Genomic DNA, 111,861 nt, shown 5'->3' with positions numbered 1-111,861 from the left:
CCATATGGCGCAGCCGCACCAGCCATTCGAACACGAAATAGGCGAGGCAGGTCCAGAGCAGGGCGCCGACCCAGCCCCACGCCTCTTTGGCCCGGTTGTCCGTCAGCAGCACCATGCCGAGCACGCCGACGGTCACCGCGACATAGGCCGCCTTGGTCATGTTGCGGCCGGCCGTGGCGGCCGCGAACTGGGCCAGAGCGGAGATCAGCGGCTTGGACATGCGAAGAAGGCTATTCGGTCTCGGGGCAGGTCTCGAGGCCCCGGATGGGACGTCGGCGCCAAAGTGCCTGCCCGGGCGGAGGCCGTCAACGACGGTGCAGGTCGTTTTGCCGGCGTCGCTGCGCCGGGCCCGCCGTCGGTGCCGCCATCGCCGGCGGGGTGCTACCTGAAATGTGGCGGTTCGTCGTAGCCGCGGCGACTGCTGAAGAACAGCAGCACCATCAGCCCGACGCCGACAATGACGGAAAACCCCGCGCCCAGCGCCAGTGCTACATAGCCTTCCGTCGGGATCGGCTCACCTTCGACCGCCATTGCGGAATAGGCGAAGTAGCCGGCCGCCGCCAGCATTGCCAGAAGGAGGATGATGAGGAGTGCACGCATGCCGCGTTCTCCGGTTGCAACCGGAAACCAACGGTTGCGAATGGGCAGGGTTCCAGACGGCGTGCCGCAGAGTCGGGGACCATGTGGCAAAGCAAATCGTGGAAGTTCCTGGGTCCCGGCTCAGCGCTGCACTGCCTTCGGCATTGCAGCTTGTCCGGGACACGAGAAAGGCGGGTCGTCCAATCCGGCGGTATCAGGCGCTCTGGGCGGTCTTCACCACCACGACGTTGCTGTCGTCCAGCGGAGCCGGCCCGGCATCGCGCCCCGTCTTGTCAGCCTCGCCGGCATGACGTTTCAGATAGTCGCGGCGCATGCCGATCTCGTCGCGGACGAACTCGTAGCCGAGCTTGAAGGTGTCGAGCCCGTCGGTACTGATCGTGCCGTCCCTGAGGCCGATGACGGCACCGCGCAAGATGGTCTCGAGCTCATCCTGGAGACATTCGAGCTGATCCAGCGAGTGGGCGTGCTCGATCCGCTCGCCGATGTCGAGGATGGCGGTCGAGAGCTCGCTGGCCTTCTCCGGCGCGATACGGGTGATCTTGGCGTAGATCGCGGCGAAGATCGAGCCGATGATGCTGAGCGCTGCGGCGCCCAGATACATCAGGTCGCTGTATTTATCCATGAACGACTTGGTATCGTCGTTGATGTAGTCGGCGGCGCCCCGATGCGCGATCACGAAGGCGTCCTTCTCGACCGAGGCCGGCTCGATCCTGGTGGCAAAGCCGTTGTCGAGCCCGAGCGCCGACTTGTTCTCGTAGACGATGCGCGCGAGCTCGCCGGCCGTGGTCGGGGACATCCTGGATTGCGCGACCAGCAGCCATTCGAGCCCGATCGTGTCGAGATCGTCGTCGGGAATCTGCGGGGACGTCGACACCGAGCCTGCTGTCACGGTCTCGTCGGAAATGCCGGGGAATTTGCGCGCCAGCGTCTTGGCTTCGTCGATGGCGTTCAGCGTGAAGCCGCCGCGCTTGGCGGCTTGCTCGTAGGATTTGTCCCGGATCGCCTTCGAGGCGTGGACGATGGCGATCACTGCGCTGAAGCCGTTTGCCGGGGCAAACAGCTTGTCGAGCGTCGCGCCCTGCGGCGCCGTCTGGATTTTCGCAGCCTCGGGACCATCGGGGACGTCGAGGATGCTGCGCACGAAGGCGAGCGAGGATTCGTTCTCGGCGACGACGGCGACCTTCTTCTTCTTCAATTCGGCGAGCGACTTGATCTTCTTGTTACCGGGACCGAGCAGGAGCACGAGATCGTGCTCGAGGATCGCGAGTGTACGCGCCCGCAGCGGCACCTTTGCGTCCGTGCGCAGCACGGCGAGGTCGGCCTGCCTGCGGTCGAACTGCGCGAGCGCCTTGGCATTGTCGGCGTTGCTGACGATGTTGATCCGGAAGCGCGATGCGTTGTTCTTCAGGAGGGCGGCGAGCTTGGCTGCGAACAGCGCCTCGTCGCTGTTGGGACCGCCGACGGCGAAGGTCAGCGTCTCCGAATTGTGCACCAGCGTGCGGCCGGCCCAGACGGTGGCAAGCGACAGCAGCAGGGTCAGCACGACGTAGAGGAAAACCTGCTGCTGGTTGGTCTTGATCACCTTGGGACGCCGGGGCGGTGGCACGGTCGGCGATGCAGTGGGGCCTTCAGTACTCATGGCAGCACTCTGGCCTTATCGTTTGGCTGACGGCGCCTGGCTTGGAAGCGCAGCCGGCCCGGTAATTCGTAAACGCCTGAAAAAAGAACGATATTCCCGATCGCCGATGATAGCGCGAAGGGAGCGGAATGCAAATTTCGAGCCGGAGGTAACCTTACTCGAGATGTCCGCGGCGATTGGTCATCCTATCACCAGTTAGCCACACTTGGCGATTTTCCAGTTCCACCCGGCTGCATTCCGCCGCGGGAGATGTCATAAATCACGCGTCCCGGCGATTTGACCGGTCCAAGAAGAAGTTGCGCTGAACGCTCCAATTCTTCTCGTCACGTCAATGAGGCGTCAGCTTGTCGTTTCCACCCATGTCATCGGCGATTCCGGTTGAAGCGCTCATTGGCTGGATGTCGCTGCTCACCTTCAAGCACGTCATCGCCGATTTCGTTCTTCAAACCGCCTGGATGGCGCACGGCAAGGACCAGAAGCATGGCTGGGCCCTGCCGCTCCTGGTGCACTGCCTGGTCCACCTTGCCGTCGCGCTGCCGCTGATCGTGATCGTGGCGCCGAGATTCTGGTTCGTCGCCTTCATCGACTTCGCGATCCACATCACGATCGACCGCGCCAAGGGATTCGTCTCCGCCAATTTCGGCGTCGACCTCGCCCATCCCTGGTTCTGGACCCTGATCGGCGTCGACCAGGCGCTGCATCACCTGACCGGCTTCGGCCTCTCCATCTTCATGGCGGCGAACTGAGGCCTGCGGCCCAGTGGCCAGACGTGGATGCCGGGACAAGCCCCGGCCATGACGCTGTGGTGGCGTTTGCGCTTCACTGCGCCACTCTGATTCACGGCAAGGGCGCAAGCACCCCGGGTGACTACCGGGCAGCGTGGTTAACCTTTCGTTAGAGAATTGCGCTGCATCTTCCCCACACGAGGGAGAACTGCAATGTTTTCAAGCCGCGATGCCTTTGAAAGCGATTTCTGCCCGGTCCGCGACGAGCTCCTTGGCGAGATGTATCGCGCCAGCGAGAGTGGCCTGCCGAGGCTGGTTGAGAGTGTTTCCCCTGACGTGCGCGCCAGGCTGGCGCTGTTCTGCTACCACCGCAGCCATTTGCACTCGCTGGCGGTCGCGATCGCAGCGAGCTGCAGCGAGCGCGACCTGATCGAGAATGGCGGCCGCGTCGGCTCGACGCTCTTCGCGCTGTCGCGCGAACGCACGGCGAAAGCTTCAACGTCGCTGTCGGGAGGGCGCAAGCCGATCACGCTGTCGACCAAGCCGCTCTCGGTGCTTGCACCGCTCGATGACGAGCTCGACGACGAGATCGAAGCGGTTCCGGCCTAAGAGATCTCGATAACGGGCAGGCCGAACTTCCGCCGCGCCATCGCGCATTCGGCGTCGCCCGGCATGCAGGTGCGGCACACCTCCGGCCGCACGTCATAGATACCGCAGGCCGTCGTCTTTCCGATCTCGCCTTGCAACGCCGCGCAGCGATCGCCCTCGCAGCGCATGCCCGATTGCCGGTCGTTGACGAGCGCCGCCGGGATCAGCGCAAGCTCCTCGTCGCTCTCGATCGAGAAGCGCGGCCAGTTCTGCGAATAGCCGCAGCAGGCACCGCAGCCCTGGCAACAGCTCGACAGCTCGGTCTCGTTCATCGTCCTCACGTGTCCTTCGGCGGACCCCAGACCAGACTCTGCCGCCATCTCGCGCGCAGCACGTCGCGCCGCTCCGGATATTTCTCGTCGAGATAGGTCGCCTCGACCACGCGGTCGGTGCGGAAGCTGCGGAAGTCGCTGCGCAGCTCGCACCAGGCCGCCAGCAGCCGCACCGCTTCGAGATAGCCGACCGAGATCGGCCAGATCATGCGCTCGCTGGGGCGGCCCTGCTCGTCGCGATAGCGCAGCATGATCTTCTTGCCTTCGTGGATCTGGGTACGGGTGCGCGCCATGTCCAGGCGGTCGGGTTCCCGGTTCCAGCTCGGCCGCGCCCGGCTCGCCGGCTCCAGCACGAAGGGGCGCAGGCGCTCCGGCACGGTGTCGGCGATCTTGGCCATCAAGTCTTCGGCCGCGCGCGCCAGCGCGGAATCGGCGTGCCCGGCGACCCATTGCGCGCCCAGCACGGCCGCCTCGATCTCGTCGGGCGTCAGCATCAAGGGCGGCAGGTCGAAACCCTTTTCCAGGATGTAACCCATGCCGGCTTCGCCGCGGATCGGTACGCGCTGGCCGATCAGGGTTGCGATGTCGCGATAGATGGTGCGCTTCGAAGTCTCGAGCTCGGCCGCGATCGCGTCCGCCGTCAACGGCTTACGCGTGCGTCTCAGCACCTGGATGATTTGAAACAGCCGGTCGGCGCGTCTCATGACAGGTCTCTTGTCGCTGCTTTTTCTAAGGTGGTGTTTTCAGAAGGCGGCGCGCGGCTGCTGACAGGATGTTGGCAGCAGGGGAGTTCTATACCGGGACAACACATCGACTGAAGAGGATTTGTCCATGATCATTCCAACCCATTTCGGCCAGGCCGGCCCGTTGTGGCGGAGCCAGCCTTTCCAGGTCCAGCCTTTCCAGGTCAAGGCACGGCAGGCTTGGGCCTTCAGCCGCCTCGTCTCGCTTGACGTCACAACAATTGTCGACCTCCGCCTTGCGCTCGCGACCGCCGCGACGCGATCGCTGGTCCATGCTGCGGACGCGCTGGTCCGCCATGTGATGGGCCGCGCCTGGCGAGGGGCCCGCTTCGCAGAAGATATCACGGCTGCTGCCACCATGGTGGCAGCAGCCGGCCGCTAGGTTCCTTCCACTCGTTCGACAGGTTCAGGAGAGCTTGCATGATCACGCTTTACGGCTTTGGCGCCGGCTTCGGCCTGCCGGAAATCAGCCCCTTCGTCACCAAGACCGAGGTGCAGCTCAAGATGGCAGGACTACCTTACCGGAAAGAGCGGGCGATGCCGCCGGCTTCGCCCAAGGGGCAGCTGCCCTTCATCGACGACGGCGGCGAGGCTGTGGCCGATTCCACCTTCATCCGGGCCCATATCGAGCGCCGCTACGGCTTCGATTTCGACGCCGGCCTCTCACTGGCTGAGCGCGCGCAGGCCTGGGCGTTCGAGCGCATGATCGAGCATCACGTCTATTGGGCACTGGTCGGCGCGCGCTGGGTCGATCCGGTCAATTTCGCCAAGGGTCCTGCGCATTTCTTCGACGGCGCGCCCGAGCACAATCGCGAGAAGCTGCGCGAGGATGCGCAGTTCCGGGTCGCCGAGAACTATCTGCTCTCCGGTCTCGGCCGTCACGCGCCGGATGATGACGTCGATCTTGCCGTGCGTTCGCTGTTCGCGCTGTCGGTGCAGCTCGGCGACAAGGCGTACCTGATGGGCAACAGGCCCTGCGGCGTCGACGCGACCGCCTTCGGCGCGCTGGCCGGAATCCTGACGCCGTTCTTCGAATCCGCCTTGCGCGAGCGCACAGAGGGATTTCCGAACCTCACCGCCTATGTCGACCGCATGATGGACGATTATTATCCGGAGTTCGCCTGGACCCCACTGCGGCAGGCGGCGTAGCCCCGGTGCATCGGCAGACCCGGTGTAACCTCTCCCGCTTTCGGGAGAGGTCGGCGCGAAGCGCCGGGTGAGGGCTTTCTCCTCTGGGGATTGTCTCTACAGACCTCGGACGGTCCCAACGCGGAGGCACCCTCTCCCCAACCCTCTCCCGCAAGCGGGAGAGTGGGCGCAGCAACGCTCGTAGCCGCAGCTCGATCCACACATGAAAAGAGCCGGCCCGTCGGGCCGGCTCTCGTCGCCTCAAATCTCGCTACGCTTACTTCACCAGCGTGTACTTGCCGTCCTTCACGGTGAGCAGGATGCGCGAACGCTCGTCGAGGCCGTAGCGGTCCTTTTCGGTGAAGTTGTAGACGCCCTGGCTCGCCGCGAGTTCCTTCTCCGTCAGCAAGGCCTGGCGGATGGCTTCGCGGAATTCCGGCGTGCCGGGTTTTGCGGTCTTCAGCGCGGTCGGGATGATGCGCTTGAGGATCTCGAAGGCATCGTAGGAGTGACCTGCGAACTGGCTGCGGCTGTTCGGGCCATATTTGGCCTCATAGGCCGAGTTGAGCGCGAGACCCGGCTTCTTGGTGGCGGCTTCATCCGGCTGGTCCTCGGGATCCATGACGGGACCGGAGGCCATCAGCACGCCCTCGGCCGCTTTGCCGGCGATGCGGATGAAGTCCATGCTGGCGGCGCCATGGGTCTGGTAGATCAGGCCCTTGTAGCCGCGTTCGCGCAGCTCGGTCTGCGGCAGCGCGGCCGCGGTGCCGGAGGCACCGACCAGGATGGCATCGGGATTGGCGGCGACGAGCTTGAGCACCTGGCCGGTCACCGAAGTGTCGGGACGGGCGAAGCGCTCCTCGTCGACGATGGTCATGCCCATCGGCACGGCCTGCGCCTTCAAATCGTTGAACCAGAGGTCGCCGTAGGAATCGGAATAGCCGATGTAACCGAGCGTCTTCACGCCCTTGGCCTTCATGTGGTCGTACAGCACCTTGCCGACGATCGGAATCGGCTGCGGCATCGCCACCGACCACTTCATGCGCTCGGGCGTGATCGGGAACGGCGCCAGACCAAAGTGCGGGATACCGGCTTCATTGGCGACGTTGGAGACAGCAATGGTCGGCGGCGTCAGCGCCGAGCCCATGATGATGTCGGCCTTGGATTCGGTGACGAAGCGGCGGGCGTTGGTGGTGGCGGTGGTGGGATCGCCGCCGTCGTCGAGCACGATCACCTTCAGCGGCACGCCGCCGATCTCCTTCGGCACGAATTCCAGCGCGTTGCGCTCGGGAATGCCGAGGGCTGCACCCGGGCCGGTCGTGGTGGTGGTGATGCCGATGGTGACTTCGCTGGTCTGGGCCAGCGCGGGCAGCACTGGCAGCGCCAGCGCAGCCGCAGTGATGGCAGCGGTCAAATAAAAGCGTTTCATCTATTCCTCCCTTGACGTGTTTATTTGAAAGCAGAAATCGCGGGGTAATTCAGCCCCCTCTTTCGGTGATGCGGCGATTTAGCTCCGGACTTAACTCCCCGTGAATTTGGTGACCATTTCCGCCGGGAATGGTGCGGATTTCAGCTTGTCGGGATTATCGGGATCGCGGCCGACCAGGACGCGGGTCTCGAAACCCTCGATCGCGAGCGCCTCGCCCTTGTAGACGTTGTGCTTCACCTCGAAGCTCGAGCGCTTGATGCTCTCGATTCTGGTCTCGATGGTGATCCAGTCGCCATAGGTCGAAGGGATGTAGAACTTGGCCCGCGTGTCGACCATGGGGATGCCCACCAGGCCGTATTTGCGGACCAGGTCCTGCTTGGAGAAGCCGGCGGCCTCGAACAGGGTCGAGGTCGAATCGTCGAACATCGCGAAATAGCGCGGGTAATAGACGATGTTGGCGGGGTCGCAATCGCCCCACTGGATCTGGACCTCGCGCCGGTTCACGAACATGGCTTATGCATCCACTAGCGCTGTGCCACACCTCTCCCGGAGGGAGAGGTCGAATTGCGCAGCAATTCGGGTGAGGGATTCCAGTCCCTCGATAGGGCAGGGCCCCTCACCCGGCGCTGCGCGCCGACCTCCTCCCAATGGGAGAGGTAAGGTCGAAGTCGCTGCTGCAATCCCGCTCATCAGTTTACTTCGGCGCCATGCGCAGCGATCCGTCGAGGCGCACCACTTCGCCGTTCAGATAGGCGTTCTCGACCATGTGCAGCGCGAGCGCGGCGAACTCGTCGGCCTGGCCGAGCCGGCGCGGGAAGGGGATGGCGGCGGCGAGCGAGTCCTGGGCCTCCTGCGGCAGGTTCGCGAGCAGCGGCGTCAGGAACAGGCCGGGCGCAATCGTCAGCACGCGGACGCCGAACTGCGCGAGCTCGCGCGCGATCGGCAGCGTCATGCCGACGATGCCGCCCTTGGAGGCCGAATAGGCGGATTGGCCGATCTGGCCGTCATAGGCGGCAACGGAGGCAGTGTTGATGATGACGCCGCGCTCGCCGGTCGCCTGCGGCTCCAGCTTGGACATTTCGGTGGCGGCCAGACGCAGCATGTTGAAGGTGCCGATCAGGTTGACCTTGATCACCTTGTCGAAATCGGCAAGCGCCATCGGACCGTCGCGGCCGACCACGCGCTTGGCAACGCCGATGCCGGCGCAATTGACCAGCACGCGCGCCGGGCCATGGGCCTTGATCGCCTGCGCGATCGCGGCTTCAGCGGAGGCGGCATCCGAGACGTCGCAGGTGACGGCAACGCCCTTGATCTCGGCGGCAACGGATTCCGCAAGCTTGGTGTTGAGGTCGCACACCGCGACCTTGGCGCCCTGCGCGGCCAGCTTTCTTGCGGTGGCCGCGCCAAGTCCTGATGCGCCGCCGGTGACGATGGCTGCCTGATCCTTCAACAACATGGCGTTCTCCTTTGATCGTTCTTATTAGGTGCGACCGGATCGGCCGGTCTGCTCCCTCTCCCCGTTCTTACGGGGAGAGGGTTGGGGTGAGGGGCTTGCTTCCGCGAATGCGGTGGCAGTGGGACTCGCGGCGGCTCCCCGTCACCCGAATTTGCGCTTTGCGCAAATTCGACCTCTCCCCGCAAGCGGGGAGAGGTGAAGAAAGAGCCGACTGGTTCATCCCAATTGTCATCTTAGCCGACCGATATCACACGGTTCGACGGATTGGCAGCGTAGAGCTCCTCGATCAGCTCGCCGCGATGCTCAAGCACCGCGCGCTGGTTGATCGAGCCCTTGTCGGTGACTTCGCCCTTGTCGATCGAGAGCGGCGTGTCCATCAGGATCGCGCGCGTGATCCGCGTCGAGGAACCCGTGGCCTGGCCGAGGAAACGGGTCAGGCGCTCGCGGAAAGCCTCGCGCACCAGGCGGTCGCGTGTCGCGACGACGAGATCGTCGGGCGGCAGCGTCGGGTTGATCAGGCGGCAGCCGTCGAGATCGAGCACGACCAGCGCGGAGACCTCGTCGCGGTTGATCCCGGCGATGACGACGTCGCGCACCAGCGGCGCGCAGGCCGCGGTGAGGCGCGCGCGCAGCGGGCCGACGCTGACCCAGGTGCCGCTCGCGAGCTTGAAGTCCTCGCTGACGCGGCCGTCGAAATCGAAGCCGGCATTGAAGTCATCGGGATCGGCGGGCTTGAGCGCGTCGCCCATCTTGTAAAATCCTTCCTCGTCGAAGGATTTTGCGGTGATGTCGCCTTGGCGCCAGTAGCCGGGCATCACGTTCGGCCCTTTGGCACGCACCTCCAGCTTGCCGTTGTTCGGCACCAGCTTGGCGTCGTTGCCGGAGACGGGCAGGCCGACATGGCCGGAGCGGCTGGTGCGCGGATTGACCGACATGAAGAACGGCGCGGTCTCGGTCGCACCGAGACCGGTCAGCATCGGCACGCGATAGCCCTTCTCCTTCGCCGCGAGCTCGTCGAGGCTGTTCCAGACGAACGGCGACAGCGCCGCGCCGGAGAAGAACATCGCATGCAGCCGGTCGAAGAACTTGGCGCGCAAGCCCTGGTCGTCGCGCAAATAGGGCAGCAGCGATTCGTAGCCCTTGGGCACGTTGAAATAGACCGTCGGCGAAATTTCCCGGAGATTGCGCACGGTCTCCTCGATGCCGCCAGGCACCGGCTTTCCGGCGTCCAGATACATCGAGCCGCCGTTGTAGAGCGTCAGGCCGATATTGTGATTACCGCCAAAGGTGTGATTCCACGGCAACCAATCGATGATGACCGGCGGCTCGTCCTTCAGGAAGGCGAGCGTTTCGCGCAGCATCACCTGGTTAGCGCAGATCATGCGCTGGGTGTTGATGACGGCCTTGGGATTGCCGGTCGAACCCGAGGTCAGCAGGAATTTTGCGATCGTGTCGGGGCCGATCCTGGCGTGGACGTCGTCGAGATCGCCACGGATCGGCGTCGCCATGAGATCGGCGAGCAGGGTGACGTCGCGGCCCGGCACGTGCCCATAGGACGCGGCGATCTCGGTGCCGAGCGAGACGTTCGCGGCGAGCGCATCGGCGAACTTGTCGGCATCGTCGGCGAAGACGAGGCCCGGCGTCAGCAGCTTCATCAGATAGGACAGCTTGCCGTAGTCCTTCGACACCAGCGAATAGGCCGGCGACACCGGGCAGAACGGAACGCCGGCGTAGAACGCGCCGAAAGCGAGGAGCGCGTGGTCGATCGAATTGCCCGAGAGGATGACGACCGGCCGCTCCGCCGACACGCCGCGCTGGATCAATGCGGAGGCGATGTGCCGGCTTGCGGTGAGCAGCTCGGCATAGGTGATCTTGCGCCAGCCGCGACCGCCTTCGCGCTCGGCCATGAAGACCCGGTCCGGCGTCGTCGTGGCCCAATGATGCAGGCGGTCGGTGATGCGGACCGGGTAGTCGCCGAGCGGCTGCTTTGGCCGCAAGTAAATCGTGCCGTCGTTGCGCCGCTCGATGTTGACGACGGGATCGCCGAACGAGATGGGCCGCAACGGGAAATCGCTCGCGCCGCGCTCCATGCCGGAAGAGGACGGCTGCGCACTCATGACTTTACGCTCATGATTTGGGCTTCACCTTCGCGGTCTTGTGCTCGAGGAATTCGCGGATCCGCCGTTTGGCCTCCTTGTCGCTCTGCGCGACGGTGGCCATCAGCGACTCCATCAACAGGCCGGTCTGCGGATTGGCCTCTGCGATCATCGGCAGCGCCTGGAGCACGGCAAAATTCGTCAGCGGGGCATTGGACGCCACCTTGGTCGCAAGCTCAAGCGCCTTCCCGAGCCCGTTGCCGGCCTCCGTCAGATATTGCGCGAAGCCGTAGGACGCGCCCTCGGTCGCGCTGTAGACGCGTCCCGTCAGCATCATGTCCATCATCCGGGCAACGCCGATCAGCCGCGGCAGCCGCACCGAGCCGCCACCGCCGACGAAAATGCCGCGCTGCCCCTCCGGCAGCGCGAAATAGGTCGAGGGCTCGGCGACGCGGATATGGGCCGCGCAGGCCAGCTCCAGCCCGCCGCCGATCACGGCGCCCCTGAGCGCTGCGATCACGGGCACGCGGCTGTACTGGATGCGGTCGAACACCCGGTGCCACATCTGGGAATGCAGCAGCCCGCCGGTGGCGTCGTGCTCGGTCAGCTCGGAGAGGTCGAGGCCACTGGAGAAATGGTCGCCGATGCCGTGGATGACGACCGCGCCGATGTCCTCGGGCAGGTTCGCAAAACACTCGCCGATTTCCAGGATGATGCCGTCATTAAGCGCATTGCGCTTGGCCGGCCGGTTCAGACCCACGGTCAGAACCCGGTCCGCCCGCTCGATCCTCAAAAGCCCGGAGGCGCCCGCGTCCGCGGTCTCGGCGTTTCCCTGTGTCATTTGCGTCCTTGTCAGAATAGTTATGTTGTATAACGAATTTTGAGGGAGTCAAGGTGGGGGCACAGCCAGGTGGCGGGGCCCACCACCCTCTCCGCGAGCACCGGGGCGAGCGACAGAGCGGTGCGGGCCTACTCTTGCGCCACAAACTTGGCGAACGCGTCGGCGTAATCCGGGTGCCATCGCGACAATGGCGGGCGGTTCTCGACGATGTCGCCGGCGGCCCACAGCATGCGCTTCTCGTCGAGCGCCCGCGGCACGTCATTGTCCGGGCAGAGAATGTAGAAATCGCCGGCCTCCAGCCGCGCCAGCATGAAATCGACCGTCTGCTCCGGCGTCCAGGCGCCGGCCGGCTTCTCGGTGCGGCCCTTCGCGGTCAGGCCGGTGAAGACGAAGCCCGGGATCAACAGGTGGGCTGTGACGCGACAGTCCTTCGTGTTGCGCAACTCGTGCTGGAGCGCCTCGGTGAACGCCTTCACGCCGGCCTTCGAGACATTGTAGGCGGGGTCGCCCGGCGGCGTGGTGATGCCCTGCTTGGAGCCGGTGTTGATGATGAGGCCGCATTTGCCGCGCGCGATCATGTTCGGCGCGAAGATGCGCGAGCCGTTGATGATGCCCCACATGTTGACGGCGATGATGCGCTGCCAATTGTCCGGCGCGCCGAACAACGTGCTGCCGGGCTGAATGCCGGCATTGTTCATGAGGACGTCGGTGCCGCCGAACCGCTCATGGACTGCGCGCTCGAGTTCCGTCACGCTCTCAATCTTGCTGACATCGACGGCCGAGGTCATCACGTTCGCGGCCGACGTAACGGATGACAGTTTTGTTGCAGCTTCTGCCAGGCGTGCCTCGTCGACATCCGCGATACACACTTTCATTCCAGCGCGCGCAAAGGCCGCAGCGGCGGCAAATCCGATGCCTGCTGCGCCACCCGTGATCACGGCAACATTGTCTTTGACGATGGCGGGATGTGACATGGATCGTCTCCGTGGAAAGCCTTCAGTCGAGCTATAGCATGGCAGCGATGCGACCCTGCACAAGTCGGCATGGGAGGTCTTCGTTCCGCGCTGCCTTTACGCTGATCAGGCACGGCTGTATCCTTTGCAGAACGATCCCGCCCAGATCGAACCAACCAATAACCGACAGGGAGTGCAGCCATGGCTGTGTCGCAGGCTATTCCGATCGCGCGCCATCCGTTCGCAAACGGGTCCTACAAGCAGATGCTGATCGACGGGAAGTGGGTCGATGCAGCCTCGGGCAAGCGCTTCGAGACCCGCAATCCCGCCACCGGCGAGCTGCTCGCAACCGTCGCCGAGGGCGACAAGGAAGACATCGATCGTGCGGTCGCGGCCGCCCGCCGCGCCTTCGAAGGTCCGTGGAGCAAGGTCAAGCCGTTCGAGCGGCAGAACTTGCTTCTGAGGCTCGCCGACCTCGTCGAGAAGAATTTCGACGAATTGTCGCAGCTCGATACGCTCGACATGGGCGCGCCGCTGAGCCGCACCCGTGCCTACCGCCTGCGCGCCGTCGGCATGCTGCGCTATTACGCCGGCCAGACCACCGCGATTCACGGCGAGACCATCGAGAACTCGCTGCCCGGCGAAATCTTCTCCTACACGCTGAAGGAACCGGTCGGCGTCGTCGGCGCGATCATCCCCTGGAATGGCCCGCTCACGGCGACGATCTGGAAGATCGGTCCTGCGATCGCGACCGGCTGCACCGTGGTGCTCAAGCCGGCCGAAGAAGCACCGCTGACCTCGCTGCGCATCGCCGAGCTTGCGATGGAAGCGGGCGTGCCGCCCGGCGTCATCAACGTCGTTCCCGGCTATGGCGAGACCGCGGGCGCGGCGCTCGCTTCGCATCACGACGTCGACAAGGTCGCCTTCACCGGCTCGCATGTCACGGGCCAGTCGATCATCCGTGCCTCGGCCGGCAACCTCAAGCGCGTCTCGCTCGAGCTCGGCGGCAAGTCGCCGGACATCGTGTTCGCCGATGCCGATCTCGACGCCGCCGTGCCGGGCGCGGCGATGGCGGTGTTCGCCAATTCGGGGCAGATCTGCAGCGCCGGCACGCGCCTGTTCGTCGAGCAGTCGATCTACGAGGAGTTCGTCGGCCGCGTCGCCGAGTTCGGCAAGAAGCTGCAGGTCGGCAACGGCCTCGATCCCAACGTGCAGATCGGCCCGCTGGTCTCCGAGCAGCAGCTCGAGCGCGTCACCGGCTATCTCGATATCGGTCAGAAGGAAGGCGCCCAGGCGCTCGCCGGCGGCGGCCGCGTCACCGAAGGCGCATTGTCGAAGGGCTTCTTCGTCTCGCCGACGGTGTTCGCGGGCGTCCAGGACAACATGCGCATCGCGCAGGAGGAGATTTTTGGCCCCGTCATCTCCGCGATCGCGTTCAAGGACATGGACGAGCTGGTCAAGCGCGCCAACAACACCACGTTCGGCCTCGGCTCCGGCCTCTGGACGCGCGACGTCAGCAAGGCCCATGCGGTGGCGAAACGCTTGCGTGCCGGCTCGGTGTGGGTCAACTGCTACCAGGCGATGGATCCGGCCGTGCCGTTCGGCGGCTACAAGATGAGCGGCTATGGCCGCGAGTCCGGCAAGCAGCACGTCGAGGAATATCTCAACGTGAAGGCCGTCTGGATCAAGACGGCGTAGCATCCATTCCTTCCCGCGTTCCACGAGGGGGAATATCTATTTTTGCAGGGGCGGCGCCTTTTCGAAGGGCCGCCCCTCGCTATATGATCCGCATCCTTCCATAGAAAGTCGGTGTCAGCATGAAATTCGAGGCGTTGTTCAAGCCGTTGCAGGTCGGTCCGTACAAGCTCGCCCATCGCGTCGCGATGGCGCCGTTGACGCGTATGCGGGCCGAGCGCGAGAGCTTTTCGCCGCGCTCGCTCAACGCCGAATATTACGGTCAGCGCGCAACGAAGGGCGGTTTGCTGGTCGCCGAAGCTTCGCCGGTGCTCTCGCACGGCCGCGGCAACCCGGCGACACCCGGCATCTATTCGGACGCGCAGATCGCCGGCTGGCGCAAGGTGGTGGATGCCGTGCATGCCAAGGGCGGCATCATCTTCCTCCAGCTCTGGCATGTCGGCCGCGTCTCGCATTCCTCCTTCCACGGCGGTGAACTTCCGGTTTCGGCCTCGGCAATCCCGATCAAGGCCGAAGGCATGAAGGCGATGACGGCGGACGGCAAGATCGCCGAGTACGAGACGCCGCGCGCGCTGGAGACCGAGGAGGTGAAGGGCATCGTCGAGGCGTTCCGGCAGGGCGCCACGAATGCGCTCGCCGCCGGCTTCGACGGCGTCGAGATCCACGGCGCCAACGGTTATCTGCTCGAGCAATTCCTGCAATCGCGCAGCAATCACCGCACCGATCAGTATGGCGGCGGAATCGAGAACCGCGCGCGCCTGCTGCTCGAGGTCACGCAGGCCGCGATCGACGTCTGGGGCGCGAACCGCGTCGCCGTGCGGCTGTCGCCCCACGGCATCGCCAATGATTCCGGCGAACCCGACCCGATGCCGCTGTACACGCATGTGGTGAAGGCGCTCGACAAGTTGGGTCTCGCCTATCTGCATTTCATCGAGCCGCGCTCCAGCGGCACCGGCCGCGCCGATGTCCACTGGGAGAACGTGCCCTCCGCCATGATGCTGTTCCGCCCGCTCTACAGCGGTGTCTTGATGACGGCCGGCGGCTTCACCGGCGAGACCGCCAATGCGGCGATCGCCGATGGCCATGCCGACATCATCGCCTTCGGTCGCATCTTCATCTCCAATCCGGATCTGCCGCGGCGCCTCGAGCATGATTATCCGATCACGCCGTACAACCGCGCGACGTTCTACGGCGGCGAGGAGAAGGGGTACACGGATTATCCGGCGTATGACGAACTGACGCCGGCCTGATCTCACCCGTCATTCCGGGGCGATGCGGAGCATCGAACCCGGAATCCATTTCACGTCCTGGCTTGCCGCCAATGGATTCCGGGCTCGCGACTTCGTCGCGCCCCGGAATGACGATCTTGATTTGTGGCGCGGCCGCCACCACAATTTCCGTCATTGCGAGCGCAGCGAAGCAATCCAGAATCTTTCCGCGGAGACGGCCTGGATTGCTTCGCTGCGCTCGCAATGACGACGGAGAGAGACGATGGCCAAAGCCGCAGCCGCCGCAGGGATCGCCACCGGCCAATGCCTCTGCGGCAAGGTCACCTTCGAGATCGACGTGCCTGCGCGCTGGGCCTGGCATGATCATTCCGCCGCCAGCCGCCGCGCTCACGGCGCGGCCTACGCAACCTATGTCGGAAGCTGGAAGAAGCGCTTTCGCATCACCGCCGGCAAGTCCGCGCTGACCCGCTACGAGGACAAGGCGACGAAGACCGCGCGCAGCTTCTGCTCGCATTGCGGCACGCCGATCATGTACGAACGTCCGCGCGGCCCGCACATGGTCAACATCCCGCGTGCGCTGTTCAATGAGCGCACCGGCCGCCAGCCGCTCTATCACATCGCCATCGAGGAGCTGCAGGAGTGGGCCTATACCGGCGAGCCCCTGGTGCCGCTGAAGGGCTTTCCCGGCGTCGTCTGGCAGCGCGCGAAAAAGAAGAAGCGCCCGGGCGGCGAGGATCCGTTCGAACTCGGTCGCGAGGAGATGTAGCGCCTCTCCCGCGCAACGCAGCCATGACAGCGCTTCCTTGCACGTCTGCCAACATCTCGGCCATCATGCCTCGTCCTTGCGGCAACGGTCCGCTCCTGGAGGAAACATGAAGAACAAGATCACCGGCCGCTCCGCCTTTCTCGCGCTGCTCAAGGACGAGGGCATCACGCATCTGTTCGGCAATCCCGGCACCACCGAGTTGCCGATCATGCACGCGCTGAAGGACCATCCCGATCTCACCTATGTGATGGCAATGCAGGAGAGCCTGGTGGTCGCGATCGCCGACGGCTACAGCCGCGCTTCGGGCAAGCTCGTCGCCTGCAACGTCCATGTCGCGCCGGGCCTCGGCAATGCGATGGGCTCGCTCTACAACGCCCAGTTCACGGGCACGCCGATGATCTTGACCGCGGGCCAGCAGGAGCAGGGCCACGGCCTGATGGAGCCGGTGCTCTATGGTCCGCTGGTGCGCATGGCGGAGCCGCTGGTGAAATGGGCGGTCGAGGTGACGCGGCTGGAGGACTTGCCGCGCATCGTGCGCCGCGCCGCCAAGGTGGCGATGACGCCACCGACCGGGCCTGTGTTCATCTCGCTGCCCGGCGACATCCTCAACAGCGAAGCCGGCATCGATCTCGGCCGCTCCACCCGCATCGATGCGCGCACGAAACCATCGGACGAGGCGCTGCAGGCCTTTGCCGCACGCCTGCTCAAGGCCGAGCGTCCTGTGATCGTCACCATGGACGAGGTGGTCAAGAGCGACGCGCTGAAGGAGGCCGCCGAACTCGCCGAGCTGCTCGGCGCTGCGGCCTATCAGTCCTCGACACCGTACGGCTCGCACTTCCTCTCGGAAAGCCCGAGCTTCGTCGGCACGCTCGCGCGCGTGCAGAAGGCCGCGCGCGATACCCTCGCGCCGTACGATCTGCTGATCGCGCTCGGCGGCGATCCCTTGCGGATGTCGGTCCATAGCGAGGTCGACGCGCTGCCTGACGGCCTCGGCATCGTGCAGATCGGCCTCGTCGATTGGGAGATCGCCAAGAACTACGGTGCCGAGATCGCGCTGAAGGCCGATTTGAAGGAAACGCTGCGCGCGCTGATCCCGGTGCTGAAGGAGATGGGCGGCGCGACCCTCGCGAGCCGCGCAAGGCAGCGTCTCGCCGAGCTCGCGCCGAAGAACTGGACCGCGCGCCGCGCCGCTTTGGTCGAGCAGATCGGCAAGAGCGCCGGCCGCAAGCCGATCGATCCGGACTTCCTCGTGCTGCAAATGGTCGAGGCCATGCCTGATAACGCCATCCTGGTCGATGAAGGCCTCACCTCCAGCCGCCAGGTCACGGCGCTGCGCCCGCATCGCGATCGCTACGGCTATCACGGCCTCGCCTCCGGCGGCATCGGCTGGGGCCTGCCGGCCTCGGTCGGGGCCAGCATTGCCAATCCGGATCGACCCGTCGTGTGCTTCTCCGGCGATGGCAGCGCGATGTACTCGATCCAGTCGCTCTGGACTGCCGCCCACCACAAGCTGCCGCTCAACGTCGTCATCGCCAACAATGGCGGCTATCGCATCATCAAGCAGCGCCTGCTCGCCTTCCACGGCGACGACAATTACGTCGGCATGGATTTCGTCGATCCGCCGGTGGATTTCGCTGGCATGGCGAAAGCGCTCGGCTGCGAGGCGATCAAGGTCAGCGATCCCCGCGAGCTGAGGGCGACGCTGACGTCGGCGTTCAATCGGCCGGGGACGAAGCTGATCGAGGTGATGGTGGACGGGAAGTTGTAGGGCAGGCTCTGTCCCCCGTCATTGCGAGGAGCGCAGCGACGAAGCAATCCAGAATCTCTCCGCGGTGACAGTCTGGATTGCGTCGCTGCGCTCGCAATGACGAGGAGGAGGCAGCTAGCCCTTCCTCCCCACGCGATAGCCCGCCGCCGGGTGTGGCGCATCGAGCCTTGCACGCCCGCCACCGAATAGCTTCTCCCGCAACGTGCCCTTGGCGTACTCGCTCTTGTACCGCCCGCGCCGGGTCAGCTCAGGCACCAGCATGTCGGCGATATCCTCGAAGTCGCCGGGCGAGATCGCGAACGCGACGTTGAGCCCGTCGACGTCGGTCTTCTCGAACCAGTCCTCGATCTTGTCCGCGACCATCTCGGGCGTGCCGACCACGACCGGGCCGGCGCCGCCGATGCCGACATGCTCGATGACGTCGCGCACGGTCCAGACGCGGTCGGGATCGGCGCGGGTGACGTTGTCCATGGCGCTGCGGCCGGCATCGTTCTGGACGTGCCGCACCTGCTGGTCGAGGTCGTAGCCGGAGAAGTCGACGCCGGTCCATCCCGACATCAGCGCCAGCGCTCCTTCGGGGCTGATGTGGCGGCGATAATCGGCGTATTTTTCCTTTGCCTCGGCTTCCGTCCGTCCGAGGATGATCGCCATCATCGAGAACATCAGGATCTCGGCCGGGTTGCGGCCGAGCGCGGCGGCCTCCTGCCGGATCGCAGAGACGCGCGGCGCAATCACCTTGGCCGACGGTCCCGACATGAACACGCACTCGGCATGCCTGGCCGCGAATTGCCGGCCCCGCGGCGAGGTGCCGGCCTGGTACAGCACGGGCGTACGCTGCGGCGAGGGCTCGCTGAGATGAATGGTGTTGTTGATGCGGTAATTCGCGCCCTCGTGATTGACGCGATGAACCTTTGCCGGATCGGTGAAGATGCCGCGCTTGCGGTCGCGCAGCACGGCATCGTCCTCCCAGCTGCCCTCCCAGAGCTTGTAGACCACATCCATATATTCGTCGGCGATCTCGTAGCGGTCGTCATGCCCGGTCTGCTTGTCCTTGCCCGCGCCGCGCGCGGCGCTGTCGAGATAGCCGGTCACGACATTCCAGCCGATCCGTCCCTCGGTGAGGTGATCGAGCGTCGACATCCGCCGCGCGAACGGGTAGGGCGGCTCGAACGACAGATTGCTGGTGACGCCGAAGCCGAGATTTTGCGTCACTGCGGCCATCGCCGACAGCAGCAGCAGCGGCTCGTTTGACGGCGTCTGCGCTGCATTGCGCAAAGCTGCGTCAGGGCTGTTGCCATAGACGTCATAGACGCCGAGCACGTCCGCCAGGAACAGCCCGTCGAAGCGGCCGCGCTCCAGCGTCTTGGCCAGATCGATCCAATAGGGCAGGCGATTATAGTCGGCGGTGCGGTCGCGTGGATGGGTCCACAGGCCCGGCGACTGGTGCGCGACGCAATTCATCGCAAAGGCGTTGAGCCTGATCTCTTTGGCCATGCTGGTCCCTCGACGCCCTGTACTGAGCGCTCTTCGAATGATAGATGTGCGCCCGAACTTGGCGAACTTCTTGCATATCGCTTGCGCTTGGCAAGGCCAAAGTCGGCGTCGCAGCTGCGCTTGGCAGGCCAATCCTAGTGAAGCAAGAACGAAATCCCAAGAGAGCTATAAGAAGACAAGAGAACTATAAGAACAATCCAAGTCCCCGCCACTTTCGAGGGCCACCCCATGTCGGGTAAGGTCCTTCGTCTCACAGTCTCGAAAAGCAAGTATGACCAGAGCCGACGCCATCGCCCGCGCCCGTGAGGATTTCAAGTCCGGCGCGTTCCTCGCTGAACTCGACCGCCGCGTCGCCTACAAGACCGAGAGCCAGAATCCGCAGCGCGGCCCCGAGCTGCGCGCCTATCTGGAGCAGGAGATGCAGCCGGCCTTCGCCGCGCTCGATTTTTCCAGCCGCATCGTCGAATCCCCGAGCGGCAAGGCGCCGTTCCTGTTCGCCGAGCACCACGAGAGCGCGTCCGCGCCGACCGTGCTGGTCTACGGCCATGGCGACGTCGTCGACGGCATGGAAGGCGAGTGGCGCGATGGCCGCGATCCCTGGCGCACCAATGTTGCGGGGACGCGCCTTTACGGCCGCGGCACCGCCGACAACAAGGGCCAGCACAGCATCAATATGGCGGCGCTCCGCGCAGTGCGCGACGCGCGCGGCGGCAAGCTCGGCTTCAACGCCAAATTCATCATCGAGATGGGCGAGGAGATCGGCTCGCCCGATCTCGGCAAGGTCTGCGATCTCCATCGCGACGCGCTCAAGGCCGATCTGTTCATGGCCTCGGACGGGCCGCGCCTCTCGGCCGATCGGCCAACGCTCTTTCTCGGCTGCCGTGGCGGCATCCGCATCCATCTCGACGTGAACTTGCGCGACGGCGGTCACCATTCCGGCAATTGGGGCGGCGTGCTCGCCAACCCCGCGACCATCCTGGTCAACGCGATCTCGACCCTGGTCGATGGCCATGGCCGTCTCCAGCTCGATGCCTTGAAGCCGCCGCGGCTGACCAACCAGATCCGCGCCTATCTGGCCGACGTCGACGTGGTGCCGACCGCGGACGAGCCTGCACTCGCGGAGAACTGGGGCGAGGAGGGGCTTTCGGCCGCCGAACGGCTCTACGCCTGGAACACGCTGGAGGTACTGGCGATGTCCTCAGGCAATATCGAGAAGCCGGCCAACGCTATTCCCGGCCAGGCCAATGCCGTGCTGCAACTGCGCTTCGTGGTCGGGACGAAGGTTGAGGGGCTGATCGAGGCGATCCGTGCCCATCTGGCCGAGCGCGGTTTCCCGATGGTCGAGGTGCGCGCGGCGCAGAGTTTTGCTGCATCGCGCACCGATTTCGGCAGCCCGTGGATCAAATGGGCCGCGGATTCGGTGCAGGAGACCACCGGCAAGGCGCCGGCCGTGCTGCCGAATTTCGGCGGTTCGCTGCCCAATGACGTGTTCTCCGAGATCCTCGGCCTCCCGACGATCTGGGTGCCGCACTCCTATCCCGGCTGCTCCCAGCATGCGCCCAATGAGCACATCCTGCTGCCATTGACCGAAGAGGCCTTGACGGTGATGGCCGGGCTGTTCTGGGATCTCGGCGAGTTGCCGGCGCCGTTAACCTGAGCCGTTAATCCAGCCGAAAGTTACATTCTAATCCGGCCCGATTTGTGCTTGCATCCGGGCCGCACCATCCGAAAGGGGAAGTAAAACGTGAAACATTTCCGTCACATCGGGCTCGCGCTCGCCGCGACCTTCGTCGTCAGCCAGGCCGGGGCCCAGGAGCTGACCGGCACGCTGAAGAACATCAAGGACACCGGCGCGATCACGCTCGGTTTCCGCGACTCCTCGATCCCGTTCTCCTATCTCGACGACAACCAGAAGCCGGTCGGGTTCGCGATGGACATCTGCTACAAGATCGTCGACGCCGTGAAGAAGGAGCTCAAGCTCGACAAGCTCGAGGTCAAGCTCAACCCGGTGACGTCGGCGACCCGTATCCCGCTGATGGCCAACGGCACCATCGATCTCGAATGCGGCTCGACCACCAACAATGCCGAGCGCCAGAAGCAGGTTGCCTTCACCAACACCCACTTCCTGACCGCGAGCCGCTACGTCTTCAAGAAGTCGAGCGGCCTGAAGTCGATCGAGGACCTCAAGGGCAAGACCGTGGTCTCGACCGCCGGCACCACCAATATCAAGCAGCTCACCGAGGCCAACGTCGCCAAGGGCCTCGGCGCCAACATCATTCCCGCCAAGGATCACGCCGAGGCCTTCCTGATGGTCGAGACCGATCGCGCGATCGCCTTCGTCATGGACGACATCCTGCTCGCGAGCCTCGTCGCCGGCTCGAAGTCGCCGGGCGATTATGAGGTCTCCAAGGACGCGTTCTCCAAGCCCGAGCCCTACGGCATCATGCTGCGCAAGGACGACGCGCCCTTCAAGAAGGTGGTCGATGCTGCGACCGCCGCGCTCTACACCTCGGGCGAGGCCGAGAAGATCTACAACAAGTGGTTCACCCAGAAGATCCCGCCGAAGGGCCTGAACCTCAACACGCCGATCTCGGCCGAGCTGAAGAACGAGTTCGCCAAGCCGACGGACTCGCCGAACCCGGACGATTACAAGTAAGATGCATCATCCGCCTCTCCCCGTTTGCGGGGGGAGGCGGTACATTCGGCCTTTTCTGGAGGGAGAATGGCCGGACATTTGCATAGGCGCCCAGGACATCCATGACGGGCGCGTTCGCGCGGGGGACACGTGAACTACAACTGGAACTGGGGAATTTTCTTCCAGCCGAATCCGATGGGGACCGGCACCTATCTCGACATGCTGCTGTCGGGTTTGGCGCTGACCCTCAAGACCGCGGCGTTGGCCTGGGTGATCGCGCTGATCACAGGATCGATCGTCGGCGTCATGCGCACGCTGCCGTCGAAAGGCGCCAATTGGTTCGGCTTCGCCTACGTCGAATTCTTCCGCAACATGCCGCTGCTGGTGCAGCTCTTCCTGTGGTTCTTCGTGCTGCCGGAGATCCTGCCGAGGGCCGCGGGCCTGTGGCTGAAGCAATTGCCGAACGCGCCGTTCTGGACGGCTGCGATCGGGGTCGGCTTCTTCATGTCGGCGCGCGTGGCCGTGCAGCTGCAGGCCGGCATCTCCTCGTTGCCGCGCGGGCAGAAGATGGCGGCGACTGCGCTCGGCCTGACCACCGTGCAGGGCTATCGCTACGTGCTGCTGCCGATGGCCTTCCGCATCATCCTGCCGCCGCTGACGTCCGAATTCCTCAACACCATCAAGAACACCGCGGTCGCCATCACCATCGGCCTGCTCGAGCTGACCGGACAGGCGCGCTCGATGCAGGAATTCTCGTTCCAGGTGTTCGAGGCCTTCACCGCCGCGACCATCCTCTATCTCCTCGTCAACGCCGTCGTCGTCACCGCCATGCGCTTCCTCGAGCGCTGGGTGGCGATCCCCGGCTACATCACGGGGAAATAAGCGATGCTCGGCAATCTCGATTTCGACGTCATCCGCCGCGCGCTGCCCTATCTGTTCTACGAGGGCATGACGTTCACACTGACGCTGACGGCACTGGCTGCCCTCGGCGGCCTGGTCTTCGGTACGGCGCTCGCCCTGATGCGCCTGTCCGGCTTCAAGATTCTCGGGCGCGTCGCCGGCATCTATGTCGACTTCATGCGCTCGCTGCCGCTGGTGCTGGTGATCTTCTGGTTCTACTTCCTGGTGCCCTATATCGGCCAGTGGCTGACCGGAGCCTCGCGGCCGATCAGCGTCGGCGCCTTCGCATCCTCGCTGATTACTTTCATCATGTTCGAGGCCGCGTATTTCTCCGAGATCATGCGCGCCGGCATCCAGTCGATCTCGCGCGGCCAGCCGGCCGCGGCCAGCGCGCTGGGGCTGACCTACGCGCAGACCATGCGCTACGTCGTGCTGCCGCAGGCCTTCCGCAACATGTTGCCGGTGCTGATCACGCAGACCATCGTGCTGTTCCAGGACACTTCGCTGGTCTACGTCCTGTCGATCACCGACTTCCTGGGCGCGGCGAGCAAGGTGGCGCAGCGCGACGGCCGCCTGGTTGAGATGTATCTGTTCGCAGCGATCGTCTACTTCACCATTTCCTGTATCGCGTCCTACGGCGTCCGTCGCCTGCAGGCGCGCATCGCCATCATTCGATAGAGCGTGTCGATCATGATCGAAATCAGCCATGTCAACAAATGGTACAGCCCCACCTTCCAGGTGCTGACCGACTGCACCACCAATGTCACCAAGGGCGAGGTGGTCGTGGTCTGCGGCCCCTCGGGCTCGGGCAAGTCGACGCTGATCAAATGCGTCAATGCGCTGGAGCCGTTCCAGAGCGGCGACATCCTGGTCGACGGCACCAAGGTCAACGATCCCAAGACCAATCTGCCGAAGCTGCGCTCGCGCGTCGGCATGGTGTTCCAGCATTTCGAGCTGTTTCCGCACCTCAAGATCATCGACAATCTCTGCCTCGCGCAGGAGAAGGTACTGGGCAGGGGGCATGACAAGGCGCTGACCAAGGGGATGCAGCTGCTCGAGCGCGTCGGCTTGAAGGAGCAGGCGCAGAAATTCCCGGCGCAGCTCTCCGGCGGCCAGCAGCAGCGCGTCGCCATCGCGCGCGCGCTCGCCATGGATCCGATCGTGATGCTGTTCGACGAGCCGACCTCGGCGCTCGATCCGGAAATGGTCAGCGAGGTGCTCGACGTCATGGTCGATCTCGCCCGCGAGGGCATGACCATGATGGTCGTGACCCACGAGATGGGTTTTGCCCGCAAAGTCGCCAACCGCGTCATCTTCATGGACCGCGGCGAGATCGTCGAGGACGCGGCGAAGGACGATTTCTTCGGCAAGCCCCGCAGCGACCGCGCGCAGAAGTTCTTGTCGAAGATTCTGTCGCATTAACCGGTCGTCATCCCGGGGCGCGCTTAGCGCGAGCCCGGGATCCATCGGGCGCCAGTACCGGGGTGAGATGGATTCCGGGCTCATTCGCTTTGCGAATGCCCCGGAATGACTGATCGAGGGTTTATCGGGCTCGCCAAATCTCCTATACCGATAGCCAATTCCCCCCTTTTCCCTCCCAGGAGACCTGCCTTGGACTCGATCGCCTACGTCAACGGCTCATTCGTCCCGCTCTCGGAAGCCAGGATCTCGGTGCTCGATCGCGGCTTCCTGTTCGCCGATGGCATTTACGAGGTCTCGGCCGTGCTCGACGGCAAGCTGGTCGACAATGCTTCGCATCTGGCGCGGCTGGAGCGGTCCGTCGGCGAGATCAGCTTGAGGCTGCCGGAGACCATCGAGCGCATCACAGAGCTGCAGAAGGAGCTGATCGCGCGCAACAAGCTCGTGAACGGCCTCGTCTATCTCCAGGTGACGCGCGGCGCCGACAAGGGGCGCGACTTCCCGTTTCCCAAGGCTGACGTCAAGTCGAGCCTGGTGATGTTCACCTCGGAGAAGGACATCATCAACACCCCGGTGGCCAAGACCGGCATCAAAGTCATCACGGTGCCCGACATCCGCTGGGAGCGCCGCGACATCAAGAGCGTGGCGCTGCTGGCGCAGGTGCTGGCGAAGCAGGCCGCGGCCGAAGCCGGCGCCGGCGAAGCCTGGATGCTGCAGGAGGGCTATGTGACCGAGGGCGGCTCGTCCACGGCGTTCATCCTGACCAAGGACGACGTCATCGTCACCCGCAAGAACTCCAACGCCATCCTGCCCGGCTGCACCCGCAAGGCCGTGATCGCGCTTGCCGAAGAGCGCCAGCTCCGCGTCGAGGAACGTTCCTTCACGGTCGCCGAAGCGCTCGCCGCCAAGGAAGCGTTCATCACCAGCGCATCCTCCTTCGTGCAGCCGGTCGTCGCCATCGACGGCAAGACGATCGGCGACGGCAAGCCCGGTCCGACGGCGACGCGCCTTCGCGAGATCTACGTTGAGTTCGCCAAGGCGACGGCGGTTTAGGCCACACGCTCAGCTGCCGTAGCAACCATTGAAGCGGCGCCCGATTGCCTTGAGCATGACGCCGCGCTTGCGACCGTCAAGGCGTGGCCTGGCGGCAGCGGATGTGAGGCGAGATTTGAGCGACGGCCAGCCTTGACGGCCGCCGCGCGCGGCGTCGTTGTGGCGGCAGGTCGGGACGAAGAAACGGTCGCCTGATCGAACAAAGAAACGCGGTCAGACGGCGGGCAGCTAGGCGCGTGAGGCACCTCGGCCACCCAGGGAGTTCCGCGGGCGACGACGGCGTTGATGGTGACGAGCAGCTTTCTGGCGCAGGCGATGCGCGCGCATTTGTGGCGTTTGCCGGCTGCGATCAGGCGGGCGTACAGAGCCTTGAGCTGCGGATTCCAGCGGAAGGATGCCGCGAGAGCCGCGTTGTAGAGCGCCCGGCGCAGGCGTTCGCGGCCACCCTCGATGTGACGGGCGCCGGTGTGATTGCCGCTGTCGTCGTCATAAGGCGCCAGCCCGCCGAGAGCTGCAGCGGGCCCGCGCGTGATGTTGCCGACCTCGGGCATCCTGACCAGGACGGCAACGGCGGTCGGCAGGCCGCAGCCGGCGACGCTATAGATCAGATCGAGCCGTGCGGCCAGATCAGGGTGCTGGCGGATCGCCGCCAGCAGCGCTTTGAGTTCGGCTCGTTTGGACTTGGCCAGGAGCGCGATCTGCGCCTTCCAAATCCCTTGAATCCGCGTGTCGCGGCAACTCTCGAGCCGGTTCTTCAGTCTTGCGATGTCCTCCGTGATCTGGTCGATCATCGTCAGATGCTCGGCAAAGGGCTGCAGGCGCGGATCCGGAGCGGGATGGATCGTCTTGACCGCAGCAGTGCACATCGCGATCAGCGCCGCGTCGATCTTGTCGTTCTTGGCCAGCAGCTGATGGAACGTGGCATAGGCACAGACCTGCTTCGGCTGAAACAGGATGACGACGAACCGCTTGCGCCGCAGCTCGGCGACCACCGCCTGCTCGTAGCCTCCACTGGCCTCGATCCCTATCCGCTTGACCTTGCGGCGCTTCAGCCACTCCACCAGCGCCTGGTGGCCTTCTACCGTGTTGTCGACCTGCCATTGCTCCGAGCTGCCGTCGACCGCCACGTCGAGCTTAGCTTTGCCGGTATCGATCCCGGCACAGATCGTGATACGCTTGGCCATCTTCCTCGACCCTCCCTTGTGAATGCGAACCTGAAGTTCGTTCAACCATGCGGGTCCCGATGAAGTGCCGACCGCGATCTTGCTACGAAACGCAGCCCTTCAAGGCTTCGGTGGGCATCGATCCGATCGATCGGCGGCCCAGCTCGGGCGGCCACCCGGGCTGGGCCATCCCTCACGGAACGGGGCCATCCTAACCCGGCGCGCTAATACAAGGGTGGGCAAAGGCGCCCTTGCGCCGTGCCCACGTCTTCTCTCGTTTTCGCTGAAAGAATTGTGGGCACGCTTACGCTTTGCCCACCCTACGAGACCGTCTGTTACGGCCGGCTCACGCCACCGACGCCTTCACCTTCACCGGATGAACGGCGCGGAACGCGATCGCAATCCGGTTCCAGGCATTGATGGCGCCGATCAGCATGGTCAGGTTCACCGTGTCCGCCTCGGAGAACTGCGCGCGGACCTGTTCGTAGACGTCATCCGGCGCATGCGTCTCCGAGATCAGGGTCACCGCTTCCGTCCAGGCCAACGCCGCGCGCTCGCGGTCGGAATAAAGCGGGGATTCGCGCCAGGCATTGAGCAGGTAGATGCGCTGCTCGGTCTCGCCGCGCTTGCGGGCGTCCTCGGTGTGCATGTTGATGCAGAAGGCGCAGCCGTTGATTTGCGACGCCCGGATCTTGACCAGCTCGATCAGCGATTTCTCCAGGCCCGTCGACTGGATCTGCGCTTCCAGCGCCATCAGCGCTTTGATCGTGTCGGGCGCGGCCTGGTAGTAGTTCATGCGGGGCTTCATGGTCGGTCTCCTTTTCTTTGGCTGGGTCAGTGGGCTCCGCCGGCCGAGACTTGGCCGGGCTTCTTCAGGAAGAGGACGGCAACCAGGGCAACGATCAGCGCCATGCCGAGCAGATAGAACGTGTCGCTGAAGGCGAAGATAAAGGCCTGCTTCTGCACGGTATGGCCGATCGCTACATAGGCGCGATGCGCGGCGTCCGCACGGTCGAGAACGCCGTGATTGACGAAATATTGTGTGAGCTGCTCGATCCGCGTGCGTGTGGCTTCTTCGAACACAGAGACCGACTGCATCAGCACGTTGGAGTGATATTGCTCGCGCTTGGTCAGAACGGTCTGCAGCAGCGCGATGCCGACGGCGCCGCCGAGATTGCGCATCATGTTGAACAGGCCGGAGGCCGAGCCCGCATTCTCCGCTTCGATGCCTGCGGTTGCGACCGCCGACAGCGGCGCCATCACCAGCGCCTGGCCGATGGCGCGAACGACATTGGGCCACAGCAGCTGGTCGGCGGCATAGTCGTTGGTCATGTCGATGTTCATGAAGTTGGATGCTGCGAACAGAACGAAGCCGATGCCGATGATAATCCGCGCATCGAATTTTTGCATCAGGCGCGGCACCAGCGGGATCAGCACGAGCTGCGGCAGCCCGGTCCAGGCCAGCACCGTGCCGATCTGCTCGGCGTTGTAGCCCTGGATGCGCGACAGGTATTGCGGCAGGATGAACACGGAGCCGTAGAGTGCGACGCCGAGCAGGAAGTTCGCGAGCATGCCGAAGCCGAAATTGCGGCGCACGAGCAGGCGCAGATTGAGCAGCGGCTTCTTCACCGTGAGCTCGATGATCAGGAAGGCGGTCAGCGCAACGGCGGCGATGACCGAGAGCTTGACGATGAAAGGCGAGCCGAACCAGTCGTCCTTGTTGCCTTCCTCCAGCACGGTCTGCAGTGCGGACAGGCCGATCGCCATGGTGATGATGCCGGCCCAGTCGCCCTCGCGGAGCAGCGAAAGATTCATGGGCTTCGCCTCGAGCGCGTACCAGAGCATGCCGACCATGATCGCGCCGGGCACCAGGTTGACATAGAAGATGTATTGCCAGCCGAAATTCTCGGTGAGATAGCCGCCGATGGTCGGGCCGATCGCCGGCGCGAACGTGGCCGACAGCGCGAACAGCGCAAGGCCGACCGGCTGCTTGCCGCGCGGCAGCAGCATGATGATCAGCGTGAAGGCCATCGGGATCAGCACGCCGCCGGTGAAGCCCTGGATGGCGCGCAGCACGATCATCTGCGACAGATCCTGCGCCAGCGCGCAGGAAGCGGACAGAATCAGGAACAGGATCGCGTTGGTGAGCAGGTAGATGCGGATCGAGAACACCTGCGCCAGCCAGCCGGACAGCGGGATCACCACGATCTCGGCGATCAGGTAGGAGGTCGAGATCCAGCCGCCGTCATCGATGCCGGCGCCGATCGCGCCCTGGATGTCCGCGAGCGAGGCGTTGACGATCTGGATGTTCAAAACCGCCATGAAGGCGCCGAGGGTGGCGCCGATCACCGCGATCCAGGTCCTTGTGGATACAACCGGCATCGTGGGCTCAGCAGGGACGGGGAGATTGGCGGAGGTGGCGTTGAGGGCCGGTTGGAGCGTGCTCATGGAAGCCTCGTCTCGGGTACGGAGACAGGATGCGTTAGGCGGGTGGTTTCGATCATCGCGGAAATTCTGGAAGGATCATCCGGTCGGATTTGACGGTCCGGCCGGAGCCTTCCGGCTTCAGTCTCCGCTTGGGTGGGGTGCATTGTCAGCCAGACGCTTTGCGCTGTCGCGCTCGGCCAGCACCGCCTGTTTGGTGTCGACGGTCGGCACCGCGGACATGCCCGGCCGGAGCAGGCCCGTGAGGCTGTGATCGTCGAGCACGATCTTCACGGGAACGCGCTGCACGATCTTGGTGAAGTTGCCGGTGGCGTTGTCGGGCGGCAAGAGCGCGAATTCGAGCCCGCTTGCCGGCGATAGGCTGTCGACATGGCCGCGCAGAATGGTGTCGCGGAAGCTATCGACGTGCAGCTCGACCGGCTGGCCCGGCCGCACATGGGTGAGCTGGGTCTCCTTGAAATTGGCGACGACATAGACGGCATCGAGCGGCACCACCGCCATCAATTGCGTGCCGGCCTGCACGTATTGGCCGACACGCAAGCTGCGGGCGCCGACCGTGCCGTCCACGGGAGCGGTGATCTCGGTATAGGACAGGTTCAGCGCGGCTTGCTGCGCGACCGCACGGGCGCGTTCGAGCTGGGCGGCAGCCTGGGCGCGCTGGGTGGTGAGCACGTCGACCTTGCGCTGCGCGGCGACGAGGCCGGACTTGGCATGCTGCAATTGCGCGCTGCTGGCGCGCAGCGCCGCATCGGTCTGCTGCGCGCGCTGGATCGTGCCGGAGCCCGACTTCATCAGGTCGTCGTAGCGGGCGCGCTCCTCCTGCGCGAATTTCAAATTGGCCTCCGCAGCCGCCACATCAGCCGTGCTCTGCGCGATAATCGGCTGTTGCAGTTCGAGTTGGGCATCAATGTTGCGGACCGAGGCTTCGCCGGCAGCAACGTCGGCTTTCGCCTGGTCGAGCGCCGCCTTGAAATCGCGGTCGTCGATCTTGGCCAGCAGTTGGCCCGACCGAACCTTCTCGTTGTCGCCGACCAGCACCTTGGCGATGTAGCCGGAGACCTTCGGCGCGACGATCGTCGAGTCCGCCTTCACATAGGCGTCGTCGGTGGATTCGAGGTATCGGCCGTTGGTCCAGTAATCGTGTCCGTAGTAGGCCATGGCTGCCGTGCCTGCGAGGAGCGCGAGCGCCAATGCCGCGCGCCGAACCCTGTTCGGGGCTGGGACAGCGGGCGCCGTCTTGGCATATTCGTGCGCGATTTCAGTTGCTTGCTGGAAGGTCTCAGTGCGGGGCATTTCGGACATTTGCGTCTCCTGTCGTCTCGCTGAGACTATCGGTCTTGCTGGCTCAGGTGATAATCAGCTAAATTCTGGAAGGATTATCCATTGAGAGTGGATAATCTGAGCCGTCACCCTGGTTCGTGATGTCTACCGGGTCAGGGGCGCGACTGCGCCAGCGCGATTGCCGTCTCTGTCGCGCGATTGCTGCCGAGGCGCACATCCCAGTGCAAGGAAAGCCATGGATCGATTGACCAGCCTCGAAGTGTTCAGCCGGGTGGTCGAGGCCGGCGGCTTCTCTGCAGCAGCCCGCAAGCTCAACATGTCGACCACCATGGTGAGCAATCACGTGCAGGCCCTGGAAGACCGGCTCGGGGTGCGGCTGCTTCACCGCACCACGCGCAAGGTCAATCTGACCGAGATCGGCAAGGCCTATTACGACCGCTGCGTCCAGATTCTCGCCGACATCGAACAGGCCGACGACATCGCGAGCGAATTGCAGTCGGTGCCGCGCGGCACGTTGCGCATTCACGTCGCCACGCACATGGTGCCGTTCGTCGCGCCGATTGCGGCGAAACTGCTGTCGGCCTATCCGGAGCTCAAGATCGATCTGCGCATGGGCGAGGCCGAGGTCGACCTCATCGAGGAAGGCTACGACGTGGCCCTGCGCATGATACAGCCGCCGGATTCGAGCCTGATCGTGCGGAGCCTTGCCACCTGGCGTCACGTGCTGTGCTGCTCCCATGACTACATCGAGAAGCACGGCCGGGTGCAGAAGCTCGACGAGCTCGCCGCGCACAATTGTGGTCGGCACTTGAACTATCCGTTCGGCGACGAATGGCGTTTCCTCGATCGCAAGGGCTCGCCGGCCTCGGTGCGCATCTCCGGCAGCTTCGTCACCAACAGCGGGGAAGCATTGCGGAAGGTCGCGCTGGAGGGCGCCGCAATCTGCCTGATGGCGGGGGTTCCTCATTCAGGATGATCTCGAAGCCGGCCGCCTCGTGCGCCTGTTGCCGGAATATCGGACGGTCGAGCTCTCCATGAATGCGGTCTACCCGCATCGTCACCATCTTTCGGCGAAGGTGAGGACCTTCATCGACCTGCTCGTGCACCACAGCGCCGAGCAGCAGAAGCTGATCAACCCGTATTCGTGAGCGATGGCGGCAGAGCCGTAGGGGGCAAGGGCGCGTTAGCGCCGTGCCCACCACTCTTCGTCATTGCGAGCGAAGCGAAGCAATCCAGAATCGCTCCGCGGAAAGATTCTGGATTGCTTCGTCGCAAGCGCTCCTCGCAATGACGAGAGGGCGAAGGGTAGGGCACGATTCCGGCAGCGCTGCGTCAACCGTAGGCCTGCATCCTTGCCGGCGGTGGTGTGTCAAGTTCAACGAGCTGCCGCTCGACCTCGGTCTTCACTTTCACGATCGCGGCGTCCTTCACCGGGCCATAGCCGCGGATCTCCATCGGGCCTTTGGCAATCGCCACGAGATTTGGCAGATGCGCCGCGTCGAGCTCGCCCAGCATCCGCTCGATCAGGCCTTCATACCAGGCGATCAGTTCACGCTCGGCGCGCCGTTCCGCGGTGTAGCCGAACGGATCGAACGGCGTTCCGCGCAACCCTTTCAGGCGCGCGAGCATGGCCAGAGGCACCTGGATCCACTGGCCGAAGGCGCGCTTGCGCGGCCGGCCCCGGGCGTCGCGCCGGGACGTCAGGAACGGCGGGGCGAGGTGATACTGGACGCTGAAGCCGTCCTCGAACTCGCGCTTCAATTCATCGAGAAAGCCGGTTTGCATGTGCAGCCGCGCCACCTCGTACTCGTCCTTGTAGGCCATCAGCTTGAACAGCGCGCGCGCGACCGCCTCGGTCAGCGCCTCGCTGTTCAGCTTGGCCTCGGCATTGCGCACCTTTGCGACCATCGCCCGGTAGCGCGCCGCGTAGGCTTCGTTCTGATAGGCCGTGAGGAATTCGATGCGCCGGGCAATGGTCGCATCGAGCGTTTCGGCCTTTGGCGCATCCTCCGCCTTGGGCAGAAAATCCGGATCGGCAGCGGCGATCCGGCCCCAGGCAAAGGCTTGCTTGTTGCGTTCGACCGCGACGCCGTTGAGCTCAATCGCCCGCAACAAAGCCTGCAGCGAAACAGGGACAAGACCGTGCTGCCAGGCAAAGCCCAGCATGATGATGTTGGCGTAGACGGAATCGCCAAGCAGGCGCTCGGCCAGTACGTTGGCATTGATCGTGTCGAGATTGTGCTCGCCGATGACCTGATCGATTGCGCGCAGGCGGGCTGGCGCAGCGAGATCGGCGTCGCGGAAGCGGACCACGTCGCCGGTCGGCATTTCCGCGGTGTTGACGGCGGCACGGGTGCCGCGGCGATAGGTGCCCGAGGCCTTTGGCGAGGAGCTGACGACGAGATCGCAGCCGATCAGCGCATCGGCCGCGCCCTGGTCGATGCGGACCTGGTGCAGCGCCTCGGGGTTCGCGGCCAGGCGAATGTAGCTCAGCACAGGCCCGAATTTCTGCGCAAAGCCGGTGAAGTCGAGCACCGAAACGCCGCGGCGTTCCAGATGCGCGGCCATGCCGATCAGCGCGCCGACGGTGATCACGCCGGTGCCGCCGACGCCGGTCACCATGAGGTCGTAGGGCCGGTCGAGCGTTGCGGGCGCGGGCAGGGGAAGCGTTGCGGCGCGCTCGGTCGCATCGATCCGGCTCGCGCTCTTCTTGCGGCGCGTCGCGCCTTCGACCGTGACAAAGCTCGGGCAGAAGCCGTTGAGACAGGAAAAATCCTTGTTGCAGGCCGACAGATTGATCTGCCGCTTGCGGCCGAACGGCGTCTCCTTCGGCTCGACGCTGAGGCAGTTGGATTCGACCGAGCAGTCGCCGCAGCCTTCGCAGACGAGATCGTTGATGTAGGCGAACCGCTTGGGATCGGCCATCTGCCCGCGCTTGCGCCGGCGCCGCTTCTCGGTGGCGCAGGTCTGCTGGTAGATCAGGACCGAGACGCCGGGAATATTGCGCAGCTCGCGCTGCACGGCATCCATCTCCTCGCGCGGATGGATGGTGACGCCGGCCGGCAGGTCGGACGGCGAGAACTGCGCGGGATTATCCGACACCAGGGCGATGCGCTCAACACCTTCGGCGCGGACGCTGTGGGCGATGGCATGGACGCTGACGGGCCCGTCGACGGGCTGGCCGCCGGTCATGGCGACCGCGTCGTTGAACAGGATCTTGTAGGTGATGTTGGCCTTGGCCGCGATCGCCTGGCGAATCGCCATCGAGCCGGAATGGTAGTAGGTGCCTTCGCCGAGATTCTGGAACACGTGCTTGTGCCCGGTGAATCGCGATGAAGCGGCCCAGTTCACGCCCTCGCCGCCCATCTGGATCAGCGAGGAGGTTTCGCGGTCCATCCAGCTCGCCATGAAATGACAGCCGATGCCGGCGAGCGCCTTCGATCCTTCCGGCACTTTGGTCGAGGTGTTGTGCGGACATCCCGAGCAGAAATAGGGCGTGCGTGTCGCGCCGCTGACATTGATCGTGCGCGCGGCTTCCGGCACCAAGGCGGCGGCGCGCGCGGCGAGATTGAGGCCCGGAAACATCGGATCGAGCCGGCGCGCGAGCACGTTCGCGAGCGCGCGGGGCGACAATTCGCCGATCCAGGAGATCAGCCGTGCGCCGGTTTCGTCGTGCTTGCCGACCATGCGCTCGGGCTTGCTGCCGGGATAGTCGTAGAAGTACTCCTTGAACTGGCTCTCGATGATGCCGCGCTTCTCCTCGACCACCAGGATCTCGCGCTTGCCCTTCACGAACCCCATCGCGTCGTGCAACGCCAGCGGCCAGACCATGCCGACCTTGTAGACGTCGATGCCGATGCGGCGGCAGGCGGCTTCATCGAGGCCCATCAGCCGCAGCGCCTCCATCAAATCGAGATGCGCCTTGCCGGTCGTGACGATGCCGTAGGTGGCGCTGGGGATGTCGTAGATGTGACGGTCGATCGGGTTGGCCTTGGCGAAGGCGTAGACCGCGTGCTTCTTGGCTTCCAGCCGTTCCTCGATCTGCGGACCCGGCAGATCGGGCCAGCGATAATGCAGGCCGCCCGGCGGCGGCGTGAAGTCGGGCGTGCGGAAGAGGCGCGGCGGGCGCAGCGCGACGGAGGCGCCTGATTCCACGATTTCCGAGATCGCCTTGAAGCCGACCCACATGCCGGAGAAGCGGCTCAGTGCGTAGCCATATTCGCCGAACGCCAGATATTCGCCGACGTCGGCCGGATGCAGCGTGGGCATGAACCAACTCATGAAGGCGACGTCGGACTGATGCGGCATCGAGGAGGAGACGCAGCCATGGTCGTCGCCGGCGACCACCAGCACGCCGCCGTGCGGCGAGGAGCCATAGGCGTTGCCGTGCTTGAGCGCATCGCCGGAACGATCGACGCCCGGGCCCTTGCCGTACCAGAGCCCGAACACGCCATCGACCTCGCGGTCGGCTTGCGTCTCGACCTGCTGCGAGCCCAGCACCGCGGTTGCCGCGAGGTCCTCGTTCACGGCGGGGAGGAATTCGATGCGGTCGCGCTTAAGCTGCTGCTGGATGCGCCACAGTTCGAGATCAACGCCGCCGAGCGGCGAGCCGCGATAGCCGGAGATGAAGCCGGCGGTGTTGAGCCCGGCCGCACGATCGCGTCGCGCCTGGTCGAGCGCGATACGGACGATGGCCTGCGTGCCCGTGAGGAAGACGCGGCCCTCCTCGCGCTCGTAGCGATCGGAGAGCTCGTACGTGTCGAGTGAGGAAATGGCGTCCATGGCGGACCTCGCGCGGCATCCTGCCCAGTGATGGAAGGTTATGCCCGAGGCGTTGGTAGGTCTTACCTATTTATCCCTTCTGCTGCAGAAATTCGGTAGGATTTTGCAAGACGGCGTTCAATCTGGTAGATCTGCTCGAACTGGAGCCTCCCATGATCGAAGAGCAGGACAGCCGCATTCTCGCCCATCTCCAGAGAGATGGCCGCGCCACCAACCAGCAACTCGCCGACGAGGTCGGCATGTCCACTTCCGCCTGCTGGCGGCGGGTGCGGGCGCTGGAGGAAAGCGGCGTCATCCAGGGCTATGCGGCGCTGGTCGCGCGCGAGCAGGCGGGCTTTGCGATGTCGGCCATCCTCCACGTCTCGCTGGAGCGTCACGATGCGAAGTTCGTCGACGAATTCGTGGCGAGGGTCACCAAGCGCCGCGAGGTGCTGGAGTGTTTTGCGACCACCGGGGACGCCGATTATCATTTGCGCGTCGTCGTCCAGGACATGGCGGCCTACAACCGCTTCCTCGACGAGTTCATGTTCCGCATTCCCGGCATCCGCTACGTCCGCAGCAACGTCGTGCTGAAGGAGATCAAGACCAGCGTGGCGCTGCCGTTTTGAGATGCGGAAAGTCCTGTGGGGTGGGCAAAGGCGCACTTGCGCCGTGCCCACGATCTCGCTCGACCTTGCGAAGGTCGGTAGGCGCGCTTCCGCCTTCGCTCATCGAGCTACGGCGGACAAGTCGCTGTGCCCACCCCAGGGCACCGCGATATCAATCTCCCGTAAACCAACACAGGGCGGCAAATTGGTAAACGGAACATGCCTTTCGTCGACGGTTCGGCCTCGCAGCGGTATTCCCGTCAGTTTTGTCGCGCTCGTTCGCAGCTCGTTCACTTTGATCGACGGTTTGCGCCGCGCAATAACGACCACTTAGGCGGTCGCCGCTCATAAAGGCACCGGGAGAAATAGGCAGAAATGCCCGGGAGCTGAGATCGTGTCGACGACACTCGCGCGCACCTTTGCGGCGTTGAGCGCCATCAATGAAGCGATTCTCTACGCGAGATCGCCGGAGGAGCTGTACCAGAAGGTCTGCGATGCCGGGTTTTCGAGCGGGGACTTTCTGGCCGTTGCCGTGTTCCTGGTCGAGCCGGACGGCCGAAGGTTGTGCTTCGCGGCCGGCTGTGGCGATGACATTGCGCGGCTCCGCTCGATCGTGATCACGACGGAAACCGGCACGCCCGAAGGATCCGGCGTCGGCGGCGAGGCGTTTCGCCATCAGAAGCTGTGCGTCAGCAACGATTATCTGAACGATCCACGCTCGCTGGCCTGGCGCGAGGGCGCCGCCCAGGCCCACATCGGTGCGGCCGCGGCGCTGCCGCTGCTCTGCAACGGCAAGAGTGTCGGCGTGTTGTATGTGACGCGGAGCGAGCCCAACTCGCTGAACGAGCAGATGGTGTCGCTGTTCGAGCGCATGTCGGCGAACATTTCCTACGCGCTGGACAATTTCGCGCGGGAGACCGCGCGGCAGGCCAGCGAACGGGCGACACGGCGGCTCAACCGCATGTTCGGCGCCATCAGCGCCACCAACGAAGCCATCCTGCACGCCAAGACCGAGCAGGAGCTGTATCAGCTGGTATGCGACGCCTCGGTCCACAGCGGCAAGTCGCTGGCGACCATCGTGCTGCTTCGCGAGCCGGATTCGCACTGGATGAAGCCCGTCGCCGCCACCGGCCAGAACCTCGAGCTGGTCACCCAGGCGCGCTATTCGGTCGATCAGGAGAATCCCTACGGCAAGGGCATCTCGGGCGAGGTATTTCGGACGCAGAAGGCCATCGTCGAGGACGATCTCGCCAGCCGCACCAGGGGCACGCCGTGGGAGCAGGCCAACGTCAACACCGGCGTCGCCGCCTGCGTCGTCGCGCCGTTGATCAGGCACGGCGAGAGCGTCGGCGTGCTGCTGTTCTTCATCAGCCGCTCCTGGGCCAAGGACGAGGAGATCGTCGCGCTGATGCTGCGCATGGCCGAGAACGTCTCGTTCGCGATCGAGAATTTCGGCCGCGAGGCCGAGAAAGCCCGCATCGCCGCAGAAGAAGAGTGCCTGGCGCGCATGTATGCGGCGCTCAGCGCCACCAACGAGGCGATCCTGCGAGCGCGGTCGCGGGCCGAGCTGTTCGATCTCGTCTGCGAGGCGACCGCCAAGGGGGCCAAGTTCACCTCGGCCACCATCGCGCTGGTCGACCATCGCACCGGGCTGCTGCGCGTCGCCGCCTGCTACGGCCCGAACGCCGATGAGGTTCGCGAGTTCACGTTCTCCACCTCCGACCAGGTGCCCGAAGGGCGCGGCCTGACCGGCACCGCGTTTCGCACGCGCCAGCCCGCCGTCAGCAACGACGTGCTCGCCGACGACCGTATCGCGCCCTGGCACGCCAGCGCCCGCCGTACCGGCATCGCATCCTCGGCGGCATTGCCGCTGCTCAACGGCGACCGGGTCGAGGGCATCTTTCTGTTCAACTCCCCGGAGCGCGGCACCTTCACGCCGGAGCTCGTCGAGCTGCTGTGCAGGCTTCAGGCCAACGTCGCCTTCGCGCTCGAAAGCTTCGACCGCGCCGACGAGAAGGCGCGGGCGGACAAGCAGCGCAATCGTCTCAGCGGCATGTTCGAGGCGCTGAGCGCAACCAACGAAGCCATCATGCGCGCCAAGACGCGCGAGGAGCTGTTCGAGGTGGCTTGCCAGGCGGCCGTGCTGGGCGACCTGTTCGCCGCGGCGACGATCGGCATCATCGATGAAGCAGGCGAGCTCGTCCGCGTCGTTGCGGTCAAGGGGCGCCTGCAGGAGCGCATAGCCGGACGGACCTGCGTCATTTCCGCCGACCATCCCGAGGGCCAGGGCATCATCGGCCTCTCGCTGCGGACGCGCCGGCCCAGCGTCATGAACGACTATCTGAACGAGCCGCGGTCCGCCTATTGGCGCGCGAGGGCAATCGAGGATGGAACGCGGGCTGCGGCGTGCTTCCCGCTGCTGAGAGCGGGACGGGAACCGGTCGGCATTCTGCTCTTCCTCGCACCGGAAGAGAATACGTTCACGCCCGATCTGGTCGAGCTGCTCGGGCGCCTCGCGGAGAACGTCTCCTTCGCACTCGACAATTTCGAGCGCGCCGAGGAGAAGGCACGCACCGAAGCGCAGAAGGAGCGCCTCACCCGCATGTTCGCGGCCTTGAGCGCGACCAACGAGGCGATCATGCGCGCGAAGTCGCGTGCCGAGCTGTTCGACCTCGTCTGCCTTGCGGCATCGAACGGCGCCAAGTTCACCTCGACCACGATTGCCCTGGCCAGGCCTGGTACCGACCTGCTCGAGATCGTCGCCGCCGCCGGTCCGTCCGCCCGCACCACGCGCAATGTCCGTCTCTCGATCGATCCCGAGCGGCCGGAGGGGCGCGGCATGAGCGGCACGGCGTTCCGCACGCGCCAGCCCTGCATCAGCAACGATTATCTCAACGACGACCGCGTCCGCGTCTTCCATCCCATCGTGCGCGGCGACGGCGCGCGGTCGGGCGCCGCGTTTCCGCTCGTCACGCACGATGAGGCCGTCGGCGTCATGATCTACATGTCGACCGAGCCGGCGACCTTCACGCCAGAATTCGTCGAGCTGTTGCAGCGTCTCGCCGACAACGTCTCCTTCGCGATGGAGAATTTCGATCGCACCGACGAGAAGAACAAGGCCGACGAGCGCATCGAATACCTCGCCTCGCACGACAGCCTGACCGACCTGCCGAACCGCGAGACCTTCAACGGGCTCTTGCGCGAGGCGATCGCTGCGGCGCAGCGCCATGATCACCGCTTTGCGGTGCTGTTCATCGACCTCGACCGCTTCAAGGTCATCAACGATTCGCTCGGCCACGAGGCCGGCGACCTGCTCCTGCTCCAAGTCGCGAACCGCTTGCGCGGCAGCTTGCGGGCGAGCGACGTGGTCGCGCGCCTCGGCGGCGACGAGTTCGTGGTGATCCTCGACCAGTGCGGCGAGATCGACGACGTTCAGCGCATCGCGACTGAATTGCTCGCTGCGCTCGCCGAGCCCATGGAGCTCGCCGGCCACGAGTGCCACACCACGGCCTCGATCGGCATCGCGATGTATCCGGCCAACGGCTCCGATGCGCAGACGCTGACCAAGAACGCCGACATGGCGATGTACCTCGCCAAGGAGGACGGCAAGAACGGCTATCGATTCTTCTCCAACGAGGTGAAGACGCAGTCGATCGAGCGGCTGTCGCTGGAGAGCGCGCTGCGCCGCGCGCTGGAACGCGAGCAGTTCTCGCTCAACTACCAGCCCAAGGTGGACATGGCGACCGGTCAGATCACGGGTGTCGAGGCGCTGCTGCGCTGGACCCATCCCGAACTCGGCAACGTCTCGCCCGCACAATTCATTCCGCTCGCGGAGGAAACCGGGCTGATCGTGCCGATCGGCCGCTGGGTGCTGAAAGAGGCCTGCGCGCAAGCCATGGCCTGGCAGCGCCGCGGCCTGCTGCCGCTGTCGATGGCAGTCAACCTGTCGCCGCGGCAGTTTGCCGACGAGCATCTGTTGCAGGACGTCGACGAGGCGTTGGCGGCCTCCGGCATGTCGCCGGTGCTGCTCCAGCTCGAGGTCACCGAGAGCATGATGATGCGCAATGTCGGCCGCGCGCTCAAGGTGCTCGACTCCATCCAGAGCCGCGGCATCCGTCTCGCCATCGACGATTTCGGCACCGGCTATTCGTCGATGTCGCTGATGAAGCACTTCCCGATCGACACGATCAAGATCGACCGCTCCTTCGTGCGCGACCTGCCGCAGGATTCGGAGGATCAGGCGATCGCGCAGGCGATCATCAGCATGGGCAAGGCCCTCGGCATGACCGTCGTCGCCGAGGGCGTCGAGAATGCCGAGCAGGAGGCGTTCCTGCGCAGCCATGGCTGCGACGAGATGCAGGGCTTCCTGATCTCCAAGCCGCTGCCGGCGCGGCAGATGGCCGAGCTGCTGCGGCCGATGGTGCTGCCCGTCGCCCCGCCGCTCCAGCCGGAAGCGGCCGATGAAGACGCAGCCTCAGGGCTGAAACGCGCTGTCGTCTGACGGCTGCGGGTGCAGCTCGCGGACCTCGTGCTCTTCCCCCTCGGCCTTGCTCGGAAAATCCTGGGGGGCCGTCAGTGACGTCTGCTCGTTGAACAGCGCGAGAATCGCACGCGCGCCGTCGGCGAAGCTCGTCCCGTCGCTCACGTCCAATGCGCAGCAGCATATTGCGCTCATCGGCTCCTGGTCGTCGACCACGGCCATGGCAGGCCCCCACCACCAGGCAGGCGCAGGCGAACGCTCGTCCTCCGGCACGACATGCCAGCGGACGAACTCCTCCATCACGCGCTCGAATTCCAGGCGGGCAGCCTGATGCATGTGGTCGATGCTCCCAGAATCGTGTCCGACGACGGGCCGACACGCCGACTTGATCGTCACTTCGCTCGGAAAATTCGGTTCGTGCAACTGGGCCGAACCATGCAGGCCGACGTCGTCGTCGGCAATGCGGAACGCGCGGCTGTCGGCGATGCGCCGGCGCGGCCGCGACAATTCATTCTAGCCGCTCGAGGGCACGGCAAGCAAGGGATTGCAGCCGCGATTGCCTAACGCGGCCTGAACGGATGCGCCTTCTGGTGCCAGGCCCAGGCCGTGCGGACGACCGTCGGCAGGTCGGAGTGACGCGGCACGAAGTTCAGCACCTTTCTCGCAGCAGAGGGATCGGCGACCAGAAAGGTGGGATCGCCGGCGCGGCGCGGCTTGACCGTGTGCGGCACCTCGCGCCCGGTCTCCTTCTTGATCGCGTCGAGGATCTCGCGCACGGAAAAACCGGAGCCGGTGCCGAGATTGAAGCTGCCGCCGGCATGGCCTTGTTCCAGAAGCTTCAAGGCCGCGACATGCGCGGCCGCAAGGTCCGTGACGTGGATGTAGTCGCGGATCGCGGTGCCGTCGGGCGTGTCGTAATCGTCGCCGAACACCGCGAAGTCGACATGGCCCTGAAGCGCCATCATCGCGCGCGGAATGAGGTGGGTCTCGTTGTCGCGCAGCTCGCCGATGCCGCCGGCCGGATCGGCGCCGCTGGCGTTGAAATAGCGCAGGCAGAACGCGCCGAAGCCATAGGCCGTGCGGTAATCGGCGAGCATGCGCTCGATCATCAATTTCGATGCGCCGTAAGGATTGATCGGCGCGCAAGGAAAGTCTTCCGGCAGCGCCTTGGAATCGGCGTTGCCGTAGACGGCGCCGGTCGAGGAGAACACGATACGATGGCAGCCCGCGTTGCGCATCGCTTGCAACAGCGACAGCGTGCCCTGGACGTTGTTGATGTAATATTTCTGCGGGTCGGTCATGGACTCCCCGACGAGGCTCGCCGCCGCGAAATGCATCACCGCCGTGATCTTGTGGTCGGCGAAGGCGCGCGCCAGCGCCGCGCCGTCGAGCAGGTCGCCCGTCACCAGCGGGCCGGATACGAAGCTGCGATGACCCGTCGAGAGATTGTCATAAACGACGGGCTGATAGCCGGCGGCGGTCAATGCGCGGCAAGCATGCGAGCCAATATAGCCAGCGCCCCCGGTGACGAGGACGGTCGGTCGGTCAGTCATATCGTATTCTGCTCTTCTCTTAGCGGAGGGGGCGGTTGCGGCTGAAGAGAAGATAGAGCGCGCGGGGGTTGGTGGTCAAATAACGCCAGAGCAGACGGCGCGGCTCGAGCAAGGTGCGCCAGGCCCATTCGAGCCCGATCTTCTGCATCCATTGCGGCGCGCGGGAACGGCTCCCTGACAAGAAGTTGAATAGTCCGCCGGATGTCTTGATGACGCCAACATTGGTCAGATGCGGCGTGAACTCCTTCACGAATGCCTGTTCGTTGGGCACACCGAGCGCGACCCACAGATAATCCGGCGCCAGGGCATTGATCTCCTCGACCTGGGCACGCAGCGCCTCGCCGCGAAGATAGCCGTGGCTGCGCCCGACGATCTTGAGGCGTGGATACATCTTCTGGACGTTTGCGACCGCAGCGGCATTCTCGGGCTCGCTTGCGCCGAACATGTAGAAGGTGCGGCCGGCGGCTTCGGCCTTGCGCGCGACGACGTGGAACAGGTCGGTGGTTGCGACGCGCTCCGGCAGCGGGAACCAGGATTGCAGCTTCGAAGCTGCGACCAGCGGTTGACCGTCTGCGTTGATTAGATCAGCGGCACGGAACAGGCGTTCGGTCTGCGGCTCGGTCGAGCAGCGCGCCAGCACCTCGCCATTGGCTGAAGTCAGGAACAGCGGACGGCCGATGCGATGGTCGGGATTGGTCGCCTCGATCATGAAATCGGCGGTCTCTTCCAGGTCGAGCGCGGCCATGCGAAGTCCGCCGACGGTGATTCTCGGCACCTCGGCAGTTGCTGCTCGTCCGTCGAAGTTGACGCGGCGCTCAAGCATATTGTTTGCCTCGCTGGCGCGTTTGCATTGCAGGGGTGAGCTCGTCGAGCACGACGCCGACGAGCTTGCGCTCGGCCTGGCCGAGCGCGGTCAGGATCTCTTCCAGGCTGTCGTTGACGTCGAGGCTGGTCGGCAGCACGGCCACCAGCGCGTCGATGTCGTCGAACAGCTTGCGGCCGCCGGAAGCGAGCGGCAAGGCCGGGCCGTCGAGGACCACGAGATCATAGCCGCCGGCCGAACGAGCCTGCGCAATCGCCTTGCGGATGGCGTCGGCGGCCTTGCCGGCGTCGCCCTCCGCGGCGGGCAGCACCGAGATGCCGTTGACCGTCCTGATCTCGCGTGCGTCCTTGCTGCCGATCGAGAGCCAGCCGAGCCTGCTCGGCTCGCTCTTGCCGGGACGGATGACCTTGTTTGAGAGCGAGCGCGCCTGATGGTCGGCATCGATCATCAGCACGCGGGCGCCGTCGCGTGCGGCCGCCAGCGCGAAATTCAGCGCGGTCACGCTGCGGCCGCTGGTCCTGCCGGCACCGACCAGCGCAACGACCGGCATCGCCTTGCCGCCGGCGCGCCGCGCCACCGCCGCGCGCAGGTCGCGCCAGGCGTTGAGCAGGCTCGTCAGGGGAAAGCCCGGGCGCAGCGTCGGCCAACCCAGCCGTGTGAGATCGACGCCGCCGCCGGTGGGAAGTAGGGCGCCGAGCGTGTGGATGACGTCGGCCTCCTGGAAGCGTGCGATCAGCGGCTTCTCGATCAATGGCTGCTCGACCATCGAAGGCTGCAGCGGAGGCGCGGCAAGTTCCGGCGGAGCCGACGCAGCTTCGGACGTGCGCGGGATCTGCCGCGGCTGGGCAACCTCCGCAGCCCGCGGGAGCTCCGGTGCTCGGGGAGCCTGTGGCGTCGGCGAGCGCTCACGTCGGGCGGGTGTCGGCGTCGCAGGCGCGGTTGCGCCAGCGAACAGCAAATCTGCCACAACGAACCAGCTCGATGCAGCGATCGCTCCGAAAACGAAGCCGATCATGGCGAACAGGCTCATGGCCGGCGGGAACGAGCGCCGCTGTGGCACCGTCGCGTCGCCGATGACGCGGGCGGCCGAGGTGTTCAGGCTCTCCTGCTCCTCGGTCTCGCGGGAGCGCTTGAGAAAGGACTGATAGACGTCGCGGCTGGCATCGGCTTCGCGCTCGAGCTCGCGCAGCCGCACGGCGGCCTGGCTGAGCTGGACGCTTTGCCGCTTCTGTGCTTCCAGCGCGCGGTTGAGCGAGGCCTCGAAATCGCGGGCGCGCGTCAGGTCGTTCTTGGCGGACTGGGCGAAGCGGTCGATCTCCTCGTTGATGGTGCGCTTGAGGTCCTCGACCTGCTTCTCGGTCTGGCGCAGAGCCGGATGGCGCGGGCCGAGCTCGCCGGCCTGCTCCGCATATTTCTTCCGCGCATCGGCATATTGCGCGCGCAAATTCGCAATGGTCGGCGATTGCAGCGCCTCCGGAATCGCGCCGGCATCGGCGGCGGTACGGCGGCTCGCCTCGATCTGGTCGAGCCGCGCCTGCGCATCCATCGTCGCCGCGCGGGCCGCGGAAAGCCGCTGGTTGCTGGCGGAGAGCTGCTGATCGCTGATCAGCGCATCCTGGGTGCCGACGAAATTGTTCTGGGCCTTGTAGGTCGCCAGTGCGGTCTCGGCGTTGCGCAGCCGGTCGCGCAGCTCCTTCAGGCGGCTGGAGAGATCGTTGGTGGCCCGCCGTGCCGCCGAAGCCTGCGAATTGCGGGATTCGGCGAGATAGGCATTGGTCAGCGTGTTGGCGAGCATCGCCGCCTTCGCTGGATTCGTCGACCAGACCTCGACGTCGACGATGAAGCTCTTCTCGGTCTTGCGCACGGCGATGTGCCTGTTCAGCGCCTCGAGCGCCGCAAGCTGCACCTCCTTCGTCTCCGCAGCGGAGGGCGCGCGGGGCTGCAGGCCGATCAGGCCGAGCAGCGACGACATCAGGCTCGCAGCGTCACCGCCTCCGAATTCCGGGTCCTTGTCGAGACCCGCCTGCTGGATCACCTGGAGCAGCACGCTGTTGGAGGTGATCAGGCGCGCCTGGCTCTCCACCACCATGGACATGCCGGAGACGTCCTGGGCGCGCGGTGTGAGCTCGCGGTCGACGAGCTGAAGCTCGCGCGGGTCGACATAGAGCTGAGCGGTGGCGGTGTAGCGGGGCGTCACGCTCTTGCCGATGGTGACGGCAAGCGTTGCGCCGAGCAGGGCGGCCGCGGCGATCGCGACCTTCCGCCGCCAGAGCAGAGTGGCGAGCTCCAGCACGTTGAAGCCGGCCTGAGGCTTCCGCTCTGAGGCCTCCGGTCCGGCTCGATCGATCGGCTGGTTATAATCAAGCATGATCCCCAGCTTTCATTCCAAGTGCCGCGGGCTGAGGGGTTACTCTTCGCTTTACGCCACGCACCCGGGATATAGGTGGCCAATCAACGCAACAGGGAAAATTAACCATACTCATTGAGGGACTATTCACCGAAATGGCAAACAAAGCGTTTAAGCGCTCCCCACTCCACGATGCGTCCTCGTGACGCCGGGCGTGCAGGCGCTCCCTCAAGATTAACGGTTCGTTACCGCGCACGGCATCGCCGCGAGGCTCCGCCTGTTCTGCCATGGGCCGCGCGCGGGTCATGATGCTCAGCTCTTCCGCAGGATGACGTGATAGTCGCCGCGGCGGACGTCGGTGCCGCGCGGCAGCACTGCGTTCAGCACAGCGGCGCCGGCGTCGACCATGGCCGCAACCAGCGGCTTGCGCCGGCGCATCTCGGGATAGCGCGGGCTCTCGACCTCACGGCGGTAGATCATCTCGAGGCCGTTGGCGGCCGCGAATGCCTGGAGCCGGGGCAGCGTCACCAGCGGATGGAAGAAGGTCGGGAATGGCGGCTCGCCGGGCAGGCCGGCGTCCTTGATGCCGCGGATGTGCCGGTAGAACCAGACGTGGAACCAGTGCGGCGAGTATTTGGTGACCACTCCCGAGAGCGAGCGCGGATTGGGTGCGCCGATCAGGATCATCCCGCCGCGCCTGAGCGCGTCACGGAAATTCAGGAGCGCGGCGTCGACATCAGGCAGATGCTCGATCACGTTGTAGCAGATCACGAGATCGAAGCTCTCGCGGGCGAAGCGGTAGGTCTGGACGTCGCCGAGGATCGCCTCGTCGGCGTAGGTGTTGTTGCCGACCTGGTCCTCGTCGATGTCGACCACCGTGACCTTGCTGCGGCTGAGCAGGTCCGGCGGCAGAACGCTGCACGAGCCGCCGCCTGCTTCATAGATCGCGAGCCGGCCCCGCGGCAGCTCGCGGCACAGCACGTCATGGACGGCGAGCAGGCTGTCGCGGGCTTCTCCGGGGACGAGATCATGAAGCGCCTCGGCATAGGGCACGGCCGCGGGGATCGCCGTGGTTGTCGCGAAATCGATCGTGGCTGGCTTGTTCATGGATTCTGACCGCGCTTGTTCTATTCAAATTTACAGGAAAAAACGCGCCTGCCCGAAGAGCAAATCCGATGCCGCATCGTCTCACCGGTCGCAGTGCTTACGGCCCGGTTAATGCGCATGCGCATTAACTACAGCATTGTTCATGTTGGAGCGTTGTCGGCGCGTGGACCGCCAATTGCAGCATGACGCGCGGCGAACTTGGTGGTCATGTGCCGCGCGGCAGTCGTCCATTATGGGACGCATCTGTCCCGCGGCGATGTGCCGTCGTGGGACGCGTATCGAAGCAGGGCTTTTTCAATACATCTCGGACATCTAGACCTCATGACATTGATCCCGACAGACCTGTCTGTGGCGCGCATCTCGGATGCCGTGGGCGATCCCAACCGGGAGATCGTGGCGAGCTCTCGCGTCATCGACCTGTCGGTCGGCATCGTCGTCTGCGTTCCCTGCTTCCGTCGTCCGCAACACCTGCGCCTGACGCTGGAATCGCTGGCGAACCAGCGCACCCCGCGTTCCTTTGCCGTCGTCATGGTCGAGAACGACGCGATGCGGCGCGAAAGCACGCCGGTTGCCGCGGAGTTCCTGGCCGCCGGGAGGCTCCAGGGCGTTTGCCTCATCGAGAAGCGGCAGGGCAATTGCCAGGCGATCAATGCTGCCTTCGAGACCGCGCAGGAGCTGTTTCCCGCTGCAACCCGTTTCCTGATGATCGACGACGACGAGATCGCATCAAGCGACTGGCTCGAGCTGATGGTGCGCACCGCGGAGGCGACCGGCGCCGATGTGGTCGGCGGGCCGGTGCTGCCTGTGTTCGACGACGACAGCAAGCCCTGGCTGTCGCGTCATCCCGCCTTCTGTCCAGCCTACGAGTACAGCGGTGCGGTGCCGCTGATCTACGGCTGCGGCAATTGCCTGATCACGCGTGCCGCATTCGAACGGTTCGACCGTCCCGCGTTCGACCTGCGCTTCAATTTTCTCGGCGGCGGTGATTGCGATTTCTTCGTGCGGTGCCGTGACGCCGGCATGCTGTTCCACTGGACGGCGGAGGCCGTCATCACCGAGACCGTGCCGCACAACCGCACCAGCCTCGGCTGGATCGCAAAACGCGGCCTGCGCATCGGTGCGATCAATTATCGTGTGCAGTACAAGGCCGCGCGAAGCGCATCGGGGCGGGTGCGGGTGTTCGCGCAGATGCTTGGACGGTTGCCGCTGTCGCTGCTTCGGGCTGCCGCCTTGTCGACGTCGTCGAAAGCCGTCGTCGCGATGCATCCGGTGATGGTTGCGTTTGGCGCCGCCCTGGCGGCCCTCGGCCTCGAGCCGAAGCCTTACGAGGCTTCGAAGATCGCGTCTTGACGCGGCGGGGACTAGATGCCGAAGCGGGCGAGGGCGACCCGGATGGCCGAGCGTGGCAGCGATCTGAGCGACCGCCGGCCGATCATCGCGAGATAAGCGAACGCCTGGCGATACCTGCCGAAGCGGACCGCCTGCATCGCCGAGTAGGTGACGAGATGAATCTCGGCGGCGAGACGCAGCCCGGCCGTCATCCGCCCGGGCAGTCGCGCCAGGATCAACCCGTCATCGAACACCCGCGCAATGGCTGGGAAGAAGTCCTTCGGCGTCCGGACTGCGGCGTTCATGGTGTTGGCCGTGTGAAGACGATAATCGAGCAGCAGCTCCGGCGCGAATTCGAACTCGCCGATCGCAGCGAGGCGGCACCAGCAATGCCAGTCCTCGCAATATCTAAGGGACGTATCGAAGCCGCCGATGGCACGGAAAGCTTCGGCGCGTGCGAGCGCGATGCCGCCATTGACAATGAAATTGCCGGCGGCGAGCCGCGTCAGCACGTCACCGGACGGCTTCCGGCGCCCCTTCAAGAGGCCGCGCCGACCGATCTGGCGACCCTCGCTGTCGATCGTGTTGTAGTCGCCATAGACGAGAACGGCGCGCGGCGCGCCGCGCGCCGCAGCGAGCAGCGCCGCCACCGCACCAAGGCGCAGGCGATCGTCGGCATCGAGAAAGAGCAGCCACTCGCCACTTGCCTGTCGCGCGCCGAGATTGCGCGCGGCCGATACGCCGGCGGAATCGTTGCGGATCAAGCGCAGCCGCGGGTCACGCACGCCGCGCACGATCGCAACGGTTTGGTCGGCCGAGCCGTCGTCGACGACGATCACCTCGGTCACCTCGCGTTGCGCCAGTGCGCTGGCGAGGGTTTCGCCGACATAGGCCGCAGCGTTCTTGGCGGGAATGACGACCGATACCGATGTGGTCGAGCCGACCTGAAGCGGCAAGCGCGCCGGGACTGTCGCGCGTGAGGCGGCTGGCAGTTCGAGAACCTCTTCGGCGGTGATCACGCTACGGCTCGCCTTTAATGATCTGTTAACCAGGACCCGTGTGCCGCGCCGAGAAACGCTGACGATCGCCAAGTCCGGCGGCCTCGGATGATACCCGCATTGCGCTCGAACCCGTTGCCGAGAAGGCCCGCGTCTCGCCGGTTTCGTAGAATAACGTTAAGTCGCTGGCATTAAGCCTGTGGCAAATTTCAAAGAGTGCGGCAGACGGCCCCGTGCGAGAATGCGCATCGGACTGCCGCGGATGGAATCCAGTGCCCGCAAACACGTTCGAACACGACCCCGATGCGATGATCCTGAACCTCTTCTATGAGGACAAGGACGACCGCTGGTTTCCCGGCGACCGGCATCTGCGGCGCATGGCCCGCCGGTTGCTGCTCGGCGAGCCGCGCATGAGCGGCCAGCTGCGCGTGTTCCTCAATCTCTGTGCGGGGCTCGACCGGCTCGGCATTCGCTACCGCGTCAACGACTACGGTTATATCGCACAACATCCCGACGAGCTCGCCTGCATCGTCGGTCGCACCTTCCTGCTCGACAAGTTCGCGTGGAAGAACCCGATCCTGCTCGGCGTTGCCGCCCACAATCATCCGCTCGACGACCCCGACTTGTTCAAGCGTCTGCCGGTGAAGAAGGTCGTGGTGCCCGGTCCCTGGTACGTCGACATGTACCGGCCATATTGGCCCGAGACCGAGGCCTGGCCTGTCGGCATCGACACGAATCTCTGGGCGCCGTCGGCTCGAGCGCAAAAGACCGTCGATGTCCTGATCTACGACAAGGTGCACTGGGACCGCGAGCGCTACGCGCCGGAGATGATCGAGCCCGTTCGCGCCCGGCTCGTCAAGGAAGGCCGCTCGTTCACGGAGCTGCGCTACGGCAGCTATAAGGAAACGGATTATCAGGACGCGCTCGGGCATTCGCGCGCGATGATCTTCCTGTGCCAGAGCGAGAGCCAGGGCATTGCTTATCAACAGGCCTTGTCCTGCGGCGTTCCGGTGTTTGCCTGGGATCCGGGCGGACCGTGGCGCGACCCCGATTATTATCCGCACCGCGTGCAGTTCGCGCCGGTGTCCTCGGTGCCCTATTGGGACGAACGCTGCGGCGTCAAGTTCACCGACGTCGCGGGCTTCGAGGCCGGCTGGGACAAGTTCTGGGCCGGGTGCAACGCAGGCGCGTTCGATCCCCGCGGCTACATCCTGGACAATCTCACGCTGGAGCAACGGGCGCTGCAATATTACCAGATCGCGCTGAGCATCATGCGGCAACCCGCGTCGTCGCAGACCTCCGCAAGGTCGGTTGGCGAAGACCGGAAGCTCGACCTGCGTCACGAAATGTCTTGAACCATGGACCGCAGCGCCGCCGACATGACCGACGTCGAGGCCCAATCGTTCGGCCATATCCTGCGCGATCGCCTTGCAGGTTTCGATGCCGTGCCGCTGGCGCGCTGCCTCGTCGCGGTCGGGGCGCTGCTGCTGGTGCTGGTGACGCTCGATCCGTTCCCGGACCTGCGCAATCCCGACGTCACCATCATCGTCGGCGGACGAATGGCGCTGACCTATGTCGCCTGGGGCCTCCTGGCGGCGGTGGCAATGCTGTGTGTCGCAGCCACGGATGCGCCCGCGCTGAAGAGCCTGGTGACACCGTTGCATCTTTGCCTGCTGGGCTGGCTCGCGATCAATATCGCCTTTTCCGAGAGCCGCGGCGTCTCGATGCAGCGATTCGTGCTCGCGGTCAGCGTGACGTCGCTCGCCATCGTGTTGCCGTTGCTGCCGGCGACGCAGCGCAGCTTCAGTTTTTGCCTCGGTGCCGCCGCACTCGTGCTGCTCACGCTGTGCTATCTCGGCGTCTTCCTCGCCCCGCAATATGCGATCCACACGGCGCTCGACGTCACCGAGCCGCAGCTCGCCGGCGACTGGCGCGGCAGCTTCGGCCACAAGAACATCGCCTCGGCCGTGATGACGATCCTGGTCTATGTCGGCTTCTACCTATCCGCCGTCGGCTCGTTCGTGATCGGGCCCGTGATCGCCGTGCTGGCCGGCACCTTCCTGATCTTCACCGGCGGCAAGACGTCGTCGGTGCTGTGCCTTGCGATCTACGCGCTCGCATCACTGGTCTATGTCACCCCAGGCCTCTGGCTGAAGCGGATCATCTGCTTCGTGCCGCTGGTTGCGATGAACCTGTTGACCGTCGGCAGTGTCCTCAGCCCTGTGCTCGCGTCGATGACGCGGCTGCTTCCGCTCGATCCCACCTTCACCGGACGCTCCGCGATCTGGGACTTCGCGATCGCGGCCGTCGCCGAGAAGCCGATCATTGGCCACGGCTATGCGGCGTTCTGGGACGACGTCAGTGCGCGGGCCACCGCCCAGGGCGCCGAATGGGCGACGTCGGCGGCGCACAGCCACAACAGCTATCTCGATCTCGCGGTCACCATCGGCTTGCCGGGGCTGCTGCTCGTGATTCTCATCTTCGTGCTGGCCCCGCTCGGCAATTTCCAGACGGCGCAGGCTCACAGCCGCAGTGGCGCACTGGCCAAGCTGTTCCTGACGGTCTGGTTGTTCGGCCTGTATTACGGCGCCACCGAGACTTTCCTGCTCGAACGGCAGAATCCGATCTGGTTCATGTTCGCGCTGTCGGTGGCCGGCCTGCATTTCCTGGCCAGGTTCCAATGCGTCGAGCAGATCGAGCCCCGCGGATGACCTTCCTCAGCCTCGATCAGCCCGATGACTTTGCGTCCCACGCGTCGTCCGTCGCCGTCGACGTCCTGCGGGATTGGCGGCACGCGGCCTTGCGCCTGAGCGCGGGGCACCGCACCGCGTTTCAGCATGTCGACTGGCTCGGCGCCTGGTACGCGGCGTTTCACGACGTCGCTCCGCTGATCGCATTGATTTCCGATGATGCCACCGGCAAGGACATCGCGGTCGTGCCGATGATCAGCCATGTCAGGCGCGGCATCCGTATCGTCGAGTTCGCGGACCTCGGCATCTCCGACAACAACGCACCGATCCTGACGCTCGATGCCACGTTGGACGCGGGAAAGGCGGACGCGATCAACACGGCGCTGATCGGCGCGTTGCGCGCGCTGCCCGACCGTCTCGATCTGCTGCGCCTGAAGAAGATGCCGGCCCAAATCGGCGGTAAGCCGAACCCGCTGGTCGCGCTCGGCCGGATCGGATCCTCCTCGCTCAACGGCAATCTCGTGTCGATGGACGACGCCTATGACCACTATCAGGCCTCGATCAAGCGCCTGCAGATGCGGCGCTGCTGGCGGGTCTTCAGCCGTCATGCCGGCGCGCGGTTCGAGATCGCCGCCGATGTCGCGCGTGCGCACGAGCTCTTGGACGTGATGGATGTCCAGCAGCAGGCGCGCATGCGAAAGCTCGGCTCGCCGTTCGTTCTCAACGACGAGACCCATGCGCGATTCTATCGCGAGGTCGTCCGCCGCGGCGTGGCGGACGGTTATGCCATGGTCTCGGCGCTGGTGTGCGACGAAGGCGTCGTCGCCACCGCGCTCGGCGTCAAGCATGGCGCGACCTATTTCCTGCTGCGCATCAGCCATGCCGGCGATCCATGGTCGAACTGCTCGCCGGGCCTGCTCGTCACCGAGCGCACCATGGCCGCACTGCATGCACAGGGCGTGCGCCGTTTCGACCTCAGCATCGGCAATCAAGCCTACAAGCGCCGTTTCCTTGCCGAGAGGGTGCCGCTGACCGACGTCAGCGTCGCGCTGTCCTGGCGCGGTCTGCCCTATGCCTGGCGCGATCACGCCGCGCAGGGCCTGCGCCGTCACCCCAGGCTCGCTGCCTTCGCTGCGCGGGCGATGGGCAAGGGCGCACGCTGACGGGCGCCGTCTGTTTCGCCATCACCTCGGAAGGCCCGCGCGGAAGGCATCCAGCAACGCGCGTCCTTGCGGCCAGTCGCCGAGCCCGCTCGCGGCATTGATGTGGCCGAGCGCGCCCGGCACGATCAGGCCGGACTGCCAGTCCTGCGCCCGCCGCCGCGTCACCTCGAGCGCTCCATATGGATCATTCGTGCTCGCGATGATCAGCGCGGGAAAGCGCAACGCGCGGCGGGGGACCGGCTTGAACGCCACAGCTTCCGCGGGAAAATGGCCGCCATCCGGATCGGGCACGGCGACCAGCAAGGCGCCCGCAATCGCGGAAGGGAAGCGCGCGGCCCAGTGCGCCACCAATAGGCAGGCGAGGCTGTGTGCGACCAGGACGGGCGGCCTGGCGCAGCGCGCGACCGCGCGCGCCAGGGCCTGCTCCCAGTCGTCGAGCTCCGGCTGGTCCCAGCTCGCCGGCCGGAAGCGCGTGAAGCGCGCATCGGCGCGCTCCCATAGCGTCTGCCAGTGATTATCTCCGGAGCCGCCGAGCCCAGGCAAGGTGATGATGTCGTGCATGTACGTCCCGTGCTATCTGAGGTGACGCCGCAGTGTGACCGATCGCGGTCCTGCATCACATGGCAACTCATCGGCGAAATCGACCATCTGCCGATGATCTCAAGGTGGAACGGAGAATTGAGTTGGATCGCTTCGGGAGCATCGATGCCAAGGATTTGAAGATCCTCGAGGCGCTGCAGGCCAATGCCCGCCTGCCGTTGTCCGAGCTCGGCCGTTCCGTCGGGCTGTCCCAGCCGGCCGTGTCCGAACGCGTCAAGCGGCTCGAGGAAGCCGGCATCATCGAGGGCTACGGCGCCCGCATCAACCCGCGCGCCCTCGGGCTCGGCCTGATGGCGCTGGTGCGCCTGCGCACCTCGCACGAGCACATCAAGACCTGCCTCAAGCGGTTCAGCGAAATCCCTCACATCGTCGAAGTCCATCGCGTCACGGGCGATGACTGTTTCGTGCTCAAGGTGCTCGTTCCGGCGCCGGAGGATCTCGAGACCATCGTGGATCGCATTGCCGGCTTTGGCGCCGTGACGACGTCGCTGGTGCTACGGAGCGAACCCGCGCGGCCGATCGGCAAGGACCTCGTCAGGAGGAAGATCGAGCGGAGCTGAGGCGGCATTCCTCGAGGGAATGCCGCTCGGGCCGCATCAGCCATGCAGCTTTTTGGCGGTCTCCGCGATCTGGCGGCCCTGATAGCGCGCGCCGGCGAGCTCGTTGGCGCTGGGCTGGCGGCTGCCGTCGCCGCCGGTGATCGTGGTGGCGCCGTAGGGCGCGCCGCCCGTAACCTCGTCGAGCTTCATCTGGCCGGCAAAGCCGTAGTTCATGCCGACCACGACCATGCCGAAATGCAGCAAGTTGGTGATGATCGAGAACAGTGTGGTCTCCTGGCCGCCGTGCTGAGTCGCGCTCGACGTGAAGGCGCCGCCGACCTTGCCGTGCAGTGCGCCCTTGGCCCAGAGGCCGCCGGCCTGGTCGAGGAAGTTCGCCATCTGCGAGGCCATGCGGCCGAAGCGAGTGCCGGTGCCGACGACGATCGCATCGTAATTGGCGAGGTCCTCGATCTTCGCAACGGGGGCTGCCTGGTCGAGCTTGTAATAGGAGGCTTTGGCGACCTCGGCCGGCACCAGCTCGGGCACCCGCTTGATGTCGACGGTCGCGCCGGCCTCGCGCGCGCCTTCGGCGACGGCATTGGCCATCGCCTCGATGTGGCCATAGGCGGAATAATAGAGGACGAGAACTTTAGTCATGGTGGTCTCCGTTGGGGGAAGAAATGAGTCGCTCGGTTCGGTGTCGTTGCCGGGCTTGACCCGGCAACCCATCGTTCTTTGAACAGCTCCTTGCGAAGGGCGATGGATGCCCGGCTCAAGGCCGGGCACGACGAGTTCATGTGGATGCGGTTTACGCGGCGTCGACGAGCACGAGCTCGGAATCTTCCAGCGCCGTGATCTTCAGCTTGGCTTCGTCGCGGATCGCAGCGCCGTCGCGGGCATTGACGCGCACGCCATTGATCTCGACGGCGCCGGCCGCCGGCACCAGATAGAGATGCCGCGACGCCTGCGGCTCATACTCCGCGCTCTCGCCCGCCTTCAGCGTGGTGGCGAGCACCCGCGCATCGGCGCGGATCGGGAGCGCATCCGTGTCATCCTCGAAGCCGCTCGCGATGGTGACGAGCTTGCCGGAGCGGTCCGCCTTCGGAAACGGTTTTGAGCCCCAGGTCGGCTGCCCGCCGCGCTCGGTCGGCTCGATCCAGATCTGGAAGATCCGCGTCCTGGTCGGCTCGAGATTGTACTCGGAGTGGCGGATGCCGCTGCCGGCGCTCATCACCTGCACGTCGCCCGCTTCGGTGCGGCCCTGGTTGCCGAGGCTGTCCTGATGGGTGATCGCGCCCTCGCGCACATAGGTGATGATCTCCATGTTGGCATGGGGATGGGCGGGAAAGCCGGTGTTCGGCGCAATCTCGTCGTCGTTCCACACCCGCAACGCGCCGTGGCCCATGTTGTTCGGGTCGTAGTGGCCAGCGAAGGAGAAATGATGCTTTGCCTTCAGCCAGCCGTGATCGGCGCCGCCGAGTTTTGCGAAAGGTCTGAGTTCGATCATCTTCGTAATTCCCTGGGTTGGACGAGCGGCGCCTTGATCAGGCGCCGAACCCGCCGTCGACGTTGAGCACGGTGCCGGTGACGAAGGAGGCTTCCGGGCTTGCGAGGAACACGATTCCGGCGGCGACTTCCTCGGGGCGGCCGAAGCGCTGCAGCGCGTGCTGCTTGCGCTGCGCTTCCGCGAAGTCGCGGTCGTCGTCCGGATTCATGTCGGTGTTGATCGAGCCGGGCTGCACCACGTTGACGGTGATGCCGCGCGGACCGAGGTCGCGTGCCGCGCCCTTGGTGTAGCCGACCACGGCCGCCTTGGTGGCGACGTAGTCCGCAAGGCCCGGGAATGTGGCGCGGTCGGCCAGCATCGAGCCGACGGTGACGATGCGGCCGCCTTCACCCATCAACTGCGAGGCGGCGCGGATCGCCGCGATCACGCCGTGAACGTTGACCTGGTCCTGCCGAGCCAGCGCTTCGGTGTCGGCCTTGGCATCGTCGGTTGCGCCGCCGGCTGCGACGCCGGCATTGTTGACGAGGATGTCGAGATGGCCGAATTCCTTTGCGACGTCGTTGACGAGCTGTGTCACGTCCTTCGCCGAAGCCTGGTCGGCCTTGAACGCACGCGCCTTGACGCCCTTCGCCTTCAGCTCGGCGACGACGGCCTCCGCCTTGTCGGGCGAGGCGACGTAGCTGATGGCGACATCAGCGCCTTGATCGGCGAGTGCGCGGGCCGAGGCCGCGCCGATGCCGCGCGAACCGCCGGTGACGAGGGCAACCTTGCCTGAGAGCTTCTTGGTCATTGGATTTCTCCATGTTCGGAATGTCTGATGGCTCTTGGATAAGCTCTCGCCTGTGGTATAGAAATAGAAACTGTTGAAACCCATTGTTTCCTTAAATGCCCCCTCAGGACCGCCCGCCATGGCAAAACTCCCGGACTTCGAAGCACTCGCGATCTTCGCAAAAGTCGTGGAGCTGCGGTCCTTTGCCGGGGCCGCGAGCGAGCTTGGGATGTCCAAGGCCACGGTGTCCAAGGCGGTCACGCGGCTCGAGGAGCGGCTGGGCGCCCGCCTGTTCAACCGCACCTCGCGCCGGCTCGCGCTGACTGATGCCGGCCACAAGCTGGCCGAGCGTGCGACGCGCCTCTTGGCCGACGGCGAGGCCGCCGAGAACGAGGCGCTGGCGCAGTCGGTGGCGCCGCGCGGCCTGGTGCGGCTCGCCGTCCCCATGACGTTTGGCATCAAGGCGGTGGCGCCGCTGCTGCCCGAGTTCTTTCAGGCCTATCCGGAAGTCTCCGTCGACCTGCATTTGAGCGATGCGACCGTGGATCTGATCGGCGAAGGTTTCGACATGGCGGTGCGGATTGCGCGGCTGCCCGACTCGTCGCTGATCGCGCGGCGGCTCTTCACCATGCCGCGCTACACCGTCGCCGCGCCGTCCTACCTCAAGCAACACGGCCGGCCGACGCACCCGATGCATCTCGCCGAGCACAAATGCTTCGCTTACGCCTATCTCTCCACGCCCAACGTCTGGCACTACACCAATTCGGCCGGCGAGCAGGCCAGCGTGCGCCCGGGCGGCCAGCTTCGCGTCAACAACGGCGAAGCCGTGATGCCGGCGCTGGTCGCGGGCCTCGGCATCGCCGAGCTGCCGGAATTCATCGTCGGTGAAGCGATCTTGTCAGGCGAGGTCGAAGTGATCCTGAAGGACTGGAAGCAGGCCGAAGGCGCCGTGCACCTCGTGACCCCGCCCGGCGGCCCCCGCCCCGCACGCGTCGAAGCGCTCGCTGATTTCCTCGCAGCGAAGCTGCCCGGCACGTGCAAGCGGCGGCCGCGCGGGAAGGTGAAGGGGGCGTAGCGCGAACGGCTTCAGCGCCCCTGTCATTGCGAGCCACCGGGTCCGCGTAAAGCGCGGCCCGATGACAGGCTCCGCGAAGCAATCCAGAATCTTTCCGCGGCGACAGTCTGGATTGCTTCGTCGCAAGAGCTCCTCGCAATGACGGGGTGTGGCTACGACACCTTCACGCCATCACTCGCGACAACGCGCAGGCTCGGCTTCAGCGTCCCCTCCAATTGCGCCTTCAATTCGTGAACGCGTGGGTCGCTCGATCGCGCCGCGCACACCCCGTATTGATGGACGGATTGCGCCAGCGCGCGCCGCGCTTCCGGCGTTCGCGTCAATTCGGGCGTCGAAAGCCGCAACACGATCGCTGCGAGATTCACCAGCATCTCGTCCAAGGCGACGTCGATGGTTCCAAGATTGTGCATCACTCACTCCCTGGAAGGCCAACAATGGCTGCAGGCACGCGTTCCTGGCCACCCTGGACATGGCTAACGCCTGGTAAACGTCTTGTTCTTGGCCGTCGCCACGTTAGGCTGGCCCGTGAACAAAGAAAATCAGGGGAGGCCCACCATGGATCGCCGCGATCTCTTGCGCGCCGCTGCGGCATTGCCGTTGGTGCGGGCAGCCCTACCGGAGAGCGCGTTCGCGCAAGCCTATCCGGCGCGCAACATCACCATGATCGTGCCGTTCCCGGCCGGCGGACAGGCCGACCTCGCGGCGCGTCCCGTGGCACAGGCCCTGGAGCGGATCCTCGGCAAGCCCGTGATCGTCGACAACCGGGCGGGAGGCGGCGGCGGATCGGTCGGCAATGCCGCGGCCGCGCGTGCCGAGCCCGACGGTTACACACTGCTGATGACGCTGTCCTCGCTCGCGGTGCTCCCCGAGGCCGACCGGCTGTTCGACCGGCCCGTCGCGTACGAGGTCTCGCAGTTCCTGCCGATCGCGCGCGTGCTCGCCGATCCGACGCTGCTCGCGGTGCCGGCCTCGGCGCCGTGGAAGACCGCGCAGGATTTCGTCGAGGATGCGAAGACGCGGCCGGGCCAGATCGCCTATGGCTCGTCCGGGCCGTACGGCACGCTGCATGTCGCGATGGAGATGTTCGCGAGCAGCGCGGGCATCAAGCTGCTGCACGTGCCGTTCCGCGGCGCGGGCCCTGCGCTGACCGCGATCCTCGGCGGCACCGTGCAGGCGATCGCCGCCGCACCGGGCACGCTGAAACCGCAGGTCGACGACGGCAGGCTGCGCGTGCTCGGCAATTGCGGCGCGCAGCGCATCGCGAGCTTCCCGGACGTGCCGACCTTCCAGGAGCTCGGCTACAAGGACGTCGAGTTTTACATCTGGGCCGGGCTCTTCGCACAGAGTTCTCTTCCTGCGCCGATCGCGACCCGCCTGCGTGAGGCGATGGCGCAGGTGATGACGAGTCCTGATGTGCTCAAGGCGTTCGAGACCTCGGGCAGCCTCGTCGCCTATCAGGACGCGCCGGCCTTCGCGCAGTTCATCGCCGCCGACAGCGCGCGTCTGATCGCGGCGGTGAGGAGGATCGGCAAGGTGGAGTAGGTTCCAGCCGCGCTTTTCACATTTTGTTGTTGGTCCAGAACAAGCCCGTGTCTCATTGATTGAAGATAATTCGAAAGACTTGGGAAGGATCTGGACATGCGAGCAGAGCGGATTGCGCTGGGTGTGGCGCTTGCGGTCGGCGGCATCGTGGCGCAGAGCGCTGCGTCCGCGCAGGAATACCGCGGCACGATGGAACAGCAGATGGCTTGCACGCCCGATGTGTGGCGGCTGTGCAGCGATCAGATTCCCGATGTGAACCGTATCGTGGCGTGTCTGCAACAGAACACCCCGCAGCTCTCCAGCGGCTGCCGTGCCGTGTTCCAGTCGAACAACCAGGCTCAACCGCAGCAGCCGGTCCCGCGCAATCGTGCCGCGCCGCCGCCGCGCTTTAACAATGCGCCGCCGCCACCTCCGTACGGGCAACCGCGTCCTTATTACGAATATGACGATTAGGCTCTGAGGAGCGCATGAGAGATGCGCGCCGGCATGCGATCGTGCCGCCTCGTTCAGCGCTCCGGCCTGCTGCCCGATTGAGGACGCGGTCCGAGCACCATCCGCAAGACGACACCGAACAGAATGGCTGCGACCGGCCAGTGAAACCAGATCCTGTTGCTGGTGAACAGATTGATCAGGATCAGGAAGGCCGACACCGTGAGAGCCGCTGCAACCGGGCGGGGCAGCCTTGCGAGCCAATCCGAGACGACATTCGACGGCACGCGCCTGTCGTCCATCCGCGGAGCCCGCGCTCGCTCTGAGGGCGTTGCACGCTCCTCGAACGGGAAGCTCCCTGGCCCGGCGGCTTGACCTCCCACTTGACCGCTCACTTGGCCACCCAGGGTCAGCCGGTAACTGGTCAGCGGAGCAATGTTCTTCATCGGGCGCTGGCCGAGGCAGTCGAAACCAACGGCTAGTTTGTTGTGCACCTGATCGTAGACGGAGCTCGAGATCACGACGCCGCCGGGCTCGGCGAGCTCCTGCAGGCGCGATGCGATATTGACCCCGTCGCCATAGATGTCGGAGCCGTCCACCATCACGTCCCCGAGGTTGATGCCGATGCGAAACCGCATGGGGTTGGCCTGGGACGCATCCGACGCCTGGCTGGAGATCTCCTGCTGAATCTCGACCGCGCATTGCACGGCCTCGACGACGCTGGCGAACTCGGCGATCACGGCATCGCCCCAGGTGTTCACGATCCGGCCGTCATGGCGCTCGACCAGGCGCGCGATGGCCGCGCGGTAGCGGCGGAGCGTCTCCAGCGTTCCGGTCTCGTCCGCTTCCATGAGACGAGAATAGCCGTACACGTCAGCGCACAGCACGGTGGTCAGTCGTCGTTTCACCTTGTCGTCGGTCATCGCCGCCATGCTAGCCCGCCTGACCGGCAATGCAACCAGGCATCGTTATCCGGCGCCGTCCTGCGGCCTGACCTCGCAGACGTCCACCCATTCGGCGGCGGTCAGCTCGGCCATGCGATCGGGGGTGATGCGCACCGCACTGTGGGTCGAGCCCGCCGCCGGCACCACGACATCGAACGCCTTCAGCGAGACGTCGCAATAGACCGGCAGCGGCGACTTCAGCCCGAACGGGCAGACGCCGCCGACCTCGTGCCCGGTGATCTCGGCGACTTCCTCCAGGCCCAGCATCTTCGGCTTGCCGCCGAACTGCGCCTTCACCTTCTTGTTGTCCATGCGCGAGGTGCCGCTCGCGACGATCAGGATCACGCGCTCGCCGACGCGCAAGCTCAGCGTCTTGGCGATCATTCCGGGCTCGACACCATAGGCCTCGGCCGCCAGCGCCACGGTCGCGGAGCTGATCGGGGATTCGATGACGGAAATATCGGGGGCTTTCTCGGCGAAGAAGGCGCGAACGGATTGCAGGCTCATTCCGGGCAGCTCATTCCAATCTTGCAGGCGGTGTCTCTTAAGCGATTCTCGGCAGCTCGGAGAGGGCGCGGACACGATGATCCGGTGCGAAGCCGAGCTCATCCATCTGGGTCCGGATCGCCCTGAACATGGTGAGCGGTGCCACGAGTTCGGTCTCCACGCAAGCCAGCGCCATGGCTTCCGGCGTCACCCGCTCGATCCAGGCGACCTTCAATCCGAACGATTTCGCCCCGGCGGCGTCCCAGGGATTTGAGGAGACGAACAGAACCTCATCAGGCGCGGTGCCGAGCACCTCGCCGACCAGCTCATAGGCCTGTGGGCTCGGCTTGAAGATTTTCTTCGCGTCCACGCTGATGGTGGCATCGAGCAGGGCATCGAGCCCGGAATTGCGCACCAGCGCATCGAGCATGTCCGGGCTGCCGTTGGAGAGGATGGCGAGCTTGCGCGGTCTCAGGGCCGCGAGCGTTTCCGCCGCATCCGGATAGAGATCGAGATGCAGATACTTCTCGATCACGCGCTCGAACGTCTCGTTCTCGTAGGCCAGCCCGAGCACGCGCAGCGTATAGGCGAGCGAGTCGCGCGTGACCGCGTCAAAATCCTGGTAGCGCTGCATCAGCGAGCGCAGCCAGGTGTATTCGAGCTGCTTGATGCGCCAGACCTGCGTGATGATCTCGCCATAGCCGGGAAACGCATCCTCGGTCACGTCAGCGACCGACTGGATGTCGTAGAGCGTGCCATAGGCGTCGAAGACGACGGCTTTGATGCTCATTGGCTGTCCTTCCGGGCCGTTGTGGTCACGAGCAACTTTGATCGGCAGGGTACCTCATCCCCAGTACCAAGGAACAACGGACGTCTGCCACTGCAACCGTGACCGGCGGCCCCTGGACCCAAGTGCTCGCAGCCCGCTATTTACGGCGAAACGCGTCCAGCAACCCCTCTATGATCTTGCGACCGTGAATGCGGGTTTTCTTGGGGTCGGACGCCGTTGGAAGCTTGATCGACAGCTCGCAAATGACCGCGTCAAGCATGTGTCCAAGCAGATCTATCTCATCGAAGACCAGCTCACCTTCGCGCTTGAGCGCCCTCAGCGTCGCCTTCAAAAGCGCCATTGGGTACTGCTCTTCGATCTCTGCGAAGCGGGCATGGCCGAGAACGACCGGCGCTTCTTGAACCACAATTCGCGCGTAATCAGGCTCGATCGAAACATCCAGATACGCATCGATGCCGGTGTAGAGCCGCTCCCATATTTTCGACTTCCGCTTGGAGAGCTCCTGCACGCGTGCAGCGGCATCCGATTGCAGCGAAACGACGACGGCGTCGAACAGAGCCTTCTTATCCTCGAAGTGGTGATAGAACGCACCGCGCGTCACTCTCGCAGCCCTTGAAATCGCCTCGATGCCCGCGGCCTGATAACCCTCACGGGCGAATATTTCCCGCCCCGCACCAAGCAGCGCTTGCCGGGTGGCTTCCGCATATTCCTCACGCCGCGTTCGTTGGTCAGTAGCAGCCTTGTTCATGGGCCATTTACATACCGCTTGACATGAAACATGCAAATTGAATATCACATACTCATAGTATGTGGGATGGTCCTGGTATGTCAGACCGAGGAGGTTGCCGTGAATGGAGACCGGATGTTCGAGCTGGCGCAGGGTCTGGCTGTTGCCAAGAGCAGGCAAGACGTCGCCTCTGCACTTGCCTTTCTCGACAGGGACATGGTGCTCGAAGGACCCGCGTTCGGCACCCGCGCAAAGGGACTTGCGGAAAACGAGGCGGCGCTGGCGCGGTTTTTCAAGTCTTTCCCGGATTACAACGTCGTGCTGTCCGGCCACGCCAACGACGCCGAGACGCTGGTTTGCTGGGGAGAGGTGCGAATGACCATGACGGGAGACCGCTTTGGGGTCACTCCCAACGGAAAGCGCGCCGAACTTCCGGTCTTTATCCGCTTCACCTTCCGCAATGACCTCATTGCAAGCGAATACTTCTTCTTCGATCTCTCGGCCCTGTGCGCGCAGTCAGGGGTCTCGACCGATCAGGTCCGTCGGAAGCTCTTTGGCGAAGTTCTCTAGTCGTCTGGGGCATCACACGTTTACGCAATGGAGAATGGCACGATGGATCCGCGCATAAAACCTGTTGCCGATATCAAAACGGTGCCGCTGTTCGACATCGTCGTTGATCTCGATCCACGTCTTTCCTTTGGCGAGACGCCCGTCGGCCGGCGGGTTCTATTCGGCGCCGCGGGGGGATCGTTCGCCGGAGAGCGCGTGCGCGGCGAAGTTCTTGCTGGCGGCGGCGACTGGGCCCTCTTCCGGCCCCACGGAGAGATGGCTCTCGACGTGCGTCTGACCTTGCGTACTGACGACAACGAACTGATCTACATGACCTATGGCGGACGCTGGATCACCCCGCCCGAACTGAAGGCCGACATGGCCGATCCGGCCAAGCGCTACACGGTCGATCCCTCACGCTACTATTTCCGAACGCAGCCGTTGTTCGAGACAGGCTCTTCCGCCTACGCCTGGATGAACGACATCGTGTGCGTCGGAACCGGATATCTCGTCGAGGGCGCGGTGGCCTACAAGATCTTTCAGGTTGTCTGACGTGACAGCAAGCGAGGGCTCGGAATCCCCTTCTCCCGACTTCAATTTGTCGCAACGACTCGCGGCGGAGGGACTCGGGACCTGCTTTCTGCTGATGGCCGTGGTGGGCTCCGGCATTCTCGGGGCCCGGCTGGCCAGCGGCAACACGGCTGTCGCGCTCATTGCCAATGCACTTGCGACGGCGGCGGTGCTATATGCGCTGATTGAATGGTTGGGTCCTGTGTCCGGGGCTCATTTTAATCCCCTGGTGACCGCCGCGCTCGTCATCAGAGGCGATTTGCCGCTTCGAACGGGAATTTCATACGTTCCCGTTCAACTCGTCGGCGCCTTGTTGGGAGTGGGTGTGGCGAATGCAATGTTTGCAGCGCCGGTCTTTTCCTTCTCGGTCAACGACCGAAGCGGCTTTTCCAATTTGTTGAGCGAGTTCGTCTCGACATTCGGACTGCTCGGAGCGGTGTGGGTTTGCTCACGGCTTCGTCCGGCATCAGTTGCTGGCGTTGTCGCCGCTTACATCGGCGGTGCCTTCTGGTTCACAGCGACCGACTTTGCCAATCCAGCGGTGACCATCGCACGCGCTTTTACCGACTCATTCGCAGGCATAAGGCCCCAGGATGTCATCGGCTTCATCGCGGCAGAGGTCATCGGCGCGGGTGCCGCGATCGTTGTGTTTCGCTGGTTGTTGCCGGCACGAGCTGGTGTTTGAGTTTTGAAGCGAACACCGCCTAGTCGACTTCATCGGACTTTCCGCATCCCAAATTATTGAACCTCGACATAGCGGATGATGCTCTGGTTCTGAACGTTTGCGATCAATTCATCTGCCCGAGACAACAGCCGATGAAGCAACGGTGAGGAATTTGCCTGGTTGTATCCCAAGGCTAAATCGACCGTTGGCGTTCCCCCGTCGAGCGCTCTGGCGACAACGTTGGGTGCCAGCATATTCTGCGCATAGAGGGGAACCAGGCTAACTCCGCCCGTGGACGCGACGAGCGACATGGCCGAAGATATGTTTTCGCCTTCGTACTTTGCCTTGAGCGTGATTCCCGCCCTTGTTGCGTAGTCTTGAATGACGGCTTGGAGCACCGGAGAGGTTCTTGCCGAGCTGACGTACACTTCCCGAGCGAGATCCTGCGGCCGAATCTTCTTGCGCGATGCCAAACGGTGATCAGCCGGCAGCACGGCGATCAGGGGCTCCTTCGCCAGCGTCTTGAAGACCAGACCAACACTCTCCTTTTCAGGCCGTAGGAAACCGACGTCCAACTTTCCCCGCATCAATGCGAGGGCGATTTCTGGGGAAGATAGAGTACACAGCGTGACTTCGACCTCGGGTGCTTCCTCGCGGAGCATGCGCAATAGATGAGGCAGCCAAGTCACCTCCAATCCGACCAGGAAGCCCATCGACAGCACGGGTCTTTGCGGCTCGGCCGTCCGCCGAGCGCCATCCATCGCCGCCTCGACCTGCAACAGCGCCAGCCGTGCGTGATCGAGAAACACTTTTCCTGCGGCCGTCAGCGTCACGCCGCGCGCCTGGCGCTCGAATAATTGTACGCCAACTTCGTTTTCCAGATCGCGAATCTGCCGGCTCAAGGACGGTTGTGAGGTGTTCAGCCGCCGCTGGGCAGCGGTCAACAAGCTGCCTTCCTCCGCAACGGCAACGAAGTAGCGCAAGTGCCGAAGTTCCATTTGCCCTCGTATATCTCCAAGGCATAGCTCCGAGCCTACAAGGTCTTAGTCATCAACAGAAGGAGGATTTAGCTTCGCGCAGTTTCCAACCACCAAGGGACAAGGAAGAAAATGTCGACAACCTCCAAGCCCAGCATCGTGTTCTGTCACGGCCTCTGGGCCGACGGCTCATGCTTCAGCAAGGTCATCCCCACCCTGCAGGCCGACGGTCACCAAGTGATCGCCGTCCAGTACGGGCTCAATAGCTATGCAGATGACGTCGCGACCGTGAAGCGCACGCTGGGGCGGGTCAACAGTCCCGCAATCCTCGTCGGTCACTCGTACGGAGGCGCCACCATCACGGGCGCGGGGACCGACGAGCGCGTCGCCGGCCTGGTTTACATCGCCGCCGTCGTTCCGGATGTTCACGAGACCGTACAGAGCGAGCTCAACAAATACCCCACGGAGATATTCTCCCAGATCGAGGTCGCAGGCGGACGCGTCTGGATCAAGCCGGAAGGTGTCAAGTACTTTGCTGGAGATCTTCCCGAGCAGGAGCAGAAGCTAGTGTGGGCGACCCACTACCCGCCCGCCGCCGACCTGCTCGAGCAGCAAGATCTCGATGAGGTCGCCTGGAAGACGAAGCCGAGCTGGTACATCCTCGCCCGCAAGGACCAGACCGTGCATCCCGATCTTCAGCGCTTTCTGGCCAAGCGCATCAACGCCACCACGATCGAGACCGACAGCAGCCATGTCACCATGCTGTCCCAACCCGACCTCGTCATCGACGTCATCCGCAAGGCGGCAGCCGCCGTTCAAAAAGGCTGATCGAACCAGGTGTTGGCATGGACGAAGCCGCCATGGGGCGGCTTCGCCCCGGCGGCCAGGCCGTTGTGGTCACAAGAACTCCGCTTGGAGGCGTGCGCATGAACGGCAGCGCGCCACTGCTCAACACACGAGGTCGAGGTCGGATCGGTCAGGCGCATCTCTATGGGTATTTGGAATCCGTCGTCGTCTCGGAGCGGACGGTGATCTCTCGAAGTACTACCCTGGCCGCCTGTAGGTCCGGTGTCGCAAAACCCTCCGTGAACTGGCTATGGAGTGGTGCGAGCAGGTCTCGTGCCTCGGCATACCGATCCTGTTCTCTCCACAATCCTGCGAGGCGTGTTGCTGCGCGCAACTCCCAGAGCTTGGCGCCCTGCTGGCGCGCAATTGCCGCGGCGTGGCTTAACCGAGCTTGCGCGGCGCTCGCATCGGCGTTCGGCAGCCGTAGCATCAGCTCGCCCATCATCCGGTGCAGCTCGGCCTCGAACCATCGCTCGCCGGTTTCTTCCACGCGGTGCAGCGCCTCGCTAATAACATCCAGGCCCTCGTTCACTGCACCGGACCGGCCGTGGACCTCGGCAAACAGACTTCGGAAATAGGGCACGAGGAAGCCTGCTCCGGTGGCCTGCCACATCGAAAGCCCGTCTCGGATCTGCGCGAGACCGGCCCGAAGATCTCCAGCCTCGGCCAGCGTCCAACCGCGAATGATGATACCGGCTCCGAGGAAGTGTGGGGAATCCTGCTCGGCTGCCAGTGCGATCAGCGCATTCGCCCGATCGCCGGCCTCGTCGTGATTCTGGCAAAGCTGCGACAGGATGCAGCCGTACAGTAGGGCATAGCCGAGGGTGTTGCGGTGGGACAACTCCTTCGCGCCGCTCAGTGCCTCTCGGCTCCTCGCCTGAGCCTGCTCAGGATAGCCGAGGGCAAACAGTGCCCAGGATAGAACGGAAAGTCCCGCCACACTGGGATCCTGCGCGAACAGGAAGGCAAGCGACCCGTGAGCGGTCGGATCGTAGAGGGCGAGCGTCCGCTCCAAATGGGCGCGCGCAGCTGTCAACTCGCCGCGAAGCAATTCAGCGGTTCCGACGATGCGATTGCCGATGGTTTCGGCGGCAGCATCGTTCTGTGCCTGGGCGCGGCGGAGCAAGTCCTCGCCTGCAGTTCGACCGGCCTCGAGCTCCGCCCGTACGACGTGAAAAACCCACTTCCCATAGAGAACGGGAAAGAGCCGCGACGTCTCGCCGAGGCGCTCGCACAGGTCTCGGGCTCGTGCGTTGGTCCGGCCGACCTCCGGTGCGGCCCAGCCCTTTGCCGCCATCAAGGCGACGCCGAGCGCGATCTGCAGCTCGAGCTCCCGCCTCCATCGTGGGGCGTCGTCGGGGAGAGCAGGAATCAAGTCGAGCCCTTTGGTCAATTGCGTGATCGCCTCTGCTGTGGCCGACCGCGCGATCTCTGCTTGTCCCGCCTTCAGCCAATAGTCGATCGCCGGTTCGGCCAATCCTGCCTCCGTGTAGTGATGGGCCAGAAGCTCGGGCTGCGTCTGCACTGTCTCCGGAAAATGTTGCTCGAGCGCGACGGCGATCCGGGCGTGCAAGCGCTGCCGCTTCGCCCGCACCAGGGTCGCATAGGCGGCGTCCCGCACGAGTGCATGCTTGAAGCTGTAGGTCGCTTGAGGCGGCGTGCCGCGCCGGAACACGAGGCCTGAACCGACGAGGTCATCCAACCCCGCCTGCAGGTCGCTCTCCGGAAGCGCCGTCGTCCTCGCGAGCAGTTCATGAGAGAATTCCCGGCCAATCGCAGCCGCGACCTGGGCCACCTCACGAGCGGGGGCCAGCCGGTCGAGCCGGGCCAACAGCGACTCCTGGAGCGTGGTTGGGATGGCCATGGGCGGCAGCGGCCCGGCGAGCGCGTAATGGTCGCCCTCATCGCGGAGCAGGTTGGTCTCCAGCACGGTCCGCGTCAGCTCCTCGACGAACAGCGGCACGCCGTCCGTCTTGGCGACGATCTGATCGAGCACCGCAGGCGGCAGAGCCTTACCACCGCTCAGCCGCGCGACCATTGCTGCGCCCTGCCGGCGGCTCAACCACTTGAGGGTCAGCGAGGTGACGTGGGCATAGCGCGTCCAGCGCGGCACGAACTCGGGCCGGAAGGTGATGAGGACCAGCACCGGGGCGCGCTGCACCCTGTCGGTCAGAAGATCGAGCAGCTCAAGGGAGGTTGGATCTGCCCAGTGCACGTCCTCGTACAGCGCCAGCACGGGCCGGCGCGTTGCGAGACCGAGCACCTGATCGACCAGAACTTCGAGCGTCCGCTCCTTCTGCCGATGCGGGCTCATGTCGAGCGGCGGGTAGCGCGCATCTGTCTCCAGCGATAGCAACGCCGCGAGCAGCGAAGCCACCGCGATGACGTGCTCGGTCGATAGCGCAAGCAGCGCCTCGAGTTTGTCGAGCCGGGTTGCAGCGGGATCGTCCGCAGCAAAGCCCGCTGCCCGCTCCAAAAGCCCGATCACCGGATAGAGTGGGCTGGTCTGATGGTGCGGTGAGCAGTAGCGACTCAGAGGCGTATGCGGCTCATGTTCCAGTCGCCCGCGCAGCGTCCGCACGAGGCGTGACTTGCCGATGCCAGGCTCGCCCCCGAGCAGGACCACCTGGCCCTCACCCTCTTTGGCGCGCTCCCAGTGCTCGAGCAGGAGGCCGATCTCGTGGTCGCGACCGACCAGCGGCGTCAGGCCTGCGCCGTGCAACGCCTCGAACCGGCTCTCGGCGGCGCCTTCGCCGACCACACGCCACGCGCGCAGGGGATCGGGAAATCCCTTTAAGATCTGCAGGCCGAGCTCGGCGAGCTCGAACAGGCCGCCAATGAGCTCTCGGGTCCGTGTGGAGATCACCACGGTGTCGGGCTCGGCCAGGGTTTGCAGGCGCGCGGCAAGGTTCGGCGTGTCGCCGACCACCGTCTCCTCGCGCGCCGCGCCTTCGCCGATCAGCTCACCGACAACGACCGGGCCGGTCGCGATGCCGATGCGGACCGCCAGCGTCTCACCATGCGCCGATGCCAGACTATGGACCGCCGCGACCGCGGCGAGGCCGGCCCGCACCGCGCGTTCGGCCTCATCTTCGTGGGCGCGCGGATAGCCAAAATAGGCTAGGACACCGTCGCCCATGTACTTCGCGACATGCCCTTCGAACCTTCCGATCGCGCCGGCCACCGCGTTCTGATAGGTCCGCAGGACTTCGGCCATTTCCTCCGGGTCGAGCCGGGCCGCGAGCGCGGTCGAGTCGACAAGGTCGACAAACATCACGGTGAGTTGGCGGCGCTCGGCCTCGGATGCAAGCGAGGCCTTCCAGGAGATATCAGCGCTCGCGGCGTTGGCGGGAGTCCTCGCCGAAATTGAGCCGTCGCGCAGAGCGGCAATGGCGGCGAGCAGCTTGCGGCGATGACCGATCGAGACGACGCCGATCCCGATCAAATCCTCAGCCGTGAGGTCCATGAGGACCTCGGCATCGATGTCGTTCTCCCGGAACGCCTGTTCATACTGTCCCAGCCCCAGACTGCACAGCCAAGCCATGACGTCCATGGGGGCCTCCCGGCTCTGTCTCAGCACCAGGTACTTCAGCCTACCGCAAAACGGTCTGAGCGAAGCGCGATAAAACGTCACGAACGACTGCGGGAAAACGGCAATTCCTGGGAGCAGGCACTCGAATAGATAACCGCGCGGTGCAACGCTCTCCAGGTCCGGTCCGGCCCTATGGGAGCAAAACCGACGAGATCCACAGACGATCTGGCCAAGAGATCCCCATGCCCGAATGCGGAATTAACTGCCGGAACGTGGGATCGGCTTCTTCGGCTTGGCGCTGGCAATGGTCTCCCGAAGCACTGCGCTGGCAGCCTGCAGATCCGGCGTCCCAAAGCCCTCGGTGAACTGGCTGTAGAGTGGACTCAGCAGGTCGTGCGCCTCACCGCACCGACCCTGTTCTTTCCACGATTGAGCGAGGCGTGTCGCCGCACGCAACTCCCACAGCTTGGCGCCCTGCTGGCGCGCGGTTGCAGCCGCAATGCCGAACCGTGCTCCCGCGGCCCTCGCATCGGCGTTCGGCAGCCGCAGCATCAGCTCGCCTGTCATCCGATGCAGCTCGGCCTCGAACCATCGCTCACCGGTTTCTTCCACTCGGTGCAGGGCCTGTGCGACCAGATCCAAGCCTTCTTCCGCCGCGCCCAAACGGCCGAGCACCTCGGCCTGAAGACCGAGGAAATAAGGCTCATAGAGCCCAGCTCCGGTGGCGCGCCACGCGGGAAGGCCCCGCAGAAGTTGCGCGAGCCCTGTCTCCAGCTCACCCGACTGAGTCAAGGCCCATCCCCGGATCACCGTGGCTGCCGCGAGAAAATGCGGAAAGTTCTGCTCCGTCGAGAGCTCGACGAGTGTCTCGGCTCGTTCCTGTGCCTCTCGCCACGCGCCGTGGTACTGCTCGAAGAAGCACGAGAACAACAGGGCGTATCCCAGCGTGTTGAGGTGAGCGAGTTCGCGGGCGGAGTCGAGCGCCTCGCGGCTCCGCGCCCGGGCCTGCTCCGGATAGCCTAGCGCAAACAATGTCCATGAGATCCCCGACAAGGCCGCAACGCGCGGATCCTGCACGTAGAGAAAGGCGAGGGAGCGATGCCGCTCCGGGTCATAGAGAGCGAGCGCCTGCTCCAAATGGCTGCGGGCAGCAGCCACCTCGCCGCGCCAGAAGGAACCGGTCCCGCTGACGCGGTGAGCCACCAGGGTTGCGGAGGTCTCTTGATGGTCCTGCACCCGGCGCAGAAACTCGTCTGCCACTTCGCGCGCCGCTGTGTGCTCGGCGCGTACGCCGTGAAATACCCATTGACCGTAGAGCACGGGCCAGAGTTGGGAAGTGGCCCCGATCTGCTCGCAGAGTTCGCGAGCCCGGGCGTTGGCGCGTCCCGCTTCGGGTGCTGCCCAGCCCTGCGTGGCCATCAGCGCCACGCCCAAGGTTATCTGGAGGTCAAGCTCGCGCCGGCTCCGATCGGCCTCGGGGACACCCTTGAGCAGATTCAAGCCGTTTCGCAACTGCGCCACCGCTTCGGTCATCGCCGAGCGAGCGATCGCTCGTTGCCCCGCCCTCAGCCAATAGTCGATCGCCGGTTCGGCCAGGCCTGCTTCCGTATAATGATGGGCCAGCAGCTCGGGCTGCGCCTGCACTGTCTCCGGAAAATGCTGCTCGAGCGCGGCGGCGATCCGGGCGTGCAAGCGCTGCCGCTTCGCGCGCACCAGCGTCGCATAGGCGGCGTCCTGCACGAGCGCGTGCTTGAAGCTGTAGGTCGCCAGGGGCGGCGTCCCGCGCCGGAACACCAGGCCCGAGCCGACGAGGTCGTCCAACGCAGCCTGTAGTTCGCTCTCTGGAAGCGCCGTCGTCCTCGCGAGCAGTTCATGAGAGAATTCCCGGCCAATCGCGGCCGCGACCTGGGCGACCTCACGGGCCGGAGCCAGCCGTTCGAGGCGGGCCAGCAGCGACTCCTGGAGCGTGGCCGGAATCGCCATCGGCGGCAGCGGTCCCGCGAGCGCGTAGTGGTCGCCCTCATCGCGGAGCAGGTTGGTCTCCAGCACCGTCCGCGTCAGCTCTTCGACGAACAGCGGCACGCCGTCCGTCTTGGCGACGATCTGGTCGAGCACCGCAGGAGGTAGCGCCTTGCCACCGCTCAGCCGACCAACGATGGCCGCTCCCTGACGGCGGCTCAATCGGCTGAGGGTCAGCGCGGTGACATGGGCATAGCGTGTCCAGGAGGGCTCGAACTGGGGCCGGAAGGTGATGAGGACGAGCACGGGGGCGCCTTGCACCCGGTCGATCAGGAGATCGAGCAGCTCGAGCGAGGTCGGATCTGCCCAGTGCACGTCCTCGTACAGGGCAAGGACGGGACGGCGTGTTGCGAGGCCCAAGACCTGATCGACTAACACCTCGAGCGTCCGCTCCTTCTGCCGATGCGGGCTCAGGTCGAGCGGCGGGTAGCGCGCACCGGCCTCGAGCGACAGCAATGCCGCGAGCAGCGGGGCCACCACGGGAACATCATCGCTCGATAGCGCAAGCAGCGCCTCGAGCTTGTCGAGCCGCGTCGCGACGAGATCGTCCGCGGCAAATCCTGCCGCCCGCTCCAACAGGCCGATCACCGGATGCAGCGGACTGGTCTGATGGTGCGATGAGCAGTAGTGGCTCAGGGCCGTATGCGGCTCGTTTTCAAGTCGCTCGCGCAGCGCCCGCACGAGGCGCGACTTGCCGATACCAGGCTCGCCCGCCAGCAGCACCACCTGGCCCTCCCCCTCTTTGGCGCGCTCCCACTGCTCGAGCAGGAGACCGATCTCATGGTCGCGACCGACCAGCGGCGTCAGGCCTGCGCCGTGCAACGCCTCGAACCGGCTCTCGGCGGCGCCTTCGCCGACCACACGCCACGCGCGCAGGGGATCGGGAAATCCCTTTAGGATCTGCAGGCCGAGCTCGGCGAGCTCGAACAGGCCGCCAATGAGCTCTCGGGTGCGTGTGGAGATCACCACGGTGTCGGGCTCGGCCAGGGTTTGCAGGCGCGCGGCAAGGTTCGGCGTGTCGCCGACCACCGTCTCCTCGCGCGCCGCGCCTTCGCCGATCAGCTCACCGACAACGACCGGGCCGGTCGCGATGCCGATGCGGACCGCCAGCATCTCACCATGCGCCGATGCCAGACTATGGACCGCCGCGACCGCGGCGAGGCCGGCCCGCACCGCGCGTTCGGCCTCATCTTCGTGGGCGCGCGGATAGCCAAAATAGGCCAGGACACCATCGCCCATGTACTTCGCGACATGCCCTTCGAACCTTCCGATCGCGCCCGTCACCGCGTTCTGATAGGTCCGCAGGACTTCGGCCATTTCCTCCGGATCGAGCCGGGCCGCGAGCGCGGTCGAGTCGACAAGGTCGACAAACATCACGGTGAGTTGGCGGCGCTCGGCCTCGGATGCAAGCGAAGCGTTTCCGGGGGTGATGGTAGGGAGGGGCGCAATGGTAGTAGCCGACATTGAACCGGCGGGCAGGGCAGCAATGGCGGCGAGCAGCTTGCGGCGATGGCCGATCGAGACGACCCCAAGACCGATCAGATCCTCCGCCGTGAGGTCCATGAGGACCTCGGCATCGATGTCGTTCTCCCGGAACGCCTGCTCATACTGTCCCAGCCCCAGACCGCACAGCCAGGCCCCGATATCCATGGGCTCCTCCCGGCTCTCGTCTTCAGCGCTAAGGTGCTCCAGTCTAGCTCAAGATCGCGCGCGCTGCGCGATGAAACGCCAAGATACGAACTCCGAGCAAGAACAACTTCTGGCCCAGGCCGGACTCGAGGCGAGTTGCGCCAAAGCGCTGCGATCGGGGGCGGAGCACCACGGACGAAGCCGCGCAAGCTACACGGTCGGCCGACGTCCTGGCCGCGTCCAGCCCTCCCGCTCGGCGAATACCCGGCTGACCTCCGCCATGTGCTCGGTGCCCCATGTGCAAAGCGGCACGAGAGCCTGGGCGAGGCTGTGACCCAAGGGCGTGAGGCTATAATCCACCCGCGGAGGCACCTCCTTGTAGTCGGTCCGCTTCACGAGGCCATCGGCCTCCAGCTCCTTCAGCTGCTGGATCAGCACCTTGTCGCTGACGTCGCGTATGGCGCGCCGGAGCTCGCCGTAACGGGTCGGTCCGTCCTGAGCGACGAAGTACAGGATCAGCGGCTTCCACTTGCCCGAGACGACCCGCAGGGTCGCGTCGAGGCCGCAGGTGAAGCCGGGCAAAGTCGGTGTGCAACGTTGGACGTCTGCTTCAGCTTGCGCCGGCGGGGAGATGGGGTCTGAACGATCTGACATTTTTTGGGTACTTACCAAAAGGTGCATACTTGTCGATAGGTGGGTACGCCGCCAGCTCAGTGCAACCTCAATGAAGGGAGCACATCATGAGCAGACTACAAGGCAAGACGGCGGTGGTGACGGGCGGCGGAACGGGCATCGGGCTCGGAGCCGCCAAACGGTTCGTCGATGAGGGCGCATTCGTCTATCTGTTCGGGCGGCGGCAGGAGCCGCTCGACGCTGCGCTCGCGCAGCTGGGGTCTTCGGCACGCGCAGTCAAGGGATCGGTCACCGACTTGTCGGACCTCGACCGGCTGTATGCGACGGTGAAAGCCGAATGCGGCAACGTCGACGTCCTGTTCGCCAATGCCGGGACAGGGGCATTTGCGCCGCTCGGCCAGATCACGGTCGAGCATTACGACCAGATCTTCGACGTCAACGTGAAAGGGCTGGTGTTCACCGTGCAGAAAGCCCTGCCGCTGATGCGCAGGGGATCGTCGATCATCCTGACCGGATCGAGCACGGGCGTGATGGGGACGCCGCAATTCAGCATCTACAGCGCGACCAAGGCGGCGATCCGCAATCTCGCGCGCAGCTGGGCGCAGGACCTGCGCGGCACGGGCATCCGCGTCAACGTGCTGTCGCCGGGGCCGACCAAGACGGAGCTGGCGCTGGAGGTCGTGGGCGAGGAAGCATTCGATGCACTCGGCAGCGCCACGCCCATCGGGCGCGTCGGTGACCCCAGCGAGACCGGAGCAGTGGCCGCATTCCTGGCGTCCGCGGACAGCAGCTACATGACCGGCGGCGAGGTCTTCGTCGACGGCGGCTTGGCGCAGGTCTGAGACTTTTTGAGCAAGAGGGCTTCGATCCGCGGAATCGAAGCCCTTGATGCTCTGCGTGCCTAATTCAGATCCCCAGCAGCTTCCGCGCGTTCGCCTTCAGCACCTTCGGCCGGATCTCGTCGCGGATCTCGATCTTGGCGAAATCCGACAGCCAGCGGTCCGGCGTGATCACCGGCCAGTCCGAGCCGAACAGCATCTTGTCCTGCAGAATCGAGTTGATGTAGCGCACCAGGATCGGCGGGAAATATTTCGGCGACCAGCCCGACAGGTCGATGTAGACGTTCGGCTTGTGGGTCGCGACCGAGAGCGCCTCTTCCTGCCAGGGGAAGGAGGGGTGGGCGAGGATGATCTTGAGGTCGGGGAAATCGGCCGCGACATCGTCCATGTACATCGGGTTGGAATATTTCAGGCGCATGCCCATGCCGCCGGGCATGCCGGAGCCGACGCCGGTCTGGCCGGTGTGGAATAGCGCGATCGCGCCGCCATTGTTGATCTCTTCGTAGAGCGGATAGGCCATGCGGTCGTTGGCGTAGAAGCCCTGCATGGTCGGGTGGAATTTGAAGCCGCGCACGCCGTATTCCTCGATCAGCTTGCGCGCCTCGCGCGCGCCGAGCTTGCCCTTGTGCGGGTCGATCGAGACGAAGGGGATGAGCACGTCGAGATGCTCGGAGGCGATCTCCAGCATCTCCTCGTTCTTGTAGCGGCGGAAGCCGGTCTCGCGCTCGGCATCGACCGGGAAGATCACCGCGGCGATGTTCTTGGAGCGGTAATAGGCCGCGGTCTCCGGCACCGTCGGCGGATGCTTGTGCGGCGACTTGAAATACTCCGCCATCTGCGCCTGGAAATCGTCATAGCCGTCGTCAGGATGGGTGCCGCAGGGCTCCTCGGCATGGGTGTGGATGTCGATCGCGACGACTTTGTCGATATCAGGCAGCTTCAGCTTTGGCATTTGTGTCCTCCCGACGGGTTGCCGAATTGATTATAGTATATAACGAATTTGGCAAGGCGCTGGTGGCGGCGAAAGCGCAGGCCGCGAAAGTCTTTGCCGGGCCTGACCTCCCATGCGCCGGATCGGGCCGATCTGGCCGCTTCTACTGTGCATGGGGTTGTTTTCACGGATTTGCGGGAGCGTGGGGCAGTTAACATTGACATCACCTCCCGCCATGCCTTAAGAACCGCCCCGTCCCGGGCGGCTGGTCCGCCGGCGGGGAAAATCTCATTTTGCCACATTCGCGCGTGCCGAAACGGTAGTGCCGAACACGGCCTTTCGAACGTTCAGGATTCTGCCATGAAGGTCCGTAACTCGCTGAAATCGCTGCGCGGTCGCCATCGCGCCAACCGCCTGGTCCGCCGCAAGGGCCGGGTCTATGTGATCAACAAGGTGCAGCGCCGCTTCAAGGCGCGCCAGGGCTGACCTGAGCGGCTGATCCCCGCTGGGCGCCGCTGCGCGCCCGCAAGACCACGGTCTCACACGAGTTTGACGCCGCCTTTGCTTTGCAAGGGCGGCTTTGCGCGTTTAGACTTTCAACATGGCAGTGAGATTCCGTTTCGCGCGCACCCTGTGTCTGGCCCTCGTGCTGGGAACCGCCGGCCTTGCGCCGGCCGCCCTGGCCCAGCAGGTCGAGCCGCCCGGCAAGCAGAAGAAGCTGCCTGAGGCGCCGTCAAAGCTGCCGAAGGTCGACCGCAGCAAGAATCTCGATTTCCTGTTCGGCGCGCTGAAGGCGGCGCCCGACGAGGCCAGCGCCAAGCATGTCGAGGCGCGGATCTGGGCGATCTGGCTGCAGACCCCGAGCGACACCGCCGCGCTCCTGATGTCACGCGCCAAGACCGCGGTCGATGCGAAGAAGATCGACGTCGCGATCAAGCTCCTGGATTCGGTCATCAAGCTCAGGCCCGATTACATCGAGGCCTGGAACCGGCGTGCCACGCTCTATTACATGCAGAACGACTATGGCCGCTCGCTCGCGGACATCCAGCAAGTGCTGATCCGGGAACCGCGCCATTTCGGCGCGCTCGCCGGTCTTGGCATGATCATGCAGGAGGTCGGTGACGAGAGGCGCGCGCTCGAGGCCTATCGCAAGGCGCTCGCCGTCAATCCGCACCTGGAAAAGATCCCCGATCAGGTCAAGGCGCTGACCGAGAAGGTCGAAGGCCGCGACATCTAGCTATAAGTCGATGATTTCTCGAGCGATCGCGGCCGGCGCGGATTAACCACGATCCGAGCCAAGGCGTCGCAAGCACTATTGCGGGGCCTGTTGCAGGCCTACCTGCATGGCAGGAGCGAAAGCCATGAAGCGTTTGGTGGTCGCAGCTGTATTGCTGCTCGCGTCGGGAACGGTGAGCCTCGCCGACGGACTGTTCTGGGTGGTCGGCAACCGCGCCACCGGCAAATGCGCCATCGTGACCAGCAATCCGGTCATCATCGGCGACATCTGGTTCGGCGACGGTCCCTACAAGTCCAGGGCCGATGCCAAGCTTGCCCGGTTGACGATCCGCGTCTGCCCCCCGGTCACGCCCGAGCAGGAAAAAGAAGAGGACGGGGCGAACTAGCCGGTCCTCAATGCAGGACGCTGCTGCCGCGCTCGACCAGGCCGCGGTCGGCGGCTGCGGCGTAAGCCCTGGCAAGCTCCGCCTCGAGATGCTCGTTGATCAGCAGCAGCGCCCGCACGGCACCGCGCAGGTCGCCGTTGCAGCTCGCGACGATTTCGTCGATTGCAGTGTCGTTCGATCTGAAGCTCATCAAAAATTCTCCGGTTCAAACCAGGACATATCCTGCCGGTCTTTCCCGCATCCCCTAAGCTGCGAGGAGGATCGGCGCCCATCCGCGCCTAGATGGCGGAACCGACCGTGGCGATTATATGGAAGCCGCGATGACGCCTGCATGAAGCTGGTCCGAAGCTTGCGCGCCGCTTGGAATAGCTCTGATTTCGTTGAGTTTTCTCGATCGACAATTATGCACATATCCACAGCCCCTGTATTTTCAGTGGAAGCGCTGACTGCCGGCGGCGAAACTGCCGCCCGATCAGACCCGTAACTGCCCCGTGCCCAGGATCACCCGGATTCTCTCCATGATCGTGATGTCAGTCGTGACGGCGCTGGTTCTGCTGGCGCTGCTCACGCAGGCCGGGGTCGTCGCCGTGCAGCGTGCCTTTCCGCCGCAGGGCCGCATGATCGAGGTCGATGGCGCGACGCTTCATCTCGTCGACATCGGCCCACGCGATTCCGGTCCTCCGATCGTGATGCTGCACGGCGCGAGCTCCAATCTCGAAGCGATGCGGCGGCCGCTCGGCGATCTCCTCGCCAGGGATCACCGCGTGATTCTGATCGACCGTCCCGGCCATGGCTGGAGCACGCGCGCGAGCCGGCAGGATTCGACGCCGCAGATCCAGGCGCGCATGATCGACGAGGCGCTTGGCAAGCTCGGGATCGATCGCGCGGTCTTCGTGGTGCATTCCTGGAGCGGCGCGCTCGGCGCGCGCATCGCGCTCGATCATCCGCACCGCGTTGCGGGTCTCGTGATGCTCGCGCCCGTCACGCATCCCTGGCGCGGCGGCGTCGGGCGCTACAACGAGATCATCGCAACGCCAGTCATTGGCCCGCTGCTCGCCTACACGATCACCCTGCCGCTCGGCTATTTCGTCACCGAAGCCGGGGCCCGCAACGTGTTCCTGCCGCAGACGATGCCGGACGGATTCGTGCAGGACTCGGCGACGCCGCTCTTGCTGCGCCCGCGCGAGTTCATCGCCAATGCCTATGATCTGGTGACGCTGAAGGAGTCGGTTGCCGCGCAAGTCGCGCGCTATGGCGAGATCAATGCGCCGGTCACGATCATCGCCGGCGAGCCCGACAAGACAGTGAGAACCAGCATCCACGCGCGCCCGTTCGCCGCGGCGGTGCCAAATGCAAAGCTGATCGTGCTGCCCGATCTCGGCCACATGGTGCAGAACGCCGTGCCGGATCTCGTGAAGGCGGAGATCGAGACGATGATCGGAAACATCGCCCCGGCGCAGGCGGCCGCCGACTAAAGCGTTTCGAGCGAAGTGGAAACCACTTCGCGGGAAGAAAACGCGTCTAAATAAGAAAGCTAGAGCTTTCGGCTCTGATCCAATCAGAACCGAAGCTCAGCGGCGGCCTCTTGCGCGCTTACTGCTTGGTCTTTCCGTCCTTGTCGTATTGGGCAAGGAAGGCCCAGAGATTGTTGATCTCGGTCTCGTTCTTGATGCCGGCGAACGCCATCTTGGTGCCGGGGATCTTGGCCTTGGGGTCCTTGATGTATTCCTTGAACGTGGCCTCGTCCCAGGTGATGCCGGAATTCTTGTTCGCGTCCGAGTAGCTATAGCCCTCTACCGTGCCCGACTTGCGGCCGTTGAGGCCGTTGAGCTCGGGGCCGACCTTGTTCTTGGCGCCTTCGCCGATCGCGTGGCAGGCCAGGCACTTGTTGAACGAAGTCTTGCCGGCCGCGACATCCTGCGCCATCGCGGCGGGTGCGGTGGCAATGACGGTGAGGATCGTCAGCGCGCCGAAAGTCAGTTTTGTCATAAGTGTGCTCTTCGTCTCTTCCCGGGTCAGATGGAGGGTCGTGGTTTTGGCAGGTCCATTGCAAGGGGACAAGCCGCGAAACTTTGACAGGTTTCCTGCTAGCAGACTTGCCCCAGAGAGAACTTGCGCTGCAACAAAGCAATGGGACCTTCGGAGGACCTACCCAAGGACGGCAAGACATGATTGATTTGCCGAGACAATTCCATCCGTCGGACGAGGGCTTCTTAAAATGGCCATCATGATGCCCGCCAGCGACCAGGCCGTGCTGGCGCGTCGCAGCGAAATCGTCGCCGCCTTGCGCGCCATCGTGCCGGGCGAGGGCGTGATTGATACGCCTGCCGAAATGCGGGCCTATGAATCCGACGGGCTGACCGCCTATCGGCAGCCGCCGATGGTCGTGGTGTTGCCGGATACGACCGAGCAGGTCTCGCTCATCCTGAAATATTGCGCCGCGCAGGGCATCAAGGTGGTGCCGCGCGGCTCCGGCACCTCGCTGTCCGGCGGCGCGCTGCCGCTCGAGGACGGCGTGCTGCTCGGCCTCGGCAAGTTCAAGCGCATCCGCGAGATCGATTTCGACAACCGCGTCGTCGTCACCGAGCCAGGCGTCACCAATCTCGCGATCAGCCAGGCGGTCGCGCATGCCGGCTTCTATTACGCGCCGGATCCGTCCTCCCAGATCGCCTGCTCGATCGGCGGCAACGTGGCGGAAAATTCCGGCGGCGTGCACTGCCTGAAATACGGCATGACCACCAACAACGTGCTCGGCTGCGAGATCGTGCTGATGAGCGGCGAGATCCTGCGCATCGGGGGCAAGGGGTGCGAGAATCCCGGCTATGACCTGATGGGCGTCATCACCGGATCCGAAGGCCTGCTTGGCGTCATCACCGAGATCACGGTGCGCATCCTGCAGAAGCCGGAGACGGCGCGCGCGCTGATGGTCGGGTTCGCGCAAGTCGAGGCGGCCGGCGAATGCGTCGCGCGCATCATCGGCGCCGGCATCATTCCCGGCGGCATGGAGATGATGGACAAGCCCGCGATCCACGCCGCGGAGGCCTTCGTCCATGCCGGCTATCCGCTCGATGTGGACGCGCTGCTCATCATCGAGCTCGACGGGCCCAAGATCGAGGTCGACGAGCTGATCACGCGGGTCGAGAGCATCGCACGAGGCTGCGGCTCGGTGACGCTGCAGATCTCCAATTCCGAGGCCGAGCGCAACCTGTTCTGGGCCGGCCGCAAGGCAGCGTTCCCGGCGGTGGGCCGCATCTCGCCCGATTATCTCTGCATGGACGGTACGATCCCGCGCGGCGCGCTGCCGAAGGCGCTCGCGCGTATCCGCGAGCTCGGCGAAAAATACCAGCTCGGCTGTGCCAACGTGTTCCACGCCGGCGACGGCAATCTGCACCCCTTGATCCTCTACGATGCCAACAAGCCCGGCGAGATCGAGCGCGCCGAAGCCTTCGGTGCCGACATCCTGCGCGCCTGCGTCGAATTCGGCGGCGTGCTCACCGGCGAGCACGGCGTCGGCATCGAGAAGCGCGACCTGATGCCCGACATGTTCAGCGAGATCGACCTCAACCAGCAGCAGCGCCTGAAATGCGCCTTCGACGCGCAGGGCCTGCTCAATCCCGGAAAAGTATTTCCGACCCTGCACCGCTGCGCCGAGCTCGGCCGCATGCATGTCCACGCGGGCAAGCTGGCGTTCCCGGATTTGCCGCGGTTTTAGATCCGCGATGAACGAATTGCTTTCCTTTGTGAACTTCGATACCGGCTCAGTGGTGGATACGCTCAAGGTCAGAGACGCCAAAGACGTCGAAGAGGTGGTGCGCGCGGCGATTGCCAATGAGCAGCCGCTCGAGATCATCGGCCATGGCGGCAAGCGCGGAATCGGCCACGCGATGGCGACCAACGCGGTGCTCGACGTCTCCGCGCTCAATGCCGTCACCTCCTACGAGCCGAACGAGCTCATCATCACGCTCCAGGCCGGCGCGCCGCTTGCCGACGTGCTGGCGCTGATCGATGCCAAGAACCAGCAATTCGCCTTCGAGCCGATGGATACCGCGCCGCTGCTCGGCACGCCGGTGTCAGGCACCATCGGCGGCATGATCGCGGCCGGGCTTGCCGGGCCGCGGCGCATCCGGGCGGGCGGGGCGCGCGACCACCTGCTCGGCGCGCATGCCGTCTCCGGCTTCGGCGACAGTTTCAAGACCGGCGGCAAGGTGGTGAAGAACGTCACCGGCTACGACCTCTGCAAGCTGCTGGCGGGGTCCTGGGGCACGCTGTCGGTGATGACGGAAGTGACGCTGAAGGTGATGCCCAAGCCCGAGGCCGAGCGGACGCTGCTGCTGCGCGGGCTCGACGATGCCGCCGCCAACAAGGCCATGACCGCGGCGCTCGGCTCGCCCTTTGACGTCTCGGCTGCCGCGCATCTGCCGAAATCGGCGCTCCGGGCCAGGACCGAGGGGCTCGGCGATCTCGCAGGGGAGGGCGAGGCGCTGACGGTGCTGCGGCTCGAGGGCATCACCGCATCTGCTGCGCACCGCGCCGGCTCGCTGCGCGAATTGCTGGCGCCGTTTGGAACCGCGACGCTGATCGAGGACGCGGCATCCGCGGCGCTGTGGACCGCCATCCGCGACGTGCTACCGTTTGCGGCCAGCGGTTCGCTCGGCGCCTGGCCAGTCTGGCGGATCGTCTGCCCGCCGGCCTCGGGCGCGGCGCTCGGCACTCAATTGGCGCGCGAGACGGGCGGCGATGTGATCTACGATTGGGGCGGCGGCCTGATCTGGGCGGCGCTCCCGCCGAAGCCGGACGCGCATGCCGCGCTCGTGCGGGCGCGCGCGAACGCGGTCGGTGGGCATGCCACGCTGATCCGGGCGACTGATGATGTCAGGCGCGACGTCGATGTGTTTCATCCGCAGGCACCGGGTATTGCCGCGCTGAGCGAGCGGGTGCGCGCCAGCTTCGATCCGAAGACCATTCTCAACCGGGGGCGGCTCACGCGGAGCGCTGGCCGATGAAGACCGAATTCTCACTCGCGCAGCTCGCCGACCCCGATATCGCGGAAGCCGACAAAATCCTGCGCGCCTGCGTCCATTGCGGCTTCTGCACCGCAACCTGCCCGACCTATGTGCTGCTCGGCGACGAGCTCGATAGCCCGCGCGGCCGCATCTATCTGATCAAGGAGATGCTGGAGAAGGACCAGGCGCCGACCGCCGATGTGGTCAAGCATATCGACCGCTGCCTGTCGTGCCTTGCCTGCATGACGACCTGCCCCTCGGGCGTGAACTACATGCACCTCGTCGACCAGGCCCGGGTCCGGATCGAGCAGCGCTACCAGCGGCCGCTGGCCGAGCGGCTGCTGCGCCAGGTGCTGGCCTTCGTCCTGCCGGACCCGCAGCGCTTTCGCATCAGCATGTGGCTGGCGCGGCTCGCCCGTCCGCTGGGCGACTTGCTGCCGACGCCCCGGCCTGCGGCGACGCCCGGCTTGATCCAGCGCATCAAGGCGATGCTGGCGCTGGCGCCGAACCGGCTGCCGCCCGCCGGACCCGCCGCCGGCAGCGTGTTCGCGGCGCTCGGCAAGAAGCGCGGACGCGTGGCGCTGCTCCAGGGCTGCGCCCAGCAGGTGCTGGCGCCCCGCATCAACCAGGCCGCCATCAGTCTCCTGACCCGCCATGGCATCGAGGTCGTCCTTGTCAGGGACGAGCAGTGCTGTGGCGCGCTGACCCATCACCTCGGCAACGACCAGGATGCGCTGGCGCGGGCTCGCGCCAACGTCGCGGCGTGGCGCAAGGAAATGGCCGGCGAGGGGCTCGATGCCATCCTGGTGACGACCTCCGGCTGCGGCACGGTGATCAAGGATTACGGCTATCTCCTGCGCGAGGACACTGCGTTCGCGGCCGATGCGGCGAAGGTGTCGGCGCTCGCCAAGGACATCACCGAATACGTCGCCGGCCTCGAGCTCGCGACGGCGGCGAGAGCGGACGACATCGTCGTCGCCTATCACTCCGCGTGTTCGTTGCAGCATGGACAGAAAATCACAGCTCTTCCGAAAGAATTGCTTTCCAAGAATGGATTCGTGGTGAAAGATGTGCCCGAGAGCCATTTGTGTTGCGGTTCGGCGGGGACCTACAACATTCTCCAGCCCGAGCTTGCGGGCCGGTTGCGCGATCGCAAGGTCGCCAACATCGCGAGCGTCAAGCCGGACATGATTGCCGCGGGCAATATCGGCTGCATGGTGCAGATTGCCAGTGGCACGTCAGTTCCGGTCGTACACACGATTGAGCTTCTCGATTGGGCGACGGGCGGGGCGCGGCCGGCACTGAACGCGCAGGTTTGAGCTTTCAGGAGCCTGAACTGTCCTCCCGAGGTGACGACTGAAGACGCCCGATCGATCATTGTTCGGCGGCAACAGGAGGACCACGATGGCGAAAGCGAAGAAGAAGAAAAGCAAGAAGGCCAAGAAGGCCAAAAAGGCCGTAGCGGCGAGGAAGACCGCGAAGAAGGCGACGAAGAAGAAGGCAGCCAAGAAGACCGCGAAGAAGTCTGCCAAGAAGGCCGCCCCGAAGAAGGCTGCCAAGAAGACAGCAAAGAAGGCGGCGGCCAAGAAGGCTGCTCCGAAGAAGGCCGCGAAGAAGGCGGCACCGAAGAAGGCGAAGGCAGCGCCTGCTCCGAAGCCGTCGGCACCGGCGGAGACCCCGGCGCCCGCCGAGACAAGCTGGGCGATGCCTTCGTCTTCTGCGGAAGCGGCGCCTGCCGAGGGACAGGGGTAGGAAGGCGACCTTTCATCGCCTTCGGACTGTCACTTCAGACTGTCACTCAGACTGTCACTTGGACTACAGCTTGGGACTGTAACAAGAAGGCCGCGGCATCCTGATGCTGCGGCCTTTTTGCATCGCCGCAAGCCAGCCTCGGCCGCCGTGCCCGGCCCAGCCTGATTCGTAAGCGCAGATGTCACGCCGCCGGGTTGTCCCCGGGCTTACACGGGTCTGCCGTGCCCTCTAGAGGGCAAATGATGTGATCGAGAAGCCACACCGGCTGACAACCTTTCTTAGAATCGTCAAAACGCCCAAAAAGTCGGCAGATGCCCGCGCTTTTTGCTTCACCGTTCCGATCCACCGATCCAAATTGCCGCAGTAACGCAATTTTGCAGGTAGGCCGCATGCCCCGGGGGGCTTCCGGGGGCGACTGCTGAGTAAGAACGGGTAAATGGGGACCGAAATGAAAAAAGTGGCTTTGTTGGCAACGGCGCTGGCAATTGTGACGACGGGCTCGGCTTTCGCGGCAGACTTGCGCGTAAAGGCACTGAAAGCCCCGCCGCCGCCGGCCTTCGATCCGTGGGATATCGCCTTCGGCGCCGGCATCATGAGCGATTACATCTTCCGCGGCATCACCCAGTCCAACCATAATCCGTCGGTCACGGCCTATTTCGAGCCGCGCTACAACGTCAACAAGGACCTCCAGCTCTACATCGGTACGTCTGCCTCGAGCATCTCGTTCCCGAACCGTGCTGCGGCCGAAGTCGACATCTACGGCGGTATCCGCCCGACCTTCGGCATGTTCGCCTTCGACTTCGGTGTCTGGGGCTACCTCTATCCGGGCGGTAGCTGCTTCGGCTCGCAGGGGACCTTGGCGCAGGGCAATTGCGGCAGCGACATCGATTACTCGCAGGGCGCCATCGGCCTTCCCATCAACGGCAACTTCGCCAAGAAGGACGCGAGCTTCTTCGAGGCCTATGCCAAGCTGAACGTCACCCTCAACGATCAGTGGACGGTCGGCTTCAACGAATACTATTCGCCGAACTTCCTGAACCTCGGTGCCTGGGGCAATTACGCCTCGGTCACCGCCAAGTGGACCGCGCCAAGCACGATCTTCGGCGCCAGTGGCGTCGGCATGTACGTGTCGGGTGAGTTCGGCCGGCAGTGGCTCGGCACTTCGGACATCTTCTACGGCATCGCGGGCGATCCGGTGTATGCGAACGGCATCAAGGAGCCGAGCTACAACACCTGGAACGTCGGCGTCGGCTTCACCTACAAGGTGTTCACGCTCGATCTGCGCTACTACGACACCGATCTGAACAAGGGCGACTGCAACGCCTTCACCAGCGATCACACCGCGAAGTTCAGCAGCAGCTTCACCCCCATCAACCCGGGCGGCTTCGGCTCCAACTGGTGCAGCGCGGCTGGCGTCGCCAAGCTCTCGTTCGACCTGACGGCGATGACCAACCTGAAGTAAGTTTCTTTCCGAAACGACTTCGCGAGGGCGGCAGGGCAACCTGCCGCCCTTTTGCTTTGGGCGGCGGAGGTAGGAAGAGACGGGGCGGGCCGGCCAAGATACTACTAAGCTGCGTTAGGGGCTTGCGAACCGGCAGGACGCCGCCGCTGCCTCACACTCCGTCATTGCGAGCGCAGCGAAGCAATCCAGAGTCTTTCCGCCTAGGCAGTCTGGTTGCTTCGTCGCAAAGGCTCCTCGCAATGACGAGGCCCAAGTTGGGGCCGTCCCTCAGACCGTAAGGACAGCGGGCGAGGCCGCCTGCGCCTCAGCGCGCCGCGCTCGGCTCCGCCGCCGCCCGCTCGCCGCCGACCACGTGGATCGCGCCGTCCTTCACCAGCGTCACCTTGCGGGTGTGGAAGGCGTCGAGCGTCGAGCGGTGGCCGATCGAGACGATGGTGGCTTGCGGCAGCTTCTCCGCCAGCAGCCGGTAGAGCCGGGCTTCCGACGGCTCGTCGAGCGAGGCGGTGGCCTCGTCCAGGAACAGATAGTCCGGCGCATGCAGCAGCGCGCGCGCAAGCCCGAGACGCTGCTGCTCGCCCAGCGAGAGCATCCGGTTCCAGTGGCCGTCCTCCGCGAGCCGTTCGGCGAGATCGGGCAGCCCGACCGCGATCAGGGCGTCGCGGACCTGCGTGGCCTCGAACGCGCCGGACGCTGCCGGATAGACCACGGCATCGCGCAACATGCCGAGCGGGAAATAGGGCCGCTGTGGCAGCATCATCAGCTTGGCCTTCTCCGGGATGACAACCGTGCCGGTGCCGAACGGCCAGATGCCGGCGATGGCCCGGAACAGCGTGGACTTGCCGGAGCCGGACGGCCCGGTCACCAGCACGCGCTCCGAGGCCTGAATGGTGAAGGCCTTGGCGGCCACCAGCGGGGTGCCGTTGGGCAGGTTCACGCAGAGCTGCGCGAGATCGACATGGCGCCCGGCGACCTCCAGCGTGATGGCCGGCTCATGCGCCGGCAAATTGACCGCCGAGGCGACCGACATCTCAAAGCCGTCGAGACGGGCAACGATCGAGCGCCATTCCGCCAGCGACCGGTAAGCCGTGACGAAGAACGACAGCGCACCTTGGACGCTGGAGAAGGCGGATGCGGTCTGCATCATGTCGCCGAGCTGGATCTTCTTGGCGAAGAACGCCGGCGCCACCAGCACGTAGGGAAACAGCACGGCGGCCTGCTGGTAGCTGGCCGTGAACGCGGTGAGGCGCTTGGTCCGGCTCATGATGCCGTACCAATTGGCGATCACGAAGCCGAAGCGATCGAGCAGGCGGGCACGTTCGGCGCCTTCACCCCTGAGCAGCGCGATCTGCTCGGAATTCTCGCGCACGCGGACGAGGTTGAAGCGGAAGTCGGCTTCATAACGCTGCTGCTCGAAATTGAGGTTGACCAGCGGCGAGCCGATCCAGTGCGTCAGCGCGGTGCCGAAGATCGCGTAGATCAGCGCGCCCCAGCACAGATAGCCGGGGATCGTGACATCGGTGCCGAACAGGCGCAGCGGCGCGGCGTTGGAAAGGCCCCAAAGGATGATCACGAAGGAAAACAGCGTCACGATCGACGAGAGCAGGCCGAGCCCGATGGTCAGCGTCTGCTCGACGAAGTTCTTGACGTCCTCGGTGATGCGCTGGTCCGGGTTGTCGGCCGCATCGCCCTTGAGCTGCATGCGATAATGCGTCGAGCCCGCCAGCCACTCGCCGAGATAATGTCGCGTCAGCCATTGCCGCCAGCGGATCTGGAGCCATTGGTTCAGGTACAGCTTGTAGACAGCCAGCGCGATATAGGTCGAGGCCAGCGCGACGAAGATCCAGATCTGCGTGACGAACGCGTCCCAGTCGCTGTTCTGGAGCGCGCTGTAGAACCGGTTCTGCCACTGGTTCACCAGCACGTCGATCGCGACCAGCGCCAGCTCCATCGCGACCACCGCCGCGAGCAGGCTGCGGCCGGCCCATTTGTCCTCGGATCGGAAATAGGGGGCGGCGATTCGCCAGACGATCGCGAGCGTGGCGCTGATGTTCTTCACAGAGCAGGGTCTCCTCGGGGGATGTGCACAAATGCCCGGAGCCAAAGACCTGAGGCAACGGCGAAAATGGGCGCACTTAGACTAAAGTCGCAAGGTCTGCAATTTGCGTTGGCTTGTCGCAGCTTGCAACCCTAGCATGGGGTTGGATGGCGCGGGGCGGGGTGCTCCGGGATTTCGCGACCTTGTGAGCGGCCGGGAACCGCTGCATTCACGAGGAATTCACGTCCAACGCGGGGGGTTTCGCTCCCAGCGTCAAGCAGGACCGGCTCTCCACGCGGGCCGCCTGCCGCAAACATGCGTGGGAGAGGAAGACCATGTGGAATCAAATCTATGACCCGCTGCACAGCCCGGTGCTGTCGACGATCGCGGCGGCGGTGCCCGTCGTCACGCTGCTGGTGCTGATCGCGAGCGGTCGCGTTCAGGCGCATATCGCCGCCGTCATCGCCGTGATCGTGACCAACCTGATCACGATCTTCGTCTTCACCATGCCGGCGAACATGTCGATCCGCGCTTCGATGCTGGGGATCGTCACCGGGTTCTTCCCGATCGGCTGGATCGTTCTCAACGTCATCTTCCTCTACCAGGTCACGGTGACCACCGGGCGCTTCGAGCTGCTCAAGCGCGCGGTCGGCGGGGTCACCGAGGACCGGCGGCTGCAATTGCTGCTGATCGCGTTCTCGTTCGGCGCGTTCTTCGAAGGCGCCTCGGGCTTCGGCACGCCGGTCGCGATCACGGGCGCGGTGCTGATCGGGCTCGGCTTCTCGCCGCTCGCGGCCTCCGGCCTGTCGCTGATCGCCAACACCGCGCCGGTCGCCTATGGCGCGCTGGGCACGCCGATCCAGGGCCTCGCCTCGGTCACCGGCCTCGATCCCTACATCCTCGGCGCGATGGTCGGACGGCAATTGCCCTTCTTCTCGCTGATCGTGCCGTTCTGGGTGGTGTGGGCCTTCGCGGGCTGGCGGGGCATGAAGGACGTCTGGCCGGCGATCCTCGTCACCGGCGTGTCGTTCGCGATCCCGCAATACGTGATCTCGAACCACATCAATCCCTGGATCGTCGACATCGGCGCCTCGCTGATCTCGATGGGCGCGCTGATCCTGTTCCTGAAGGTGTGGCAGCCGAGGCAGCTCTGGCTGTCGCCGGCGCTGCGCGGCCGCGACGAATCGGCCGCCACGATGGCGGCGGCGAAACCGCTCGACAAAACCCCGCTGACGCAGAGTGAGCTTTTCAATGCGCTGCTGCCGTGGATCATCGTCTGCATCGTGATGCTGGTCTGGGGCAACGGCGCCTTCAAGGCCTGGGCGAACGCGATTTTCGTCTGGAACTATCCCGTTCCCGAGCTGCACCAGATGATCAACAAGATGCCGCCGGTCGCGCCAGGGCCGACGAAAGAGAGCGCGGTGTTCGCCTTCACCTACCTGTCCTTCACCGGCACCGGCATGCTGATCGCCGCGATCATCTCCGGCCTGTTGATGGGCGTCGGTCCCGGCAAGCTTTTGACCGAATATGGCCGCACCATCCGGCTCTGCGCGATCTCGCTGATCACGATCTCGGCGATGCTCGCGATCGGCACCTTGACGCGCCTGTCCGGCGTCGACGCCACGCTTGGTTTGGCGTTCGCCGCCACCGGCGTGCTCTATCCCTTCTTCGGCACGCTGCTCGGCTGGCTGGGCGTCGCGCTGACCGGATCGGACACCGCCTCCAACGTGCTGTTCGGCAACCTGCAGAAGATCACCTCCGAGCAGCTCGGCCTGTCGCCGATCCTGATGGGCGCAGCGAACTCCTCCGGCGGCGTGATGGGCAAGATGATCGACGCGCAGTCGATCGTGGTCGCCTCCACGGCCACCAATTGGTACGGCCATGAGGGCACCATCCTGCGCTTCGTGTTCTGGCACTCGATCGTGCTGGCGTGCCTCGTCGGCGTGCTCGTGACGTTGCAGGCCTATGTCTGGCCGTTCACGGCGCTGGTTCTGAAGTAGCGGACTGCGCCGCGTCCACAAATCCCCGCGAGGTTCGTCCCCGCGGGGATTTTTTGCACCTTCCGCGAACCTTCTCAACGGCACGGCTGTCCTATAGAAGGTGCCGCAAATCAGGTCGGTCGAGAGGTCTCATGGTTTCGCTTCTGCGCTTGCTGTGTGCGGCGGTTGCAATGCTCGCGATGTCCACGCTCGCGCGTGCCGAGGAGGGGTTTCCTTTCGGCACCGAGATGACGCTGGAGGCGTTGCCGCAAGCGGGCTCGAAGCGGATTCCCAACATCGAGATCGGGGACAATGGCGAGGTCGTGCTGGAGCTCTGGTGCAAGGGCGGCAAGGGCCAGTTCTCGGTCGCCGGCAACACCGTGATCTTCGTCCCCGGCCAGATCCAGGACCGCAACTGCCCGCCGGCGAGAGCGCAGGCCGATGACGAGCTCGTCGCCGCCCTCGCCAGCATCGAGACCTGGAAGCGCCAGGGCGACGTGCTGACGCTGATCGGCCCGAAGCCGCTGCGCTTCAGGACGACGGGGAACTGACCGCACACTCACTGTCATTCCCCGCGAAGGCGGGGAATCCAGTACGCCGCGACCTATCGATTCAATCAGTACAGTCTCCGGAGTACTGGATCGCCCGCCTTCGCGGGCGATGACAGCGGAGTTCGTGACTGGCTCACTTCCACACCGACTTGTCGGCGTCCCAGCGCTGACCCTTCAGCTCCTTGACGAGCGCCTCGATCGAGCCGTTGTCGTCGGGCAGATCACCTTCCTCGTCGGCCGAAGCGTCGTCCGACAGATTGAGCCTGGCCCCGCTGCCCTCGTCGGCCGTCGTCGTCGCCGGGCTGCCGATCCAGAGCATGAGCTTGTCGGTGGTGCCCGGCTTGTCGGGCGAGACCAGCCCTGCGACCTCGATCGTGTCGGTGAGCTCGAGCGCCGGGAAATCCTGGTTCGGCCGCTTGAACACCAGCTTGAGCTTGCCGGTGGCGGGGTTGAAGTTCTGCGAGACCGGCTTTGCCGCGAGCGTCCTGCTCAGCACGTTCGCGACCGCCGTTGCCAGCTTGCCCTTGTTGATCTTGTCGCCCTCGCGCCAGTCCGCCGCAGCGAAGCGGATGGTGCGGTCCATCTCGGTCATGCCCGCCGTCCAGCCTGCGGCGGTGACGCCGGGCATCGCCTTGAATTTCGCCAGCAGCGCGCCGGCGCGCTCCGGGTCGACCGACATGGTGATGGTCTGCTCGCCCGCGCGCAGCGCGTCGCAACCGACATTGAGGCTCGCCAGCGTCACCTCGACCTCCTGGCCCTTCAGGCTCTTCAGGAAGTCGGTCGCCGCGTCGAGCTTGACCTTGACCGCGATCGCTTCCGGCGAGACGTCGGTGAAATCCTTCGGCTGCGGCGTGATGCCGTCGTCTGAGGTCTGACTGTCCAGGAATTCCTTTTCGCTGAGATCGGAATTGTCCGGCGAGGTGACCTCGGTCACCGCCTGGCCGATTGCGATCTGGCCGCGGAATTCGAACATGTCGCCGGACTGCTTGCGCGTCAGCTTGACGCTGACCGGCGACTTCTCGCCGACGCTTTGCGTCGTTCCCGTCAGCGTCTGGCCCGCGACCTGGAGGTTGACGACGAAGCGGTCCTTGCGGTCGGAATTCTTCGCGATGGGGTAGCAGACGTCGAGCACCGCCGCGGTCACCGTCTTGCCCTGGCGCGTCTCCTTCAGGATCACGTCGGCATTGCCGTCCATCAGCCCGTCGATCGAGGTGAAATAGCGCGTCTCGGTTCCGCCCGGCGAGGTCGCCTTCGGTGACAGCTTCATCTGGGCGGACGCCTGCGGCGGAACGGCGAGCAGGGCCGCCAGAACGGCCGTCGAACAGACCAGAAGCGCACGCATTGATGACATCCTCGCGCAACGGGCATGATCCGGAAAAGTGTGAAGCGGTTTTCCGAGAGGATCATGCCCAAACAATCGAATCGGCGCGCCACCGTAGTGGGTTTTGGCCGCTGGTTGAATCGGAAAGCGAAACAGGCAGGATCGGCAAAAAAGAAGGCCGCCCGGAGGCGGCCTTCGCAACTCTGTCACGGAACGGAGGCTTAGAAGCCGCCCATGCCGCCGCCGGGGGGCATGGCGGGCGGAGCTTCCTTCTTCGGCAGCTCGGCGACCATGGCTTCGGTGGTCACCAAGAGGCCGGCCACGGAGGAGGCGTCCTGCAGCGCGGTGCGCACCACCTTGGCGGGATCGATGATGCCCTTCTCGACCATGTCGACATAGTCCTCGTTCTGGGCGTCGAAGCCGAAGGTCTCGGACTTGTTCTCCAGGATCCTGCCGACCACGATCGAGCCTTCCACGCCGGCGTTCTCGGAGATCTGGCGGATCGGGGCTTCCAGCGCCTTCAGCACGATGTTGATGCCGGCCTGGACGTCGTCATTGGCGTTGGTGAGACGGCCGACCGCCTTCTTGGCGCGGAGCAGCGCGACGCCGCCGCCGGGGACGATGCCTTCCTGCACCGCGGCGCGGGTGGCGTTGAGCGCGTCCTCGACCCGGTCCTTCTTCTCCTTGACCTCGATCTCGGTGGCGCCGCCGACGCGGATCACCGCGACGCCGCCGGCGAGCTTGGCGAGGCGCTCCTGCAGCTTCTCGCGGTCGTAGTCCGAGGTGGTCTCCTCGATCTGGGCCTTGATCTGGCCGACGCGGGCCTCGATGTCGGGCTTCTTGCCGGCGCCGTTGACGATCGTGGTGTTCTCCTTGTCGATCACCACCTTCTTGGCGCGACCGAGCATCTTCACCGTGACGTTCTCGAGCTTGATGCCGAGCTCCTCGGAGATCAGCTGGCCGCCGGTCAGGATCGCGATGTCCTCCAGCATGGCCTTGCGGCGGTCGCCGAATCCCGGCGCCTTGACGGCAGCGACCTTGAGGCCACCGCGCAGGCGGTTGACGACCAGGGTGGCCAGCGCCTCGCCCTCGACGTCCTCGGCGATGATGACGAGCGGCTTGCCCGACTGCACCACGGCTTCCAGCACCGGCAGCATGGCCTGCAGGCCCGAGAGCTTCTTCTCGTGCAGGAGGATGTAGGCGTCCTCGAGCTCGGCGGTCATCTTCTCGGCGTTGGTGACGAAGTAGGGGCTGAGATAGCCGCGGTCGAACTTCATGCCCTCGACGATGTCAACCTCGGTCTCGAGCGACTTGTTCTCCTCGACGGTGATGACGCCCTCGTTGCCGACCTTCTGCATCGCCTGGGCGATCATCTTGCCGATGGCGGCATCGCCGTTGGCGGAGATGGTGCCGACCTGGGCGACCTCGGAGGAGGCGGCGACCGGCTTGGCGCGCTTCTCGATGTCCTTGATGACGGCGGCCACCGCGGTGTCGATGCCGCGCTTGAGGTCCATCGGGTTCATGCCGGCGGCGACGGCCTTGGCGCCTTCGCGCACGATCGCCTGGGCCAGCACGGTCGCGGTGGTGGTGCCGTCGCCGGCGAGGTCGTTGGTCTTGGAGGCGACCTCACGCACCATCTGGGCGCCCATGTTCTCGAACTTGTCCTCGAGCTCGATCTCCTTGGCGACGGTGACGCCGTCCTTGGTGATGCGGGGGGCGCCGAAGCTCTTCTCGATGACGACGTTGCGGCCCTTCGGGCCGAGCGTCACCTTGACGGCGTTGGCGAGAACGTCGACGCCGCGCAGCATGCGATCGCGCGCGTCTCCGGAAAACTTGACGTCTTTGGCAGCCATGGTCTGCAATCCCTCGTGTTACGTGATGTGTCTTGTCTAGTCGCGGCGGAATGATGGATGCCCGGATCGCCTGGATCCGGGCATGACATTCAGCGGCCGTTCAGGCGGATGGCCTTAGGCCAGCACGCCCATGATGTCCGACTCCTTCATGATCAGGAGCTCTTCGTTGTCGATCTTGACCTCGGTGCCCGACCACTTGCCGAACAGCACGCGGTCGCCGACCTTGAGGTCGATCGGGATCAGCTTGCCGGTCTCGTCGCGGCCGCCGGGGCCGACGGCGACGACCTCGCCCTGGGACGGCTTTTCCTTGGCGGTGTCCGGAATGATGATGCCGCCCTTGGTCTTTTCCTCGGCGTCGATACGTTTGACCACGACACGGTCATGCAGCGGACGAAATTTGGATTTAGCCATGACGTTTCCCTTTGGAGGCTCGCTTCGGAAGTAGTGGGGTCGGTGGGGCGGCGCTTCCGTCCACCCTCTCGTCGAGGATCGAACGGCGCGCTTAGCAATCGGGCTTTCCGAGTGCTAATAGTGGGTCCGGAAATATGGCTTGGCCGCGATCCTGTCAAGCAAAGGTGGTTAAGCGGTTGTTGAGGCGGATATAGGATGGTGGCATTGGAAACTCGCTCGGGGCGCCGGCTTAGAGAACGACGTCATTGCTCCGGCAGCGATTTTGCGCTTGGCTGCTCGAGGGGTGCGGCCATGGTCTTGTTCGGGGGAATGCCATGATCAGTTCGGCTCACGCGCGCACGGTTGCCAATCTGGCGGCCGCCTCTTGTCTGGCGCTGCTGCTGGGCGCCTGCGGCGGCGGCTTCAGCCTGCCGTCCCTCACGTCGTCCTCGCCGCCGCCCGAGGCCGAACCGGGCGTTGCGCCCGAAATGCCGGCCACCATCCGCGGCGACGAGATCGTCGGCCGCTGGGGCCTCGCCTCGTTCCAGAACCCGGCCGACCGCGCCCGTACCGAGAAGATGGCGCGCGAGCAATGCAAGAATCCCTACGTGATCACCGCCGGCTCCTCCGGCGGCGTGATCATGCATCTCGCCGACCAGGCGACGCCGCAGGAGCTGCGGCTGAAGGGCTCGCCGAGCGGCAAGAATTACATCGGACCGGCCGGCCCGACCCCCGGCGAGCAGGATCGCGAGATCGTCTCCTTCGACGGTCGCGTCATGATCACCCGCTTCATCGACAAGGACGCCGCTACCCGCTACGGCAACATGGTCTACGTCCGCTGCGCGCCGAGGGCGTGAGGCAGCCCTTGGCCTAACGTCTCGTCATTGCGAGCGGAGCGAAGCAATCCAGACTGCCTCCTGGGAGACAGCCTGGATCGCTTCGTCGCTTCGCTCCTCGCAATGACGAAAAACAAAAAACGCCGGCCCCCAAGGCCGGCGCTTTGTTATTTCTATATCGCCCCCGTTCAGTCGAACAGCGCGTCGATGTCGTCCTGCGAGGCGTGGCCGACGTCGCCGGCGAGCTTGGGGCCGTTGAGGAGCTTCTCGTCCTCGCTGCGGCTGTCGACCGGCGCCGGCACATGGGACTTGATCGCGTCGACGCCGCCCCAGATCTCCATCATCGCATTGATGTGCTGCTCGATGAACTTCATCGTGGTCATGACCTTGCTGATGCGCTGGCCGGTCAGGTCCTGGAAGTTGCAGGCTTCGAAGATCGAGATGACGCGTTCCTGGATGTCGTCGGCAAGGCGCTTCTGCTGATCGACCGAGTCCACCTTGGACATCGCGCTGGCGGCCTGGTCGATCGATTCCGCGGCTTCGAGGATCTGCTGAGTCGCCTGCTCGGTGCCGCCGACCACCGCGCCGAGCTCGCCATTGACCTTGGCCATCTCGCCGCCGTCGAAGCTCTTGCCGTGCAGCGTCGCGATCTCGCGCTTGGTGCGGTCGATGGCGTCGTGGATGAGGTCGAGCTCCACCTTCAGCTTCTCGCACTGCTCGATCTGCGCCCGGTAGGTCTCGAGCATGGTGCGCGCTTCGGACAGCTCGTGGGCCGTGGAGGCGTCGATCGCCGCCATGGCAGCGCTGCCGGACAGCGGGGCCGCGACGATGCCCTTCGCCATCTGGGCGCGGATCGCGCGCAGCTCGGCCATGATCTCGCTATGCATCGGGATTGCCTCTTCGGTTACGTCCAAAATCGGCATCTCGCCACCGGCGATATCCTCGACGCGAAAACGCTTGCGGTGAACAGCCATCAGGATACTCCCCCCACCTCACTCACGCGTCTTTGTAGGCAGAAGCGATTTAACACGAAGTTCACAACCGGAACTGTTGTGCGGCGTCGCGCGACGCGGTGCAAAGAAGCGATTAACCATGGCCGCGCTGCGTTCATCGAAAATAAACGCTGATCGCCAAATTGCCGGGGCGCTCGCGACGTGGTGAATCGAAACGCGCTTTCCGTTTACCAAACAAAACGGCTTTTGCTTTTTATTGACCACGTCGAAGGGCGCGGATCAGCCACCGGCTCTCCACGACGCATGTGATCTAGACGAAACAGTACAGAGTACGTCGATGTTCAAGAAAATGTCTGTCGCGCTGCTCGGCAGCGCTTGCACCTTCATGGCCGGCGCGAACGATGCCAGCGCTTTCGACAACAGCGTGCCGAACGATCCGCCTGCGGTGCTCTACCAGCCGCGCGTGCCGCCGGCGCCGGTGCGCGTCGCGTCCAATTCCAACATGGGCGGCGGCTTCATCGAATTCCTGTTCGGCGATGGCCCCGGCCGCGGCCCGGCCTACGCGCCGGAGCAGCCGGTGTATCAGCAGCAGCCCGGCTATTACGATCCGCGGCGCCTGCCGCCGATGGGCGAGCCGCAGATGCAGGGCGGCTATCAGCAGGGCGCGTCTCTCCAGCAGGAGGCGGTCGATCCGCGGCAGCGTCCGTTCGATCCGAGATTCGAGAAACAGCTCGTTGACTATAGCGGCAAGGAAAGTGCCGGCACGATCGTGGTCGATACGCCGAACAAGTTCCTCTATCTCGTCGAGGGCAACGGCCGGGCACTGCGCTACGGCATCGGCGTCGGTCGTCCCGGCTTCACCTGGTCCGGCGTGAAATCGATCACCGCCAAGCGCGAATGGCCGGACTGGACGCCGCCGGCGGAAATGCTCGCGCGCCGGCCCGATCTGCCCAGGCACATGGAAGGCGGCCCGGAAAATCCGCTCGGTGCCCGCGCGATGTATCTGGGATCGACGCTCTATCGCATCCACGGCTCCAATGAGCCCTGGACCATCGGCACCAACGTCTCCTCCGGCTGCATCCGCATGCGCAACGAGGACGTCATCGACCTCTACGGCCGCGTCAATGTCGGCACCAAGGTCGTCGTGATGTGAAGGGTCATGCGATCGATGGAGCGATCGGATCCGCGTGCCGCGTCGGCTCGACCTGCGGGGCATCGAAGGGGGCGCTGCTGCCGCCGAACGCCTGCCTGAATGGTCACGTCTACTGACGTTGCCTCGACCTAGGACGAGGGACAGCGGAGCGGCGACGGCGAGTTGATGTAGCCGAATGCGGGGCGCGAGCAAAGCGCTTCAACCGCCGCACCGACAGCTCGGCCTTCCTGAGGCGCTCGTGCAGTCCCTCCAACTCGTACAATTCGGTGATGAGATGGGTTGTGACGTCGCTCAGGTTCGCGATGCGCTGTTGAAGTGGGCTCATTCTCAAAACTCCCGACTGTAGCCAAGAGAGGCAGCCACGGCGTGTGGCATAAGCAACGTGTTCTTCCAGTTGAACACCCATGTCCAAATTTGGAAATCCGGGAGTCTACGGCAGCGTGTGTCGGAGGACGATTTCGCTCTGTATGGTGAAGTCAGACGCACGTCGTGACGTTCTGCATGGTCCTGTCCGACAACGCATGCACTAGTCATATTATATCGAATGGCGTCTTGGCGCCTGTGGTGCAGAGCAGCGCGCGTTGAGCCCTGCTTGAAAAGAAATCGGCCGCCCGGAGGCGGCCGTTTCACATCTGTCGGTCGAATGGCCTACGCGTAATCGCTGCCGCCGTCGTCATCGCCGCCGAAGTCGCTGTTTTCGGCCGTGTCGAAGCTATCGTCGCGATCGTCGCCGTAGTTCTGGTCGTTGTTGTCGCGGTCGTTTGACGCCTGGTCGAAGAAGCCGTGGCGGGACTCCCGGTTTGAGCCGACGTCGTCGAGGCCGGCATCGCGCGCGAGCGAGCCGCCGGACTGATCGCCGCCGCTCCAGGGGCTGCGGTCGCCGAGCGCGTTGGTGTCGCCAAAAGCCTGCTGGTGCGATCCGCCCATCATGCCGCGGATGCTCGAGAGCAGCAGGGAGCCGCCGACGACGCCCGCCGCGGCTGCCGCCGCCGTGCCCAGGAACGAGCCGCCCCCACCGCCGACCGGCGGAGCGCCATAGCCCTGACCCTGGCCATAGGCCTGTCCGTAAGGCGGAGGAGCGCCGTAGCCAGGTTGGGCCTGCTGCATCGCCTGGCCGCTGTTCCACGTCGGCCGCTGCTCACGCGGCGGCACATTCGGAACCGAGCCGCGCGAGGGGCTCGAGCCGAACAGGGTGTCGCGCATGGTGTCGAGGAAGCCGCCGGACTGCGCCTGCTCGGGCGCATGGGCCGCTTCCAGCTCCTGGATGCGGGCATTGGCGCGCTTCAGCGCTTCGTCCTGGACCAGCGTGGTCTGCACCAGCGCGTAGATGGCGCCGGGCGCCTTGCGCAGGCCGTCGGAGATCGCGGCGATCGCATCGGGATCGCGCGGTGCATTTTCCAGCTTTGAAAGCCGGTCGAAAAGGTCGTCGACGAGCTGGCGTTCCTGCGGCGTCATGATCTGTCTCCTTCGCGCCAAACCAAGCGCGAAAGGAGATGTAGGGTTCCAATATGGCCCCAACAGTGCCGGCCGGATTAAATTTCGGTATGCGACAAGCTGCCTCTGGCGCGCTTTTCGCCGTTCATCCCAGTGTCACGTTGCTGTCCGCCAGCAGGCGCGCGAAGGCATCGCCCGCGAGATAGGCGTGCTCGCGCTCGCGGACGTCGGTCATCGGATCAAGGCCGGTGAGGACATCGTCGACGAAGCCGGGATGGCACATCACGAGGCCGCCGTCGGGGAGGCCTTCCAGGAATTGCCGCATCAAGGCGCCGAAATCGGCGGCGCGCGTGAAATCATAGGCGCCGGCGAAGCCGGGGTTGAAGCTGAGGCCGGCACTGCCGGCGCGGCGGCGGAATTGCGCGCTGAGACCATCGAGCACCAGGGCTTTCGGTGAGGCCAGCCGCTGCCGAAGCGGCAGGTCGCGGCCGCCCTGGCGCACCCAGGCCTTTGGCGCAGCCTCGGCCACCGCATCGACGAAGCCGTCGCGCACCTGCGGGAAGAGCTGCACATGCTGGTGACCGTCGACGAAGTCGGGGGCGCGTCCGAACGCGTCCATGAAGGCGGCCAGCTGCGCCTTCACTTCGTTGCGGATGAATTCACGGTCGAGCCGCCGCATCAGTCCGGCGCGCAGCAGCTTGGGAAAGGCGAAGAACATGTCGCCGTCGAGCGGGCGGAAATGCATGGTGAGCGGCCGGAACGGCGCCGACAGCGTCACGTGCAATCCGATCGCGCATCGCGGGCTTTGCGTTGCCGAAGCCTGAAGCGCCTCGACGTCGCCGCGCGCGATCGCGGGCCCCACCATCATCACCGAGGTGGCGTTGAGGCGGCCGCGTTCGATCAGGTCGCGGATGGCGCGGTTGACCCCCGGGCTGATGCCGTAATCGTCGGCGCAGAGCCAGATCCGCCGCGCCCTCGCGGCCACGCTCATTCGGCTGCCGTCCTGCTCGCGGCCTCATCGGCCTTGCCGGCTTCGAAATGCTTCTCGCTGTGCTCGGCGACGAAGTAGATCGGACGGGCCTTCAGCTCGGAAAGGATCTTTCCGATGTATTCGCCGACGATGCCGATCATGATGAGCTGCACGCCGCCGATCGTCATCAGGCCGACCACGAGCGAGGGATAGCCCGGGACCTGTTTGCCTGTGGTCCAGACCTCCCAGAGGATGGACAGCCCGAACAGGAAGGCACCGCCGGCGAGAATGACGCCGAACAGGCTGGCGAAGCGCAACGGAGCCACCGAGAACGACGTCAGACCCTCGATCGAGAGGCCGAGCAGGCTCGCGGCGTTGAAGGTGGTGACGCCATGGGCGCGCGCTGCGGGCTCGTAGTCGACGCGGATCTGGCGGAAGCCGATCCAGCTGGCGAGGCCCTTGAAGAACCGGTTGCGTTCCGGCAGCTGCCTCAGCGCAGCGACCGCGCGCGGCGACAGCAGGCGGAAATCCCCGGCGTCCTCCGGAATCTTCTGGCGGGCACCCCAATTGATCAGCGCGTAAAAGCCGTGCACCGCGACCCGGCGCAGGAATGGCTCGTTGTCGCGATGCGCTTTCGCGGTGTAGACGACGTCATAGCCGTCATCGATCCAGTGCCGCACCAGCTGTTCGACGAGCGCCGGCGGATGCTGGCCGTCGCCGTCCATGAACATGACGGCGCCGAGGCGGGCATGGTCCAGGCCCGCCATCAGCGCGGCCTCCTTGCCGAAATTGCGCGACAGCGACACCACCTGAACGTCGATTGCGTCGGCCGGCAATGACCGCGCGATCGACAGCGTCGCATCCTTGCTGCCGTCGTCGACATAAACGACCTCGCAAGACAGCCGATAGCGCTGGCGCAGGGTCCTGGCGAGATCGCAGATGCGCTGGTGCAGGGCCGATAGGCCCGCCGCCTCGTTATAGACGGGGATGACGATCGACAGCCCCTTCGCTGCGGCGTTGGCTGCGGTGGTCGTCATGCCGGAAACGTCAGAGCCCAGCGTCATCGATCAAGGTTCCAGAGGCGTTTAGGTCTTCTCAACAGCATATGGTAGCAGCCGTTTGCTGTCGCTACGCTGAACGGAGCTGCTCAAAACGTCGGGCTCACCGCCGCAAGAAAGCTTCGAGCTTGGCGAACAGCGGGTTCTCCCGGTCGAACACGTAGTCGAGCGAGACCACCGAGACGGTCTCGGCGCCATGCTCGCGCAGGAAGCTCGCCAGCGCGTAGAGCTGCCCCGGTGGGCAGTGCAGCGTCAGCATGCCTGACGAGGTCGGGCCGCCGAACGGCGCTTCCACGCCGAACCGGCTGTGGGCTTCGCCGAGCAGGGCGGCATCGCATTGCCGGAAGCGGGTGCGGACCTCGCGGTACTTGTTGGCCCGCGCTCGGGCTGCGATGTGGTCGAGGATGACACGCGCCGTCTCGCGCGCCTGCGGCGACCAGTCGGCCTCCTTGGCGGCCACCAGATTGGCCTGGCTGCGCAGGATCACGCCGTCGTCGAGCACCCGCAGGCCGTTGGCGGCGAGCGTCGCGCCGGTCGTGGTGATGTCGACGATCAGCTCGGCGCTGCCGGCCGCCGGCGCGCCCTCGGTGGCGCCTGCGCTTTCGACGATGCGGTAGTCGGTGATGCCGTGAGCCTGGAAGAAACCGCGGGTGAGGTTGACGAACTTGGTCGCGACCCGCATCCGCATGTGATGCTGCTCGCGGAAGCCGGTGGTGACGTCGTCGAGGTCGGCCATGGTACGGACGTCGATCCAGGCTTGCGGTACCGCGACGACGACGTCGGCATAGCCGAAGCCGAGCCCCTCGATCAGCGATACGCGCTTGTCGGCATCGGCGATGTTCTCGCGCACGAGATCTTCGCCAGTGACGCCGAGATGGGCAAAACCGCGGGACAATTGCGCGGCGATCTCGCTCGCCGAGAGATAGGCGACCTCGACATTGTCTAGCCCTGCGATGGTGCCGCGATAGTCGCGGGCGCCCCCGGCCTTTGACAGCTTGAGGCCGGCCCGGGCGAAGAAGGCTTCGGCGTTTTCCTGCAGGCGGCCCTTGGAGGGAACGGCCAGAACGAATGGCGCGCTCATGACTTAAGCTCCCACCTTGCGGCCGATCCGGTTCAGCGTGTCCACCCAGACCGAGAAGCCGACGGCCGGGATCGGCGCGGCCGAGCCGAGCTGGGTCATCAGCCCGTCGTAGCGGCCGCCGGCGACCAGCGGCTCGGCGCCGTTGCCCCTGTGGTGCAGCTCGAATTCGAAGCCGGTGTAATAGTCGAGCCCGCGTCCGAACGCGGTCGAGAAGCGGGTCTGCTTCACATCGATGCCGCGCGCGGCCATGAAGCCGACCCGGCTCTCGAACTGATCGATCGCGGAAGCGAGATCGAGCTTCGCGTCCGTCGTGAGTGCGCGCAGCTCGGCGATGGCATCGTCGGGATTGCCCGAAATCGACAGGAAACGCTTGAGCACGGCGATCGCCTCGCGCGGCAGCGCGCCGCCCTTCAGCGTCGATTGCTCGAGGAAGCGATCGGCGATCTCGGCCGTGGTGCGGCCGCCGACATTGGTGGTGCCGGCGATCGACATCAGATCGGTGACGAAGGCGAGCGCCGCCTTGCGGTCGGAGCCGGCAAGGGCCGCCAGCACGCCCTCATATTCGCTGCGCGTCGCGGTGGTCGCGGCCGCCAGCCGCTCCAGATCCTGCTCCAGGCTGATCTTGCGGTTGAAATCCTTGACCAGGCGGCGGCGCCAGACCGGATAGAGGTTGAGCGCGTCGAGCAGCGCATTGAACAAGGCAACATCGCCGGTGCGGATCTCGACATCGCGGACGCCGAAGGCGGCCGTCGCCTCCAGCGCCAGCGCCAGCATCTCGGCATCGGCCGCGGCGCGGTCCTGACGGGCGAATGATTCGATGCCGGCCTGGAGGAATTCGCTGGCCTGGCCGCTGCGGTAGCGGAACACCGGACCGAGATAGCTGAACCCCGCTGGCTGGCCGGCCCGGCCTGAGGCGAGATAGTCGCGCGCGACAGGAATGGTCAGGTCCGGGCGCAGGCAGAGCTCCTCGCCGGAGAGGTCGGTGGTCAGGTACAGGCTCTTGCGGATGTCCTCGCCGGAGAGGTCCAGGAACGGCTCGGCCGGCTGCAGGATGGCGGGCTCGGCCCTGACATAGCCGGCCTGCGCGAACGACAAGAGCAGCGTATCCGCCCAGGCGGCGGAGCCGGCAGCATTTGAGGTGGCAGTCGCGGTCATCTCAGGAGTCCATCGTCCCGGCGGAACCGGGCAGGGCAAGGGGAGGCGAATTGGCGCAGGCCTTAGCATGGCCCGACAGCGGTTTCGACCTCCAAAGGATCAATCGCTTAACGGGTGGGCAATGCGCAGGATCAGGTGCTCTTGCCGCCCCAATCGCCCAGCACCGCCTGCACCAGCGCCAGGGCGGCGACGGCGGCGGTGTCCGCCCGCATGATGCGGGGGCCGAGCGCCAGCCGCAGGATCTTGGGCTGGCGCAGCAGCAGCGCCCGCTCTTCCTCGGCAAAACCGCCCTCCGGGCCGATCAGCAGGTCGATCCCGTGCCTGGCCTCGCGCGCGCCTTGCAGGCTCTGAATCGGATCCTGGACCTCCGCTGCCTCGTCGCAGAAGATCAGCAGGCGATCGGCGGGACGCTGGCTCAAGAAGCGCTCCAGCGGCACCGGCTCGGCCACGCTGGCGATGCTGAGGATGCCGCATTGCTCGGCCGCCTCGACCACATTGGCGCGCATCCGCTCGGTATTGACCCGTGAGGCCTGGGTGAACCGGGTCAGGACGGGCTGCAGGGCCGCGGCGCCCATCTCGATGGCCTTCTGCACCATGTAATCCAGCCGGGCATGCTTGAGCGGGGCGAACACGTAGGTGAGGTCGGCGAGCCGGTCCTGGGGCCGGGTCTGCTGGAGGATCACGAGGCCGTCCGGCCGCTTGCGGCCTTCGATGGCGGCCTGCCACTCGCCATCCCGGCCGTTGAAGGCCAGGACCTCGGCTCCGGCGCCGAGCCGCAGCACATTGCCGAGATAGTTGCTCTGGTCGCGGTCGAGCGGCACCCTGGCGTCCTGGGCCAGGGGGGCATCGACGAACAGGCGCGGGGCGCGAAAATCGTGGGAAGGCATCGCTTTGGGGGTCCGGTTACCGGCTGTTCTTAACCGAAAGGCGCCATTCCGGGGTAAATATTGCCAATCTGGTGCGTCCCAGCGCCGCGCTCTCGCCCTATTCCACGGGTTGTTAAGCGCCGGCGGGAATCGTAAAAACGCGAACACGCTGGTCACGCTTCAATTGGGAAGCCCTGAACCCCGTAAGCTCCTGCCGGAGAGACTGTCTTGATGATCCGTCATTTGATGGTTCCGCTCGCTGCCGCCATGGTCGCCATGAGTGCCGCCGGCGCTTGTGCGCAAAGCGCCTTCCCGGCGCCACTGCCCAACCAGGCTTCGAACAGCTCGCCGTTTCCGCCCGTGAACGGCTCGGCGCCCACCGCGTCGATGGGGAGCGCGCCGCAATCGTCCTTTCCCGTCAACGGCGCTGCCCCGGTCGGCGGCGGCGCCGGCGGCTTCAGCGCGGCTCCGCCGACGCAGGCCGGTCCCGGTGAGGACTGCATGAAGGCGTTCATGCCCCTGCGCGAAGAGGCCGAGAAGCGCGGCAAGCTGATCAAGGCCGCGAGCGACCGTCATGCGCAGCCGGACGAGGCCTGCAAGCTGATCCGCAACTTCAGCCAGGCCGAGTTGAAGATGATCAAGTACATCGAGGCCAATGCCTCGAAGTGCGGAATCCCGCCGCAGATCGGCGCGCAAATGAAGGAAGGCCACAAGAACACCGAGGCCATGCAGACCAAGGTCTGCAACGTCGCGCAGCAGATGCAGAATCAGCCGCGCGGTCCGGCCGGTCCGTCGCTGAGCGAGGTGCTGGGCTCGGGCTCGGCGCCCGAGGCCAATGCCGGCAAGAAGGGCGGCAGCACCTTCGATACGCTCAACGGCAACGTCCTGACCCGATGATACACGTGCCGCCGATTTGAAGTTCCTACGGTGCTCGCCGCGAGATCCTCATAGGAACTTCAAATCGATAAGCGGCACGTGAATTTATAATTTTCTGGCTTGTGCCCTTGTAGTTTTCGAAGTTCGTACCGGAATACGCCGCGATGGAATACGAACTTCGAAAACTGGGCACTAGCACATCCGCCCGTGTTGCCGATTCCACCGGCAACTGGGTCGATACGCTCGCGCCGCATTGGGCGCGGCCTTACCTGCGCCTGTCCCGCTTCGATCGCCCGATCGGCTCCTGGCTTCTCTTGATGCCATGCTGGTGGTCGGCGGCGCTGGCCGCCGGCATGGCGCATGACGTGCGTGGTCTGCCGCTCACCATCGTGCTGTTCTTCATCGGCGCCTTCGTGATGCGCGGGGCCGGCTGCACCTGGAACGACATCACCGACCGCGACCTCGACGACAAGGTCGAGCGTACGCGCTCGCGGCCGCTGCCGTCCGGGCAGGTGACCACCAGGCAGGCGCTGGTCTTCATGATCGCGCAGGCGCTGGTCGGTCTCGTGGTGCTGCTGCAGTTCAACCGCTTCGCGATCGCAACGGGCATCGCCTCGCTCCTGATCGTTGCGATCTATCCCTTCATGAAGCGCATCACCTGGTGGCCGCAGATCGTGCTCGGGCTCGCCTTCTCCTGGGGCGCCTTGATGGGCTTTGCCGTCACCTTCGGCCGCATCGATGTCACCGCGCTCGTGCTCTATGCCGGCGCGATTTCCTGGGTGATCGGCTATGACACGATCTATGCGCATCAGGACGCCGAGGACGATGCGCTGATCGGCATCAAGTCGACTGCGCGCCTGTTCGGTGCGCATACGCGCCAGGCGCTGGTGCTGTTCTACGGGCTCGCGGTGATGTTGATCGGCGTCGCGCTGGCATCTGGCGAAGCGCGCTGGCCGGCCTGGCTCGGGCTTGCCGCCTTCGCAGCGCATCTGGCCTTGCAGATCGTGCGGCTGAAGATCGACGATCCCGGGCTGTGCCTTCGCCTGTTCAAGTCGAACAAGCATGCGGGTCTGCTGCTGTTTGCGGGATTGCTCGCGGACGCGATGATGCGAGCGCAGCTCTCGTAGGGTTGGGCAAAGGCGCTTGCGCCGTGCCCACGATCTCTCAATGATTGACAAAGCGGTGGGCACGCTTCCGCCTTCGCTCTTCGAGCTACGGCGGACAAGTCGCTTTGCCCACCCTACGGCACCATTAATTCCTCGCGATGATCTCGCGCTCGTCGCGGTGAACCAGTAGCTCGCGCGCCATGGCGGTGCGCCGGCGCATCAAGAATTTCGGACGGCGGGCGCGGATTGCGTTGGCGCGGCGGCGGCGCGGTGCGGGCTTGCGGGCGCCCTCGTCGAGCTGCGGCAGCGCGAAGATCTCGCTCCAGATCGTCCAGGCCTGCGCGATCTCGTCCGCGTCAGTGCCGATCAGCAGCGGGATGGACAGCGAGGGATCGCGGTGCACGAGAACGAGCGTCTGCGCCTCGTCATTGCCGCGCAAGGCAACGCCGGTGAAGTCGGCGACGCGCACGTTGATCGCCATCTGCATGCCGCGCACGGCACGGCGCAGCACGACGCGCTCGCGATGAAGCTCGATCTGCCTGACATGTCCGTCGGCGCGCGGGTCATGCGCATCGAAGCGGACCGGAAGGGAAAGAGGGTCGAGCCGCAACGAGCGGCTCGACCCGGCGGGGTTAGCCCCGCATGTTGCTGTTTGACGCCTCACGGCTTCGTTCTCCCCGCCGGGATTATGTTCCCGGTCGATGCGAGGACCTTAGCGCGCGGCGGTCCGAAACCGCTTAAAAAGGCTGGTTAACCCACCGTCACTGCACCTCATGATTGACAAGACCTTGGCGCGCATGATTGACGAGACGTTGCGCCGACGTCGCGAATCTGAGCTTTTGGCGGGCTGAAAATGCTTGAAGTCCGCGCTATCAGGGCACATCTGTGGGTTCCGGTCCCGAACCCCGCCCCAACAGGATTTCGTTCGTGAACTCTTCACCAAGCTCGACGCTTTCGACTACCGCCAATCGCGACCTGCTCGATCAGTCCGCGCTCTCCGATCTCGCGCAGCGGCTGGTCGAGGCAGCCAGGCGCGCCGGCGCCGATGCGGCCGATGCGGTCGCGGTGCGCGGCGTCTCGCAAGGCGTCGAGGTCCGCGACGGGCGCGTGGAGGAATCCGAGCGGTCGGAGGGCGACGATGTCGGCCTGCGCGTGCTGGTCGGCCAGCGCCAGGCGGTGGTCTCGACCAACGATGTCAGCGGCGATGCCGTCACCAAGCTCGCCGAGCGCGCGGTCGCGATGGCGCGCGTCGCGCCCGACGACAAATTTGTCGGCCTCGCCGATCCTGCGCTGCTCGCGCGCGACTTCCCCGATCTCGACCTGCTCGATCCCGCCGTGCCCACGACCGCCGAGCTCGAGCGTCGCGCGCTCGCGGCCGAAGCTGCGGCACTCGGCGTCAAGGGCGTGACCAAGTCCGGCGGCGCCTCGGCCTCCGCCGGCATCGGCGGCATGGTGCTCGTCACCTCGACCGGCTTCCACGGCTCCTACCTGCGCTCCAGCCAGGGCATTTCCGCCACCGCCATCTCGGGCGATGGCACCAGCATGGAGCGCGACTACGACTTCACCTCGGCGCCGCATGGCGCCGATCTGCTGTCGCCGGAGGTCGTCGGCCGTTCCGCCGGTGAGCGCACCGTGGCGCGCTACAATCCGCGCAAGGTCGAGACCTGCAAGGTGCCGGTGGTGTTCGATCCGCGCGTCGCCGGCTCGCTCGTCGGCCATCTCGTCGGCGCCATCAACGGCGCCTCGATCGCGCGCAAGACCAGCTTCCTGAAGGACAAGCTCGGCCAGCAGCTGTTTGCGAAAAACATCCGCATCATCGACGATCCCTTGCGCAAGCGCGGCCTGCGCTCGCAGACCTTCGACGCCGAAGGCGTCGCGGTGAAGCGGACCGCGCTGGTCGACGACGGCGTGCTGACGACCTGGCTGCTCGATTGCGCCACCGCGCGCGAGCTCGGCCTCACCACCACCGGTCACGCCCATCGCGGCGTGTCTTCCTCGCCTTCGCCCGGGCCGTACAATCTGCATCTCGAGCCCGGCACGCCAACGCCGGCCGAGCTGATCGCCGACATCAAGCAGGGCTTCTACGTCACCGATCTGATCGGCTCCGGGGTCAACGGCGTCACCGGCGATTACAGCCGCGGCGCCTCCGGCTTCTGGATCGAGAACGGCGAGATCACCTATCCCGTCAGCGAAGTGACGATCGCCGGGCACCTGTTCGAAATCTTCAAGTCGATGCAGCCGGCGAACAATCTCGAATTCCGCTACGGCGTCAATGCGCCGACGGTGCGCATCGAGGGTTTGACGCTTGGCGGACGCTGATCGAGCTGTTGCAGCTTGGCTCACCTCTCCCGTAGGGAGAGGTCGCGCCGGAGGCGCGGGTGAGGGGACCGCTCTCTCGTGTGACCTGAGGCCCCTCACCCGATTTGCTGCGCAAATCGACCTCTCCCCGATGGGGAGAGGTGTTCTCGCCGCGCCGCGCGATTGAACCCGATGGCAGCTGCTCTCGACGACACGATCCTGACCCGCGACGCGGCGCTGCTGAAGGACACGGTGCGGGAGGCGGGCGCGCTGGCGCAGTCGATGTTCCGCACCGAGCTGCGGAAGTGGACCAAGGGCGCGTCCTCGCCGGTCTCGGAGGCCGACATCGCGGTCAACGATCTGCTCGAAGCGCGCCTGCGCGCTGCGACGCCCGATTATGGCTGGCTGTCCGAGGAGAGCGCCGACGATGCGGCGCGGCTGTCGCGGCGGCTGACCTGGATCGTCGATCCCATCGACGGCACCCGCAATTATCTCGGCGGCCACGACGAATGGTGCGTCAGCGTGGCGCTGGTTGAGGACGCTTCGCCGGTGCTTGCCGCCGTGTTCGCCCCTGCTACCGACGAGTTCTTCTTCGCAACGCGCGGCCAGGGCACGACGCTCAACGACAAGCCGGTGCGCGCGACGCGCGGATCCGAGCTCGACTTCGCCCGCGTCGCCGGCCCGAAGCCGCTGGTCGAGCGGCTGAAGCCGTCCCTCGGCGAGATCAAGCTGCATCGGCGGATCGGCTCGCTGGCGCTGCGGCTGTGCAGGGTCGCCCATGGTGCGCTGGATGCGGCCTTTGCGGGCGGCAACAGCCATGATTGGGACCTTGCGGCGGCCGATTTGATCGTGCAGGAAGCGGATGGTAGGATGAGCGACCTCTCCGGAGAACCCATCCTCTATAACCGCCGGGAAGTGGCGCACGGAGTGCTGGTGGCAGCGGGACGCGATCGTCATGCGGGCATTGTCGCGCATTTTCGCAACCGTCCCTTAGCCTAAGGCGCTTTCGTCGTGCTTCTCGAACACTGCTTTGCCGGGCAGCCCGTTAGGAACAGAACTCATGCCAGATAATGCCCCGCAACAACTGCTCCATCTCGTCATCGGCGGCGAGCTCGTCGATCTCGAGCACAACACCTTCAAGAACCTGGACGAGGTCGACATCGTCGGCCTCTATCCTAACTATGCCAGCGCCCACGCCGCCTGGCGGGCCAAGGCGCAGAGCACGGTCGACAACGCGCAGATGCGCTACTTCATCGTACACCTGCATCGGCTGCTCGATCCGAATCAAGAACCGGTGCGTTGAAAAAACTGCTTCGCAATACGCTGCGAAGCAGCTGGTTTCAGCGTGCCGTCGGGGTCCTGGCGGCCGAATATCTGCGTCTGGTCTGGCGGACCAACACCTTCTCGATCGATCCGCCCGACATCTATGAGCGCGTCGAGCCGCAGCTCCCTGCGATCTTCGCGTTCTGGCACGGCCAGCATTTCCTGACGCCCTTCATCAAGAACCAGAACAAGGCCTCTTATCGGGCCAAGGTACTGATCTCCCGGCACCGCGACGGCGAGTTCAATGCGATCGCCGCCGAGCGGCTTGGGATCGGCACGATCCGCGGTTCCGGCGACCATGGCGGCGCGTTTCACCGTAAAGGTGGCGTCGGCGCCTTCAAGGAAATGGTGCGGACGCTCCAAGCCGGTTGTAATGTCGCGCTGACCGCCGACGTCCCCAAGCGCTCGCGCGTGGCGGGGCTTGGCATTATCATGCTGGCACGGGAATCGGGACGGCCGATCATGCCTTTCGCGATGGCGACCAGCCGCTTCGTCCGGCTCAAGAACTGGGACCGCACCACCATCAATTTGCCATTCGGGCGGGGCGCATTGGTCGGCATCAAGGAAATCCACGTTCCCGCAGATGCCGACGCCGCCATGATGGAGACGTTGCGGCAGGAGCTGGAGGACACGTTGAACGAGGCGACCCGGCGCGCCTATGCGCAGCTCGGCCGTCCGGGACCGGAAGATGCCTAAGTCGTTGCCCATTGCGCTGCCGATCACGCTGCGGATGTACCGGCGCCTGGCCGCCGGCCTGGTGCCGCTCGCGCCTGCGCTGATCAAGCGGCGGCTGAAGCAGGGCAAGGAGGATCCTGCGCGCGTCGGCGAGCGGCGCGGCCTGTCCCGCGACGTGCGTCCGCATGGCCCGCTGGTCTGGATCCACGGCGCCAGCGTCGGCGAGGTGCTGGCCTCGGCGGCGCTGATCGAGCGCCTGCGCGAGCTCAATCTGCGCATCCTGCTCACCTCGGGCACGGTCACCTCGGCGGCGGTCGTCGCCAAACGCTTTCCGCCCGACGTCATCCATCAATACGTGCCGTATGACTCGCCGCGCTACGTCGCGCGCTTCCTGGATCATTGGAAGCCGTCGCTGGCGCTGTTCATCGAATCCGATCTGTGGCCGAACCTGATCCTCGCCGGCGCGGCGCGGCGGGTGCCGATGGTGCTGATCAACGGACGGATGTCGCCGCGTTCGTTCCCGCGCTGGCGGCGCATGCACGGCACCATCTCGGCGCTGCTGTCGCGGTTCGACATCTGTCTTGCGCAGTCGAAGACCGACGCCGAGCGCTTTGCCGCGCTCGGCGGCCGCGACGTCGTCACGACGGGGAATCTCAAGCTCGACGTGCCGGCGCCGCCGGCCGATCCCGCCAAGCTCGAACGGCTGATGGCCATGACGCGTGGGCGTCCGATCATCGTTGCGGCCTCGACCCATCCGGGCGAGGACGAGATGCTGATCGCGGCGCATCGCAGCCTGGTCGGCTTCTTTCCGCAGCTTCTCACCGTGATCGTGCCGCGGCATCCGGATCGCGGCTCCTCGATCGCAGGCCTGGTCACCGCGTCCGGGCTGAAGCCCAGCTTGCGCTCGCGCGAGGAGCTGCCGACGGCTACGACCGACGTCTATGTCGCCGACACGATGGGCGAACTCGGCCTGTTCTATCGGCTCTCGGAAATTGTCTTCATGGGCGGATCGCTGATCCACCATGGCGGGCAGAATCCGATCGAGGCGATCAAGTTGGGCGCCGCGATCGTCCACGGTCCGCACGTGTTCAACTTTGCCGACGTCTATGAGGCGCTCGATACGAGCGGTGGGGCGCGGCAGGCCGACACGCAGGAAGCGCTGGTCAAGCAGCTCGGCCAGCTGCTGGCCGATCCCACCACGCGCGACAAGATGCAGCGCGCAGGCACGGGCGTGGTCGAGCAGCTTGGCGGTGCGCTCGATCGCACCATGACCGCGCTCGAGCCCTATCTGTTGCAGTTGCGGATCGAGATGGGGGCCGCCAATGCGTGAGCCGGCCTTTTGGTACCGGCCACGCTCCCTTCAATCGTATGCGCTATGGCCGCTCGGTGCGCTCTACGGCGCGATCACCGCACGGCGCATGCTGCGCCAGGGCTTTGACGCCGGGATCCCCGTGATCTGCGTCGGCAACTACCATGTCGGCGGTGCCGGCAAGACGCCGACCGTGCTGGCGCTGACGAAGCTCCTGCGCGAGCTCGGCGAGACGCCTGTCGTGCTCAGCCGCGGCTATGGCGGGCGCCTGAAGGGTCCTGTCATGGTCGACCGCGCGCGCCACGATGCGTCCGACGTCGGCGACGAGCCCTTGATGATGTCGCGCGACGTGCCGGTGGCGGTCGCGCGCGACCGCCTCGACGGCGTCGCGCTGGCGAAGTCGCAAGGCGCGACCGTGATCCTGATGGATGACGGCTTCCAGAACCCTGCTCTGTTCAAGGACGCCTCGCTGATCGTGATCGACGGCGAGCGCGGCCTCGGCAACGGCAAGGTGTTTCCCGCGGGCCCCCTGCGCGCACCGCTCGAGGTGCAGCTCGCGCGCACCGACGCGCTGGTGCTGATCGGCGACGGCAATGCCGCCAACGATGTCGCGGCGGAGATCGCGAAGCGGAACAAGCCCGAGCTGCGTGCGCGCCTGAAGCCGGACGCGGCCTCGCTCGCGCAGCTCTCCGGCAAGCGGGTGTTCGCCTTCGCCGGCATCGGCGATCCCGAGCGCTTCTTCCGCACCCTGCGTGCGAGCGGCGTCGAGGTGGCGCGCACGCGCGCCTTCGCCGACCACCACATGTTTTCGCAGGAGGAGATCGCAGCGCTCGCAGCCGACGCTCAGCGCGAGCAGCTCACGCTGGTGACCACGGAGAAGGATCTTGCACGCTTGCGCGGCCGCGAAGGCGTGCCTGACGGCATCGTGCCGTTCGCCGTCCAGCTCGAGTTCGATGACCCGGCAAAGCTGCGGCAATTGATCAGCGATCATCTGTACAGAGCGCGCGAGCGAAGGTTCAGCGCGCGCTGATCTCGCAACGTGAGGCAACGTCTCTGCCCTAGTCGCAAAACGCGAAGTGTCGTGGCTGGCGAATCTTCTTCCGCGCGTTCGGCAGTTGATGTAGCCTTGCATGAGAGCCGTCACCGGGACGTGCCGAAGTCCCGGGAATCATCGACGGCGTTGATGCCCACGGCGGGCAATGAATCTTCATTATGTCAGGTGCAGCGGCCGTAACGACCAGTTCGCAACGGCACGGAGAATTATTGCCAACAATTCAGAGGAGAACTTGCCATGCATTTTTGCCTCACCGGACAATACACGCCACGCGCTCTCAATGCCATTTTGGAGAATCCCACGACCAATCGCCAGGAGGCAGCTCGAAAGCTCATCGAAGCGGCCGGCGGAAAATTGGTCTCGATGTACAGCGTCGCGGCCGACGGCCCCGGCGTGCTCGTGATTTTCGATGTGCCTGATCCCAGCGCGGCTCCGGCCATTTCCGGCCTGACCGTGACGGCCGGTACGCTGCAGAACGTGAAGCTGGTTCGTTTGTTCACGCAGGACGAGATCAAGCAGGTCCGCCAGAACGCGGCGAAGCTGCGTCCGTCGTATTCGCCGCCGGGCAGCTGATCTCCGGACCCAGGGCGCAGCCGCCGTTGTCGGACGACGCGGCGGCTGTACTAATGTTTAAAGCCGAAATCATGTCTGCGACGCGCCGAAGGGGCATGCTCACCACGCGCCGGCGGCCATCAATCCGATGATGGTCAGGCACGACATGCAGGCCACGACGACGGTGTAGCATTCGGGTGTATTCATTGCCGTCTCCCAAACTGTTGCCAATTGCTTGGTCACTGCTACGCGGGAGTGATCGCCGGTCTTGGAGCCGCTTCAATTCGGCAGGCCGTGACCGGACTTGCTGTATGCGTCCGTCGTCTCGTCGTCCACTTGCGTCGCAGGATGATAATCTGC

General features: G+C 65.1%; 103 protein-coding genes and 1 pseudogene (2 of these 104 running past the window's edge). 52 read left to right on the top strand and 52 right to left on the bottom strand.

Features of this window, described 5'->3' with window-relative positions; genetic code table 11:
• The 3 genes from ACNJYD_RS35380 to ACNJYD_RS35370 form a co-directional block, all read right to left on the bottom strand.
• Positions 1–220: the start of a cyclic nucleotide-gated ion channel gene (locus tag ACNJYD_RS35380; RefSeq protein WP_212260085.1), read on the bottom strand. Its footprint begins 887 nt before the window's first position; the window shows 220 of its 1,107 coding nt (coding positions 1–220); it begins with the start codon at positions 218–220; its stop codon lies beyond the left edge, outside the window.
• 161 nt (positions 221–381) lie between these two features.
• Positions 382–600 carry a hypothetical protein gene (locus tag ACNJYD_RS35375; protein WP_035997220.1) on the bottom strand — a complete coding sequence of 73 codons (219 nt, stop codon included), beginning with the start codon at positions 598–600 and terminating at the stop codon, positions 382–384.
• A gap of 193 nt (positions 601–793) precedes the next feature.
• Positions 794–2,239, bottom strand: coding sequence for a TAXI family TRAP transporter solute-binding subunit (locus ACNJYD_RS35370; protein ID WP_212260086.1), 1,446 nt, complete (start codon positions 2,237–2,239; stop codon positions 794–796).
• Positions 2,240–2,637: 398 nt separating this feature from the next.
• Between ACNJYD_RS35370 and ACNJYD_RS35365 the strand changes: the two genes are divergently transcribed.
• Positions 2,638–2,985, top strand: coding sequence for a DUF3307 domain-containing protein (locus ACNJYD_RS35365; RefSeq protein WP_172787180.1), 348 nt, complete (start codon positions 2,638–2,640; stop codon positions 2,983–2,985).
• A gap of 192 nt (positions 2,986–3,177) precedes the next feature.
• Positions 3,178–3,573: a hypothetical protein gene (locus ACNJYD_RS35360; protein WP_172787073.1), complete on the top strand. Its 396-nt coding sequence runs from the start codon at positions 3,178–3,180 to the stop codon at positions 3,571–3,573.
• Here ACNJYD_RS35360 and ACNJYD_RS35355 read toward each other — a convergent pair.
• Both ACNJYD_RS35355 and ACNJYD_RS35350 read right to left on the bottom strand, forming a co-directional pair.
• On the bottom strand, positions 3,570–3,884 hold the full coding sequence (locus tag ACNJYD_RS35355; protein ID WP_439364722.1) for a YkgJ family cysteine cluster protein: 315 nt from the start codon (positions 3,882–3,884) through the stop codon (positions 3,570–3,572). The two genes, ACNJYD_RS35360 and ACNJYD_RS35355, sit on opposite strands and share 4 nt — an antisense overlap.
• 5 nt (positions 3,885–3,889) lie before the next feature.
• On the bottom strand, positions 3,890–4,588 hold the full coding sequence (locus tag ACNJYD_RS35350; protein WP_247277902.1) for a helix-turn-helix transcriptional regulator: 699 nt from the start codon (positions 4,586–4,588) through the stop codon (positions 3,890–3,892).
• 127 nt (positions 4,589–4,715) lie between these two features.
• Between ACNJYD_RS35350 and ACNJYD_RS35345 the strand changes: the two genes are divergently transcribed.
• Both ACNJYD_RS35345 and ACNJYD_RS35340 read left to right on the top strand, forming a co-directional pair.
• Entirely contained in the window at positions 4,716–5,009 is a 294-nt protein-coding gene (locus tag ACNJYD_RS35345; protein ID WP_212260088.1) for a hypothetical protein, read from the top strand.
• Between the two features lie 38 nt (positions 5,010–5,047).
• Positions 5,048–5,776, top strand: coding sequence for a glutathione S-transferase family protein (locus ACNJYD_RS35340; protein WP_172787076.1), 729 nt, complete (start codon positions 5,048–5,050; stop codon positions 5,774–5,776).
• 256 nt (positions 5,777–6,032) lie between these two features.
• On the opposite strand, the gene ACNJYD_RS35335 is transcribed toward ACNJYD_RS35340, so the two are convergent.
• The 6 genes from ACNJYD_RS35335 to ACNJYD_RS35310 all read right to left on the bottom strand — a co-directional run bounded on the left by ACNJYD_RS35335 (position 6,033) and on the right by ACNJYD_RS35310 (position 12,551).
• Positions 6,033–7,184 carry an ABC transporter substrate-binding protein gene (locus ACNJYD_RS35335; protein ID WP_260381064.1) on the bottom strand — a complete coding sequence of 384 codons (1,152 nt, stop codon included), beginning with the start codon at positions 7,182–7,184 and terminating at the stop codon, positions 6,033–6,035.
• 90 nt (positions 7,185–7,274) lie between these two features.
• The gene (locus tag ACNJYD_RS35330) at positions 7,275–7,694 is read right to left on the bottom strand and encodes an acyl-CoA thioesterase (RefSeq protein WP_172787078.1); all 420 of its coding nucleotides are present in this window, start codon (positions 7,692–7,694) and stop codon (positions 7,275–7,277) included.
• Between the two features lie 184 nt (positions 7,695–7,878).
• Positions 7,879–8,640 (bottom strand): SDR family NAD(P)-dependent oxidoreductase, encoded by a 762-nt coding sequence (locus tag ACNJYD_RS35325; RefSeq protein ID WP_439364721.1) that lies wholly within the window; start codon positions 8,638–8,640, stop codon positions 7,879–7,881.
• A 233-nt stretch (positions 8,641–8,873) separates the two neighbouring features.
• Positions 8,874–10,757: a feruloyl-CoA synthase gene (locus tag ACNJYD_RS35320; RefSeq protein WP_439364720.1), complete on the bottom strand. Its 1,884-nt coding sequence runs from the start codon at positions 10,755–10,757 to the stop codon at positions 8,874–8,876.
• 10 nt (positions 10,758–10,767) lie between these two features.
• Positions 10,768–11,577 (bottom strand): crotonase/enoyl-CoA hydratase family protein, encoded by an 810-nt coding sequence (locus tag ACNJYD_RS35315; protein WP_172787081.1) that lies wholly within the window; start codon positions 11,575–11,577, stop codon positions 10,768–10,770.
• A gap of 128 nt (positions 11,578–11,705) precedes the next feature.
• Positions 11,706–12,551: an SDR family NAD(P)-dependent oxidoreductase gene (locus ACNJYD_RS35310; protein ID WP_439364719.1), complete on the bottom strand. Its 846-nt coding sequence runs from the start codon at positions 12,549–12,551 to the stop codon at positions 11,706–11,708.
• A 180-nt stretch (positions 12,552–12,731) separates the two neighbouring features.
• Between ACNJYD_RS35310 and ACNJYD_RS35305 the strand changes: the two genes are divergently transcribed.
• The 4 genes from ACNJYD_RS35305 (at position 12,732) to ACNJYD_RS35290 (ending at position 17,988) form a co-directional block, all read left to right on the top strand.
• On the top strand, positions 12,732–14,228 hold the full coding sequence (locus ACNJYD_RS35305) for an aldehyde dehydrogenase family protein (protein WP_172787083.1): 1,497 nt from the start codon (positions 12,732–12,734) through the stop codon (positions 14,226–14,228).
• A 119-nt stretch (positions 14,229–14,347) separates the two neighbouring features.
• Positions 14,348–15,475, top strand: coding sequence for an alkene reductase (locus tag ACNJYD_RS35300; RefSeq protein ID WP_439364718.1), 1,128 nt, complete (start codon positions 14,348–14,350; stop codon positions 15,473–15,475).
• Positions 15,476–15,716: 241 nt separating this feature from the next.
• On the top strand, positions 15,717–16,220 hold the full coding sequence (locus tag ACNJYD_RS35295) for a GFA family protein (RefSeq protein WP_439364717.1): 504 nt from the start codon (positions 15,717–15,719) through the stop codon (positions 16,218–16,220).
• A gap of 106 nt (positions 16,221–16,326) precedes the next feature.
• Complete coding sequence (locus ACNJYD_RS35290; protein ID WP_439364716.1) at positions 16,327–17,988, top strand: thiamine pyrophosphate-binding protein; 1,662 nt, start codon at positions 16,327–16,329, stop codon at positions 17,986–17,988.
• A 114-nt stretch (positions 17,989–18,102) separates the two neighbouring features.
• On the opposite strand, the gene ACNJYD_RS35285 is transcribed toward ACNJYD_RS35290, so the two are convergent.
• Complete coding sequence (locus ACNJYD_RS35285; protein ID WP_439364715.1) at positions 18,103–19,482, bottom strand: LLM class flavin-dependent oxidoreductase; 1,380 nt, start codon at positions 19,480–19,482, stop codon at positions 18,103–18,105.
• Positions 19,483–19,753: 271 nt separating this feature from the next.
• Here ACNJYD_RS35285 and ACNJYD_RS35280 point away from each other — a divergent pair, with 271 nt between their 5' ends.
• The 6 genes from ACNJYD_RS35280 (at position 19,754) to ACNJYD_RS35255 (ending at position 25,489) form a co-directional block, all read left to right on the top strand.
• Positions 19,754–21,139, top strand: coding sequence for a M20 family metallopeptidase (locus ACNJYD_RS35280; protein WP_439364714.1), 1,386 nt, complete (start codon positions 19,754–19,756; stop codon positions 21,137–21,139).
• 87 nt (positions 21,140–21,226) lie between these two features.
• The gene (locus ACNJYD_RS35275; RefSeq protein ID WP_172787089.1) at positions 21,227–22,138 is read left to right on the top strand and encodes an amino acid ABC transporter substrate-binding protein; all 912 of its coding nucleotides are present in this window, start codon (positions 21,227–21,229) and stop codon (positions 22,136–22,138) included.
• A gap of 129 nt (positions 22,139–22,267) precedes the next feature.
• Entirely contained in the window at positions 22,268–22,999 is a 732-nt protein-coding gene (locus ACNJYD_RS35270) for an amino acid ABC transporter permease (RefSeq protein WP_035997279.1), read from the top strand.
• Positions 23,000–23,002: 3 nt separating this feature from the next.
• Entirely contained in the window at positions 23,003–23,695 is a 693-nt protein-coding gene (locus ACNJYD_RS35265; protein WP_439364713.1) for an amino acid ABC transporter permease, read from the top strand.
• A 12-nt stretch (positions 23,696–23,707) separates the two neighbouring features.
• On the top strand, positions 23,708–24,439 hold the full coding sequence (locus ACNJYD_RS35260) for an amino acid ABC transporter ATP-binding protein (RefSeq protein WP_212260106.1): 732 nt from the start codon (positions 23,708–23,710) through the stop codon (positions 24,437–24,439).
• A gap of 189 nt (positions 24,440–24,628) precedes the next feature.
• Positions 24,629–25,489, top strand: coding sequence for a D-amino-acid transaminase (locus ACNJYD_RS35255; RefSeq protein ID WP_172787093.1), 861 nt, complete (start codon positions 24,629–24,631; stop codon positions 25,487–25,489).
• Here the strand turns inward: ACNJYD_RS35255 and ACNJYD_RS35250 are convergent.
• The 4 genes from ACNJYD_RS35250 to ACNJYD_RS35235 form a co-directional block, all read right to left on the bottom strand.
• On the bottom strand, positions 25,486–26,673 hold the full coding sequence (locus ACNJYD_RS35250) for an IS110 family transposase (RefSeq protein WP_439364712.1): 1,188 nt from the start codon (positions 26,671–26,673) through the stop codon (positions 25,486–25,488). The two genes, ACNJYD_RS35255 and ACNJYD_RS35250, sit on opposite strands and share 4 nt — an antisense overlap.
• A 325-nt stretch (positions 26,674–26,998) precedes the next feature.
• Positions 26,999–27,460 (bottom strand): carboxymuconolactone decarboxylase family protein, encoded by a 462-nt coding sequence (locus tag ACNJYD_RS35245; RefSeq protein WP_172787094.1) that lies wholly within the window; start codon positions 27,458–27,460, stop codon positions 26,999–27,001.
• Positions 27,461–27,486: 26 nt separating this feature from the next.
• Complete coding sequence (locus tag ACNJYD_RS35240) at positions 27,487–29,100, bottom strand: MDR family MFS transporter (RefSeq protein WP_212259285.1); 1,614 nt, start codon at positions 29,098–29,100, stop codon at positions 27,487–27,489.
• A 117-nt stretch (positions 29,101–29,217) separates the two neighbouring features.
• A complete protein-coding gene (locus tag ACNJYD_RS35235) occupies positions 29,218–30,399 on the bottom strand; it encodes an HlyD family secretion protein (protein WP_212259286.1) in 1,182 nt (393 codons plus the stop codon).
• 214 nt (positions 30,400–30,613) lie between these two features.
• On the opposite strand from ACNJYD_RS35235, the pseudogene ACNJYD_RS35230 reads away from it, so the two are divergent.
• Positions 30,614–31,526: pseudogene (locus tag ACNJYD_RS35230) on the top strand (LysR family transcriptional regulator).
• Between the two features lie 184 nt (positions 31,527–31,710).
• Here ACNJYD_RS35230 and ACNJYD_RS35225 read toward each other — a convergent pair.
• Positions 31,711–35,160 (bottom strand): indolepyruvate ferredoxin oxidoreductase family protein, encoded by a 3,450-nt coding sequence (locus tag ACNJYD_RS35225; protein WP_439364711.1) that lies wholly within the window; start codon positions 35,158–35,160, stop codon positions 31,711–31,713.
• A 152-nt stretch (positions 35,161–35,312) separates the two neighbouring features.
• Between ACNJYD_RS35225 and ACNJYD_RS35220 the strand changes: the two genes are divergently transcribed.
• Together ACNJYD_RS35220 and ACNJYD_RS35215 are read left to right on the top strand one after the other, a co-directional pair.
• Positions 35,313–35,768 carry an Lrp/AsnC family transcriptional regulator gene (locus ACNJYD_RS35220; RefSeq protein WP_172787099.1) on the top strand — a complete coding sequence of 152 codons (456 nt, stop codon included), beginning with the start codon at positions 35,313–35,315 and terminating at the stop codon, positions 35,766–35,768.
• A 373-nt stretch (positions 35,769–36,141) separates the two neighbouring features.
• On the top strand, positions 36,142–40,248 hold the full coding sequence (locus ACNJYD_RS35215) for a bifunctional diguanylate cyclase/phosphodiesterase (RefSeq protein ID WP_439364710.1): 4,107 nt from the start codon (positions 36,142–36,144) through the stop codon (positions 40,246–40,248).
• Here ACNJYD_RS35215 and ACNJYD_RS35210 read toward each other — a convergent pair.
• The 5 genes from ACNJYD_RS35210 to ACNJYD_RS35190 form a co-directional block, all read right to left on the bottom strand.
• On the bottom strand, positions 40,222–40,563 hold the full coding sequence (locus tag ACNJYD_RS35210) for a hypothetical protein (protein ID WP_439367551.1): 342 nt from the start codon (positions 40,561–40,563) through the stop codon (positions 40,222–40,224). The genes ACNJYD_RS35215 and ACNJYD_RS35210 overlap by 27 nt on opposite strands.
• A 224-nt stretch (positions 40,564–40,787) precedes the next feature.
• Positions 40,788–41,780 carry a UDP-glucose 4-epimerase GalE gene (gene galE, locus ACNJYD_RS35205; RefSeq protein ID WP_172787101.1) on the bottom strand — a complete coding sequence of 331 codons (993 nt, stop codon included), beginning with the start codon at positions 41,778–41,780 and terminating at the stop codon, positions 40,788–40,790.
• Positions 41,781–41,799: 19 nt separating this feature from the next.
• Positions 41,800–42,603: a WecB/TagA/CpsF family glycosyltransferase gene (locus ACNJYD_RS35200; protein WP_212259290.1), complete on the bottom strand. Its 804-nt coding sequence runs from the start codon at positions 42,601–42,603 to the stop codon at positions 41,800–41,802.
• On the bottom strand, positions 42,596–44,971 hold the full coding sequence (locus tag ACNJYD_RS35195; protein ID WP_439364709.1) for an exopolysaccharide transport family protein: 2,376 nt from the start codon (positions 44,969–44,971) through the stop codon (positions 42,596–42,598). The genes ACNJYD_RS35200 and ACNJYD_RS35195 overlap by 8 nt, the downstream gene beginning before the upstream one ends.
• Before the next feature lie 291 nt (positions 44,972–45,262).
• The gene (locus ACNJYD_RS35190; RefSeq protein WP_439364708.1) at positions 45,263–46,057 is read right to left on the bottom strand and encodes a class I SAM-dependent methyltransferase; all 795 of its coding nucleotides are present in this window, start codon (positions 46,055–46,057) and stop codon (positions 45,263–45,265) included.
• A gap of 321 nt (positions 46,058–46,378) precedes the next feature.
• On the opposite strand from ACNJYD_RS35190, the gene ACNJYD_RS35185 reads away from it, so the two are divergent.
• Complete coding sequence (locus ACNJYD_RS35185; protein WP_439364707.1) at positions 46,379–47,407, top strand: glycosyltransferase family 2 protein; 1,029 nt, start codon at positions 46,379–46,381, stop codon at positions 47,405–47,407.
• An 11-nt stretch (positions 47,408–47,418) separates the two neighbouring features.
• Here ACNJYD_RS35185 and ACNJYD_RS35180 read toward each other — a convergent pair whose 3' ends face one another.
• Entirely contained in the window at positions 47,419–48,405 is a 987-nt protein-coding gene (locus ACNJYD_RS35180) for a glycosyltransferase (protein WP_212259294.1), read from the bottom strand.
• A 251-nt stretch (positions 48,406–48,656) separates the two neighbouring features.
• On the opposite strand from ACNJYD_RS35180, the gene ACNJYD_RS35175 reads away from it, so the two are divergent.
• The 3 genes from ACNJYD_RS35175 to ACNJYD_RS35165 are packed head-to-tail and all read left to right on the top strand — an operon-like array spanning position 48,657 to position 52,237.
• On the top strand, positions 48,657–49,739 hold the full coding sequence (locus ACNJYD_RS35175) for a glycosyltransferase (RefSeq protein WP_212259295.1): 1,083 nt from the start codon (positions 48,657–48,659) through the stop codon (positions 49,737–49,739).
• Positions 49,740–49,742: 3 nt separating this feature from the next.
• Positions 49,743–51,095 carry an O-antigen ligase family protein gene (locus tag ACNJYD_RS35170; protein ID WP_439364706.1) on the top strand — a complete coding sequence of 451 codons (1,353 nt, stop codon included), beginning with the start codon at positions 49,743–49,745 and terminating at the stop codon, positions 51,093–51,095.
• On the top strand, positions 51,092–52,237 hold the full coding sequence (locus tag ACNJYD_RS35165) for a GNAT family N-acetyltransferase (protein WP_212259297.1): 1,146 nt from the start codon (positions 51,092–51,094) through the stop codon (positions 52,235–52,237). Before ACNJYD_RS35170 ends, ACNJYD_RS35165 begins: the two co-directional genes overlap by 4 nt.
• A 21-nt stretch (positions 52,238–52,258) precedes the next feature.
• Here the strand turns inward: ACNJYD_RS35165 and ACNJYD_RS35160 are convergent, their stop codons facing one another.
• Positions 52,259–52,798: an RBBP9/YdeN family alpha/beta hydrolase gene (locus ACNJYD_RS35160; RefSeq protein WP_212259298.1), complete on the bottom strand. Its 540-nt coding sequence runs from the start codon at positions 52,796–52,798 to the stop codon at positions 52,259–52,261.
• Positions 52,799–52,920: 122 nt separating this feature from the next.
• Between ACNJYD_RS35160 and ACNJYD_RS35155 the strand changes: the two genes are divergently transcribed.
• Positions 52,921–53,397, top strand: coding sequence for an Lrp/AsnC family transcriptional regulator (locus ACNJYD_RS35155; protein WP_439364705.1), 477 nt, complete (start codon positions 52,921–52,923; stop codon positions 53,395–53,397).
• A 36-nt stretch (positions 53,398–53,433) separates the two neighbouring features.
• On the opposite strand, the gene wrbA is transcribed toward ACNJYD_RS35155, so the two are convergent.
• The 3 genes from wrbA to ACNJYD_RS35140 form a co-directional block, all read right to left on the bottom strand.
• Complete coding sequence (wrbA, locus tag ACNJYD_RS35150) at positions 53,434–54,033, bottom strand: NAD(P)H:quinone oxidoreductase (protein ID WP_212259300.1); 600 nt, start codon at positions 54,031–54,033, stop codon at positions 53,434–53,436.
• A gap of 151 nt (positions 54,034–54,184) precedes the next feature.
• Complete coding sequence (locus tag ACNJYD_RS35145; protein WP_439364704.1) at positions 54,185–54,883, bottom strand: pirin family protein; 699 nt, start codon at positions 54,881–54,883, stop codon at positions 54,185–54,187.
• A 37-nt stretch (positions 54,884–54,920) separates the two neighbouring features.
• The gene (locus ACNJYD_RS35140) at positions 54,921–55,673 is read right to left on the bottom strand and encodes an SDR family NAD(P)-dependent oxidoreductase (protein ID WP_212259302.1); all 753 of its coding nucleotides are present in this window, start codon (positions 55,671–55,673) and stop codon (positions 54,921–54,923) included.
• Between the two features lie 118 nt (positions 55,674–55,791).
• Between ACNJYD_RS35140 and ACNJYD_RS35135 the strand changes: the two genes are divergently transcribed.
• Positions 55,792–56,727, top strand: a complete 936-nt coding sequence (locus tag ACNJYD_RS35135) for a LysR family transcriptional regulator (RefSeq protein ID WP_212259303.1) — start codon at positions 55,792–55,794, stop codon at positions 56,725–56,727.
• A 152-nt stretch (positions 56,728–56,879) separates the two neighbouring features.
• Here the strand turns inward: ACNJYD_RS35135 and ACNJYD_RS35130 are convergent, their stop codons facing one another.
• Positions 56,880–57,137 carry a hypothetical protein gene (locus tag ACNJYD_RS35130; RefSeq protein ID WP_439364703.1) on the bottom strand — a complete coding sequence of 86 codons (258 nt, stop codon included), beginning with the start codon at positions 57,135–57,137 and terminating at the stop codon, positions 56,880–56,882.
• Positions 57,138–57,282: 145 nt separating this feature from the next.
• Here ACNJYD_RS35130 and ACNJYD_RS35125 point away from each other — a divergent pair, with 145 nt between their 5' ends.
• Positions 57,283–58,269, top strand: coding sequence for a tripartite tricarboxylate transporter substrate binding protein (locus tag ACNJYD_RS35125; RefSeq protein ID WP_439364702.1), 987 nt, complete (start codon positions 57,283–57,285; stop codon positions 58,267–58,269).
• A gap of 96 nt (positions 58,270–58,365) precedes the next feature.
• Positions 58,366–58,722 carry a hypothetical protein gene (locus tag ACNJYD_RS35120; RefSeq protein WP_172787119.1) on the top strand — a complete coding sequence of 119 codons (357 nt, stop codon included), beginning with the start codon at positions 58,366–58,368 and terminating at the stop codon, positions 58,720–58,722.
• Between the two features lie 53 nt (positions 58,723–58,775).
• Here ACNJYD_RS35120 and ACNJYD_RS35115 read toward each other — a convergent pair whose 3' ends face one another.
• The 4 genes from ACNJYD_RS35115 to ACNJYD_RS35100 form a co-directional block, all read right to left on the bottom strand.
• Complete coding sequence (locus tag ACNJYD_RS35115; protein WP_172787182.1) at positions 58,776–59,621, bottom strand: adenylate/guanylate cyclase domain-containing protein; 846 nt, start codon at positions 59,619–59,621, stop codon at positions 58,776–58,778.
• Positions 59,622–59,666: 45 nt separating this feature from the next.
• Positions 59,667–60,149 (bottom strand): YbaK/EbsC family protein, encoded by a 483-nt coding sequence (locus tag ACNJYD_RS35110; RefSeq protein ID WP_172787120.1) that lies wholly within the window; start codon positions 60,147–60,149, stop codon positions 59,667–59,669.
• A 37-nt stretch (positions 60,150–60,186) separates the two neighbouring features.
• Positions 60,187–60,918 carry a haloacid dehalogenase type II gene (locus tag ACNJYD_RS35105; RefSeq protein WP_439364701.1) on the bottom strand — a complete coding sequence of 244 codons (732 nt, stop codon included), beginning with the start codon at positions 60,916–60,918 and terminating at the stop codon, positions 60,187–60,189.
• Between the two features lie 136 nt (positions 60,919–61,054).
• The gene (locus ACNJYD_RS35100; protein ID WP_439364700.1) at positions 61,055–61,666 is read right to left on the bottom strand and encodes a TetR/AcrR family transcriptional regulator; all 612 of its coding nucleotides are present in this window, start codon (positions 61,664–61,666) and stop codon (positions 61,055–61,057) included.
• A gap of 114 nt (positions 61,667–61,780) precedes the next feature.
• On the opposite strand from ACNJYD_RS35100, the gene ACNJYD_RS35095 reads away from it, so the two are divergent.
• Genes ACNJYD_RS35095 through ACNJYD_RS35085 form a run of 3 tightly spaced genes read left to right on the top strand, consistent with a single transcriptional unit; the run spans position 61,781 to position 63,449 of the window.
• Positions 61,781–62,215, top strand: coding sequence for an ester cyclase (locus ACNJYD_RS35095; RefSeq protein WP_172787123.1), 435 nt, complete (start codon positions 61,781–61,783; stop codon positions 62,213–62,215).
• Positions 62,216–62,257: 42 nt separating this feature from the next.
• Positions 62,258–62,746: a DUF3237 domain-containing protein gene (locus ACNJYD_RS35090; RefSeq protein WP_210268372.1), complete on the top strand. Its 489-nt coding sequence runs from the start codon at positions 62,258–62,260 to the stop codon at positions 62,744–62,746.
• Between the two features lies 1 nt (position 62,747).
• On the top strand, positions 62,748–63,449 hold the full coding sequence (locus tag ACNJYD_RS35085; RefSeq protein ID WP_439367550.1) for an aquaporin: 702 nt from the start codon (positions 62,748–62,750) through the stop codon (positions 63,447–63,449).
• Between the two features lie 53 nt (positions 63,450–63,502).
• Here the strand turns inward: ACNJYD_RS35085 and ACNJYD_RS35080 are convergent, their stop codons facing one another.
• Positions 63,503–64,426, bottom strand: a complete 924-nt coding sequence (locus ACNJYD_RS35080) for a LysR family transcriptional regulator (protein ID WP_439364699.1) — start codon at positions 64,424–64,426, stop codon at positions 63,503–63,505.
• A 111-nt stretch (positions 64,427–64,537) separates the two neighbouring features.
• Between ACNJYD_RS35080 and ACNJYD_RS35075 the strand changes: the two genes are divergently transcribed.
• On the top strand, positions 64,538–65,233 hold the full coding sequence (locus ACNJYD_RS35075) for an alpha/beta fold hydrolase (RefSeq protein WP_439364698.1): 696 nt from the start codon (positions 64,538–64,540) through the stop codon (positions 65,231–65,233).
• Positions 65,234–65,393: 160 nt separating this feature from the next.
• On the opposite strand, the gene ACNJYD_RS35070 is transcribed toward ACNJYD_RS35075, so the two are convergent.
• From ACNJYD_RS35070 to ACNJYD_RS35060, 3 genes are all read right to left on the bottom strand, one after another.
• Entirely contained in the window at positions 65,394–68,804 is a 3,411-nt protein-coding gene (locus tag ACNJYD_RS35070; protein ID WP_439364697.1) for an AAA family ATPase, read from the bottom strand.
• 237 nt (positions 68,805–69,041) lie between these two features.
• Complete coding sequence (locus ACNJYD_RS35065; protein ID WP_439364696.1) at positions 69,042–72,452, bottom strand: AAA family ATPase; 3,411 nt, start codon at positions 72,450–72,452, stop codon at positions 69,042–69,044.
• A gap of 189 nt (positions 72,453–72,641) precedes the next feature.
• A complete protein-coding gene (locus ACNJYD_RS35060) occupies positions 72,642–73,013 on the bottom strand; it encodes a winged helix-turn-helix transcriptional regulator (RefSeq protein ID WP_172787184.1) in 372 nt (123 codons plus the stop codon).
• A 158-nt stretch (positions 73,014–73,171) separates the two neighbouring features.
• Here ACNJYD_RS35060 and ACNJYD_RS35055 point away from each other — a divergent pair, with 158 nt between their 5' ends.
• Positions 73,172–73,906, top strand: a complete 735-nt coding sequence (locus tag ACNJYD_RS35055) for an SDR family NAD(P)-dependent oxidoreductase (RefSeq protein ID WP_439364695.1) — start codon at positions 73,172–73,174, stop codon at positions 73,904–73,906.
• Positions 73,907–73,970: 64 nt separating this feature from the next.
• Here the strand turns inward: ACNJYD_RS35055 and ACNJYD_RS35050 are convergent, their stop codons facing one another.
• The gene (locus tag ACNJYD_RS35050; RefSeq protein WP_036021159.1) at positions 73,971–74,855 is read right to left on the bottom strand and encodes an amidohydrolase family protein; all 885 of its coding nucleotides are present in this window, start codon (positions 74,853–74,855) and stop codon (positions 73,971–73,973) included.
• Positions 74,856–75,194: 339 nt separating this feature from the next.
• On the opposite strand from ACNJYD_RS35050, the gene ykgO reads away from it, so the two are divergent.
• The 3 genes from ykgO to ACNJYD_RS35035 all read left to right on the top strand — a co-directional run bounded on the left by ykgO (position 75,195) and on the right by ACNJYD_RS35035 (position 76,456).
• Positions 75,195–75,320: a type B 50S ribosomal protein L36 gene (ykgO, locus tag ACNJYD_RS35045; RefSeq protein ID WP_006611362.1), complete on the top strand. Its 126-nt coding sequence runs from the start codon at positions 75,195–75,197 to the stop codon at positions 75,318–75,320.
• A gap of 115 nt (positions 75,321–75,435) precedes the next feature.
• Positions 75,436–76,071, top strand: a complete 636-nt coding sequence (locus tag ACNJYD_RS35040; protein WP_439364694.1) for a tetratricopeptide repeat protein — start codon at positions 75,436–75,438, stop codon at positions 76,069–76,071.
• Between the two features lie 124 nt (positions 76,072–76,195).
• Complete coding sequence (locus ACNJYD_RS35035; RefSeq protein WP_439364693.1) at positions 76,196–76,456, top strand: hypothetical protein; 261 nt, start codon at positions 76,196–76,198, stop codon at positions 76,454–76,456.
• Between the two features lie 7 nt (positions 76,457–76,463).
• On the opposite strand, the gene ACNJYD_RS35030 is transcribed toward ACNJYD_RS35035, so the two are convergent.
• Positions 76,464–76,646, bottom strand: coding sequence for a hypothetical protein (locus ACNJYD_RS35030; RefSeq protein WP_172787133.1), 183 nt, complete (start codon positions 76,644–76,646; stop codon positions 76,464–76,466).
• A gap of 328 nt (positions 76,647–76,974) precedes the next feature.
• On the opposite strand from ACNJYD_RS35030, the gene ACNJYD_RS35025 reads away from it, so the two are divergent.
• Entirely contained in the window at positions 76,975–77,931 is a 957-nt protein-coding gene (locus tag ACNJYD_RS35025) for an alpha/beta fold hydrolase (RefSeq protein WP_212259314.1), read from the top strand.
• A 118-nt stretch (positions 77,932–78,049) separates the two neighbouring features.
• On the opposite strand, the gene cycA is transcribed toward ACNJYD_RS35025, so the two are convergent.
• Positions 78,050–78,445, bottom strand: coding sequence for a cytochrome c-550 CycA (cycA, locus tag ACNJYD_RS35020; RefSeq protein WP_172787135.1), 396 nt, complete (start codon positions 78,443–78,445; stop codon positions 78,050–78,052).
• 229 nt (positions 78,446–78,674) lie between these two features.
• Here cycA and ACNJYD_RS35015 point away from each other — a divergent pair, with 229 nt between their 5' ends.
• From ACNJYD_RS35015 to ACNJYD_RS34995, 5 genes are all read left to right on the top strand, one after another.
• Positions 78,675–80,168: an FAD-linked oxidase C-terminal domain-containing protein gene (locus tag ACNJYD_RS35015; RefSeq protein ID WP_212259315.1), complete on the top strand. Its 1,494-nt coding sequence runs from the start codon at positions 78,675–78,677 to the stop codon at positions 80,166–80,168.
• 52 nt (positions 80,169–80,220) lie between these two features.
• Positions 80,221–81,459, top strand: coding sequence for an FAD-binding protein (locus tag ACNJYD_RS35010; protein ID WP_260383795.1), 1,239 nt, complete (start codon positions 80,221–80,223; stop codon positions 81,457–81,459).
• Complete coding sequence (gene glcF, locus ACNJYD_RS35005) at positions 81,456–82,778, top strand: glycolate oxidase subunit GlcF (protein WP_172787137.1); 1,323 nt, start codon at positions 81,456–81,458, stop codon at positions 82,776–82,778. The genes ACNJYD_RS35010 and glcF overlap by 4 nt, the downstream gene beginning before the upstream one ends.
• An 85-nt stretch (positions 82,779–82,863) precedes the next feature.
• Positions 82,864–83,211 (top strand): histone, encoded by a 348-nt coding sequence (locus ACNJYD_RS35000; protein ID WP_212259316.1) that lies wholly within the window; start codon positions 82,864–82,866, stop codon positions 83,209–83,211.
• 448 nt (positions 83,212–83,659) lie between these two features.
• Positions 83,660–84,673 carry a TorF family putative porin gene (locus ACNJYD_RS34995; RefSeq protein ID WP_172787139.1) on the top strand — a complete coding sequence of 338 codons (1,014 nt, stop codon included), beginning with the start codon at positions 83,660–83,662 and terminating at the stop codon, positions 84,671–84,673.
• A gap of 304 nt (positions 84,674–84,977) precedes the next feature.
• Here ACNJYD_RS34995 and ACNJYD_RS34990 read toward each other — a convergent pair whose 3' ends face one another.
• A complete protein-coding gene (locus ACNJYD_RS34990; RefSeq protein ID WP_439364692.1) occupies positions 84,978–86,729 on the bottom strand; it encodes an ABC transporter ATP-binding protein/permease in 1,752 nt (583 codons plus the stop codon).
• A gap of 314 nt (positions 86,730–87,043) precedes the next feature.
• Here ACNJYD_RS34990 and ACNJYD_RS34985 point away from each other — a divergent pair, with 314 nt between their 5' ends.
• Together ACNJYD_RS34985 and ACNJYD_RS34980 are read left to right on the top strand one after the other, a co-directional pair.
• Positions 87,044–88,708, top strand: coding sequence for an L-lactate permease (locus ACNJYD_RS34985; protein WP_172787141.1), 1,665 nt, complete (start codon positions 87,044–87,046; stop codon positions 88,706–88,708).
• Between the two features lie 131 nt (positions 88,709–88,839).
• Positions 88,840–89,238: an META domain-containing protein gene (locus ACNJYD_RS34980; protein WP_172787142.1), complete on the top strand. Its 399-nt coding sequence runs from the start codon at positions 88,840–88,842 to the stop codon at positions 89,236–89,238.
• Between the two features lie 133 nt (positions 89,239–89,371).
• Here ACNJYD_RS34980 and ACNJYD_RS34975 read toward each other — a convergent pair whose 3' ends face one another.
• From ACNJYD_RS34975 to ACNJYD_RS34965, 3 genes are all read right to left on the bottom strand, one after another.
• Complete coding sequence (locus ACNJYD_RS34975) at positions 89,372–90,580, bottom strand: hypothetical protein (protein WP_439364691.1); 1,209 nt, start codon at positions 90,578–90,580, stop codon at positions 89,372–89,374.
• A 200-nt stretch (positions 90,581–90,780) separates the two neighbouring features.
• The gene (gene groL / locus ACNJYD_RS34970) at positions 90,781–92,412 is read right to left on the bottom strand and encodes a chaperonin GroEL (RefSeq protein ID WP_212259319.1); all 1,632 of its coding nucleotides are present in this window, start codon (positions 92,410–92,412) and stop codon (positions 90,781–90,783) included.
• A gap of 114 nt (positions 92,413–92,526) precedes the next feature.
• On the bottom strand, positions 92,527–92,823 hold the full coding sequence (locus ACNJYD_RS34965; RefSeq protein WP_025033779.1) for a co-chaperone GroES: 297 nt from the start codon (positions 92,821–92,823) through the stop codon (positions 92,527–92,529).
• 314 nt (positions 92,824–93,137) lie between these two features.
• Between ACNJYD_RS34965 and ACNJYD_RS34960 the strand changes: the two genes are divergently transcribed.
• Positions 93,138–93,659 (top strand): hypothetical protein, encoded by a 522-nt coding sequence (locus ACNJYD_RS34960; protein ID WP_212259320.1) that lies wholly within the window; start codon positions 93,138–93,140, stop codon positions 93,657–93,659.
• A gap of 167 nt (positions 93,660–93,826) precedes the next feature.
• On the opposite strand, the gene ACNJYD_RS34955 is transcribed toward ACNJYD_RS34960, so the two are convergent.
• Positions 93,827–94,612 (bottom strand): protein phosphatase CheZ, encoded by a 786-nt coding sequence (locus ACNJYD_RS34955; protein WP_172787146.1) that lies wholly within the window; start codon positions 94,610–94,612, stop codon positions 93,827–93,829.
• Between the two features lie 316 nt (positions 94,613–94,928).
• Between ACNJYD_RS34955 and ACNJYD_RS34950 the strand changes: the two genes are divergently transcribed.
• Positions 94,929–95,744, top strand: a complete 816-nt coding sequence (locus ACNJYD_RS34950; protein WP_260381023.1) for a L,D-transpeptidase family protein — start codon at positions 94,929–94,931, stop codon at positions 95,742–95,744.
• Between the two features lie 648 nt (positions 95,745–96,392).
• Here ACNJYD_RS34950 and ACNJYD_RS34945 read toward each other — a convergent pair.
• The 6 genes from ACNJYD_RS34945 to ACNJYD_RS34920 all read right to left on the bottom strand — a co-directional run bounded on the left by ACNJYD_RS34945 (position 96,393) and on the right by ACNJYD_RS34920 (position 102,329).
• Positions 96,393–97,199 carry a DUF2076 domain-containing protein gene (locus ACNJYD_RS34945; RefSeq protein WP_439364690.1) on the bottom strand — a complete coding sequence of 269 codons (807 nt, stop codon included), beginning with the start codon at positions 97,197–97,199 and terminating at the stop codon, positions 96,393–96,395.
• A gap of 124 nt (positions 97,200–97,323) precedes the next feature.
• The gene (locus tag ACNJYD_RS34940; RefSeq protein ID WP_439364689.1) at positions 97,324–98,169 is read right to left on the bottom strand and encodes a ChbG/HpnK family deacetylase; all 846 of its coding nucleotides are present in this window, start codon (positions 98,167–98,169) and stop codon (positions 97,324–97,326) included.
• Positions 98,166–99,212, bottom strand: a complete 1,047-nt coding sequence (locus ACNJYD_RS34935; RefSeq protein ID WP_172787150.1) for a glycosyltransferase family 2 protein — start codon at positions 99,210–99,212, stop codon at positions 98,166–98,168. The genes ACNJYD_RS34940 and ACNJYD_RS34935 overlap by 4 nt, the downstream gene beginning before the upstream one ends.
• 97 nt (positions 99,213–99,309) lie before the next feature.
• Positions 99,310–100,287, bottom strand: a complete 978-nt coding sequence (gene hisG / locus ACNJYD_RS34930) for an ATP phosphoribosyltransferase (RefSeq protein ID WP_439364688.1) — start codon at positions 100,285–100,287, stop codon at positions 99,310–99,312.
• Between the two features lie 3 nt (positions 100,288–100,290).
• Positions 100,291–101,442, bottom strand: a complete 1,152-nt coding sequence (locus ACNJYD_RS34925) for an ATP phosphoribosyltransferase regulatory subunit (RefSeq protein ID WP_212259324.1) — start codon at positions 101,440–101,442, stop codon at positions 100,291–100,293.
• 131 nt (positions 101,443–101,573) lie between these two features.
• A complete protein-coding gene (locus ACNJYD_RS34920; RefSeq protein WP_439364687.1) occupies positions 101,574–102,329 on the bottom strand; it encodes a 16S rRNA (uracil(1498)-N(3))-methyltransferase in 756 nt (251 codons plus the stop codon).
• Between the two features lie 210 nt (positions 102,330–102,539).
• Here ACNJYD_RS34920 and ACNJYD_RS34915 point away from each other — a divergent pair, with 210 nt between their 5' ends.
• Together ACNJYD_RS34915 and ubiA are read left to right on the top strand one after the other, a co-directional pair.
• On the top strand, positions 102,540–103,205 hold the full coding sequence (locus tag ACNJYD_RS34915; protein ID WP_212259326.1) for a hypothetical protein: 666 nt from the start codon (positions 102,540–102,542) through the stop codon (positions 103,203–103,205).
• 143 nt (positions 103,206–103,348) lie between these two features.
• Entirely contained in the window at positions 103,349–104,311 is a 963-nt protein-coding gene (ubiA, locus tag ACNJYD_RS34910; protein ID WP_439364686.1) for a 4-hydroxybenzoate octaprenyltransferase, read from the top strand.
• Positions 104,312–104,435: 124 nt separating this feature from the next.
• On the opposite strand, the gene ACNJYD_RS34905 is transcribed toward ubiA, so the two are convergent.
• Entirely contained in the window at positions 104,436–104,954 is a 519-nt protein-coding gene (locus ACNJYD_RS34905; RefSeq protein WP_212259328.1) for a DUF6101 family protein, read from the bottom strand.
• 263 nt (positions 104,955–105,217) lie between these two features.
• Between ACNJYD_RS34905 and ACNJYD_RS34900 the strand changes: the two genes are divergently transcribed.
• The 7 genes from ACNJYD_RS34900 (at position 105,218) to ACNJYD_RS34870 (ending at position 111,522) form a co-directional block, all read left to right on the top strand.
• Positions 105,218–106,609: a TldD/PmbA family protein gene (locus tag ACNJYD_RS34900; RefSeq protein ID WP_212259329.1), complete on the top strand. Its 1,392-nt coding sequence runs from the start codon at positions 105,218–105,220 to the stop codon at positions 106,607–106,609.
• 171 nt (positions 106,610–106,780) lie between these two features.
• On the top strand, positions 106,781–107,587 hold the full coding sequence (locus tag ACNJYD_RS34895; RefSeq protein ID WP_172787158.1) for a 3'(2'),5'-bisphosphate nucleotidase CysQ: 807 nt from the start codon (positions 106,781–106,783) through the stop codon (positions 107,585–107,587).
• Between the two features lie 61 nt (positions 107,588–107,648).
• Complete coding sequence (locus ACNJYD_RS34890) at positions 107,649–107,891, top strand: DUF4170 domain-containing protein (RefSeq protein ID WP_439364685.1); 243 nt, start codon at positions 107,649–107,651, stop codon at positions 107,889–107,891.
• Complete coding sequence (locus ACNJYD_RS34885; RefSeq protein ID WP_439364684.1) at positions 107,888–108,607, top strand: lysophospholipid acyltransferase family protein; 720 nt, start codon at positions 107,888–107,890, stop codon at positions 108,605–108,607. The genes ACNJYD_RS34890 and ACNJYD_RS34885 overlap by 4 nt, the downstream gene beginning before the upstream one ends.
• On the top strand, positions 108,570–109,916 hold the full coding sequence (locus tag ACNJYD_RS34880) for a 3-deoxy-D-manno-octulosonic acid transferase (protein ID WP_439364683.1): 1,347 nt from the start codon (positions 108,570–108,572) through the stop codon (positions 109,914–109,916). Before ACNJYD_RS34885 ends, ACNJYD_RS34880 begins: the two co-directional genes overlap by 38 nt.
• Entirely contained in the window at positions 109,909–110,925 is a 1,017-nt protein-coding gene (lpxK, locus tag ACNJYD_RS34875; protein WP_439364682.1) for a tetraacyldisaccharide 4'-kinase, read from the top strand. Before ACNJYD_RS34880 ends, lpxK begins: the two co-directional genes overlap by 8 nt.
• Before the next feature lie 261 nt (positions 110,926–111,186).
• Positions 111,187–111,522 carry a GYD domain-containing protein gene (locus tag ACNJYD_RS34870; RefSeq protein WP_172787163.1) on the top strand — a complete coding sequence of 112 codons (336 nt, stop codon included), beginning with the start codon at positions 111,187–111,189 and terminating at the stop codon, positions 111,520–111,522.
• Positions 111,523–111,780: 258 nt separating this feature from the next.
• On the opposite strand, the gene ACNJYD_RS34865 is transcribed toward ACNJYD_RS34870, so the two are convergent.
• Positions 111,781–111,861, bottom strand: the 3' end of a protein-coding gene (locus ACNJYD_RS34865) for a hypothetical protein (RefSeq protein WP_246708894.1). The gene runs 105 nt beyond the window's last position; the window shows 81 of its 186 coding nt (coding positions 106–186); its start codon lies off the right edge, out of view — the gene reads right to left on this strand; its stop codon occupies positions 111,781–111,783.

The organism is Bradyrhizobium sp. SPXBL-02 (assembly GCF_051853065.1).
Lineage (GTDB): Bacteria > Pseudomonadota > Alphaproteobacteria > Rhizobiales > Xanthobacteraceae > Bradyrhizobium.
Note: the sequence above shows the minus strand (reverse complement) of the source record. Positions and strands in the feature narration are given on the sequence as shown.

Excerpts from the sequence above, each read along its gene's own strand:
- ACNJYD_RS35375 (WP_035997220.1), bottom strand. The coding sequence starts at position 600 with ATGCGTGCACTCCTCATCATCCTCCTTCTGGCAATGCTGGCGGCGGCC.
- ACNJYD_RS35370 (WP_212260086.1), bottom strand. The coding sequence starts at position 2,239 with ATGAGTACTGAAGGCCCCACTGCATCGCCGACCGTGCCACCGCCCCGG.
- ACNJYD_RS35365 (WP_172787180.1), top strand. The coding sequence starts at position 2,638 with ATGTCGCTGCTCACCTTCAAGCACGTCATCGCCGATTTCGTTCTTCAA.
- ACNJYD_RS35360 (WP_172787073.1), top strand. The coding sequence starts at position 3,178 with ATGTTTTCAAGCCGCGATGCCTTTGAAAGCGATTTCTGCCCGGTCCGC.
- ACNJYD_RS35355 (WP_439364722.1), bottom strand. The coding sequence starts at position 3,884 with ATGAACGAGACCGAGCTGTCGAGCTGTTGCCAGGGCTGCGGTGCCTGC.
- ACNJYD_RS35350 (WP_247277902.1), bottom strand. The coding sequence starts at position 4,588 with ATGAGACGCGCCGACCGGCTGTTTCAAATCATCCAGGTGCTGAGACGC.
- ACNJYD_RS35345 (WP_212260088.1), top strand. The coding sequence starts at position 4,716 with ATGATCATTCCAACCCATTTCGGCCAGGCCGGCCCGTTGTGGCGGAGC.
- ACNJYD_RS35340 (WP_172787076.1), top strand. The coding sequence starts at position 5,048 with ATGATCACGCTTTACGGCTTTGGCGCCGGCTTCGGCCTGCCGGAAATC.
- ACNJYD_RS35335 (WP_260381064.1), bottom strand. The coding sequence starts at position 7,184 with ATGAAACGCTTTTATTTGACCGCTGCCATCACTGCGGCTGCGCTGGCG.
- ACNJYD_RS35330 (WP_172787078.1), bottom strand. The coding sequence starts at position 7,694 with ATGTTCGTGAACCGGCGCGAGGTCCAGATCCAGTGGGGCGATTGCGAC.
- ACNJYD_RS35325 (WP_439364721.1), bottom strand. The coding sequence starts at position 8,640 with ATGTTGTTGAAGGATCAGGCAGCCATCGTCACCGGCGGCGCATCAGGA.
- ACNJYD_RS35320 (WP_439364720.1), bottom strand. The coding sequence starts at position 10,757 with ATGAGTGCGCAGCCGTCCTCTTCCGGCATGGAGCGCGGCGCGAGCGAT.
- ACNJYD_RS35315 (WP_172787081.1), bottom strand. The coding sequence starts at position 11,577 with ATGACACAGGGAAACGCCGAGACCGCGGACGCGGGCGCCTCCGGGCTT.
- ACNJYD_RS35310 (WP_439364719.1), bottom strand. The coding sequence starts at position 12,551 with ATGTCACATCCCGCCATCGTCAAAGACAATGTTGCCGTGATCACGGGT.
- ACNJYD_RS35305 (WP_172787083.1), top strand. The coding sequence starts at position 12,732 with ATGGCTGTGTCGCAGGCTATTCCGATCGCGCGCCATCCGTTCGCAAAC.
- ACNJYD_RS35300 (WP_439364718.1), top strand. The coding sequence starts at position 14,348 with ATGAAATTCGAGGCGTTGTTCAAGCCGTTGCAGGTCGGTCCGTACAAG.
- ACNJYD_RS35295 (WP_439364717.1), top strand. The coding sequence starts at position 15,717 with ATGGCCAAAGCCGCAGCCGCCGCAGGGATCGCCACCGGCCAATGCCTC.
- ACNJYD_RS35290 (WP_439364716.1), top strand. The coding sequence starts at position 16,327 with ATGAAGAACAAGATCACCGGCCGCTCCGCCTTTCTCGCGCTGCTCAAG.
- ACNJYD_RS35285 (WP_439364715.1), bottom strand. The coding sequence starts at position 19,482 with ATGGCCAAAGAGATCAGGCTCAACGCCTTTGCGATGAATTGCGTCGCG.
- ACNJYD_RS35280 (WP_439364714.1), top strand. The coding sequence starts at position 19,754 with ATGACCAGAGCCGACGCCATCGCCCGCGCCCGTGAGGATTTCAAGTCC.
- ACNJYD_RS35265 (WP_439364713.1), top strand. The coding sequence starts at position 23,003 with ATGCTCGGCAATCTCGATTTCGACGTCATCCGCCGCGCGCTGCCCTAT.
- ACNJYD_RS35260 (WP_212260106.1), top strand. The coding sequence starts at position 23,708 with ATGATCGAAATCAGCCATGTCAACAAATGGTACAGCCCCACCTTCCAG.
- ACNJYD_RS35250 (WP_439364712.1), bottom strand. The coding sequence starts at position 26,673 with ATGGCCAAGCGTATCACGATCTGTGCCGGGATCGATACCGGCAAAGCT.
- ACNJYD_RS35245 (WP_172787094.1), bottom strand. The coding sequence starts at position 27,460 with ATGAAGCCCCGCATGAACTACTACCAGGCCGCGCCCGACACGATCAAA.
- ACNJYD_RS35240 (WP_212259285.1), bottom strand. The coding sequence starts at position 29,100 with ATGAGCACGCTCCAACCGGCCCTCAACGCCACCTCCGCCAATCTCCCC.
- ACNJYD_RS35235 (WP_212259286.1), bottom strand. The coding sequence starts at position 30,399 with ATGTCCGAAATGCCCCGCACTGAGACCTTCCAGCAAGCAACTGAAATC.
- ACNJYD_RS35225 (WP_439364711.1), bottom strand. The coding sequence starts at position 35,160 with ATGGACGCCATTTCCTCACTCGACACGTACGAGCTCTCCGATCGCTAC.
- ACNJYD_RS35220 (WP_172787099.1), top strand. The coding sequence starts at position 35,313 with ATGATCGAAGAGCAGGACAGCCGCATTCTCGCCCATCTCCAGAGAGAT.
- ACNJYD_RS35210 (WP_439367551.1), bottom strand. The coding sequence starts at position 40,563 with ATGCATCAGGCTGCCCGCCTGGAATTCGAGCGCGTGATGGAGGAGTTC.
- galE (WP_172787101.1), bottom strand. The coding sequence starts at position 41,780 with ATGACTGACCGACCGACCGTCCTCGTCACCGGGGGCGCTGGCTATATT.
- ACNJYD_RS35200 (WP_212259290.1), bottom strand. The coding sequence starts at position 42,603 with ATGCTTGAGCGCCGCGTCAACTTCGACGGACGAGCAGCAACTGCCGAG.
- ACNJYD_RS35195 (WP_439364709.1), bottom strand. The coding sequence starts at position 44,971 with ATGCTTGATTATAACCAGCCGATCGATCGAGCCGGACCGGAGGCCTCA.
- ACNJYD_RS35190 (WP_439364708.1), bottom strand. The coding sequence starts at position 46,057 with ATGAACAAGCCAGCCACGATCGATTTCGCGACAACCACGGCGATCCCC.
- ACNJYD_RS35185 (WP_439364707.1), top strand. The coding sequence starts at position 46,379 with ATGACATTGATCCCGACAGACCTGTCTGTGGCGCGCATCTCGGATGCC.
- ACNJYD_RS35170 (WP_439364706.1), top strand. The coding sequence starts at position 49,743 with ATGGACCGCAGCGCCGCCGACATGACCGACGTCGAGGCCCAATCGTTC.
- ACNJYD_RS35165 (WP_212259297.1), top strand. The coding sequence starts at position 51,092 with ATGACCTTCCTCAGCCTCGATCAGCCCGATGACTTTGCGTCCCACGCG.
- ACNJYD_RS35160 (WP_212259298.1), bottom strand. The coding sequence starts at position 52,798 with ATGCACGACATCATCACCTTGCCTGGGCTCGGCGGCTCCGGAGATAAT.
- wrbA (WP_212259300.1), bottom strand. The coding sequence starts at position 54,033 with ATGACTAAAGTTCTCGTCCTCTATTATTCCGCCTATGGCCACATCGAG.
- ACNJYD_RS35145 (WP_439364704.1), bottom strand. The coding sequence starts at position 54,883 with ATGATCGAACTCAGACCTTTCGCAAAACTCGGCGGCGCCGATCACGGC.
- ACNJYD_RS35140 (WP_212259302.1), bottom strand. The coding sequence starts at position 55,673 with ATGACCAAGAAGCTCTCAGGCAAGGTTGCCCTCGTCACCGGCGGTTCG.
- ACNJYD_RS35135 (WP_212259303.1), top strand. The coding sequence starts at position 55,792 with ATGGCAAAACTCCCGGACTTCGAAGCACTCGCGATCTTCGCAAAAGTC.
- ACNJYD_RS35130 (WP_439364703.1), bottom strand. The coding sequence starts at position 57,137 with ATGCACAATCTTGGAACCATCGACGTCGCCTTGGACGAGATGCTGGTG.
- ACNJYD_RS35125 (WP_439364702.1), top strand. The coding sequence starts at position 57,283 with ATGGATCGCCGCGATCTCTTGCGCGCCGCTGCGGCATTGCCGTTGGTG.
- ACNJYD_RS35120 (WP_172787119.1), top strand. The coding sequence starts at position 58,366 with ATGCGAGCAGAGCGGATTGCGCTGGGTGTGGCGCTTGCGGTCGGCGGC.
- ACNJYD_RS35115 (WP_172787182.1), bottom strand. The coding sequence starts at position 59,621 with ATGACCGACGACAAGGTGAAACGACGACTGACCACCGTGCTGTGCGCT.
- ACNJYD_RS35110 (WP_172787120.1), bottom strand. The coding sequence starts at position 60,149 with ATGAGCCTGCAATCCGTTCGCGCCTTCTTCGCCGAGAAAGCCCCCGAT.
- ACNJYD_RS35105 (WP_439364701.1), bottom strand. The coding sequence starts at position 60,918 with ATGAGCATCAAAGCCGTCGTCTTCGACGCCTATGGCACGCTCTACGAC.
- ACNJYD_RS35100 (WP_439364700.1), bottom strand. The coding sequence starts at position 61,666 with ATGAACAAGGCTGCTACTGACCAACGAACGCGGCGTGAGGAATATGCG.
- ACNJYD_RS35095 (WP_172787123.1), top strand. The coding sequence starts at position 61,781 with ATGTTCGAGCTGGCGCAGGGTCTGGCTGTTGCCAAGAGCAGGCAAGAC.
- ACNJYD_RS35090 (WP_210268372.1), top strand. The coding sequence starts at position 62,258 with ATGGATCCGCGCATAAAACCTGTTGCCGATATCAAAACGGTGCCGCTG.
- ACNJYD_RS35080 (WP_439364699.1), bottom strand. The coding sequence starts at position 64,426 with ATGGAACTTCGGCACTTGCGCTACTTCGTTGCCGTTGCGGAGGAAGGC.
- ACNJYD_RS35075 (WP_439364698.1), top strand. The coding sequence starts at position 64,538 with ATGTCGACAACCTCCAAGCCCAGCATCGTGTTCTGTCACGGCCTCTGG.
- ACNJYD_RS35070 (WP_439364697.1), bottom strand. The coding sequence starts at position 68,804 with ATGGACGTCATGGCTTGGCTGTGCAGTCTGGGGCTGGGACAGTATGAA.
- ACNJYD_RS35065 (WP_439364696.1), bottom strand. The coding sequence starts at position 72,452 with ATGGATATCGGGGCCTGGCTGTGCGGTCTGGGGCTGGGACAGTATGAG.
- ACNJYD_RS35055 (WP_439364695.1), top strand. The coding sequence starts at position 73,172 with ATGAGCAGACTACAAGGCAAGACGGCGGTGGTGACGGGCGGCGGAACG.
- ACNJYD_RS35050 (WP_036021159.1), bottom strand. The coding sequence starts at position 74,855 with ATGCCAAAGCTGAAGCTGCCTGATATCGACAAAGTCGTCGCGATCGAC.
- ykgO (WP_006611362.1), top strand. The coding sequence starts at position 75,195 with ATGAAGGTCCGTAACTCGCTGAAATCGCTGCGCGGTCGCCATCGCGCC.
- ACNJYD_RS35040 (WP_439364694.1), top strand. The coding sequence starts at position 75,436 with ATGGCAGTGAGATTCCGTTTCGCGCGCACCCTGTGTCTGGCCCTCGTG.
- ACNJYD_RS35035 (WP_439364693.1), top strand. The coding sequence starts at position 76,196 with ATGAAGCGTTTGGTGGTCGCAGCTGTATTGCTGCTCGCGTCGGGAACG.
- ACNJYD_RS35030 (WP_172787133.1), bottom strand. The coding sequence starts at position 76,646 with ATGAGCTTCAGATCGAACGACACTGCAATCGACGAAATCGTCGCGAGC.
- ACNJYD_RS35025 (WP_212259314.1), top strand. The coding sequence starts at position 76,975 with ATGATCGTGATGTCAGTCGTGACGGCGCTGGTTCTGCTGGCGCTGCTC.
- cycA (WP_172787135.1), bottom strand. The coding sequence starts at position 78,445 with ATGACAAAACTGACTTTCGGCGCGCTGACGATCCTCACCGTCATTGCC.
- ACNJYD_RS35015 (WP_212259315.1), top strand. The coding sequence starts at position 78,675 with ATGGCCATCATGATGCCCGCCAGCGACCAGGCCGTGCTGGCGCGTCGC.
- glcF (WP_172787137.1), top strand. The coding sequence starts at position 81,456 with ATGAAGACCGAATTCTCACTCGCGCAGCTCGCCGACCCCGATATCGCG.
- ACNJYD_RS35000 (WP_212259316.1), top strand. The coding sequence starts at position 82,864 with ATGGCGAAAGCGAAGAAGAAGAAAAGCAAGAAGGCCAAGAAGGCCAAA.
- ACNJYD_RS34995 (WP_172787139.1), top strand. The coding sequence starts at position 83,660 with ATGAAAAAAGTGGCTTTGTTGGCAACGGCGCTGGCAATTGTGACGACG.
- ACNJYD_RS34985 (WP_172787141.1), top strand. The coding sequence starts at position 87,044 with ATGTGGAATCAAATCTATGACCCGCTGCACAGCCCGGTGCTGTCGACG.
- ACNJYD_RS34980 (WP_172787142.1), top strand. The coding sequence starts at position 88,840 with ATGGTTTCGCTTCTGCGCTTGCTGTGTGCGGCGGTTGCAATGCTCGCG.
- ACNJYD_RS34975 (WP_439364691.1), bottom strand. The coding sequence starts at position 90,580 with ATGCGTGCGCTTCTGGTCTGTTCGACGGCCGTTCTGGCGGCCCTGCTC.
- groL (WP_212259319.1), bottom strand. The coding sequence starts at position 92,412 with ATGGCTGCCAAAGACGTCAAGTTTTCCGGAGACGCGCGCGATCGCATG.
- ACNJYD_RS34965 (WP_025033779.1), bottom strand. The coding sequence starts at position 92,823 with ATGGCTAAATCCAAATTTCGTCCGCTGCATGACCGTGTCGTGGTCAAA.
- ACNJYD_RS34960 (WP_212259320.1), top strand. The coding sequence starts at position 93,138 with ATGATCAGTTCGGCTCACGCGCGCACGGTTGCCAATCTGGCGGCCGCC.
- ACNJYD_RS34955 (WP_172787146.1), bottom strand. The coding sequence starts at position 94,612 with ATGGCTGTTCACCGCAAGCGTTTTCGCGTCGAGGATATCGCCGGTGGC.
- ACNJYD_RS34950 (WP_260381023.1), top strand. The coding sequence starts at position 94,929 with ATGTTCAAGAAAATGTCTGTCGCGCTGCTCGGCAGCGCTTGCACCTTC.
- ACNJYD_RS34945 (WP_439364690.1), bottom strand. The coding sequence starts at position 97,199 with ATGACGCCGCAGGAACGCCAGCTCGTCGACGACCTTTTCGACCGGCTT.
- ACNJYD_RS34940 (WP_439364689.1), bottom strand. The coding sequence starts at position 98,169 with ATGAGCGTGGCCGCGAGGGCGCGGCGGATCTGGCTCTGCGCCGACGAT.
- ACNJYD_RS34935 (WP_172787150.1), bottom strand. The coding sequence starts at position 99,212 with ATGACGCTGGGCTCTGACGTTTCCGGCATGACGACCACCGCAGCCAAC.
- hisG (WP_439364688.1), bottom strand. The coding sequence starts at position 100,287 with ATGAGCGCGCCATTCGTTCTGGCCGTTCCCTCCAAGGGCCGCCTGCAG.
- ACNJYD_RS34925 (WP_212259324.1), bottom strand. The coding sequence starts at position 101,442 with ATGACCGCGACTGCCACCTCAAATGCTGCCGGCTCCGCCGCCTGGGCG.
- ACNJYD_RS34920 (WP_439364687.1), bottom strand. The coding sequence starts at position 102,329 with ATGCCTTCCCACGATTTTCGCGCCCCGCGCCTGTTCGTCGATGCCCCC.
- ACNJYD_RS34915 (WP_212259326.1), top strand. The coding sequence starts at position 102,540 with ATGATCCGTCATTTGATGGTTCCGCTCGCTGCCGCCATGGTCGCCATG.
- ubiA (WP_439364686.1), top strand. The coding sequence starts at position 103,349 with ATGGAATACGAACTTCGAAAACTGGGCACTAGCACATCCGCCCGTGTT.
- ACNJYD_RS34895 (WP_172787158.1), top strand. The coding sequence starts at position 106,781 with ATGGCAGCTGCTCTCGACGACACGATCCTGACCCGCGACGCGGCGCTG.
- ACNJYD_RS34890 (WP_439364685.1), top strand. The coding sequence starts at position 107,649 with ATGCCAGATAATGCCCCGCAACAACTGCTCCATCTCGTCATCGGCGGC.
- ACNJYD_RS34880 (WP_439364683.1), top strand. The coding sequence starts at position 108,570 with ATGCGCAGCTCGGCCGTCCGGGACCGGAAGATGCCTAAGTCGTTGCCC.
- lpxK (WP_439364682.1), top strand. The coding sequence starts at position 109,909 with ATGCGTGAGCCGGCCTTTTGGTACCGGCCACGCTCCCTTCAATCGTAT.
- ACNJYD_RS34870 (WP_172787163.1), top strand. The coding sequence starts at position 111,187 with ATGCATTTTTGCCTCACCGGACAATACACGCCACGCGCTCTCAATGCC.